General features: G+C 58.9%; 110 protein-coding genes (1 of these 110 running past the window's edge). 56 read left to right on the forward strand and 54 right to left on the reverse strand.

Going from position 1 to position 114,191, the window contains the following annotated elements; genetic code table 11:
• From JAO29_RS13350 to JAO29_RS13370, 5 genes are all read right to left on the reverse strand, one after another.
• A partial coding sequence (locus JAO29_RS13350; protein WP_334268727.1) for a COX15/CtaA family protein occupies positions 1-639 on the reverse strand: 639 nt, incomplete at its 3' end.
• Positions 640-700: 61 nt separating this feature from the next.
• Positions 701-1,555: a pyrroline-5-carboxylate reductase gene (gene proC / locus JAO29_RS13355; protein ID WP_334268728.1), complete on the reverse strand. Its 855-nt coding sequence runs from the start codon at positions 1,553-1,555 to the stop codon at positions 701-703.
• A gap of 27 nt (positions 1,556-1,582) precedes the next feature.
• Positions 1,583-3,412 (reverse strand): DUF885 domain-containing protein, encoded by a 1,830-nt coding sequence (locus tag JAO29_RS13360; RefSeq protein WP_334268729.1) that lies wholly within the window; start codon positions 3,410-3,412, stop codon positions 1,583-1,585.
• A gap of 41 nt (positions 3,413-3,453) precedes the next feature.
• Positions 3,454-4,422 carry a sigma-54-dependent transcriptional regulator gene (locus JAO29_RS13365; RefSeq protein ID WP_334268730.1) on the reverse strand — a complete coding sequence of 323 codons (969 nt, stop codon included), beginning with the start codon at positions 4,420-4,422 and terminating at the stop codon, positions 3,454-3,456.
• A gap of 103 nt (positions 4,423-4,525) precedes the next feature.
• Entirely contained in the window at positions 4,526-4,951 is a 426-nt protein-coding gene (locus JAO29_RS13370; RefSeq protein ID WP_334268731.1) for a BrxA/BrxB family bacilliredoxin, read from the reverse strand.
• 137 nt (positions 4,952-5,088) lie between these two features.
• Here JAO29_RS13370 and JAO29_RS13375 point away from each other — a divergent pair, with 137 nt between their 5' ends.
• Positions 5,089-6,144, forward strand: coding sequence for a UDP-N-acetylmuramate dehydrogenase (locus JAO29_RS13375; RefSeq protein ID WP_334268732.1), 1,056 nt, complete (start codon positions 5,089-5,091; stop codon positions 6,142-6,144).
• A gap of 267 nt (positions 6,145-6,411) precedes the next feature.
• Here JAO29_RS13375 and JAO29_RS13380 read toward each other — a convergent pair whose 3' ends face one another.
• The 3 genes from JAO29_RS13380 to modA are packed head-to-tail and all read right to left on the reverse strand — an operon-like array spanning position 6,412 to position 8,674.
• A complete protein-coding gene (locus tag JAO29_RS13380) occupies positions 6,412-7,191 on the reverse strand; it encodes an ATP-binding cassette domain-containing protein (RefSeq protein ID WP_334268733.1) in 780 nt (259 codons plus the stop codon).
• Positions 7,181-7,867, reverse strand: coding sequence for a molybdate ABC transporter permease subunit (gene modB / locus JAO29_RS13385; RefSeq protein WP_334268734.1), 687 nt, complete (start codon positions 7,865-7,867; stop codon positions 7,181-7,183). The genes JAO29_RS13380 and modB overlap by 11 nt, the downstream gene beginning before the upstream one ends.
• A 48-nt stretch (positions 7,868-7,915) precedes the next feature.
• The gene (gene modA / locus JAO29_RS13390) at positions 7,916-8,674 is read right to left on the reverse strand and encodes a molybdate ABC transporter substrate-binding protein (RefSeq protein ID WP_334268735.1); all 759 of its coding nucleotides are present in this window, start codon (positions 8,672-8,674) and stop codon (positions 7,916-7,918) included.
• 56 nt (positions 8,675-8,730) lie between these two features.
• Between modA and thrC the strand changes: the two genes are divergently transcribed.
• From thrC to trxA, 3 genes are all read left to right on the forward strand, one after another.
• Positions 8,731-10,128 carry a threonine synthase gene (gene thrC, locus JAO29_RS13395; RefSeq protein WP_334268736.1) on the forward strand — a complete coding sequence of 466 codons (1,398 nt, stop codon included), beginning with the start codon at positions 8,731-8,733 and terminating at the stop codon, positions 10,126-10,128.
• A 141-nt stretch (positions 10,129-10,269) separates the two neighbouring features.
• Positions 10,270-11,166 (forward strand): homoserine kinase, encoded by an 897-nt coding sequence (thrB, locus tag JAO29_RS13400; protein ID WP_334268737.1) that lies wholly within the window; start codon positions 10,270-10,272, stop codon positions 11,164-11,166.
• Positions 11,167-11,489: 323 nt separating this feature from the next.
• A complete protein-coding gene (gene trxA, locus JAO29_RS13405) occupies positions 11,490-11,822 on the forward strand; it encodes a thioredoxin (RefSeq protein WP_334268738.1) in 333 nt (110 codons plus the stop codon).
• A 71-nt stretch (positions 11,823-11,893) separates the two neighbouring features.
• Here trxA and JAO29_RS13410 read toward each other — a convergent pair whose 3' ends face one another.
• Positions 11,894-12,433, reverse strand: coding sequence for a hypothetical protein (locus JAO29_RS13410; protein WP_334268739.1), 540 nt, complete (start codon positions 12,431-12,433; stop codon positions 11,894-11,896).
• Positions 12,434-12,570: 137 nt separating this feature from the next.
• On the opposite strand from JAO29_RS13410, the gene JAO29_RS13415 reads away from it, so the two are divergent.
• The 7 genes from JAO29_RS13415 (at position 12,571) to JAO29_RS13445 (ending at position 19,613) form a co-directional block, all read left to right on the forward strand.
• Positions 12,571-13,971 (forward strand): hemolysin family protein, encoded by a 1,401-nt coding sequence (locus JAO29_RS13415; protein ID WP_334268881.1) that lies wholly within the window; start codon positions 12,571-12,573, stop codon positions 13,969-13,971.
• Positions 13,968-14,915 (forward strand): ABC transporter permease, encoded by a 948-nt coding sequence (locus tag JAO29_RS13420; protein ID WP_334268740.1) that lies wholly within the window; start codon positions 13,968-13,970, stop codon positions 14,913-14,915. The genes JAO29_RS13415 and JAO29_RS13420 overlap by 4 nt, the downstream gene beginning before the upstream one ends.
• 151 nt (positions 14,916-15,066) lie before the next feature.
• A complete protein-coding gene (locus tag JAO29_RS13425) occupies positions 15,067-15,657 on the forward strand; it encodes a helix-turn-helix domain-containing protein (protein ID WP_334268741.1) in 591 nt (196 codons plus the stop codon).
• Between the two features lies 1 nt (position 15,658).
• Entirely contained in the window at positions 15,659-16,246 is a 588-nt protein-coding gene (locus JAO29_RS13430) for a hypothetical protein (RefSeq protein ID WP_334268742.1), read from the forward strand.
• 120 nt (positions 16,247-16,366) lie between these two features.
• Positions 16,367-17,785, forward strand: coding sequence for a flotillin family protein (locus JAO29_RS13435; RefSeq protein ID WP_334268743.1), 1,419 nt, complete (start codon positions 16,367-16,369; stop codon positions 17,783-17,785).
• 61 nt (positions 17,786-17,846) lie between these two features.
• Positions 17,847-18,521 carry a PspA/IM30 family protein gene (locus JAO29_RS13440; RefSeq protein WP_334268744.1) on the forward strand — a complete coding sequence of 225 codons (675 nt, stop codon included), beginning with the start codon at positions 17,847-17,849 and terminating at the stop codon, positions 18,519-18,521.
• Between the two features lie 312 nt (positions 18,522-18,833).
• Positions 18,834-19,613, forward strand: coding sequence for a hypothetical protein (locus JAO29_RS13445; RefSeq protein WP_334268745.1), 780 nt, complete (start codon positions 18,834-18,836; stop codon positions 19,611-19,613).
• Positions 19,614-19,716: 103 nt separating this feature from the next.
• On the opposite strand, the gene JAO29_RS13450 is transcribed toward JAO29_RS13445, so the two are convergent.
• From JAO29_RS13450 to JAO29_RS13460, 3 genes are all read right to left on the reverse strand, one after another.
• Positions 19,717-20,232, reverse strand: a complete 516-nt coding sequence (locus JAO29_RS13450) for a metallophosphoesterase family protein (RefSeq protein WP_442886389.1) — start codon at positions 20,230-20,232, stop codon at positions 19,717-19,719.
• The gene (locus JAO29_RS13455) at positions 20,177-20,650 is read right to left on the reverse strand and encodes a hypothetical protein (RefSeq protein WP_334268746.1); all 474 of its coding nucleotides are present in this window, start codon (positions 20,648-20,650) and stop codon (positions 20,177-20,179) included. Before JAO29_RS13455 ends, JAO29_RS13450 begins: the two co-directional genes overlap by 56 nt.
• 295 nt (positions 20,651-20,945) lie before the next feature.
• The gene (locus JAO29_RS13460) at positions 20,946-21,779 is read right to left on the reverse strand and encodes an ABC transporter permease (protein ID WP_334268747.1); all 834 of its coding nucleotides are present in this window, start codon (positions 21,777-21,779) and stop codon (positions 20,946-20,948) included.
• A 56-nt stretch (positions 21,780-21,835) separates the two neighbouring features.
• Between JAO29_RS13460 and JAO29_RS13465 the strand changes: the two genes are divergently transcribed.
• The 4 genes from JAO29_RS13465 (at position 21,836) to JAO29_RS13480 (ending at position 26,378) form a co-directional block, all read left to right on the forward strand.
• Entirely contained in the window at positions 21,836-23,125 is a 1,290-nt protein-coding gene (locus tag JAO29_RS13465; protein WP_334268748.1) for a glycosyltransferase WbuB, read from the forward strand.
• 39 nt (positions 23,126-23,164) lie between these two features.
• Complete coding sequence (gmd, locus tag JAO29_RS13470; protein WP_334268749.1) at positions 23,165-24,250, forward strand: GDP-mannose 4,6-dehydratase; 1,086 nt, start codon at positions 23,165-23,167, stop codon at positions 24,248-24,250.
• 93 nt (positions 24,251-24,343) lie between these two features.
• On the forward strand, positions 24,344-25,309 hold the full coding sequence (locus tag JAO29_RS13475) for a GDP-L-fucose synthase family protein (protein ID WP_334268750.1): 966 nt from the start codon (positions 24,344-24,346) through the stop codon (positions 25,307-25,309).
• 190 nt (positions 25,310-25,499) lie between these two features.
• Positions 25,500-26,378, forward strand: a complete 879-nt coding sequence (locus JAO29_RS13480; protein WP_334268751.1) for a CAP domain-containing protein — start codon at positions 25,500-25,502, stop codon at positions 26,376-26,378.
• 21 nt (positions 26,379-26,399) lie between these two features.
• On the opposite strand, the gene JAO29_RS13485 is transcribed toward JAO29_RS13480, so the two are convergent.
• On the reverse strand, positions 26,400-27,143 hold the full coding sequence (locus JAO29_RS13485; RefSeq protein ID WP_334268752.1) for a dienelactone hydrolase family protein: 744 nt from the start codon (positions 27,141-27,143) through the stop codon (positions 26,400-26,402).
• 62 nt (positions 27,144-27,205) lie between these two features.
• On the opposite strand from JAO29_RS13485, the gene JAO29_RS13490 reads away from it, so the two are divergent.
• A complete protein-coding gene (locus JAO29_RS13490; protein WP_334268753.1) occupies positions 27,206-28,480 on the forward strand; it encodes a lactate racemase domain-containing protein in 1,275 nt (424 codons plus the stop codon).
• 66 nt (positions 28,481-28,546) lie between these two features.
• Here the strand turns inward: JAO29_RS13490 and JAO29_RS13495 are convergent, their stop codons facing one another.
• Positions 28,547-29,074, reverse strand: coding sequence for a PEP-CTERM sorting domain-containing protein (locus tag JAO29_RS13495; protein WP_334268754.1), 528 nt, complete (start codon positions 29,072-29,074; stop codon positions 28,547-28,549).
• 233 nt (positions 29,075-29,307) lie between these two features.
• Between JAO29_RS13495 and JAO29_RS13500 the strand changes: the two genes are divergently transcribed.
• From JAO29_RS13500 to JAO29_RS13515, 4 genes are all read left to right on the forward strand, one after another.
• On the forward strand, positions 29,308-30,558 hold the full coding sequence (locus JAO29_RS13500; RefSeq protein WP_334268755.1) for a tagaturonate epimerase family protein: 1,251 nt from the start codon (positions 29,308-29,310) through the stop codon (positions 30,556-30,558).
• A 66-nt stretch (positions 30,559-30,624) separates the two neighbouring features.
• A complete protein-coding gene (locus JAO29_RS13505; protein ID WP_334268756.1) occupies positions 30,625-31,134 on the forward strand; it encodes a gluconokinase in 510 nt (169 codons plus the stop codon).
• 26 nt (positions 31,135-31,160) lie between these two features.
• Positions 31,161-31,937: an SDR family NAD(P)-dependent oxidoreductase gene (locus JAO29_RS13510; RefSeq protein WP_334268757.1), complete on the forward strand. Its 777-nt coding sequence runs from the start codon at positions 31,161-31,163 to the stop codon at positions 31,935-31,937.
• A gap of 147 nt (positions 31,938-32,084) precedes the next feature.
• Complete coding sequence (locus tag JAO29_RS13515; RefSeq protein WP_334268758.1) at positions 32,085-32,690, forward strand: HAD family hydrolase; 606 nt, start codon at positions 32,085-32,087, stop codon at positions 32,688-32,690.
• Positions 32,691-32,694: 4 nt separating this feature from the next.
• Here the strand turns inward: JAO29_RS13515 and JAO29_RS13520 are convergent, their stop codons facing one another.
• Entirely contained in the window at positions 32,695-33,189 is a 495-nt protein-coding gene (locus tag JAO29_RS13520; protein WP_334268759.1) for a TlpA family protein disulfide reductase, read from the reverse strand.
• A gap of 19 nt (positions 33,190-33,208) precedes the next feature.
• Between JAO29_RS13520 and JAO29_RS13525 the strand changes: the two genes are divergently transcribed.
• From JAO29_RS13525 to truB, 5 genes are all read left to right on the forward strand, one after another.
• Positions 33,209-34,282 (forward strand): glycosyltransferase, encoded by a 1,074-nt coding sequence (locus JAO29_RS13525; protein WP_334268760.1) that lies wholly within the window; start codon positions 33,209-33,211, stop codon positions 34,280-34,282.
• 57 nt (positions 34,283-34,339) lie between these two features.
• Positions 34,340-34,753, forward strand: coding sequence for a 6-pyruvoyl trahydropterin synthase family protein (locus tag JAO29_RS13530; RefSeq protein WP_334268761.1), 414 nt, complete (start codon positions 34,340-34,342; stop codon positions 34,751-34,753).
• Complete coding sequence (locus JAO29_RS13535; protein WP_334268762.1) at positions 34,750-35,178, forward strand: 6-carboxytetrahydropterin synthase; 429 nt, start codon at positions 34,750-34,752, stop codon at positions 35,176-35,178. Before JAO29_RS13530 ends, JAO29_RS13535 begins: the two co-directional genes overlap by 4 nt.
• Positions 35,179-35,191: 13 nt before the next feature.
• Positions 35,192-35,800 carry a GTP cyclohydrolase I FolE gene (gene folE / locus JAO29_RS13540; RefSeq protein WP_334268763.1) on the forward strand — a complete coding sequence of 203 codons (609 nt, stop codon included), beginning with the start codon at positions 35,192-35,194 and terminating at the stop codon, positions 35,798-35,800.
• An 81-nt stretch (positions 35,801-35,881) separates the two neighbouring features.
• Positions 35,882-36,754, forward strand: a complete 873-nt coding sequence (truB, locus tag JAO29_RS13545) for a tRNA pseudouridine(55) synthase TruB (protein ID WP_334268764.1) — start codon at positions 35,882-35,884, stop codon at positions 36,752-36,754.
• On the opposite strand, the gene JAO29_RS13550 is transcribed toward truB, so the two are convergent.
• On the reverse strand, positions 36,735-37,478 hold the full coding sequence (locus tag JAO29_RS13550) for an arylesterase (RefSeq protein WP_334268765.1): 744 nt from the start codon (positions 37,476-37,478) through the stop codon (positions 36,735-36,737). The genes truB and JAO29_RS13550 overlap by 20 nt on opposite strands.
• A gap of 66 nt (positions 37,479-37,544) precedes the next feature.
• Between JAO29_RS13550 and JAO29_RS13555 the strand changes: the two genes are divergently transcribed.
• The 6 genes from JAO29_RS13555 (at position 37,545) to JAO29_RS13580 (ending at position 47,879) form a co-directional block, all read left to right on the forward strand.
• Positions 37,545-38,255, forward strand: a complete 711-nt coding sequence (locus JAO29_RS13555) for an ABC transporter ATP-binding protein (RefSeq protein ID WP_334268883.1) — start codon at positions 37,545-37,547, stop codon at positions 38,253-38,255.
• Positions 38,256-38,257: 2 nt separating this feature from the next.
• On the forward strand, positions 38,258-40,840 hold the full coding sequence (locus JAO29_RS13560; protein WP_334268766.1) for an ABC transporter permease: 2,583 nt from the start codon (positions 38,258-38,260) through the stop codon (positions 40,838-40,840).
• Between the two features lie 100 nt (positions 40,841-40,940).
• Positions 40,941-42,113, forward strand: coding sequence for a galactokinase (gene galK / locus JAO29_RS13565; RefSeq protein ID WP_334268767.1), 1,173 nt, complete (start codon positions 40,941-40,943; stop codon positions 42,111-42,113).
• Positions 42,110-43,144, forward strand: coding sequence for a UDP-glucose--hexose-1-phosphate uridylyltransferase (locus JAO29_RS13570; protein ID WP_334268768.1), 1,035 nt, complete (start codon positions 42,110-42,112; stop codon positions 43,142-43,144). Before galK ends, JAO29_RS13570 begins: the two co-directional genes overlap by 4 nt.
• A 723-nt stretch (positions 43,145-43,867) precedes the next feature.
• Entirely contained in the window at positions 43,868-46,765 is a 2,898-nt protein-coding gene (locus JAO29_RS13575; protein ID WP_334268769.1) for a bifunctional YncE family protein/alkaline phosphatase family protein, read from the forward strand.
• Positions 46,766-46,973: 208 nt separating this feature from the next.
• Positions 46,974-47,879 (forward strand): type I phosphomannose isomerase catalytic subunit, encoded by a 906-nt coding sequence (locus tag JAO29_RS13580; protein WP_334268770.1) that lies wholly within the window; start codon positions 46,974-46,976, stop codon positions 47,877-47,879.
• A 67-nt stretch (positions 47,880-47,946) separates the two neighbouring features.
• Here the strand turns inward: JAO29_RS13580 and JAO29_RS13585 are convergent, their stop codons facing one another.
• Entirely contained in the window at positions 47,947-48,804 is an 858-nt protein-coding gene (locus JAO29_RS13585) for an IclR family transcriptional regulator domain-containing protein (RefSeq protein WP_334268771.1), read from the reverse strand.
• 209 nt (positions 48,805-49,013) lie between these two features.
• Here JAO29_RS13585 and pgi point away from each other — a divergent pair, with 209 nt between their 5' ends.
• The gene (gene pgi, locus JAO29_RS13590) at positions 49,014-50,651 is read left to right on the forward strand and encodes a glucose-6-phosphate isomerase (protein WP_334268772.1); all 1,638 of its coding nucleotides are present in this window, start codon (positions 49,014-49,016) and stop codon (positions 50,649-50,651) included.
• 111 nt (positions 50,652-50,762) lie between these two features.
• On the opposite strand, the gene JAO29_RS13595 is transcribed toward pgi, so the two are convergent.
• The 7 genes from JAO29_RS13595 to JAO29_RS13625 form a co-directional block, all read right to left on the reverse strand.
• Positions 50,763-51,194 (reverse strand): DUF1801 domain-containing protein, encoded by a 432-nt coding sequence (locus JAO29_RS13595; RefSeq protein ID WP_334268773.1) that lies wholly within the window; start codon positions 51,192-51,194, stop codon positions 50,763-50,765.
• On the reverse strand, positions 51,191-51,682 hold the full coding sequence (locus tag JAO29_RS13600) for a DoxX family protein (RefSeq protein WP_334268774.1): 492 nt from the start codon (positions 51,680-51,682) through the stop codon (positions 51,191-51,193). Before JAO29_RS13600 ends, JAO29_RS13595 begins: the two co-directional genes overlap by 4 nt.
• A complete protein-coding gene (locus tag JAO29_RS13605; protein WP_334268775.1) occupies positions 51,679-52,110 on the reverse strand; it encodes an SRPBCC family protein in 432 nt (143 codons plus the stop codon). Before JAO29_RS13605 ends, JAO29_RS13600 begins: the two co-directional genes overlap by 4 nt.
• Entirely contained in the window at positions 52,107-52,433 is a 327-nt protein-coding gene (locus JAO29_RS13610; RefSeq protein WP_334268776.1) for an ArsR/SmtB family transcription factor, read from the reverse strand. The genes JAO29_RS13605 and JAO29_RS13610 overlap by 4 nt, the downstream gene beginning before the upstream one ends.
• 92 nt (positions 52,434-52,525) lie before the next feature.
• Complete coding sequence (locus JAO29_RS13615; RefSeq protein ID WP_334268777.1) at positions 52,526-54,064, reverse strand: hypothetical protein; 1,539 nt, start codon at positions 54,062-54,064, stop codon at positions 52,526-52,528.
• An 89-nt stretch (positions 54,065-54,153) separates the two neighbouring features.
• Positions 54,154-54,834, reverse strand: coding sequence for a peroxiredoxin family protein (locus JAO29_RS13620; RefSeq protein WP_334268778.1), 681 nt, complete (start codon positions 54,832-54,834; stop codon positions 54,154-54,156).
• Positions 54,835-54,848: 14 nt separating this feature from the next.
• Complete coding sequence (locus JAO29_RS13625; protein ID WP_334268779.1) at positions 54,849-55,769, reverse strand: dienelactone hydrolase family protein; 921 nt, start codon at positions 55,767-55,769, stop codon at positions 54,849-54,851.
• Between JAO29_RS13625 and JAO29_RS13630 the strand changes: the two genes are divergently transcribed.
• The gene (locus JAO29_RS13630) at positions 55,768-56,433 is read left to right on the forward strand and encodes a GNAT family N-acetyltransferase (RefSeq protein ID WP_334268780.1); all 666 of its coding nucleotides are present in this window, start codon (positions 55,768-55,770) and stop codon (positions 56,431-56,433) included. The two genes, JAO29_RS13625 and JAO29_RS13630, sit on opposite strands and share 2 nt — an antisense overlap.
• A gap of 3 nt (positions 56,434-56,436) precedes the next feature.
• Here JAO29_RS13630 and JAO29_RS13635 read toward each other — a convergent pair whose 3' ends face one another.
• A complete protein-coding gene (locus JAO29_RS13635; protein ID WP_334268781.1) occupies positions 56,437-58,014 on the reverse strand; it encodes an alpha-L-fucosidase in 1,578 nt (525 codons plus the stop codon).
• A 118-nt stretch (positions 58,015-58,132) separates the two neighbouring features.
• Here JAO29_RS13635 and JAO29_RS13640 point away from each other — a divergent pair, with 118 nt between their 5' ends.
• Positions 58,133-59,665, forward strand: a complete 1,533-nt coding sequence (locus JAO29_RS13640) for a helicase HerA-like C-terminal domain-containing protein (RefSeq protein ID WP_334268782.1) — start codon at positions 58,133-58,135, stop codon at positions 59,663-59,665.
• 54 nt (positions 59,666-59,719) lie between these two features.
• Here JAO29_RS13640 and JAO29_RS13645 read toward each other — a convergent pair whose 3' ends face one another.
• The 4 genes from JAO29_RS13645 to JAO29_RS13660 form a co-directional block, all read right to left on the reverse strand.
• Positions 59,720-59,863, reverse strand: a complete 144-nt coding sequence (locus JAO29_RS13645) for a DUF3309 family protein (RefSeq protein ID WP_162401628.1) — start codon at positions 59,861-59,863, stop codon at positions 59,720-59,722.
• A gap of 106 nt (positions 59,864-59,969) precedes the next feature.
• Positions 59,970-61,340: an alpha-L-fucosidase gene (locus tag JAO29_RS13650; protein WP_334268783.1), complete on the reverse strand. Its 1,371-nt coding sequence runs from the start codon at positions 61,338-61,340 to the stop codon at positions 59,970-59,972.
• Positions 61,341-61,350: 10 nt separating this feature from the next.
• Positions 61,351-62,529, reverse strand: a complete 1,179-nt coding sequence (locus JAO29_RS13655; RefSeq protein ID WP_334268784.1) for a GGDEF domain-containing protein — start codon at positions 62,527-62,529, stop codon at positions 61,351-61,353.
• Positions 62,530-62,681: 152 nt separating this feature from the next.
• Positions 62,682-63,065: a group III truncated hemoglobin gene (locus JAO29_RS13660; protein WP_334268785.1), complete on the reverse strand. Its 384-nt coding sequence runs from the start codon at positions 63,063-63,065 to the stop codon at positions 62,682-62,684.
• A 175-nt stretch (positions 63,066-63,240) separates the two neighbouring features.
• Between JAO29_RS13660 and JAO29_RS13665 the strand changes: the two genes are divergently transcribed.
• Positions 63,241-63,426 carry a hypothetical protein gene (locus JAO29_RS13665; RefSeq protein WP_334268786.1) on the forward strand — a complete coding sequence of 62 codons (186 nt, stop codon included), beginning with the start codon at positions 63,241-63,243 and terminating at the stop codon, positions 63,424-63,426.
• 20 nt (positions 63,427-63,446) lie between these two features.
• Here JAO29_RS13665 and JAO29_RS13670 read toward each other — a convergent pair whose 3' ends face one another.
• Positions 63,447-65,111 (reverse strand): ATP-binding protein, encoded by a 1,665-nt coding sequence (locus tag JAO29_RS13670; RefSeq protein WP_334268787.1) that lies wholly within the window; start codon positions 65,109-65,111, stop codon positions 63,447-63,449.
• Between the two features lie 512 nt (positions 65,112-65,623).
• Between JAO29_RS13670 and JAO29_RS13675 the strand changes: the two genes are divergently transcribed.
• Together JAO29_RS13675 and JAO29_RS13680 are read left to right on the forward strand one after the other, a co-directional pair.
• The gene (locus JAO29_RS13675) at positions 65,624-66,691 is read left to right on the forward strand and encodes a hypothetical protein (protein ID WP_334268788.1); all 1,068 of its coding nucleotides are present in this window, start codon (positions 65,624-65,626) and stop codon (positions 66,689-66,691) included.
• Between the two features lie 173 nt (positions 66,692-66,864).
• Positions 66,865-67,398, forward strand: a complete 534-nt coding sequence (locus tag JAO29_RS13680) for a cytochrome P460 family protein (RefSeq protein WP_334268789.1) — start codon at positions 66,865-66,867, stop codon at positions 67,396-67,398.
• Positions 67,399-67,414: 16 nt separating this feature from the next.
• Here JAO29_RS13680 and JAO29_RS13685 read toward each other — a convergent pair whose 3' ends face one another.
• Together JAO29_RS13685 and JAO29_RS13690 are read right to left on the reverse strand one after the other, a co-directional pair.
• Positions 67,415-67,885: a hypothetical protein gene (locus JAO29_RS13685; RefSeq protein WP_334268790.1), complete on the reverse strand. Its 471-nt coding sequence runs from the start codon at positions 67,883-67,885 to the stop codon at positions 67,415-67,417.
• A 482-nt stretch (positions 67,886-68,367) separates the two neighbouring features.
• A complete protein-coding gene (locus JAO29_RS13690) occupies positions 68,368-68,790 on the reverse strand; it encodes a hypothetical protein (RefSeq protein ID WP_334268791.1) in 423 nt (140 codons plus the stop codon).
• 205 nt (positions 68,791-68,995) lie between these two features.
• Between JAO29_RS13690 and JAO29_RS13695 the strand changes: the two genes are divergently transcribed.
• A complete protein-coding gene (locus tag JAO29_RS13695) occupies positions 68,996-69,460 on the forward strand; it encodes a GlcG/HbpS family heme-binding protein (RefSeq protein WP_334268792.1) in 465 nt (154 codons plus the stop codon).
• Positions 69,461-69,766: 306 nt separating this feature from the next.
• Here the strand turns inward: JAO29_RS13695 and JAO29_RS13700 are convergent, their stop codons facing one another.
• The 6 genes from JAO29_RS13700 to JAO29_RS13725 form a co-directional block, all read right to left on the reverse strand.
• Positions 69,767-71,062, reverse strand: coding sequence for a lactate racemase domain-containing protein (locus JAO29_RS13700; protein ID WP_334268793.1), 1,296 nt, complete (start codon positions 71,060-71,062; stop codon positions 69,767-69,769).
• Between the two features lie 275 nt (positions 71,063-71,337).
• Positions 71,338-71,736 carry a hypothetical protein gene (locus tag JAO29_RS13705; RefSeq protein WP_334268794.1) on the reverse strand — a complete coding sequence of 133 codons (399 nt, stop codon included), beginning with the start codon at positions 71,734-71,736 and terminating at the stop codon, positions 71,338-71,340.
• 251 nt (positions 71,737-71,987) lie between these two features.
• Complete coding sequence (locus JAO29_RS13710; protein ID WP_334268795.1) at positions 71,988-72,281, reverse strand: hypothetical protein; 294 nt, start codon at positions 72,279-72,281, stop codon at positions 71,988-71,990.
• Positions 72,282-72,979: 698 nt separating this feature from the next.
• A complete protein-coding gene (locus tag JAO29_RS13715; RefSeq protein WP_334268796.1) occupies positions 72,980-74,050 on the reverse strand; it encodes a hypothetical protein in 1,071 nt (356 codons plus the stop codon).
• Between the two features lie 271 nt (positions 74,051-74,321).
• Complete coding sequence (ffh, locus tag JAO29_RS13720) at positions 74,322-75,707, reverse strand: signal recognition particle protein (protein WP_334268797.1); 1,386 nt, start codon at positions 75,705-75,707, stop codon at positions 74,322-74,324.
• 47 nt (positions 75,708-75,754) lie between these two features.
• On the reverse strand, positions 75,755-76,036 hold the full coding sequence (locus JAO29_RS13725; RefSeq protein WP_334268798.1) for a hypothetical protein: 282 nt from the start codon (positions 76,034-76,036) through the stop codon (positions 75,755-75,757).
• A 204-nt stretch (positions 76,037-76,240) separates the two neighbouring features.
• Between JAO29_RS13725 and JAO29_RS13730 the strand changes: the two genes are divergently transcribed.
• Positions 76,241-77,188, forward strand: coding sequence for a site-specific tyrosine recombinase (locus tag JAO29_RS13730; RefSeq protein ID WP_334268799.1), 948 nt, complete (start codon positions 76,241-76,243; stop codon positions 77,186-77,188).
• 3 nt (positions 77,189-77,191) lie between these two features.
• On the forward strand, positions 77,192-78,193 hold the full coding sequence (locus tag JAO29_RS13735) for a tyrosine-type recombinase/integrase (RefSeq protein ID WP_334268800.1): 1,002 nt from the start codon (positions 77,192-77,194) through the stop codon (positions 78,191-78,193).
• Here the strand turns inward: JAO29_RS13735 and JAO29_RS13740 are convergent.
• Both JAO29_RS13740 and JAO29_RS13745 read right to left on the reverse strand, forming a co-directional pair.
• Positions 78,117-79,529, reverse strand: coding sequence for a two-component system sensor histidine kinase NtrB (locus tag JAO29_RS13740; protein WP_334268801.1), 1,413 nt, complete (start codon positions 79,527-79,529; stop codon positions 78,117-78,119). The two genes, JAO29_RS13735 and JAO29_RS13740, sit on opposite strands and share 77 nt — an antisense overlap.
• A 139-nt stretch (positions 79,530-79,668) precedes the next feature.
• On the reverse strand, positions 79,669-79,995 hold the full coding sequence (locus JAO29_RS13745) for a rhodanese-like domain-containing protein (protein ID WP_334268802.1): 327 nt from the start codon (positions 79,993-79,995) through the stop codon (positions 79,669-79,671).
• 216 nt (positions 79,996-80,211) lie between these two features.
• Here JAO29_RS13745 and JAO29_RS13750 point away from each other — a divergent pair, with 216 nt between their 5' ends.
• From JAO29_RS13750 to JAO29_RS13760, 3 genes are read left to right on the forward strand one after another with little or no spacing between them, the layout of a single operon-like run.
• Complete coding sequence (locus JAO29_RS13750) at positions 80,212-81,657, forward strand: sigma-54-dependent transcriptional regulator (RefSeq protein WP_442886394.1); 1,446 nt, start codon at positions 80,212-80,214, stop codon at positions 81,655-81,657.
• Between the two features lie 2 nt (positions 81,658-81,659).
• Positions 81,660-83,594 carry a sensor histidine kinase gene (locus JAO29_RS13755; protein ID WP_334268804.1) on the forward strand — a complete coding sequence of 645 codons (1,935 nt, stop codon included), beginning with the start codon at positions 81,660-81,662 and terminating at the stop codon, positions 83,592-83,594.
• A complete protein-coding gene (locus JAO29_RS13760; protein ID WP_334268805.1) occupies positions 83,594-84,187 on the forward strand; it encodes a hypothetical protein in 594 nt (197 codons plus the stop codon). Before JAO29_RS13755 ends, JAO29_RS13760 begins: the two co-directional genes overlap by 1 nt.
• Positions 84,188-84,253: 66 nt before the next feature.
• Here JAO29_RS13760 and secA read toward each other — a convergent pair whose 3' ends face one another.
• Entirely contained in the window at positions 84,254-87,259 is a 3,006-nt protein-coding gene (secA, locus tag JAO29_RS13765) for a preprotein translocase subunit SecA (protein ID WP_334268806.1), read from the reverse strand.
• Positions 87,260-87,424: 165 nt separating this feature from the next.
• Between secA and JAO29_RS13770 the strand changes: the two genes are divergently transcribed.
• Both JAO29_RS13770 and JAO29_RS13775 read left to right on the forward strand, forming a co-directional pair.
• The gene (locus JAO29_RS13770; protein WP_334268807.1) at positions 87,425-87,943 is read left to right on the forward strand and encodes a Rid family hydrolase; all 519 of its coding nucleotides are present in this window, start codon (positions 87,425-87,427) and stop codon (positions 87,941-87,943) included.
• A gap of 94 nt (positions 87,944-88,037) precedes the next feature.
• The gene (locus JAO29_RS13775; protein WP_334268808.1) at positions 88,038-88,793 is read left to right on the forward strand and encodes a bestrophin-like domain; all 756 of its coding nucleotides are present in this window, start codon (positions 88,038-88,040) and stop codon (positions 88,791-88,793) included.
• 35 nt (positions 88,794-88,828) lie between these two features.
• Here the strand turns inward: JAO29_RS13775 and JAO29_RS13780 are convergent, their stop codons facing one another.
• A complete protein-coding gene (locus JAO29_RS13780; RefSeq protein WP_334268809.1) occupies positions 88,829-89,746 on the reverse strand; it encodes a rhamnogalacturonan acetylesterase in 918 nt (305 codons plus the stop codon).
• A gap of 47 nt (positions 89,747-89,793) precedes the next feature.
• Entirely contained in the window at positions 89,794-91,407 is a 1,614-nt protein-coding gene (locus tag JAO29_RS13785; RefSeq protein ID WP_334268810.1) for a DHA2 family efflux MFS transporter permease subunit, read from the reverse strand.
• A gap of 39 nt (positions 91,408-91,446) precedes the next feature.
• On the opposite strand from JAO29_RS13785, the gene JAO29_RS13790 reads away from it, so the two are divergent.
• Positions 91,447-91,938, forward strand: coding sequence for a MarR family winged helix-turn-helix transcriptional regulator (locus JAO29_RS13790; protein WP_334268811.1), 492 nt, complete (start codon positions 91,447-91,449; stop codon positions 91,936-91,938).
• Between the two features lie 2 nt (positions 91,939-91,940).
• Here JAO29_RS13790 and JAO29_RS13795 read toward each other — a convergent pair whose 3' ends face one another.
• The 3 genes from JAO29_RS13795 to JAO29_RS13805 form a co-directional block, all read right to left on the reverse strand.
• Entirely contained in the window at positions 91,941-92,717 is a 777-nt protein-coding gene (locus JAO29_RS13795; RefSeq protein WP_334268812.1) for a methyltransferase domain-containing protein, read from the reverse strand.
• Between the two features lie 107 nt (positions 92,718-92,824).
• Complete coding sequence (locus JAO29_RS13800; protein WP_334268813.1) at positions 92,825-93,232, reverse strand: cupin domain-containing protein; 408 nt, start codon at positions 93,230-93,232, stop codon at positions 92,825-92,827.
• 90 nt (positions 93,233-93,322) lie between these two features.
• Positions 93,323-94,516 (reverse strand): serine hydrolase domain-containing protein, encoded by a 1,194-nt coding sequence (locus tag JAO29_RS13805; RefSeq protein ID WP_334268814.1) that lies wholly within the window; start codon positions 94,514-94,516, stop codon positions 93,323-93,325.
• A 276-nt stretch (positions 94,517-94,792) separates the two neighbouring features.
• Between JAO29_RS13805 and JAO29_RS13810 the strand changes: the two genes are divergently transcribed.
• From JAO29_RS13810 to JAO29_RS13835, 6 genes are all read left to right on the forward strand, one after another.
• Positions 94,793-96,181 (forward strand): dipeptidase, encoded by a 1,389-nt coding sequence (locus JAO29_RS13810; RefSeq protein WP_334268815.1) that lies wholly within the window; start codon positions 94,793-94,795, stop codon positions 96,179-96,181.
• A complete protein-coding gene (gene mobA, locus JAO29_RS13815; RefSeq protein WP_334268816.1) occupies positions 96,181-96,903 on the forward strand; it encodes a molybdenum cofactor guanylyltransferase in 723 nt (240 codons plus the stop codon). Before JAO29_RS13810 ends, mobA begins: the two co-directional genes overlap by 1 nt.
• Before the next feature lie 158 nt (positions 96,904-97,061).
• Positions 97,062-97,970 (forward strand): ABC transporter ATP-binding protein, encoded by a 909-nt coding sequence (locus tag JAO29_RS13820; protein ID WP_334268884.1) that lies wholly within the window; start codon positions 97,062-97,064, stop codon positions 97,968-97,970.
• 487 nt (positions 97,971-98,457) lie between these two features.
• Positions 98,458-99,864, forward strand: coding sequence for a sugar transferase (locus JAO29_RS13825; RefSeq protein WP_334268817.1), 1,407 nt, complete (start codon positions 98,458-98,460; stop codon positions 99,862-99,864).
• A 45-nt stretch (positions 99,865-99,909) separates the two neighbouring features.
• Complete coding sequence (locus JAO29_RS13830) at positions 99,910-101,586, forward strand: NAD+ synthase (RefSeq protein WP_334268818.1); 1,677 nt, start codon at positions 99,910-99,912, stop codon at positions 101,584-101,586.
• Positions 101,587-101,642: 56 nt separating this feature from the next.
• A complete protein-coding gene (locus tag JAO29_RS13835) occupies positions 101,643-102,737 on the forward strand; it encodes a DsbA family protein (RefSeq protein ID WP_334268819.1) in 1,095 nt (364 codons plus the stop codon).
• 183 nt (positions 102,738-102,920) lie between these two features.
• Here JAO29_RS13835 and hpt read toward each other — a convergent pair whose 3' ends face one another.
• Positions 102,921-103,442 (reverse strand): hypoxanthine phosphoribosyltransferase, encoded by a 522-nt coding sequence (hpt, locus tag JAO29_RS13840; protein ID WP_334268820.1) that lies wholly within the window; start codon positions 103,440-103,442, stop codon positions 102,921-102,923.
• A 153-nt stretch (positions 103,443-103,595) separates the two neighbouring features.
• Here hpt and JAO29_RS13845 point away from each other — a divergent pair, with 153 nt between their 5' ends.
• Positions 103,596-104,456, forward strand: a complete 861-nt coding sequence (locus JAO29_RS13845; RefSeq protein ID WP_334268821.1) for a prolipoprotein diacylglyceryl transferase — start codon at positions 103,596-103,598, stop codon at positions 104,454-104,456.
• A gap of 59 nt (positions 104,457-104,515) precedes the next feature.
• On the opposite strand, the gene aqpZ is transcribed toward JAO29_RS13845, so the two are convergent.
• The 6 genes from aqpZ to JAO29_RS13875 form a co-directional block, all read right to left on the reverse strand.
• Positions 104,516-105,241: an aquaporin Z gene (gene aqpZ / locus JAO29_RS13850; RefSeq protein WP_334268822.1), complete on the reverse strand. Its 726-nt coding sequence runs from the start codon at positions 105,239-105,241 to the stop codon at positions 104,516-104,518.
• Positions 105,242-105,407: 166 nt separating this feature from the next.
• Positions 105,408-106,094 carry a M48 family peptidase gene (locus tag JAO29_RS13855; RefSeq protein WP_334268823.1) on the reverse strand — a complete coding sequence of 229 codons (687 nt, stop codon included), beginning with the start codon at positions 106,092-106,094 and terminating at the stop codon, positions 105,408-105,410.
• A gap of 50 nt (positions 106,095-106,144) precedes the next feature.
• Complete coding sequence (locus tag JAO29_RS13860) at positions 106,145-107,278, reverse strand: oxidoreductase (protein WP_334268824.1); 1,134 nt, start codon at positions 107,276-107,278, stop codon at positions 106,145-106,147.
• Between the two features lie 96 nt (positions 107,279-107,374).
• Positions 107,375-107,926: a hypothetical protein gene (locus JAO29_RS13865; RefSeq protein WP_334268825.1), complete on the reverse strand. Its 552-nt coding sequence runs from the start codon at positions 107,924-107,926 to the stop codon at positions 107,375-107,377.
• Between the two features lie 23 nt (positions 107,927-107,949).
• Positions 107,950-108,408, reverse strand: coding sequence for a hypothetical protein (locus JAO29_RS13870; RefSeq protein ID WP_334268826.1), 459 nt, complete (start codon positions 108,406-108,408; stop codon positions 107,950-107,952).
• Positions 108,409-108,488: 80 nt separating this feature from the next.
• Entirely contained in the window at positions 108,489-109,847 is a 1,359-nt protein-coding gene (locus JAO29_RS13875; protein ID WP_334268827.1) for a tetratricopeptide repeat protein, read from the reverse strand.
• Positions 109,848-110,109: 262 nt separating this feature from the next.
• Here JAO29_RS13875 and JAO29_RS13880 point away from each other — a divergent pair, with 262 nt between their 5' ends.
• A complete protein-coding gene (locus tag JAO29_RS13880) occupies positions 110,110-111,267 on the forward strand; it encodes an MFS transporter (protein WP_334268828.1) in 1,158 nt (385 codons plus the stop codon).
• A gap of 48 nt (positions 111,268-111,315) precedes the next feature.
• Here JAO29_RS13880 and JAO29_RS13885 read toward each other — a convergent pair whose 3' ends face one another.
• The gene (locus tag JAO29_RS13885; protein WP_334268829.1) at positions 111,316-111,717 is read right to left on the reverse strand and encodes a DUF1801 domain-containing protein; all 402 of its coding nucleotides are present in this window, start codon (positions 111,715-111,717) and stop codon (positions 111,316-111,318) included.
• 587 nt (positions 111,718-112,304) lie between these two features.
• Between JAO29_RS13885 and JAO29_RS13890 the strand changes: the two genes are divergently transcribed.
• Both JAO29_RS13890 and JAO29_RS13895 read left to right on the forward strand, forming a co-directional pair.
• On the forward strand, positions 112,305-113,060 hold the full coding sequence (locus JAO29_RS13890; RefSeq protein WP_334268830.1) for an SRPBCC family protein: 756 nt from the start codon (positions 112,305-112,307) through the stop codon (positions 113,058-113,060).
• 45 nt (positions 113,061-113,105) lie between these two features.
• On the forward strand, positions 113,106-114,191 hold the 5' portion of the coding sequence (locus JAO29_RS13895; RefSeq protein WP_334268831.1) for a zinc-dependent alcohol dehydrogenase. The gene runs 105 nt beyond the window's last position; the window shows 1,086 of its 1,191 coding nt (coding positions 1-1,086); the start codon lies at positions 113,106-113,108; its stop codon lies beyond the right edge, outside the window.

The raw sequence follows: 114,191 nt of genomic DNA on the forward strand, positions 1-114,191 counted from the left end.
CGCCGTCAGTGAAGGCGAAGGGAAGAGCGTATCCGCCAGGGCTGCTACCGCGCCCGTCGCGCCTACGATCAACGTTGACACAGCCGCTGTCCATGCTGGCCATGCCAGTGCTTTGACGGAACCTCTTGGCCTCTCCTGTCCGTCTGAACTGCTCAGCCACCACGCAGTCAGCCCGAGCGCCGCCAGCAGCATCATCGTGTTCGTAAAATGAATAGACTGCATGGTGACGCGTGCCGTCGAGATGTTGTGTTCGACGTACCCCCCCAGCACCAGCACGGCGCCAAGCAGCGCTTCCGTGACCAGGAAGAACACAGAAGCCATCGCACTTCTTCGCGTGCGATCGCCTTTCTGAGTCACCCTGAAGGTCCACACGGCAAGCGCCACCACCAGGACGGTGCATACTCCGGTCATCGAGCGATGAGCAAACTCAATGATCGTTGCCAGTCGAGGGTGATGAGGAAAAAAATCCCCATTGCAGAGTGGCCAGCGATCCCCGCATCCTGCCCCGGAGCCCGTGGCGCGGACGATGGCTCCCCACAGAATCACGAGGATGTTGTACCCCACCACACCCCACGCGAAGGCCTTCAGCGAACGCGAGTGTTGTCTCACTGGAACCGCGGAGGTCGATGCTGTCGCCATTGCTCCATTCTACGACCCTGTCGTGCCTTGAGCGTTATTACGGTCCAGCGCGTAGGCAGGCTTAGCCGTTCGCCAGTTCCCGCGCCCGCTGCGTCGCCCGCTTAACCGCTTTGATCAGAGTCACCCGGAGGCCGCCCTCCTCCAACTCAAGAATGCCGTCGACGGTACAGCCTGCAGGTGTAGTAACCGCATCCTTCAGCAGCGCGGGATGATAGCCGGTCTCGAGCACCATGCGGGCCGAACCCAGTGTCGTCTGTGCCGCCAGCAGCGTCGCCACGTCCCGTGGAAGACCTACGTTCACGCCTGCCTCGGCCAGCGCTTCGATGATGATGTACAGGAACGCCGGTCCCGATCCTGAAAGTCCCGTCACCGCATCCATGTGCTTCTCATCGACGACGACCGTGCGGCCTACCGTCTGGAAGATCCGCTGTGCAATGGCCATCTGTTCTTCCGAGACGAATCTCCCTGCGCATAGCGCCGTGATACCTGCCGCCAGCATCGCCGGAGTATTGGGCATCGCGCGAATCACTGCCAGGTCACATCCCGCACCATCTTCGATGCTGCGCGTCTTCACCGACGCTGCAATCGATATCACTACCTTCGACGGCGAGAGCGCCGGACGAATCTGCTCTATGAGTGCGGGCACCTGGACTGGCTTCACGCCCAGCAGGATCACGTCTGCCTGGCTGGCCGCGGCAAGGTTATCGGTCGTCATCTCGATGCCGTACTGCACCGAGAGCGCCTGTGCCCGCTCCGGATGATGGACCGTAGCAAAGATCTGTTCCGGGCTCAGCAGGTTGTTCTTCAGGAATGCCTGCAGCAGGATCCCGCCCATCTTGCCTGTACCTAGAATCGCCACCCGCAGATGGGGCATCGCCGGGGCCGGCGCTGTCAGTTCATACGTTTCTTCGCTCATCTCAAAAGGCTACCAGACCTCGCCTCTTTACTTCTGTTTGGCGGCGATCCATGTATCCACTTGCTTCGCCAGAACATCCATCGGCAGTGCTCCGGAATCCAGAACTACATCGTGGAACTGCTTCAGATCGAACTTCGGTCCCAGCGCCGCCTTGGCCTTCTCCCTCAACTCCAGGATCTTCAGCTGCCCCATCTTGTATCCCAACGCCTGTCCGGGCCATGCGATGTACCGGTCCACCTCCGCCTGGATATCCGACTCGTCAATCGAGGAGTGCTGATGGAAGTAATCCACCATCTGCTGGCGGGTCCAGTGCTGGGAGTGAACGCCGGTATCGACCACCAGGCGGATCGCGCGCCATATATCCGCCTGCAGCCTTCCGTAGTCGCTGTAGGGGTCCTGGTACAACCCCAGGTCTTTGCCAAGCCTCTCGCTGTAAAGTCCCCATCCCTCCGTGTAGGCGGTGAAGTACTCCTGCTTGCGAAACTCGGGCAGGCCTGTGAGCTCCTGCGCGATAGAGATCTGTAGATGATGTCCGGGAATTCCCTCGTGGTACGAGACGGCCTCGACCGTCGCCAGCGACCGGTCTGCGAAGTTGTAGGTGTTGACGTACACACGTCCCGGCCTCTTTCCATCCTGGCTCCCCGGGTTGTAGTACGCCGGAGCCTGCTCCTTCTCGATGTACGCAGGAACTGGAAGAACCTCAAGCTTCGCCTTTGGCAGCGTTCCAAACAGCTCCGGCAGCTTGGGCTGCATCCTTGCGATGTAGCCTTTGTACGCGTCCAGCAGAGCCTCTTTCGACGTCGGATGAAGTTTGGGATTCGTCTTCATCGCGGCGTTGAAGCTTTTGATGTCGTTGAACCCGAGCTTTTTGGCGATTGCCAGCATCTCGGTCTCGTCGCGCTTCACCTCATCCAGGCCAATCTGGTGAATCTCCGCCGGACTCTTGTCCTCGGTCGTGCTTTGACGAACCCGGAACGCATAGTAGGCATCGCCGTCCGGCAACGCCCATACGCCTGGATCCTTGCGTCCCGCGGGAACGTACTGCGCCTTTAGAAACCGCGCAAATCTCTGGTAGGTGGGAAGCACGGTCGTGCTGATCGCCTCCAGCATCTCTTCGCTGATCCGCTTGCGGTCTGCCGGACTGATGCTGGGGGGAAACTTCTTCAGCGGCTGCGCAAAGGGGCTGTCATCCGGCTTCTGCGAGCCTATCGTCTCTGTCTGGGTGACTACCTTCTCCAGCAGATAGGCTGGCGGAACCCTGCCTTCATCCATCCCCAGCTGCATGTCAGTCATGTTCTGCGAGAACACCGTCGGAATCTTCTTCAGTCGGGTGATGTAGTCGTCATAGTCCTTCACCGTGTCGAAGGACAGGCTGCTGACGAGCTGAACTATATCTGTATGGAAGCCGGAGAACTGGTTGACCGGCATCTCCCACTCCTTGAAGCGTGCTGCCTCCTGCGCGTCGGTCAGATCCCGCACCATCAGGTCCCGCGACAGAATTTCCTGCGGCTTCAACCCGGTAACGTCGATCTCGCCCAGGCTATCGAGAAAGACGCGGCCCCGCTCCAGCGAAGCGTTGACCGCTTTCACGGAATAGTCGCTCCACTGGTCGTTGTAGCGCTTGTCCCCCAGGAACGAGGCAAACTCCGGCGAATGTTTCAGACGATCCTGCCAGATGTCGTTCAGCAGGGATGCCAGCGCCTTGCTGCGTTCCTCAACTGTCTGCGGAGCCTTCGCCGTCGTCGGTGGGCCCAAGGGTCCATACTGCGCCTGCGCGCTACCTGTGGCGAAGCCACCCCATGCCAATACCAAAACTCCAGCCGCAACCCGGGCCCCAGCCAACAGATATTTCTCCATGCACACTCCAGACAACACACGTAAGTGTATCGTGCGGGCCCTCAGCTGCGCTCCTGCGGCATGCTCCCGGAAGTGCATCCTTCCAGCATCCGGTAGAGCGTCGACCGGCTGATTCCGAGCACCTCAGCGGCCTTCACTTTGTTGCCGGAACACTCCCGCAGAACGCGAAGGACGTGACGATCGACCACCTCCTGCAGCCGCATCGGCGGCTCTCTATATCTCATCTCCTCAATCGCCAGCACCGTTCCAGTGTTCTTCACAAGCGCCGCCAGATCATGCGTCGCCACAGCCGTGCCCTCACATTGCAGAACCGCGTTGTGCACGACGTTCTCAAGTTCGCGTACGTTGCCTGGCCACTCGTGTTCCAGCAGCAACGGCATGGCGTCGGGCGCGATCGTGCGTATCGATCTCTTGTATCGGGATGCAAATCTCCTGACGAAGTAGTCTGCGATTGCCGGGATATCGTCCGTTCGCCTGCGCAGAGGTTCCAGCGGAATCTCCACCATCGCGAGCCGGTGGTACAGGTCGGAGCGAAACAGGCCCGCCGCAGCCATCACTCTCAGATCCTGGCTGGTCGCCGCAATCATCTTCAGGCCGGACCGTTGATCCAGCATCTCCAGCAGATCCTTCTGCGCGACCGGAGACATCTCGTCGATCCGGTCCAGGAAGAGAATCCGATCCTGCGCGGCTTGTCCGGATGTCAGGCCGCGGTCGACGTTTCGCTCACCTCCGCCCAGCCGCCCGGCATGGATCATCCTCAGGGGCATGGCAGCTCGATCGCTCTTCGCATGCAGGGCTCTGGCGACGAGTTCTTTTCCCGTGCCGATCTCGCCTCGCACCAGGACCGTGCGGAAGTGCGGTCCGATGCGTTCGATCTGCAGCCGCAGGCGTTGCATCGGCATGCTGTCGCCCACCAGCTCCGGAGCGTCCCCCGTTGCTGCGGCATCGCGATAAGAGCTGCCCGGATCAGCCGGCCGGCTATCTTCAGACAAAGAGCCGTAGAAGGTCATGTTACTTACATCTATCGGCGAGTCTGCTCGTACGATGAGGCCAAAAACACGAAGAGCCGGACACCGGGACGCACCCGCTGTCCGGCTCCTCAAAAGCGAAGACTTACGCCGGTGTCGTCGCGCAGTAGGTATCGAACGCGCGCGTCAGTTCCTGCGCAATCGCCGGTGCCGTCGAGGTCTCGATGGCAGACCGCTGCATCAGGTAAACCAGCTGGCCATCGCGCAGAATCGCAATCGCCGGCGAGGTCGGCGGATGTCCGCCGAAGTAGCTGCGTGCCTTCTCCGTCGCTTCGCGATCCTGTCCCGCGAAGACGGTTACGGAATGGTCCGGCTTCGTTGTGTGCTGCATCGCCAGCCGAACGCCGGGACGCATCTTACCCGCCGCGCATCCGCAGATCGAGTTCACCACAACCATTGTGGTTCCGGACTCCGCAATCGCCGAATCGACCTCAGCTGCCGTGCGAACCTCTTTCAGGCCCGCGCGTGTCAGTTCCTCGCGCATCGGAATAACCATAATCTCTGGATACATAAACTCTCCCCCTTGAAGATCGCTCAACCTGAACTCGGTGCATACGTTCTTCTCTCTTCTATTGTACCGATGCTCGCGAAATCACGTCATCCTGCCCCGCCTTCGCCTTTGTTCCCCGCCTGATGTACCCTCAACCCGTGCAGCAGAACCCGCTCGAAATCCAACAGCACATCTCCCTGGCACCCTTCACCACCCTTCGCATCGGTGGTCCGGCCCGCTTCTTCGCGGAGATCCGCACGGAAGCTCAGCTCCTTGAAGCTGTCGCCTTCGCTCGCGACCAGTCCCTGCCGATCTTCGTGCTGGGCGGAGGCAGCAACCTGCTCGTCTCTGACTCCGGCTTCAATGGCCTCGTCCTCCACATCGCGCTCGACTGGCCTGTTACCTCCTCGCGCGATCAAGATTGGCTCCTGTACACCGTTCCTGCCGGCGTCGAGTGGGACCCCTTTGTCCTCTCCATCTGCGAGCAGGGAATCAGCGGCATCGAGTGCCTCGCCGGAATTCCCGGCACCGTCGGCGGAACCCCGGTCCAGAACGTGGGCGCCTATGGCCAGGAGGTCGCCGAAACCATCGCCAACGTCCATGCCCTCGACCTGGAGAGCACCAGCTTCGTCACCCTCGCCAACGCCGAGTGCGGCTTCGCATATCGCCGCAGCCTCTTCAACACCACCCATCGCGGCCGCTACATCGTCACCGGCGTCACCTTTCGCTTCGACCCCGCGCGCAAGCCTCACCTGACCTACGCCGATCTCACCCGCCACTTCGGGCAGACTCAGCCCACGCCGCTCGAGGTCTACCACGCCGTTCGCGAGATCCGCCACGGCAAGGGCATGCTGATCGTCGAGGGCGAACCGGACAGCCGCAGCGCCGGCTCCTTCTTTAAAAACCCCATCGTCGCCCCGGAGACTCTCGCGCACGTAGCCTCAGCCCTCGATCTCGCGCCGGACAAGATCCCGCATTGGCCCGCCGAGGGCGACCGCATCAAGCTTCCTGCCGCGTGGCTGCTCGAGCGTGCCGGCTTCACCCGGGGCTACGCCATGGGCAACGCAGGAATCTCCTCCCGCCACACCCTCGCCCTCATCAACCGCGGCAACGCCACCGCCGCCGACATCTTCGCCCTGCGCTCCGCTATCCAGCACAAGGTGAAGAACCTCTTCGGCATCCATCTCGAACAGGAGCCAGTCCAGCTCGGGTAACCTCCGACCCAGCCTCACACGCGCCTCTCAAAAAGGGCGTCATTCTGAGCCGAAGGCGAAGAATCCCTGTATTTTGCCCGCACAGCCACAAATATCCGGGGCATCCTCAAACAAGAAAGAAACGATTCCTCAAAACAAAGTGTCATCCTGAGCGAAACCTCTCGCGGCTTTATCGCGAGAGGTGAAGTCGAAGGATCTGTGGTTTCTTCGAAGGATCTGCGGTCTAGTTCCTTCCGCCAGACCGCACCCACTTCCAATCAACCAGCCTCAACGCCCCATCCGAAGCCGCTCCAGCATCCTCCGCCGTTCCTCCGCCAGCACCTGCTCGACCGGCCCTTGATCTACCACCTGACCCTCTGCAATCCGGATCACTTGCGCATCCAGCAGAAAACACTCCCCAGCATCGTGAGAGACCGAAAGCACCGGAACCTTCCACTGCCTTAGCCAATCGCGCAGCAGGACCACCAACTCATCCCGCAGAACGGAATCCAGTCCGGCAAACGGCTCATCCAGCAGAAGCAGCGGTTTGCCCGCGCCACCATAAGCAATTGCCGCTGCCACCGCGCGGGCGACCGAGACCCTTTGCCGCTCACCTCCACTCAGCCCGTCCACCTTGCGGCGGGCGAGCGTCGTCAGCCGCATCTTTTCCATAACCTCCTGTAGCACCTGCTGCTCATCTTCAGGATGTGAACCCCACTGCACCCCATAGGCGACATTCTGCTCGACTGTCATATTAGGAAATAGCCGCGCCGTCTGCGCCGCACTGCGGACCGGTCGCAGATGCGGCGGAACGAAGATCCCCTCCTGCATATCGACTAGGATCTCTCCCTTTGGACCACAGGTGATCCGTGCCTCATCGGGCCGTACAAATCCTGCAATCGCCCGCAGCACCGTCGTCTTCCCGCTTCCCGACGGTCCGAACAGTACCGTCCAGGGCTGCGTCAGGCAGAACGCCACGTCGAGCGACACCCCACCCACGCGATGCTTCAGCCGCACCTCCAGCAAACTATCGGGCAGCACGCTACCTGGCAGCAGCCTATCGGACAACGTCGGCCTGCCTTCCATCGCTCCTGCGCGTACTCGGCAGCAGATAGATCACCACCAGCGCGATCATCGAAAACCCCACCAGCGCCAGTGCGGTCCGGTTCGCTGCTGCGTAGCTACCCTCCTCCACCAGGTCATAGAGTGAGATCGACAGCGTTCGCGTCGCTCCCGGAATGTTGCCGCCCAGCATCAGCACCACCCCGAACTCGCCCACCGTATGAGTAAAGGCCAGGACCGCACTTGTCAGCAGGGAAGCCCGTGCCATGGGCAGGACGACCGAAAAGAATACCCGCGCAGGCGCTGCTCCCAGGCCCGCCGCAGCCTCGATATATCCCCGGTCGACGGCTTCAAATCCCGCTACCAGCGGCTGCACGGCAAACGGCAGACTGTACAGAGCCGACCCGATCAGCAATCCTCCAAAGCTGAAAGCCAGAGGATGACCCGCAAGCCGTATCAGCAGTCGTCCCGGAGCCGTAAGAGGTCCCATCACGATCAGCAGGTAGAATCCCAGAACTGTCGGTGGAAGTACGAGAGGCAAAGCCACCGCAGCCTGCGCCATCGCCCTGCCCACCCCGCGCCCCGACGCAATCCACCATGCCAGAGGCAGTCCCACCAGCATCAGGATCGCAGTCGTGCTCGCCGCCAGCCGCAGGGTTAGCCAAAGCGCTTCGAAGTCCATACAGCGCAAGTCTACACAGCGCCATGCACTTGCAGGTCTGATCCCGTGCTACCGGACCGGATCCAGACCCATCTTCGCAAGGCTCGCCTGTACCTCGGGTTTCAGCAGCCAGTCCAGAAAGGCATGTGCCTCCGTCCGGCGATCGGAGTTCTTCATCACCACCGCACATTGCATGATGGGCGTGTAAGTCGAGCGGGGCACCCGCACGATCGTTCCCTCTGTCTGGAACTTGGGGCTGCTGGCCGCTGTCAGCGAGATCAGTCCCAGCTGCGCGTTCCCCGACTCCACAAACTGCGCCGCCTGCCCGATGTTCTCTGCAATCACCAGGTGCGGCTTCACCGTGTCGTACATCTTCAGCCGCTTCAGCGCCGCGACCGCCGCCTGTCCGTAGGGAGCATGCAGGTCATTCGCGATCGCCACCGACTTCACCCGCTTGTCCGTCAGCGAGTCCAGGCTGATCGGCTGCAGGGGAGAATCCTTCCTGGCCCACAGAACCAGCGTTCCCCGCGCATACTCCGTTGGCGCCCGGCTATCGGCCATTCCCGCCGCCACAACCTTCTCCGGGTAGACAAAATTCGCCCCCAGAAACAGGTCCATCGGCGCGCCGTTGATAAGCTGCGTTGCCAGGTTGCCGGATGAGCCGTAACTGACTAAAAGCTTCACACCGGTTACGCGCTCATACTGCTCCGCCAGCTTCGGCAGGACCGGCTGCAGGTCCGCCGCCGCGGCCACCCGGATCTCTTTCTTTCCCTGCGCAGCCACCGAAGAGACCGGTGCCAGCAGGCAAGCCATCAATCCCAGGCTCATCCAGAGGCGCTGAGCCTTTGGCTGAGTCAGCCGAGTACGATACCCTAGCAGAAACCATGAAAGTCGCGACACATCAGCTCCGATGCACAGAGTGCGGCGCCAGAATTGCCGGCAGCGCTGTCAATAGCATATTCCGTTGCCCCGGTTGCAACGGTCTCTATGACGTTGTTTACCCCTGGTCCTCCACGCCTTACGGCGATACCCCGGACTCTGGCAGCAATCTTCCCAACGTCAGCGCCCTTCGCTGGCTCTGGCAGGAACGCCGCACCTCGACTCTCGCGATCGATCAGTCCGGAGTCTGGCGCTACCGCGACCTCTTCCCGATCCTCGAAGACCTCGATAACGTCGTCACCCTGCGCGAAGGCAACACCCCGCTCTACGATCTTCCGCGCGCGTCCAAAGCGCTCGGGCTCGACTCGATCCAGGCGAAGCATCAGGGAATGAACCCAACGGGTTCCTTCAAGGACACCGGCATGACCGCCGCCCTCTCCGTCGCCAAGGAGCGCGGCTTTGAGTGGGTGGCCTGCGCCTCCACAGGAAACACATCCGCAGCCATGGCCGCCTATGCTGCCCGCGCCGGTCTGCGCTCCATCGTCTTCATCCCTGAGGGCAAGATCGCCTGGGGCAAGCTCTCCCAGTCCATGGACTACGGTGCACTCACCGTTCAGCTCCGCACCGACTTCGATGGCTGCGTCCGCGTCCTCACCGACCTCGTCACCCGTTTCCCCATCTACCTGCTCAACTCCGTCAATCCATACCGGCTCGAAGGCCAGAAGACCCCCGCCTTCGAGTTGCTCGAGCAGCTGGAGTGGCAGGTTCCCGAGCACATCATCGTTCCCGGCGGAAACCTGGCCAACGGCTCCGCACTCGCCAAAGGGTTCTCCGAGATGCATCACCTCGGCCTCATCGCTCGCGTACCCAAGGTCAGCATCATCCAGGCCGAGGGAGCCAATCCGCTCTACCGCACTCTCTGCGAGAACAACGGCGAGGAGCTCATCCCGGTCAAGGCCAACACGCGCGCGACCGCCATCCGGATCGGCAACCCCGCCTCCTGGCGTAAAGCCCTCCGCGCTCTACGGACGACCGGCGGCTGGTGCGAGCAGGTCTCCGAGCAGGAGATCGCACTCGCGAAGGCCGAGATCGGCTTTGAAGGCATCGGCTGCGAACCGGCCTCCGCGGTCACTCTCGCTGGGCTCAAGAAGCTCGTCGCGCAAGGAAAGATCGGCAGGGAAGAGCGGGTTGTGCTGGTCCTCACCGGGCATACTCTCAAGGACTCCACCTACACCATCGACTATCACCGCGGGGAGCTGTTTACCGCCGAAGAGAGCGCCGAGATCTCACCTGCCGACCAGCTGCTGCACACCGCCCTTCGCAAGCCGCCCATCGTCCTCGAACCCGATACGGACACCGTCTTCCGGGAGCTCGAGTCGCAGATGAAGCTGGTCCACGCATAAAGCCGTAGAACAGCAGTCATGGTTTGCCCTCGGCTCCTGTGTCACCCTTGGGCCCGGTCCGGCGCATAATGCGTCAGGCTGGGCCCAACAAATCTGCTACTCGCTCACTTGTGCTCAACAGATCGCGCCTGGACCGGATAAATGAACTCATCGTCGTTTCACCTTCGTCTTCCTGCCACCTCCGCTAATCTCGGCCCCGGCTTCGATGCGCTCGGCCTCGCGATGGCACTCTACCTCACCATCGACGCACAGATCGCAAGTACCGGAAGCTTCCAGATCGAAGCTGCGGGACGCGATGCGGACGCCTGCTCCTCCGTTGAAGACAACCTCATCCTTACGACCTACATGGATGTCATGGCGAACGTCGGGAAGCTGTCGCCCCGTCTCTCTCTCAAGCTGGATAACCAGATCCCTTTGGGCATGGGGTGCGGGTCCAGTGCTGCCGCTCTCCTTGCCGGAGTGCTGCTCGCCAACCACTTCGGCCAGCTCAACTGGTCCCGGCAGCAGATTCTTGAAGAAGCGTGCCGGCGCGAAGGGCATCCCGACAATGTCGCAGCCTGCCTGTTGGGTGGAATGACTGTCTCTTCCATGCAGAAAAGTTCAGTTATTACTGCAACGTACGAGCAGAACCTGAAGTGGAACCTTCTACTTGCGCTTCCTTCGGCGAGTCTCTCCACCAGCAAAGCCCGGGCCATGCTCCCGACGCACTACTCGCGGGAGGACGCAGTTCTGAATATCCAGGCGACAGCTCTACTGGTCTCGGCTTTTGCCCTCCTACGGGGAGATCTCCTCGCCTCCGCCATGGAGGATCGTATCCATCAGCCCTATCGAATGAACGCGTGTCCCTTGCTGCGGCGATTGTTGCCGCTCGCCGGAACCCCAGGAGTTCTCGGTGTCGCGCTCAGCGGCGCTGGCCCTTCTGTTCTCCTCATCACGGAAGGTTCCTCCTCCGATCTTCTTCCCCGCATCCGGGAGGCCGCTCAAGATCCTCAGATCGAGGTGGTTGAGACGTCGATCGCGGGCGGGGTCGAGTTCTAAGTCTTGATGCATGGAAAGTAACCACAACCCGCGTTACTTAAGATTTCTTTACCTTCCGTATTGATTTGACGTACCTTGAGCGAGTGAGCAGTTCTGGGGAGGGCTGCTACGCCGCCCGTTGACCCCTTTCGTGAGGGGTCCGGGCGTTTCCCATCTAAGGCGTGTATTTCCTCTCGCGTTGGAAATGTCTGGCGGTCAGACCTGATTTTCCTGAACTGGTCGACCACATTTGAAACCACAAAGGCGTTTCCGCATCTATTATTGTGAAGGTTGCTCGGCCAGCTAGGGTGGCAATCGCATGAGCATACTTGGGAGGAAGATACATGGCAGGTCAGTTCGTAACAGAAGTCAGCGACTCGAATTTTGAGAAGGACGTCCTTCAATCGGAGCAGCCCGTACTCGTGGATTTTTGGGCAGCCTGGTGTGGACCGTGTCGCGCACTCGCTCCCGTCGTGGACGAGGTGGCCAGCCATTATCAGGGCCAGCTTAAGGTGATGAAGATGGACGTCGACGCCAACACCGCGACCCCGATGCGCTATGGCATCCGCGGAATTCCTGCGCTGCTTCTCTTCAAGGATGGCAAGGTCGCCGACCAGATCGTTGGCTATGTCCCGAAGGACACCATCGACAAGTCCGTCACCAAGGTTCTTGCCTAACAACTTCGTTTCTGCAGAAACCGACGGTCCGGCACTCAACCAGGTGCTGGACCGTTCCTTTTAATGAATTTCTACTGCCCAATTGCATCGATCAACAGAAGCGGACTCGGCGCAATACGGCATCTGGTCCCTGCCGGTGCACTCCATCTGTTTCCGTTCGCGTACTCAATGGATCTCAGATCAATGGCGCTTATCGCTGCGAAGTGTCGCAACGTAAGCTCTGTCATGGCGTTCCCGCCGCCTGAAATATCGACCTTAATGGCGTAGACCTTCGAAAGCTCTGAAGAACTGCTCCCACCGGCAGGAATCAAATGGGGTGTAGCGTCGAAACCGTGGACGACGACGGCGGCAGCGACAATCTCCGTCTGACGCCGATTCAGCCAGCTAAGTCGCAGCTGCTGCGCAGGTTCCTGAGGCTGTCCGTTCGTGGCGATTATCACGGGCATACCATTTCGTTGTGCCTGCAGGCCGACGGGGCAGGTATCCGCCATCATGCTTAGTGTTGGAACCCCAAGCGCGTGCTGAGTCATCGTCTGAGACAACAGGTTCGGGGACAAGGTCAAACCCGTACCGCAGAGAAGGGCCGTGAAGAAGAAGCGATGACGCCACATGGGAGGCCTCCGGCTTGAGATTCATCCGGCTCCACGATACTCCCAGCAGATCACCACAGCAATCGTCCTTTTGCCTGGCTGCTCCGGCGCTGGGTATGGCTTTGTTCGATCTCCCGAACCGTTACACTTGTCATCAAATGCTTGAGTGGATCCTCTTTCGCGTGATTCTGGTGGCCTTCTTCATCCTGGCCAGCAGTTTCTTCGTCGCGGCCGAGTTCGCCCTGGTCAGCGTGCGCGAGACCCGGATCCAACAACTGATCGCCCACGGCCGCCCCGGAGCGGTGACCGTCCTCAAGCTCAAGCACACCATCGATGAGTTTCTGCCAGCCGTTCAGCTTGGCGTGACCCTCGCATCCCTGGCTCTCGGCTGGATCGGCGAGCCCGCCGTCGCCGACGTTCTTCTGCGTTTTGCCGGGGACTGGCTTCACGAGCTCCCGCCCAACGCCGCCGTATATGCCCACTCCGCGGCAGTCCTGATCGCCTTCGCCCTGATCACTTATTTTGAAGTCCTTCTGGGAGAGCTCGTACCCAAGTCCCTCGCTCTGCAGCGCACCGAGCGCATCGCGCTGGCCGTCGCCGGCCCGATGGACGCCTTCATCCGGATCACCCGTCCCATTGTGCGCCTGATGAACTCCTCGGCGGCTCTCGTCCTCCGTCTCTTTCGGGCCCCTCTGCGTGGCGAGGGCGGCGTCCACTCGCCCGAAGAGCTCAAGCTCATCGCCACCGCCACCCGTCGCATGGGCCTGCTCCCCGCAGTTCAGGAAGAGATCATCCATCGCGCCATCGAGCTGAACTACGTCGTCGTCCGCGAGATCATGACACCGCGCGGAAAGATCTTCTCCCTGCCCGCCGATATGCCGGTCGAGCAGGCAAGCGCCCGCATCGTAGAGGAGCAGCACTCCCGGATCCCCGTCTACGACCCCACCAGCCCCGGAACCGACAACATCATCGGCATTGTCTACTCCAAGGACGTCTCCCGCTTCATGCACCTGCGCTCCGTCTCGCTCACCCTTGGAGGCCGCGGTCAGTCCGGGCTCACCCTGCGGCACATCATGCGCAAGCCGACCGTCGTCCCCGAGACCAAGCTCGCTATCGAGCTCCTGCAGGAGTTCCAGCAGAACCGCCGCCAGATCGCCATCGTCGTCGACGAGTTCGGCTCCACCGTCGGCCTCGTCACCGCCGAAGACATCCTCGAGCAGATCGTCGGCGAGCTTGATGACGAGTTCGACGTCACCCGCTCCGCCCTTCCCAGCGCCACCGGAGTCATGTCGCTCGACGGCTCCACCTCCCTCCGCGACCTCCGTACCCAACTCCACTGGGAGTTCCCCCGTGAGGCCGGAGTCGAGACACTGGCCGGCTTCCTTCTCGCCGAGCTGGGCCACATCCCAGTCCCCGGCGAGAGCGTCGAGCACGATGGCAGACGCTACACCGTCGCCGAGATGACCGGCCACCGCATCAGCCGCATCAACGTGGAATCCGTTAGCGCTCCCGTCGACTTCGTTCCCTTCGAAGAAGAGAGCAGGGAAGCCACTCAATGACTCGCTCCACCGTCTGGCGTCCGCTCCGGCGCGTCCTCCTTACCTTGCCTGTTCTCTGGGTGGTGGTCTCTGTCGTCTTCCTGCTCATCCATCTCGTTCCCGGCGATCCCATCGTGCAGATGCTCGGTGAGGGAGCCACCGCCTCGGACATCGACGCCCTCCGCCATGCCTATGGCCTCGACGCTCCTCTCCTCCAGCAGTACACCCACTACTGGCACGGAATTCTGCACGGCAACCTCGGCCAGTCGCTGCGCCTGCACGACTCCGTCACCCACCTCATCCTGCAGCGTTATCCCTACACCCTCGCGCTCACCCTCACCGCCCTCGTCATTGGAGTCGCTACCTCCATCCCGGCGGGAATCGCCTCCGCGCTCCATCGCAATCGCTGGCAGGACCGCAGCCTCGGCGTCCTCTCACTGGTCGGGCTGTCGTTTCCCAACTTCGCGCTCGGACCCATCCTCATCCTCATCTTCTCCATCTTCCTCGGCTGGCTCCCCGTCTCGACAGCGGGCAACGGTGGCGCCGGAGACTTCCTGCTGCACCTGATCCTTCCCGCCATAACCCTCGGACTCTCTCTCGCCGCCGTCCTCACCCGCATGGTCCGAACCGCCATGCTCGAAGAACTCGGTCAGGACTACATTCGCACCGCACGAGCCAAAGGGCTTCCCGAGCGCACCGTCGTCTACCGGCACGCCCTGCGCAACGCCCTGATCCCCGTGCTTACCGTCATCGGCCTCCAGTTCGGCTCGCTGCTCGCAGGAGCCATCGTCACCGAGACCATCTTCAGCTGGCCCGGAATCGGTCGCCTCACCATCTCCGCGATTTACAACCGCGACTACGCGCTCGTCCAGGGCTGCATCCTCGCCGTCGGCCTCACCTATGTCGCCGTAAACCTGCTGACAGACATCGCCTACACCGTCGCCAATCCCCGCATGCGCATGTAGCTATAGAAGTAGAAACCAGCAGCAACTCCACACCGCACCGCTCCACGAAATCGTAAGGGTGCTCTGGATTTTTGTTGCTTCGTATTACATATTGCGATATAAATATTTCAATTTGTAATAAGGCGAAAAGGATGCCGCCTGAGAAGCAATCATGAGACTCGCCGATAAAATTCGCTACCTCCGCGAAGTGGAAGGAAATCTTCGCGGCCTGGGGCGGGCGATGACGCAGCAGGAGCTCGTGGGAGCGATCCAGGCGGAAAACGCCTCCAGCAGAACGTCCACCGGCACCATCAGTCAGTCGTATCTTTCCCAGATCGAGAGTGGTGCGCGCCCGCATCTGACCAACACCACCCGCCTGCTTCTGGCCAGGTTCTTTAAGGTTCACCCGGGCTATCTGGTGGACGACCCGGAAGGCTATCAGGCAGAGCTGCTGTCGGACGTCCGTAACACGGAAGACAAGCTGGACCTCTGGCTCGTGGGCGGGGCTGAGCGATTTCGACGCGACCCGGCCCTGTGCCAGGCTCTGCTCGCGCTGGCAAATCACGGAGATTCGCGGCGTTGCCTGCTTTTGATGGAGGCAATCATCGCAACACCGTCGCTGCTTGACCGTCTTCTGGATGCTCTACGTCCTCCGGCAATACTTGCTGGTACAGGCGCCGCAGACCTCAATGCGTCAGGAGACTCAAAAACAACGCCATCAATACGCACGAGGCGTAGGAGCGCAGAACCTAAGCGTAAATAACATGTCTACCTTCTTCATCATCACTTTTGCGACCGGACTGATCCTGAGCCTTCTCTCGGTAGTAGGAGGATTTGGACACTTCCACCTCGGTCATCTTCATCTCGACCATCCCATAGCTCATGGCCATGGGCCGCACGGAGGCGGGCACAATGCAGGCATATCGTCCGTCAATGCGTTCACCGTTCTCGCATTCCTCACATGGTTCGGCGGTGTGGGCTATCTGCTTCATCGATCCGCCGCATTTCCTCTGTCGGTCGTGCTCGTACTCGCCGTTGTCAGTGGATTCGCCGGTGCAGCACTGCTTTGGGCAACCCTCTTCAAAGTCCTGCTTCCCCACGAGCGTGTGCTGGATGTGGCCGATACCGAGATGGGAGGTGTGCTCGCCCGGGTGAGCAACGGCATACGCGCCGGCGACGGCGTCGGCGAGATCATCTTCTCGCAGACAGGTGCGCGAAGAGCTTCAGCTGCTCGCAGCGAAGATGGCCATGCCATCGACCGGGGCGTTGAGGTGGTCGTCATTCGTTATGAGCGAGGCGTGGCCTATGTGCGGCGCTGGGACGAGGATGCAAACACCGACCTTCCGTCATAGGGTTCATAAATTGTCTCGCTCCTCTTCGGCTGCCCTCTTGCCAGGGCTTTCCCCCGCCGCTGACTGGTTCTGTGGCAAGCAGCGTACAGGTATTACGTCCACTTAGGACAAAGGATCGGTATGTCGAACTCGATTGTGCTGATTGTAGGTTTGCTGGTTCTCGGGACACTGGCCTTGGGGCTTTTGATGGCGAAGATGTTTCGCAAAGCAGGTCCCAATGAGGCCATCGTGGTGTATGGATTTCGCGGACCACGCGTCATCAAGGGCGGAGGCGCGGTCATCTTCCCCATGGTTGAAAACTCGCGACAGCTGTCCCTCGAGCTGATGAGCTTCGATGTCGCTCCGCAGCAGGATCTCTATACAAAACAGGGAGTGGCGGTTACCGTAGAAGCCGTCGCCCAGATCAAGGTGCGCTCGGACAAGGAATCCATCCTCACCGCCGCCGAGCAGTTTCTCACCAAATCGCCAGACCAGAGAGAAGGCTTGATCCGCCTGGTGATGGAAGGTCATCTGCGCGGCATCATCGGTCAGTTGACGGTCGAGCAGATTGTCAAAGAGCCCGAGATGGTCGCCGATCGTATGCGCTCGACCTGTATGGACGACATGAGCAAAATGGGTCTGGAGGTAATCTCCTTCACTATCCGCGAAGTTCGCGACAAAAATGAATACATCACGAACATGGGGCGGCCTGACGTCGCCCGAATCCGTCGCGACGCCGAGATCGCCGCAGCCGAGGCCGAGCGCGACACCGCAATCCGTCGCGCAGTCGCTCTCCGTGAAGCTGCTGTCGCCAAGGCAACCGCGGATCAGGAGAGAGTGATCGCCGAGACAGCTTCGCTGGCAAAGCAGGCCGAGGCGCAACGAGATCTCGATATTCAGAAAGCGCAGTTCACTGAGGCGGCCCGCCGTCAGGAGGCTCAGGCCGACAAAGCCTATGAGTTGCAGACCAATGTCATGCAGCAGAAGGTCGTGGCCGAGCAGGTTCGTGTCCAGCAGATCGAAAAGCAGGAGCAGGTAAAGGTCCAGGAGGCGGAGATCCTGCGGCACGAAAAGGAGCTGATCGCGACCGTGCTCAAGGGATCGGAGATCGAGCGTCAACGGATCGAGAACATCGCAAATGCGGAGCGTGCTCGCATCACCATGGAAGCAGAAGGTCGCGCCGCCTCCATCAAGCTGCAGGGTGAGGCCGAGGCCAACATCATCTTCCAGAAGGGCGAAGCCGAGGCCAAGGCGATGAACGTCAAGGCCGAGGCCTACCAGGAGTGGTCGCAGGCGGCCGTGGTCGACAAGCTGATCTCAAACATGGCCGAGGTCGTCCGTGCGATGTCCGAGCCGCTCAGCAAAGTGGACAAGATCACCATCGTTTCGACTGGAGCGGACGGAACGACCGGGGCAAGCAGAATGACTGGCGAGATGACGAAGATCGCCGCTCAGGTTCCGGCGTTGTTCGAAGCCCTCTCCGGAATGAAACTGGAGGATCTGATGTCCAACGTCAAAGCCATGAAGCCCCGCGATGGCGGTAACGGCTTGAGTGCTTGATGTTGGCACGGCGCGGAGAGTTCCGCGCCGTGCGTCTTTTCAAACAAGCAAGGAGGATGATATGCCGCTGCTGGAACGTGTAGGAACGTTATTGCGATCGAACTTGAACGATCTTCTTGAGAGAGCTGAGGATCCGGAAAAACTATGCAAACAGCTTGTCCTCGATATGGAGAATCAGCTGATGCAGGTGAAGACGCAGGTAGCGATGGCCATCGCGGACCAGCATCTCCTGAACAAAAAACGGAAAGAACACGCAGATGCGGCAGCGGACTGGCGGCGCAAGGCCGAGATCGCGGTCGAAAAGCAGAAGGATGATCTTGCTCGTGCGGCGCTGGAAAGAAGCCTGCACAACGAGCAATTGGCAGCAGGGTTCTCCCAGCAAATAGAAGATCAGACCGCGGAGACGGAGTTGCTTCGGAATGCTTACCAGCGGCTGGAACGCAAACTGACAGAGACGCGAAGTGCGTGCGAGATGTTGATCGCGCAGAATCGGCGTGCTCGCGCTACCGTGAAAGCGAATGCGGCGCGTGGAGCGGCACTGGGCCAGAAAGATGCCGCCGTTGCCCGGCTGAAGGATAGCGTCGCCCGGATGCAGGCTTCAAATGCAGCAAGCCACATACTCCTCGAGACGGATAGCGTGGAGGACCGGATCGGTACTCTGGAAAGGGAAGAAAAGATCGAAACCCTGTTGCGTGAGCTGAAAGAGCGCCATCCCCTGCTCAGCAAGGGTTCGTAGCTTTCCAATCTGATTCATGTCCATTCCATAAACGGGGGATAACTTGTCGAGCCATGGCCCCGTATACCTCTCTTCATGGCCGTCGCTGGTGGTCTGGATATATTCTTTTTGCTTTGTCTCGGCCTATTCGGCCAGACAAAAATCCCTCACGAAGTCGCTACAGCTTCGGACAGCCAAATCCGCAAGCCTGTCATGTCGGACGTGAATGTAACGAATTCTCCAGATGTGGATGCGTCTGTCCTATGCGCTCTTGTGCAGGCGGGGAACAATCCACTCTGTTATCAGGGCCAGCTACCTCCCAGTGGAGAAGCATTGACACCTAAGCTTCTAGTAGCCTCTCAGAACCTCGGCTCCTTACCAAGGGGCTCCAGGCATCTCGCAGACGAGCGACTCGAAGTTGTTAAACCCGACCACACCATCGCACTCGCGACGGAGTACAGGCTCAGGATTCATTTGCAAGGTCCGGCGGTCACCGGGATAGCCACATCGCAGTGGCAATATCTAGGTGACAAACGCCTTACTTATCATCTCAATGACAGTAACCACGTCCAAAACGTACTCACAGATGACCAGGGTCCGTACATCAGCGTGATTCCGAGAGCACTAGGTAAATCGGAATTGCGCATCCTGGTCATGTTTTCAGATGGCGGATTTGCGGACAGAAGAGTGGAGTTCGATGTGCAACCCGGCCAGCGCCAACCAGCGAAACTTATCGTGGGAACACAAGGAGAGCCTAACAGGAATGCAGGCACAATTGCTGCAGTTCTGAATGACAACCCAGACTCGCCAAGGGTGAAACGGTCGCAGGTTTTGGAATTAAGTACAACCTATCCTGACCTGACCGGAAGGTTCGAAATAAAGCCAGAGTTTGCCTCGTTTTCCGTGAGAAGTTCCAAGCTCGCACCTGTCCTTCGGATTGAGCCCTCTACTGGTCGCGTCATACCTCTCGATACCGGCCACGCAATTGTGACCACGAATTTCCAAGGGGTGACAAACCGCACCTGCATCATGGTGGGAAGGGAGGGAGCAATGCATGCCGAACGTCCAGGATGCCGCGATCTCTTGGAGGACGGCGAAAAGATAGATCACTAGAGCGGTGTGCCCATTCATGCAGCCCCGCGCATGAGTGGGTCATCGCGAACGCGCGATCCTTCCACTATTGCCCGAACATCCTGCATCTCCGAAGCGGGATTCTTTAAATCGGCAACTCCACAACCCGAGCCTCTGCCCCGGCCTCTCCCAACGTCACCAGGGCCACGCTCACCGGTAGCTTGAACCGCCGCGGCCCCGCACTCCCGGGGTTCAGGTACATCACACCGTTCTTCCGTTCGATCCCCGGCTTGTGCGAGTGCCCGCTGACCACCACATCTACCTGCGCCGCCCTGGGATCGATATCGAGGTCGTGCACCGAGTGCACCAGGTAGAACAGCTTGCCACCCAATTCCAGCGCCTCGGTCGCGGGTAGCAGGGAACACTCTCCCCGAACATCCACGTTGCCGCGAATCGCCGTCACCGGAGCGATCTCCCGCAGAGACTCCAGGATCCCGGCCTCCCCCACATCGCCCGCGTGCAGAATGTGCTCGCACTCAGACAGGGCCAGCAGAGCCTCTGGCCGCAGCAGTCCGTGCGTGTCTGAGATCACTCCGATCAGCATGTCAGGCGAGCCGAAGACTCGCGAGTGAGGCAACGTGTTGGCTCTGAGTGGGATCATGACTGCGGTCAGGGTCGATCCGCAGCTCGAGAGCGGTCACTCCGTTCAGCTCCACCTTCAGGTCCTCAAGCTCCTCGGTCGCGCCGTTTGGCGAAAAGTTCCACTGCTGCCGCACGATCTCACGCAGCTCGTTGTCGACAAGTGCCAACAGCCAGAACTCCTGGCTGCGCTCGGAGGCGCGATCGACGAAGTGCAGTTGAATCCGCCGGATGGTCTGCGGTTGATCGAACAGAATTCTGATCCGCTGCGGTCCCGGCGCGGAGGCCCGCCATCCGGTCGGGGTCTTACCCAGCGCGTGCTCAATGGGAAACGCCGGATCCTCGGAGCTGATCTCCACCGACGCAATCTTCTCCAGCTCCAGCCATGCATCCGACTCCGGCTGACCATTCACATTCTGCGAGACCACAATCTTCCGCATCTTCACCCCCGAATCGACAACAGCGTCTTAACATCGGCAAGGATACCCGAAACTCCAGCTACGTCGGGAACGGCGCTCCTTCGTGTCGGTCAAATAGTTAAAGCATGTCAAGCGATATCGGCTATAAATTGCTGATATTGAAATAGACATTTGTGCCGAATTTGTATCGCCCTGTTCGCTACACTGGAGATGGTAGTTAAACGACGGAAGCAGGCGAATCGTTAAGCATGAGGTCCGGACCTATCTCACCTGTTTCCAAGATTTTGCGCGATATCAGGGGGGTGGGTGCCCCTCCTCATATTCCCACCCGTAGCCGCGTTCTCGGATCCATGTAATCACGCAGGGCGTCCCCGATGAAGTTGAACGAAAGCACGCACAGCATCACTGCCATCGCCGGGAAGAAGACCATGTGCGGAGAGTCGAAGAGGTGCGACCGGGCATCGTTCAGCATCGACCCCCAGCTCGCTGCCGGTGGCGGAATTCCCAGCCCAAGGAAGCTCAGGGTCGCCTCTGCCATGACAGCCGTCGCCATCCCGATCGCCGCCTGTACGATCAGCGGCTGAAGGATGTTCGGAAGAACGTGACGGCTCAGGATGCGAAGGTCGGAGGCTCCCAGCGCCCGGGCAGCCTCTACAAACTCGCGCTCCTTGACCGCCATCACCTGTCCTCGGACCAGCCGCGCATATCCGACCCATCCCGAGATCGCGAGCGCGATAATCACGTTCCAGAGCCCGGGACCCATGAAGGCGACAAACGCGATCGCCAGCAGAATCCCCGGCAGTGCCAGAAACGCGTTCATCACATAGATGTTGATGAAGGTGTCGATCCAGCCGCCATAGAATCCGGCGACGCATCCGGCGACCAGGCCGAGGGCGAGCGACAGACCGACGACGCAGACCGCAACGATCAGAGAGATTCGCGCCCCGTAGAGCGTGCGTGAGAGGATGTCACGCCCCAGCTCGTCAGTCCCAAACCAGTGCGCGGCGTTCGGACCGACCAGACGCCCATGCAGATCGAGAGCAGCCGGATCCTGTGGCGCCAGCCACGGGGCAAACAACGCGCTGAACAAAAACAGCGCTAAAAGACAGACTCCAATCGCCGCCAGCGGCTGCTGACGGATTCGGCTCAACAAATCTTCCACTCCTCCAGAATGAAGGCGCAGCCGCCCTGAGGCAAGAAGTAATCTTGTGGAACATTCGCTTCGGTAAACTGCCTTCAGTGCGAATCCTCATCTACGGCCTCAATTACTCCCCAGAGCTGACCGGCATCGGAAAATACACCGGCGAGATGGCATCCTGGCTGGCCGCGCGCGGACACGAGGTTCGTGTCGTCACCGCGCCGCCTTACTACCCCGCCTGGAGCATTCGCGAAGACTACCGCGGCAGATTCTACCGGACAGAAAGACGCACTGGAGAGCCGCTGGTCTATCGCACCCCGCTATATGTTCCGACAAAGCCGACTGGAATTAAGCGGATGATGCATCTGTTCTCTTTTATGATCGGAAGCCTTCCGGTCATGCTGCGTCAGTGCTTCTGGAACCCCGATATCGTCTTCACGGTCGAGCCGACCTTCTTCGGCGCTCCTTTGGCTCTTCTGGTTGCGCGGGCGACGGGAGCTGAGTCGTGGCTGCATGTGCAGGACTTCGAGGTGGACGCTGCCTTTGATCTGGGACTGTTGCCAGCAGACGGCCCCGTGCACTCCTTTGCGCTGGGACTCGAAAGTTTCTTTACAAAGGCTTTCACTCGCGTCTCGAGCATCTCCCACAAGATGGTTGAGCGAGCGGAAGCCAAAGGCGTTCCGGTCCAGCAGGTGGTCCTTTTTCCGAATTGGGTGGATGTTAGTTCCGTCTTTCCGCAGGATTCCTCCCGGCCCAACACATTCCGTCGCGAACTGGGCCTCGAAGGTAAGATCGTTCTGCTTTACTCCGGCAATATGGGAGCAAAGCAGGGACTAGAACTATTGGCTCCGCTGGCCTCTTCCTTCGAGTCCGATCCCCGGGTCCATTTCGTTTTCTGCGGTGACGGAGCGTTCCGGCCGACCTTGGAGATGCTCGTTCGAGATCGCTCCAACGTGACGCTGCTTCCGTTGCAGCCGCTGGAGAGATTGAATGATCTGCTGAACGCCGCGGATATCCACCTGCTTCCCCAACGCGCCGGGGCTGCCGACCTGGTGATGCCTTCCAAGTTGACCGGAATGCTCTCGAGCGGCCGTCCGGTCATCGCAACGGCAGACGAAGGAACTCAGGTAGCGCGGGTCGTGAGTGGGGACGCCGCCGGACAGGCATGTGGCCTGGTGGTTCCGGCTGAAGATCCTTCTGCGCTGCACGGCGCAGTCGATCGCCTGGTGCAGGATGCAGCGCTTCGGTCGGCGTTAGGCGACAACGCACGGCGTTATGCAGTGAAACACCTGGGACGCCAGCAGGTTCTTGAGCAATTCGAAAAAGATATAAAAGGTCTGGTTACAGAGATCGGCTAAACTGATGCAGACCCGCAGAGCAATCACAAGGAGAGTGGTTTGAAGAAAGCCCTGATTACAGGAGTTACCGGCCAGGACGGAGCATATCTCGCACAGTTTCTTCTCGCTAAAGGCTACGAAGTACATGGCATCAAGCGCCGCTCCTCTTTGTTCAATACCAGTCGCATCGATCACATCTATGAAGATCCGCATCAGCCGAATCCGCAATTCATTCTTCACTACGGCGATCTCACCGACTCTTCATCGCTGATCCATATCGTCCAGAAAGTTCAGCCGGACGAGATCTACAACCTGGGCGCGCAGTCTCATGTTCAGGTCTCCTTCGAGCAGCCGGAGTACACGGCGGATACGGACGCGCTTGGCCCCTTGCGGCTACTGGAGGCGATCCGGATTTTAGGTCTCGAAAAGAAGACGAAGTTCTACCAGGCTTCCACGTCGGAGTTGTATGGCCTGGTGCAGGAGATTCCGCAGCGCGAAACGACGCCGTTCTATCCGCGCTCCCCTTATGCTGTGGCGAAGATGTATGCCTTCTGGATCTGCGTGAACTACCGCGAGGCATATAACATCTTCGCCTGCAATGGCATCCTCTTCAATCACGAATCACCTCTGCGCGGCGAGACCTTCGTGACGCGAAAGATCACGCGAGGATTGTCGCGGATCAAGGTTGGGCTGCAGGAGACTTTGTTTCTTGGCAATCTCGATGCGAAGCGCGATTGGGGTCATGCACGCGACTACGTCGAGATGCAGTGGCTGATGCTGCAGCAGGACAAGCCGCAGGACTTCGTTATCGCGACGGGCCACCAGTACAGCGTGCGCGAATTTATCCAGCGTTGCGCAAAGCGGCTGGAGCTGGACCTGACCTGGCAGGGAAGTGGGATCGACGAGAAGGCGTTCGATGGGGACGGCAAGCTGGTCGTCGCAGTTGACTCGCGGTACTTCAGGCCGACCGAAGTCGAGACGCTGCTCGGCGATCCATCCAAGGCGCAGCAGGAGCTGGGATGGGTTCCGCGAACCAGCTTCGATCAACTGGTGGATGAGATGATCGCTTCGGATCTGAAGGCGGCGCAGCGTGACGCGTTGGTTCGTCTGCACGGCTTTGAGGCCTACAACGTACGCGAGACCTAGGCTCGACTGAGCAGGAGACGCCCTGCATGCAATTCGCAGGGCGTCAGTCTGATTGGGATGCGCTCGCAGAAGAAATACAGAAAGAAGCAAACGATGAACAAAGAATCTCGTATCTTTATCGCCGGACACCGCGGACTGGTAGGGTCGGCCATTCACCGTGAGCTTACGGGTCTCGGTTACACCAATGTCATCACGCGTCCTCGTGCCGAGCTCGACCTGCTGGATACTGAGGCGGTAAAGAACTTCTTTGCAGAAGAGAAGCCCGAGTACGTCTTCCTGGCTGCAGCTAAGGTCGGCGGCATCCTCGCCAACAACACGTACCCGGCGGACTTCATTCGCGACAACCTAATCCTGCAGAGCAACATCATCGACGCCAGTTATCGCAATGGAGTGAAGCGCCTCCTGTTTCTGGGATCCTCCTGTATCTACCCCAAGATGGCTCCGCAGCCCATGCCGGAGTCGTGCCTTCTGACAGGGCCGCTTGAGCCTACCAATCGACCCTACGCCCTGGCGAAGATTGCCGGCATCGAGATGTGCTGGAGCTATAACCGCCAGTACGGAACGCGATATCTGGCGGCCATGCCGACCAACCTCTATGGGCCCGGCGATAACTACGATCTTGCCAACTCTCATGTGCTTCCCGCGCTGATCCGCAAGACCGCCGATGCCATCCGCACGGATGCTCCCACAGTGACGGTGTGGGGGAGCGGCACACCGCGGCGCGAGTTGCTGTACTCCGACGATCTGGCCGAGGCCTGCGTCTTCCTGATGAACCTGGACGATGAGCGCTACGACACCTTGTTCACGGAGACGGATCCGCCCTTGATCAATATCGGCACAGGTGAAGACGTCACCATCCGTGAGCTGGCGGAGACGGTCGCCCGCGTGCTGGGCTTCAAGGGCAAGCTCGAGTTCGACTCGACGAAGCCTGATGGAACTCCGCGGAAGTTGATGGACGTCGGGCGACTCCACTCCCTGGGCTGGCATCATACAACCCATCTCGAAGAGGGAATTCGCCGGACCTGGGAACAGGTGAAAGATCGGTTACCTGCTTCTTGAAAGACGTGCCGGGCTCTGTTCGGCTTGTTATAAAGGGACGCTCCTCCTGCTGTTCCTGAAATGTTTGTCTGCCTTGTTTCTTGCGTACCCCGAAAGTGGGATTACGACGGTTTGCCTGGATATCTAAGATCTGGAGCATACCGGTCGATGAATTCCCTCTGAAGGGCCTACACGACAGGAAGCCTGGCAGATGGTACAGATCTCTCCAACACGGGAGAAGCCTCAAGATGCTTTCGACCGCATGCGGAACCGCACAGCCGGTGGCAGAGCGATCCAAAGCCTGTTCTCCTCGATAGCGCTTTCGCTGTGTACACTCCTGCCGATCACAGGTTGGGCGAACGCAGCCTCGATTCCGACCTCTGTGCCCCACACAGTTTTCAATGTTGGGCAGAGTCTGTTGGCGGCGGCTAATCGCGAGCGGACGGCTCGCGGAATTGCTCCACTTCGTTTCGACTCCTCACTCTCGGAGGCCGCACGCTACCATGCGCTCCAGATGGCCGCCCGCGCGGATATATCGCACCAGTTTCCCGGAGAGCCAGATCTCTCTCGCCGGGGTGCTGCGGCCGGAGCACGCTTTTCGCTGATCTCAGAGAATGTCGGCGAGGCCCCGAGTGCGTCTATGTTTCATGAACTGTGGATGCAATCAAGCGGTCACCGGAAGAACCTGCTGGATCCCGAGGTGAACGTGATGGGCATCGCAGTCGTAGCTCGCGGAGGCCAGTTTTATGCCGTTGAAGACTTCGCTGCGACGGTGGACACGGTGAGTTTCGATCAGCAGGAAGAAGCCATAACCCAGGTGCTCTCCCAGAAGGGGCTGGAGGTCGGCCCGAGCATATCGACCTCCACCATTGCGCAGGCACGCCTGGCATGTGCGATGGATCAGGGTTTCCCCGGGGCCCATAAGCCCTGGTACATCATGCGCTATACCGCCGACCGACTCGACGAGATTCCGGCGCAGTTGGAGAGCCGCATCCGGTCCGGGAAGTACCGGCAGGCTGTCGTAGGAGCCTGCAGGGACAACAGCGGACCCTTCACCGCGTATAACCTGGCCATCCTGCTTTATCCCTAAGCGCAAGACCGTCGAACAACGTCAGCTGAGGCTTTCACGCAACAGTGCTGTCAGTTTGGAATAGGCCCGTTCCGCCTGCGGCTGATTGTAGGCAGGGCTATCCGGTACGGTCCATCCATGATGCGCCCCCTCGTAAACCTCGCTTTCGAAGCTTCCGCCCCAGGCGCGAAGAGCCTCTTGGAAGTGGGCGATCGCGTCGGCATCCATGCTCTTGTCTTCCGTGGCATGACCGAAGTAGAGCCGCGCCTTGACTCGCGGAAGTACGAGATGGGGGCTTGCAGGGTCATCGCCCTTGTAGAGTCCTCCTCCGTGGAAGGAGGCGACTGCACCGACAAGGTCGGGCCGAACCGCTGCAGCACGCAGTGCGATTCCTCCGCCGATGCAGAATCCAATGGCACCGATCTTTCCCTTCGCTGTGGTCGGCTGCGAGGCAAGGGTGTCGAGATAGACCGCGAGATCCTCTTCAAGGCCTGAAGGAGTCAATGGCGCGATGAGCTCGCCCATTCGCTTCGCCACCGCCGGATCTCCGGGTTTACGGGGGAATGAAAATACCGGGGGCCTGCTGGTCCGATAGAACGGATTCGGCATGAGGATGGTGTATCCCTCACCGGCAAGCCGGCGAGCCATCTGACGCATGGTGTCGCGGATGCTTCCGATGTCGGGGATGAAGAGTATTCCTGGGAGCGGCTTGCCGTCATCCGGGGTAAACAGCACTGCATCCACACTTCCGTCGGGAACGGTAAGCTGAAGATCCTTATCATTCATCGTCTCTGCTCCTGCTGCAAATTGGTTTTACCATGTGACCGGTCGGCGTAAGATGAACTCTCATGAGCCTTTATTTTTCCGCCGGCAGCGCGACCACTGAGATGTCGGCCGACGACCTTCGCAACGCCCTCTTCTCCGCTTTGGATGCAATCGGCAGCAGGAACAGAGTGCTTGCTGTGCCCCCGGATTTTACGCGCTTTCACTCCCAGGCCGGTGTGCTCACCGAGCTCGCCTGGCAGTACTACGGTGATCGCCTGAGGGATGTCCTTCCGGCGCTCGGCACACATAAGGCGATGACAGATTCCGAGATCGCCACGATGTATGGCAAGGTCCCAAGTCAGCTCTTTCGCGTGCACGACTGGCGCAACGACGTGGTCACTCTGGGGGAGGTCCCCGGCTCGTTTCTCTACGACGTCTCCGAAGGGAAGGTGGATTATCCGTGGCCCGCGCAGGTGAATAAGCTTCTACGCGATGGCGGTCACGATCTGATTTTGTCCATCGGCCAGGTTGTTCCGCACGAAGTGGTGGGGATGGCCAACTACAACAAGAACATCTTTGTGGGGACGGGTGGCTCGATCGGGATTCACCGCTCCCACTTTTTGGGCGCAGTCTACGGGATGGAACGCATGATGGGGCGAGCGGATACGCCGGTTCGCCGCGTTCTGAACTATGCCAGCGATAACTTTGCCCGCAATCTCCCGATCGTTTATGTGCAGACGGTGGTCGGCAAGAACGCTGAAGGCAAGCTGGTGGTTCGTGGACTCTTTATCGGCGACGACGCGGAGTGCTTTGAGAAAGCTGCGGCATTGTCTCTAAAGGTCAATTTTCAAATGCTGGATCGCGAGATCAAGAAGGCCGTGGTGTTCCTCGACCCGCATGAGTTCCGCAGCACGTGGCTGGGTAACAAGAGTGTCTATCGCACTCGCATGGCGCTGGCCGATGGAGCGGAGCTGATCGTGCTTGCTCCGGGCGTTCACGAATTTGGCGAGGACGCAGCTATCGACAAGCTGATTCGGCGCTACGGCTATTGCGGTACGCCGCGAACGCTGGAGATGGTGAAAGAAGATGCCGCGCTGGCCGGTAACCTCAGCGCTGCGGCTCACCTGATCCACGGATCAGCTGAGGGACGTTTCACCATTCGGTACTGTCCCGGCCACCTCAGCAAAGAAGAGATTGAGAGTGTGCACTTCGAATACGGCGATCTTGCCGCGATGACGGCCAAATACAATCCAGACGTTCTGAAGGACGGCTGGAACATGGTCGACGGCGAAGAGATCTTCTATATTTCGAATCCCGGTCTCGGTCTGTGGGCGTACAGAGGGCGATTCGTCGATTGAGTTAAATAAGTGATCAGCTGGCATGGAATCGATGGAAAGGGAGGACGCTGTCTTCCCTTTCCTGCCTCACGCCTGTTGCGCAGGCTGACTCACAAAGATTTTCCTGCGAAGAGATCCGACTGCGCCCAACATGCCAGTTCCGAGCAGAAGGAGCGTTGAAGGCTCGGGTACAGCCGAGGCGGCAGGGGAGACCTGCAGGGAGACGGGAAGTGTCCCGGTGAAAGCGTCCTCATCTTCGAAGAAGGCGAAGTAGCCAGTACCGTCGTTGAAGATGTTCACATTGAAGCGATCGGGTCCATTTGCAGCGCTGAAGCTGAATCCACTCGCGTCAACGAAGGGATCGCTTGAGGGAAATAGCAGGTTATCGTTGCCGTGGAAGGTTCCGGGAGCAAGGATGCCAGTGACGCCGCTGCCAGTGATTCCTGTGATCAGATAATCGCCAGATCCATTGAGAGAGGTCGTAAGAACGCCTGAGCCACTAAATCCGCCGGCGCTGCCACTTACGGAGAAGTCGAAGCTGTCTGCACGTGCAGCGGGCGAAAAGAGTGCGAGGGTGGTAGCGATGGCCAAAAGACAAGAACGGTACAGAATCATGGAAGTGATCCCTTTCGCGGAGGTTTGTTTTCTAACGGGCCCGGGAGATGCAAAGCCGCCATCCAGCGTGAGATGGTCGACCCTTTGCCGGGTTAGATGCGAATCGGTTTCGAGGGGGGAGAACGGGACTTCGAAAATCACACATATTAAACTTTTTCCCGGTTTGCCTCTGGCGAGAAGATGGGGCTATGATTGGTTGGACCACTATCCCCGACGATTGGTGATTTGAGCAGATGAAACAGCTTCCGAGGTTTTCGATAGGGGTGGGTGATCGCTTCGCCCATCAGGCAAAGGCGCAGCTTGCTGCATGCATCAAGGCGAAGGACGCCGGACTGGAGGTCGTTCCTGTCTGGAACAAGTCCAATCGGGAGCACAACATCATCGGCAGTGAACCCTCGCAGACCCGTCAGGCCGCAGATGTAGCCGTCAAGGAGCTGGGCTGGACCGCGCCATACTATCTAGATGCGGACCACATCAAGCGGTCGACGGTAGAGCGCTTCCTCGCGCCGTGTGATTTCTTCACGCTCGATGTCGCCGAGATGATCGGCAAGCCGGCTGATGTGGCGGATGTAAAGGCATTTGTCTCGCGCCACCCGGAGCTCATCGGTACTGTGTCTATTCCCGGTATCGCCGAGCCGTTCCATACCGATGAGGCGTTTGTGACGTCCGTTGCCAACAAGTTTCTTGCAGCCGTGCAGGACGCCGGAAAGATCTATCGCCATCTAGTCGAGAAGAAGGGCGAGGGCAACTTCATTCCCGAAGTCTCCATGGATGAGACGGATTCGCCGCAGACGCCGGTTGAGCTTCTGATCATTCTCGCTGCCATCGCCGATGAGAAGATCCCCATCCAGACGATTGCGCCAAAGTTCACAGGCCGCTTCAACAAGGGTGTCGATTACGTTGGCGATGTCGCTCAATTTGCCCGCGAGTTCCGCGAGGATATCGCTGCAATCGCCTTTGCAGTGCGGAAGTACGGGCTTCCTTCCAACCTGAAGCTGAGCGTTCACTCCGGTTCGGATAAGTTTTCCATCTACAAGTCGATTCACGAAGCCGTCACCAGCACGGGGGCCGGTGTACACCTGAAGACCGCGGGAACGACATGGCTGGAAGAGATCATCGGTCTTGCGGAGGCGGGGGGCCAAGGCCTCGAGATTGCAAAAGAGGTCTATCGCGAGGCGTTCGGACACAGCGAAGAACTCTGCGCGCCTTACGCTACGGTGATCGATATCGATTCGGCGAAGCTCCCCTCTCCCGAAGAGGTCAACGGGTGGACGAGCGAGCAGTTCGTCTCCGCTCTGCGTCATGACCAGAGCAATCCGGCTTACAACGCCAGCCTCCGCCAGCTTCTTCACGTCGGCTTCAAGGTAGCCGCAAAGATGGGTGATCGCTACCTGAAGGCGCTTGAGGCCAATGAGGAAAGCGTAGCAAGAAACGTGACGACGAATCTCTTCGATCGACACATTCGCCCGGTCTTCCTCGGATAGGAGAGACCGAAACCTCACCGAGGCGATATCCTCAGAAATCAGTCCGGGAAAGGATGTCTGGAGCGAATGATTGTTGTATTGATGGGTGTGAGCGGGTCTGGCAAGACAACGATTGGCGAACTTCTCGCTGAACGAACCGGAGCCATCTTCGCGGACGCCGACGACTATCATCCCGCTGCGAACAAAGCAAAGATGGCAGCGGGACACCCCCTCGATGACGACGATCGGGAGCCCTGGCTCCTTATCCTGAATCGCCTCATGCGCGGGTGGTATGAGGAAGGGAAGAGCGGGATTCTTGCCTGTTCTGCGTTGAAGCAGAAGTATCGTGAGACTCTTTCGGCTGACCTCCCAAAGGGGTCGATCAACTTCGTCTGGCTCGACGGATCGCCTGAGTTGATCTCTGAGCGGCTTGCCGCGCGCCACCATGAGTTCATGAACCCGAAGCTGCTGGAAAGCCAGTTCAATACACTGGAGCCTCCGTTCGACGCTTTGCGTATAGTGAATGATCGAAGCCCTGAAGAGGTCGTCGACAACATTCTGCAGAAGATTCCGACAACAGTGAAAGCTCCAAAATAAAAGAGAAGCATGAGAGGAAGAGATTAATGGCGCACCCTTTGTTTGATCTGACCGGGAAGACGGCGGTCGTTGTTGGCGGGACTTCAGGGATCGGCCTGGCGATGGCCATCGGCCTGGCGGAGTCCGGAGCTGACGTGGTTGCAACTTCCCGCCGAGCCGAGCAGGTCGACGACGCTGCACGGGCGATCGAGTCCAAGGGACGCCGCACTCTTCGCCTGGCCTCGGACGTGGGCGATCGAGCTTCACTGGAGGCACTGCTTGCGGGAACGCTGAAGGAGTTCGGTAAGGTTGACATCCTCATCAATTCCGCCGGCAAGATCAAGCGCGAACCGACGCTGACGGTCTCGGAAGAGACATGGAACGACATTATGGATACCAACGTCACCGGCACGCTGCGCGCCTGCCAGATCTTTGGTCGCCACATGCTCGAGCGGGGATATGGACGCATCATCAATATCGCCTCGCTGAATACCTTCGTATCGCTGAAAGAAGTGACCGCTTACGCTGCCAGCAAGGCCGCAGTGGGCGCATTGACCAAATCGCTCGCCGTAGAGTGGAGCTCCAGCGGAGTCACCGTAAATGCCATAGCTCCCGGAGTCTTCCGCACAGCTCTCAATCAGAAGCTGCTGGACGAGAGCGATCGCGGCAAAGAGCTGCTGATGCGCACGCCGATGGGCCGCTTCGGCAAGACGGAAGAGCTGGTTGGCTCGGCTATCTTCCTGGCAAGCGATGCCTCAACCTTCGTTACCGGCGAGATTCTGGTCGTCGATGGCGGATTCCTTGCCAGCGGCGTCAATCAATAGACCTTCTCTAAAATCCTTTACTCAAGCGGACGCGACCTGTGGTTGCGTCCGTTTCGTCACGCATTGGCAATTAATCGTCCGTGAATTGCGCCAGATGATCCCGTCTAAGGCTCTGGTCTAAGCTCGGACCGGTAGAATCGTTATCAAATGTTCTTCGAACTGGAAAAAGGAACGTTCGATGCGCTGGTGTTTGACTGCGACGGGACCCTCGTGGACAGTGCTGGCGCTCATCTGTACTCCATACAGGCGGCGCTTTCACATCATGGCCTGAAGATGGAGCAGGAGTGGTACAGTTCACGTCACGGTCTGGGCCCCGATGATCTTCTTGATGCGTATGAGGCAGATTTCAAAGTCGAGTCCCTGGCTCGAGAAGACTTCTATCAGAAGGTCAATGAAGTCTTTCTGGCAAATCTCCACCTCATCCAGGAGATAGAGGTGGTGACGGACGTAGCTCGCCACTGGTTTGGTACTGTCCCGCTGGCAGTGGCCTCCAATGGTGTAAGGAAAAATGTGGAGGCCACGTTGATCGCGACACGCCTGCGTCCGCTCTTTTACACCATCGTTACTGCCGGAGATGTCGAACATGCAAAGCCCGCCCCGGATGTTTATCTGGAGGCGGCTCACCGCATGCGCGTAAGCCCAGAGCGCGTGATCGTCTTTGAGGACTCGAACGAAGGTCTGGAGGCGGCGCATCGTGCGGGGATGAGAGCATATGACATCCGAGAGGCGTTACACATCCGGTCCTCGCGCTAACGCTTTATAACTTGGCCAGGTAGTCCATGATCTCGGGGCTCGTCCAGTTCTGGGCGGAGACGAATTTACGGCGGAGCATGCCTTGCCGGTCGATGACATAGGTCTCCGGAATCTGCACGGTCCCGTACATGGTCTCAATCCTCTGGGAAGGATCGCGGATGCTAAGCAGGTTGACATGATTTTTTGTGAGGAAGCGCTGATACTTTTCCGGGTCGTCGTCGATGCTGATGGCGAGGACGACCACGTCGGGCATGCGCCGTTGGAGCTCCATCAGAGTGGGGAGCTCTTCGATGCAGGGTGGGCACCAGGATGCCCAGAAGTTCAGCAGCACGACTTTGCCGCGCAGCTTGGAGAGATCGGCGGAGTTCGACCCATCACTGATGGAAAATTGAGGCGCAACCCGATTCACCCGTTCAGGATGCTGTCCACGGTCACAACCCGCTATAAGCGGCATCACTAAAGCGAAGGCGGTCCATATCTTCCAGATGCGATTCTTCACCTTTCTATAATACGAAGTTGTGACAGAGAATGCCGGTCAGCAAAGCGCCGCGGACGGACCCGAGCTTTCGGTCATCGTTCCGGCCCGGAACGAAGAAGCATCCCTCGGCACTTGCCTCAACTCGCTGGTCCAGCAGTCGGCCCCCGGCTTTGAGCTTGGCCGCCAGTGGGAATTGATCGTTGTCAATGATTACTCCAGCGACCGTACCGCAGCGATAGCGGCTTCCATCGCCAAGGGATATGAGGGTATCTCCGTCATGGATGCTCCTGCCTTCACTGCGTCCGAACACGGCAGGTTTACGGGAAAGAACAACGCCTGCTGGGCCGGGGCTCAGGTCGCGCGTGGTCGCTGGCTGTTGTTCACGGATGCCGATACTATCCACCTTCCTGACGACCTGTCTCGCTCCCTCTGCGAGGCGGAGCGTCACCATGCCGTGCTTCTGTCCTACTCTCCCCGTCAGATCGTTCGGGGTTTTTGGCAACGGACGGTCATGCCGCTGGTGTTCTCTGAGCTTGCAAGCGTCTATCGCATGGCGGAGGTCAACGATCCGGATCACACCATTGCCGCGGCCAATGGCCAGTTCCTGCTGATCGAGCGCGACACCTACTTTGCTGTGGGAGGGCATCGTACCGTTGCTTCGGACGTACTCGAAGACGTAGCGCTTGCACGTACCGTAAAAGGGAGCGGCCGGACGATCCGCTTCCGCTATGCCCCCGAGGCGCTTTCGACGCAGATGTATCGGACGACCGGGGACATGATCGAGGGCTGGACCAAGAACCTGGCTGTGCTGTTTCCCCGACCGATGTATCTGGCGGCGTGGCGCGTCCTCGATCTGGTTCTCTACTTTGGGTTACCTTTTCTGGCCGTGGAAATTCCTTGGCTGGTCAGCTGGCAACGCTGGGCCCTTATGCTGTTGTGGGCGAGAGGCTTATGGCGCTTTTACACCCGGGTGGCACGCTCGAACTTCCCATTGCCTGACGTTTTACTTTCGACCTTGGGAGTGCCGCTCTTCGTTTTTCTTCTGATCCGCAGTACCGTTCATCACCGGGTCCGGGGTTCGGTGATCTGGAAGGGACGAAGCTATGACACTTGAGGTGCAGGATCCAGAGTCACCGTCACTGCTGCCGCGCTAAACTAGAGACGAGGCAAGATGATCTTTCTTACACGTAAGGCAGAGTTTTCCTCTGCCCACTTCTACTGGATCGAGGACTGGACCGAAGAAGAGAACTACAAGGTCTTCGGCAAGTGCGCGAATCGCAACGGGCATGGCCATAACTACACCATTGAGGTCACGGTTGCAGGTGAGGTGGACCCGGTCTCGGGTTTCGTAGTCGATCTCAAGCAGCTAAAGGACATTCTGGAAGACGAGGTGATCCGGGTCTACGACCATCGTCACCTCAATTTCGAGGTTCCGGAGTTCCGGTCCAATGTTCCGACCACAGAAAACATCGCTATCGCAATCTGGAAACGGCTCTCCGGCAAGATCCCCAACGCCCGGATGCACCGGGTGCGTGTTTATGAGATGCCGGATCTCTTCGCCGAATTTTACGGGGAGGAGGCATGAAGGCTTACCTCGGTCGCCGGTATCACTTCAGCGCCTCGCACCGGCTGAACAGCGGTGTCTATGATGACGCCCGGAACCGTGAGGTCTATGGTAAGTGCAACAACCCTTATGGGCATGGCCATAACTACACTGTTGAGGTCACGCTGAGCGGAATGGTCGATCCGCTAACAGGCATGGTCTGCAATCTTGCCGATCTGGATGCGTTTGCACGGGAGAACCTGCTGGACCGGTTCGATCACACGAATTTGAATGAACTTGATTGTTTTGAGAATCTTGTCTCGACCACGGAGAATCTATCCATAGAGATTCATAAGATCTTTGCGAGATTTTCCGGCGCTCACCTGGAGCGCATTCATATCGAAGAGACCAGCAACAACTCCTTCGATTATGCAGGCGGTGCACTGCCCGCCATAGGAATCCACTAAGAAAGGCCCGGACATGGCCACGACTGAAATCACTTTGGAAAAACCCTCCCTGTCTGAATTTTCGACACAGGATCTGTACCGCGAGATGCTTACCCGCATAGGAGAGGATCCTACTCGCGATGGCCTTATCCGCACCCCGGAACGGATGGAGAAGGCGATGGCCTTCCTTACGCGCGGGTACAAGATGGACGTCAGCGATGTCCTGCATGCTGCGCTGTTCGATGTGGATTACGACGAGATGGTCATCGTCAAGGATGTCGAGTTCTTTTCCATGTGCGAGCATCACCTCCTGCCGTTCTTTGGCAAGGCTCACGTGGCTTATGTGCCCAATGGAAAGGTGATCGGGCTCAGCAAGATTCCGCGGCTGGTCGATGTCTTTGCACGTCGGCTTCAGGTGCAGGAACGTCTTACACGCCAGATCGGAGAGGCAATCACGGAAGCCATTCATCCCCAGGGTGTGGCGGTCATTCTCGAAGCGCAGCACCTCTGCATGATGATGCGCGGAGTCGAAAAGCAGCACTCATCGACGGTTACCTCCGCGATGCTTGGTGTCTTCAAGACGCAGCTGCAGACTCGCAATGAGTTCCTTTCACTAGTGCGAAGGAGCGGCAGCAGCTACTAGCGTCTGCACGTACCAAAGTACCGTGGCGATCCGGGATCGCGGGTCACACCTTGCAGTGCAGCCGGTAGACTAGGCGATGGAATGAACGGACTTTTACTGATTGATAAGCCAGCCGGCATGACCTCCCATGATGTCGTTGCAATCGTTCGGAGGGCGACCGGCGAGCGCTCGATCGGGCATCTCGGGACCCTGGACCCGATGGCGACCGGAGTTCTCCCTCTTCTGCTTGGCAAGTACACGCGCCTGGCGCAGTTCTTCGGGCAGTCTCAGAAGTCCTACGAAGGCTGTATACGTTTCGGCTACTCCACCGACACCTTTGACGCCGAAGGAGAAGCTACTTCGGAGCCAAAGCCTCTGACGATGGAGCTCGAGCAGCTGCGTAAGCTGGCTGAGACTCTTCACGGAGAGATCGACCAGATACCTCCGATCTATTCGGCAAAGAAGATCCAGGGGGTTCCGGCGCATAAGCTTGCTCGCGCCGGTGCCGCGGTTCCGGTCAAACCTGCACGTATCACCATCCACGATTTCCAGTTGCTTTCACTGGCAGCAGAAGAGGCGGCGTTTACCATCTGCGTCTCTGCTGGAAGCTATGTTCGCTCCGTCGCGCATGAACTCGGCCAGATGGCGGGGTGTGGGGCGCATCTCTGTATGTTGCGGAGGACGGTCGCCGGAGCTTTCACGCTCGATCAGACCATCTCGATAGAGCAGCTGAAAACGCTCTCTCTCGAGGAGCTCAAAGCGCTCCTTCCTCATCCGCGGACGCTGCTCCCGGAGCTTCCTAGCGTCACCATCGACGAACAGACGGCTGGCAAGCTGAGAAACGGGGTTCAGGTCAATGTTCCCGATTTCTCGCAGGCTCCCCTGGTAAAGATCTTTACCAGCCCGACCGATCTGCTGGCAATAGGCAGGCGAGTTGCAGGTACGCTCATTCAACCTATTGTTGTTCTGGGGTAGCGGGTTGCTTCTTTAGCAAAGGTTCAATCAGCTCACGCACGTTCTCCGCAACGATCTTGTTGCCTGCTGCCGTCGCGTGAGTTCGGTCCGCCTGCATCATCCCGTTCACGCCGAACACTCCCTTCAGCAGAAAGGGAAGCATGGGAACGTGGTACTTCTTCGCCAGCAGACTGTAAGTCTCATTGAACTGGCGAATGTAGTCTGGACCGTAGTCCGGCGGTAAAGTGATACCAGCCAGAACCACGCGTGTGCCGCTGGCTGTCAGGCGCGAGACGATCTTGTCCAGATTGGCGCGTGTATCGGCGACGCGCAGACCACGCAAACCGTCGTTGCCGCCGAACTCAACGACGACAAGAGCTGGTTTTAGCGCGATCACGCGGTCCAGACGCTCAATGCCGTCCTTTGTCGTATTGCCGCTGACCCCGGCGTTGACCACGCGGTAGCTGTATCCCTCTTGATCCAGCATCTTCTGCAAAAAGTCCGGGTAAGCCTCGCCGGGATCGGTCCCGTAGCCCGCAGTGAGGCTGTCTCCGAAGCAAACGATCCGGGGGCGTGGATCATCGTCGAGCGCAGGTTCGGCCGGCTGGGTCATGGTCGCGGCTGGGACGGACTGTTCGGCTGTCTGGTCGATCGGGCCTGCTGTCGAGCCGGGTTGGCTGGAACGGCAACCCACGAGGCAGAACATCAGAGCCGCTAGTATAGGAACAATTGCGACGCGCTGCATTGCTACGAATCTATCAAAGAAGGTCGTACTCAGCCGAGGGAGCACAGAGTGACGGAAGCATCCACCATGATCGCGGTCAAAGATCTTCGCAAGTCGATTCGCAACGGGCCCCGGACGGTCGATATTCTCAAGGGCATCAGCTTCACCGTGCCGCACGGACAGTTTGTCGCCATCATGGGATCGTCGGGCAGCGGCAAATCGACGCTGCTGGGTCTCCTCGCGGGGTTGGATACTCCCAGTTCGGGAGAGGTAAGACTGAACGGAACAGCTATCTCCTACCTTCCTGAGGACAAGCTCGCAAAGGTTCGTGGCAAGACCGTAGGATTTGTCTTCCAGTCCTACCAGCTTGTTCCTACGCTCACCGCTCTTGAAAACGTGCTCCTTCCGTATGAACTGAATGCAGAGGACGCCAGTGGCCACGAGGGACTACAGCGAGCCCGCGAACTCCTGGCCAGCGTCGGTCTGAGTGACCGTCTCGACCACTACCCGGTCCAGTTGTCCGGAGGAGAGCAGCAGAGGGTAGCTCTCGCCCGTGCCTTTATCCTTCGGCCCCCCATCGTTCTCGCAGACGAGCCCACCGGCAATCTGGACACGACCAACGGAGCTCACGTGCTCGAGTTACTCCTGCACCTCAACCGCACGCTGGGGACAACACTCGTCCTGGTGACGCACGATCCGGTTCTGGCAGGCTACGCGGACCGTCGCATCGTGCTTCGGGATGGAGCGGTCATCTCCGATGCAGTTCAGGAGCCAGTCTCCTTCACGGTGGCAGAGTAGCCATGGCTTCGCTTTCACTTCGTTCCGCAGTCAAGATCGCAAGCCGCGAGCTGCGCTTCTCCCGCGGCAAATTCTTCTTCGTTGTCCTCTCGGTAGCGATCGGCGTAGCCGCGCTTACAGGCGTTCGCGGCTTCTCCTCTTCGTTCCGTGCGGCACTGCTCGATCGCGCACGCTCCATCATGGCTGCGGATCTCTCTGCACGCATGTTTCAGCAGCCTACTCCTGAGGAGCAGAAGGGTCTGGATGCCATCGCCGCGGAGTCCGTCGAGATGACGCCGGTGACCGAGATGCTTTCGATGGCCAGTTCGGCCCGGACCTTGGATCCTCTGCTGGTCTCGCTTAAGGCGGTGGATCCCACTCTCTATCCCTTCTATGGAGAGGTGCAACTTCAGCCAGCCGGGAGTCTTCGCGACGTACTGAAAAACGACACGGTTGTGGTTGCCGACGACCTGTTGGTGCGGCTCCATCTCAACCTGGGTGATTCTCTCAAGATCGGGAATCGCATCTTCCGCATCGCGGCTGTCGTCGTCAACGAGCCCGATCGTCTCTCCGGAAACTTCGCCGCGGGTCCGCGAGTTTTTATCTCGCGTGAGGGACTCGATGCAAGCGGCCTGCTCGCACCCGGTAGCCATGCCGGCCAGAGATATCTCTTCAAGGTACCCAAGCCGAAGGACGGAACGCCCATTTCGGAGAAAGCCGTCGCCAACCTGAAGGAACGGCTGGAGAAGCTGCTGCCCGAGTCCCAGGTGATCGACTACCGCGAGACCAATCCCGCGCTTACCCAGGGACTCGATCGTGCCACCAGCCTGCTGTCGCTGATGAGCCTGGTTGCGCTGGTGCTGGGTGCCGTCGGGGTCGCGATGGCAATGCGGGCTCATCTGGAACAGCGCCTCGACACCATCGCGATTATGAAGTCATTGGGTGCCGGTTCCACTGAGATCATCCGCATCTACCTTCTACAGACGCTCTTGCTCGGCCTTATCGGCGGAATCCTGGGCGTGGTCTGCGGTGCACTGGTGCAGATGGCCTTCCCCTACTTTCTGGGCAGGCTCCTTGGCGTTCCAACCGCCGTGCATCTGCAATTGCGAACGGTGCTGACGGGCTTGGGAGCGGGGATCCTGACGACACTCCTGTTTACCCTGCCGCCACTTCTGGATATCCGCTCCGTGCGTCCCATCCTGATCCTCCGACGTGCCGTGGATGAGAGCGCAGACCCTTTCCTGACCGCATTGCGCAAGAAGCTGAAGGATAATCTCTCGCAGATTGCCGCCATCGTATTGATCCTGACGGGGCTCGCGGCCATTGCGACGACACTGTCAGATTCCGCCACCGTTGGGAAAGTCTTCTCGGTGGGACTGGTCACTGTGCTTGCTGTCCTTCTCGCCGCCTGTGCGTTGCTGCTTGCCGGGTTGCGACGCTTCCTTGCTAAAACGCGGCTACGATTGCCATCGGCAGTACGCCATGGGCTCGCCAATCTGTATCGTCCCGGCAATCCTTCTGCTGCGTTGCTTGCGGCCGTAGGGCTCGGTGTCATGCAGATCCTGTCCGTCTTTCTCATCCAGAAGGCGGTCGTTCATGAGCTTCATCTTTCGAGTGCGCCCAATCTGCCTAACGTGTTTCTGATCGACATCACCAGCAAAGAGATCGCTGGCGTCGAAAAATTGTTGAAGTTGCAGCCCAGCGTCACCGCAGCCCCTGAGCTGCTGCCCATCGTCTCTTCCCGTATCGTCGCGATCGATGGAGTCCCGGCTACGCGGGCGACCCTGAAGAACTTCCCCAGGAGGATGCTGCGCTCGATCTCGTTGACCTCGTTTACTGCACCGCCGGAAGGAACGACCATAACGGAAGGAGCGTGGTGGTCTGCTCAGGAGGCGAAGCCTGAGGTCGCGATTGCTCAGCGCCAGGCTGAGCGGCTTGGAGTGCATGTCGGCTCAAAGGTCACCTTCGCCGCACAGGACTCGGAGATCGTTGCGACTGTTGTTGCGCTTATCAAATCCGATGGCCAGCATACCTTCTCCCGGGCGGAGTTCATTCTGCCGCCCAAGGTTCTCAATGGGCTCCCTGTGGTCTGGTACGGCGGCGTACACTCCGATCCCAGCCGGGTCGGTGAGCTGCAACGTGCCCTCTACAGGTCCTTTCCGACGGTTACGGTCATCAACGTTGCACAGGCCCTCGAAACCGTTCGCTCGGTCGTCATCCAGATCACCTACGTTATTCAGTTTCTGGCCGCGTTCAGTGTCTTTGCGGGAATCGTAATCCTCGCCAGCGCCGTCGCCGGCACGCGCTATCGCCGTGTTCGCGAGGTGGTCGTGCTCAAGACACTCGGAGCCACGCGCGTCCGGATCGCCACCGTCTTCTCGATCGAGTTCGCCGTGCTTGGTCTGGTGGCGGGCATCGTCGGCGTCACCTTCGCCAATATCGTGGCTCGCGTCCTTCTCGGTCGGATGTCGATCCCGTTCCATCTTCCATGGATCTGGGACGCACTGGCTCTCATCGCGACTGCGCTGGCGACGGTTGCGACGGGATGGGCGGCAAGTTTTCGTGTCCTGGGGCAAAAACCGCTTGAGGTGCTCCGAGAGGAGTGAGACTTGTCCTCCTTCGGAAAACCTGGAGGCCGCTGCTGGCCCACAGAAGGTAGGATGGGAGAGGTTTGCAATCTCTGAATTCCTTTTTGCGGTGCAGTGAATGAAGGTGACGAACGAGGCAGCACAGCTCGCCCATGAAGACCGTTTTGGACAGCGGGGAAGATTGTTCCGAGCTCCCGCCCGGGTCAACCTGATTGGAGAACATACCGATTACACCGGCGGCCTGGTGATGCCGATGGCGATCGACTTCCATACCGTGGCTGTCATCAGTCCACGGGAAGACGAGCGCCTCATGTTCTACTCCGAAAACTACGAGCAGGAGACCTTCATCGAGATTCCGAGCCTCGAGGGCGGCCGACGCGGCCATTGGAGCGACTATCCGGCTGGGGTTGCGTGGAGCCTGCGCAAAGAGGGGGTCGAGTTTGGCGGCTTCAACATGACCCTCGCAGGCGACGTTCCGCTGGGCGCGGGATTGAGCTCCTCGGCCTCGATTGAGGTTGCCGTGGCGATGGCAATACAGGCGATGGCTGACGAACATCTTCCGCTCGAGAAGCTCGCGACCTTATGTCGGCGGGCAGAGAACGAGTATGTCGGGGCCAAGAGCGGAATCATGGACCAGTTTGTCGTGGCCGGAGCAGTCGCGCATCGCGCGATGATGCTGGATACGCGCTCGTTGAAATTCGATCTTCTGCCGCTGCCGGGCGATGTGCGGGTTGTAATCGCGAACTCCATGGTGAAGCATGCGGTTGCGACGGGCGAGTATGGCAACCGCCGCGACGAAGTTGAAGCTGGTCAGGCAGTGCTGCAGCAGGAGCGAGGGATCGCTCTGCTGCGCGATGCGACGCTTGCTGACCTGGAGGCCTGTCGGGAGAAGATGACGCCCGAGAGCTTTGCGCGGTGCAGGCACATCATCACCGAAAATGCACGCGTTCTGCAGGCCCGCGAGACTCTGCTGGCAGATGATATGAACCGCTTCGGCGAGCTGATGGTGGAGGCCCACAAGAGCTTCCGTGATGACTTTGCAGCAAGCTGCGAGGAGGTCGACACGCTGGTCTCGATTGCTCTGCGACAGCCGGGCTGCGTGGGCGCCAGAATCACGGGAGGCGGCTTTGGCGGCTGCACCGTGAACGTGGTGAATGTATCGGCGGCAGAGGAGTTTGTCTCTGCGGTTCGCCGCGAGTACGCGCAGGCCACGGGCATCGAGGCCGATTGTTTTGTATGCGAGCCGGCGGACGGCGCGCTTGCCCTGGCTGAGAAAGGTGGTGCCGCTTGAACCCGTTGGCGCAACAGAATCCTCATCGACGGTTCAACCCGCTGAAACGTGAGTGGGTGCTGGTGTCGCCGCACAGGACGCAGCGTCCGTGGCAGGGCCAGATGGAGAAACCTGCTCAGCCTGCGGCTTTGAAGTACGATCCGGAGTGCTATCTCTGCCCGGGAAATATGCGCGCGGGCGGGCAGCGGACGGACAACTACACCAGCACTTACGTCTTTGAGAACGACTTCGCGGCGCTGAAGCCGGATGCTCCACTCTTCTCCTCGGACGAGGAGGAGAAGGGGCTGCTGGTGGCCGAGGGGGAGAGCGGTGTCTGCCGGGTGCTGTGCTTTTCGCCGAGGCACGATCTCACGCTGGCCCGCATGGAGGTCGCCGACATCCGCAAGGTGGTGGACCTTTGGGATGCACAGACGCAGGAACTGGGCGCGCGAGAGGATATTCAGTACGTTCAGGTCTTCGAGAATCGCGGCGCGATGATGGGGGCGAGCAATCCTCATCCGCACGGGCAGATCTGGGCCAGCCGCTCGGTTCCGAACGAGCCGCTGGTGGAGCAGGCCGCGCAGAAGGAATACCTGGACAAGCACGGCTGCTGCCTGCTCTGCGCGTATCGCGAGATGGAGACGGAACGTGGCGAGCGAATCGTGATGGCCAACTCCAGCTTTGTGGCGCTGGTTCCTTTCTGGGCGGTGTGGCCCTTCGAGGTGATGATTCTGCCGGTGCGGCATGTTGCCGACCTGGCGGCGATGACGGAAGCAGAGCGCGACGATCTTGCGGCGATCCTGAAGGCGGTGACTTCAACTTACGACAAGGTCTTCGATACGCCGTTTCCTTACTCGATGGGACTGCACCCGCAGCCCTTCGATGGGAAGGAACATCCGGAGTGGCACTTTCATCTGCACTTCTATCCGCCGCTGCTGCGTTCGGCGACGGTGAGGAAGTTCATGGTCGGGTTTGAGCTGCTTGGCTCGCCGCAACGGGACATTACGCCGGAGTCGGCGGCGGAGACTCTCCGGAGGGCTGGGGAGAGGTAGGTACCCCCCCCCGGTATGGTTTTCGTGGCAAAATTTTCAAAGTAAAAGGTTTAGCTTTGGACCTCCGATGCAAAATATTGATAACAAAGACGTTTAATGTAAGTTATTGAAAACAAAGTAATAGCGGTCCATTTTTGTCGCTTCGCCTTCGGCTTCGCTCCAGCCTTCGGCAGAGCGGTGCGCCGCCCAGCGGCGGGCTTTTGCGGCACGGCTAAAGCCGTGCCCTTAAACGAGGCGGCCTGCGGCAGGCTTTCGAACTCGGCTAATCCTGGGGTTCTCAGGAGCTGCTTATCGACTGCGGCGGGGTTTTAGACTCCGCCTGAACGCGTGCTGTAGAGGCAACGCAGTTCGGGCTGTTGCGCGAATGTCCCACATCTCAGAATCGAGATATGGGGCATCCCGCCCGACATCTCTAAACCGAGGCTATGGCCAACCCGGCGCCACGCTTCCTCTAGGTGGATACTTCAGAGGGAATGATTCCAGTTTTCGGCATGGCTGGAGCTGTGTTGTGCAGGAGACTCTGTCCGGTAACGATGAGGGCATCTTGGCGGTGCAGAGAATCTTCCGGGATTTGCTATGGGCTATCGGGCTCTTACTTTGGTTTAATCTTCCTTATTTAAGTATGACGGATGGACCAGAACTCATCGGCACATGTATGTTGCTGATGGAGTTTGGTTTAGCGTTGAAGAGGGCTTGACGCCTTTCTCGAATTTGGAGTGCAGTTTGAAGATAAAGATTTATGCGATCGGCGGATTTCTGCTGGTGACCGGTTTGACGACGGGAACCGCAAAAGTATTGGGGCAGTCAGGGAATAAGCCTATCGATCTGCCGACGAGCAAACAGATTCTGCCGCCGGTTCCCGGAGGACCGCAGCGGGTGAACAGCCTGCCGATCTCGATGGCTGTCTCGCCAGACAAGCGATATGTGGTGACGGTTAACGCAGGCTATGGGACCTACGAATCGCGTTACATGCAGTCGCTGTCGGTGCTGGATACGCAGACGGGAAAGGTCGAGGACTTTCCGGACGACTGGACGGTTGTGGGTGCGAAGCAGACGCTGTACTCGGGCCTGGCTTTCAGTGGGGACGGGAGTCATGTGTACGCGAGCCTGGGATCGGAGACGGATCCGGAGGGCGATGGCGCGAAGAAGATGGGCAGCGGCATCATCGTCTATGACTTCCGTGACGGAAAGATTACGCGGGAGAAGATGCTGAAGATTCCCATGCAGCAGCTTGCTCCGGGAAGAAAGACGCTGCTGGTGGGCAGCGTCGAGAGCGACAAGGGAGTGCCGTTTCCGGCTGCGATTGCGGTGCTGCATCGCGCAAGTGGGGAGAAGCTGCTGGTTGCGGGGAATCTATCGGACGATGTGCTGCTGATGGATGCGAAGACGGGAGCCATCGAGAAGCGGTTCGATCTGTCCGAGAGCGATGCGGTTCCGTCGACCTATCCGATTGCGCTGGCGGTGACGAAGGATGAGTCACGGGCGTTTGTGGCGTTGTGGAATGCGTCCGAGGTTGTGGAACTGGATCTGCAAAAGGGAACTGTCGGCAGGAAGGTTGCGTTGCTGAAACCAACGCTGGCGACTGCTGCGGGAACGCATCCCGTGGTGCTGGAGATGGCGCAGGACGGACGTACGATGTATGTCGCACTGGCAAACCGCGACGCGGTGGCCGCGATCAATCTAGACAAGGGTCAGTTTGCCGTGAAGGGTTACTTCGATACACGGCTGCCGGGCCAGAGCTACTTTGGCGCGGAGCCGGATGCGCTGGCTGTATCGCCGGACGGTAGGCGGCTGTATGTGGGGAATGCGGCCTCCGATGCGGTGGCGGTGATCGACACGACCCGGCTGACGGCGAAGGCTGCGGGCAAGGGAATGGTAGAGCCGGTGGGCTTTGTCCCTACAGAGTGGATGCCGACGGCGATGACCATGCTGAACGGAAAGCTGTACGTCGCTACGGCGAAGGGCAAGGGGACCGGGCCCAATAACTTCAAGCAACGCGTAACGCCGGAGACACAGGCGCGGTATGGGAAATCGAAGTTCACCTACATCGGGACATTGATTTATGGATCTGTGGCAGTGTTGGATGTCTCGCAGATGCGGAGCCAGCTTCCGCGGTGGACGTCGGAGGTCCTGGAGTCGAATCGGATGAAGGCGGCGGAAGAGAAGATTGCGTTTTCGCCGAAGGCTATGACGGTGGCGGGTTCTTTCTCACACTTTAATACGCGGGATATACCTGCCAGCGGACCGATCAAGCATGTGATCTACATCATCAAAGAGAACCGCACGTACGATCAGGTGTTCGGTGACCTGGAGCAGGATGGCAAGCGCGTCGGCAATGGTGACCCAAGCCTGACCATGTATGGAAAAGACATCACCCCGAACCAGCATGCATTGGCGCTGCAGTTTGGGGTGCTGGATAACTTCTATGACTCCGGTGAGGTCTCGGGCGACGGGCACGTGTGGTCGACGGCGGCGATTGGAACGGACTACCTGGAACGGACGTGGGAGCAGTCGTATCGCGGGTCGCAGAGGACCTACGACTTTGAGGGTGTGGTTGCGGATGGGTATCCGCTGCTGCAGAACATTCCTGACGTGAACGAGCCCTCGAGCGGTTACCTGTGGGGCAATCTTGCGCGGCATGGGAAGACCTACTACAACTTCGGCGAATACATCTCGTCGAAGTTCTGCGATACGAAGGCGACTGCGAACCCGCAGGAGGGGCCGATGTCGGAGGGACAGAGCTGTGCGCATCCTTCGATCAAGCCGGGTGAGGAGATTCCAGCAGAGTGGGGCGGCGGTGTGAACAAGTGGCCGTGGGCGATTCCGCGGCTTGCGAAGAATACGGCGACCAAGCCGGAGCTGGTGGGGCATTTTGCGACGGAGCAGCCGGACTTTAACCTGAGGATTCCAGAGCAGATTCGCGCACAGGTCTTTCTGCGTCACCTTGACGGGTGGGTGAAGGAGCGTGAAGGCGGCAAGGATACGATGCCGAACTTCATCATCCTGCGAATGGGCAACGACCATACGGGAGGAACCACGGTGGGCGGGCCGACTCCGAAGTCGTCGATCGCGGACAACGACCTGGCAATCGGGCGCGTGGTGGATGCGGTGTCGCACTCGGCGTACTGGGACGATACGGCGTTCTTCATCCTGGAGGATGACGCGCAGAATGGGGCGGACCATGTGGATGCGCATCGCAGCGACGTCCTGGTGATCAGCAAGTATGCTCCGCAGAAGACGGATGGAAGCGCGTTTGTGGATAGCCGGTTCTACTCGACGGTGAGCGTGATCCGGACGATGGAGACGCTGCTGGGGCTGCCTCCGATGAATAATAACGATGCGTTCAGCTCGATGATCAGCTCGCTGTTTACAGGGCCGGGAGATCAGAAGCCGTTTACGGCGAATTATATGAATCGGGATAACGGATTGATCTATACGGCCAATCCGAGGACTGCTCCCGGGGCGAAGGAGTCGGGGAAGATGGACTTTGAGCATGCGGACCGTGCCGATCCGGTGAAGTTGAACGTTATTCTATGGAGAGACGCCATGGGCGAGAAGCCTGTGCCGCAGATGCTGCTGGAGAAGAGAAAGCATCCGAAGAAGGATGACGACGATGACTGAGTGAGCTGGTTCTGGTGCATTGCAGATCTTTCGACTGCGCTACGCTTCGCTCAGGATGACACGGTCTTTGGGTTTGCCTTCAAACTTTGAGGCGGCATAGAAGAGATACAGGGATTCTTCCCCTTTCGACTACGCTCAGGGTCAGAATGATGAGCGTATTTCGCGATGAAGGATGAAAGCATAGGTAATACCGATTGTTGGAGGAGTAATGGAAGTTTCGCCGTTTCGTTTGAAGCCGTGGTTTAGCCCGCGACCCTGGGGAAGAAAGAGTCTGAAGCCCTGGTATGAGGATACGGGAACGACGGAGCTGGTCGGGGAGGCATGGCTGACTGGCCCGCAGTGCGTTGTGGAAGAGGGCGAGCTTGAAGGAAAGACGCTGGCGGACCTCGGATCGCAGATGGGCGGCGAGTTTCCCCTGCTGGTGAAGCTGCTGTTTCCAAATGAGAAGCTGTCGGTCCAGGTGCATCCCGACGACGCCCAGGCACAGGCTGCAGGGGAGACGCGCGGCAAGACGGAGTGCTGGTATGTTCTGGAGGCCGAGCCGGGGGCTTTTGTGATGCTGGGACTGAAGCCCGGAGTCGATGCAAAGATGCTGGAAGCCTCGGTTGCGGAGAACACGATGGAAGACTTCGTGGAGAAGGTTCCGGTGAGTGTGGGCGACATGCTGTTTGTCGATGCAGGAACGGTGCATGCCATCGGGCCCGGTGTGGTTCTGCTGGAGACACAGCAGACGAGCGATGTGACCTATCGGCTGTACGACTACGGCCGTCCTCGCGAGCTGCACCTGGAGCGCGGGCTAAAGGTCATCAAGCAGAAGACGGATGCGGGCAAGGTTGCGCCGAAGGAGATGGCTGGATTTACCCGGCTGATCGAGCAGAAGTACTTCGTCGTCGACCGCTTTGAGTTAGCCAGGATGGAAGAACAGAGCCTGACGCTCGACGGGCCCGGATGCCTGGTGGGCTTGAAGGGGAAGGCCTGGGTGGTGACTCCCGGGAGCGAGGTAGAGCTGGAGCCGGGGAAGGCTGTGGTGATTCCTGCGGGGACGGGGCAGGTGATTGTGGATGCTGAAGACGGAGCTACGTTTGTGCGGTGTGTGGCTCCGGTGGAGGGGTAGGGCGCAGATCCTTCGACTGCGCCCTTTGAGCTTCGCTCAGGGTGACTTTTCGAACAGCTGAACAGAACTAGCGAAGGAAGACCGCCAGTTCGGATGCGGCGTTACGGAGATGCGGGAGGAAGCGCGTCTGCATCTCGAGTGCGGAGATGCGCGGTGCGCTGCCGCTGAGGTTGATGGTGGCGACTGCGCGGCCGTTGGGTGCAAAGACGGGCACGGCGAGCGATCGTAAGCCGACCTCATACTCCTGATCGCAGAGAGCATAGCCGTTGCGACGGATGTTGCGCAGCAGCATCCGCAGCTTCTCGACCGAGGTGACGGTGCGGGTGGTGTGAGGGACGAGGTTGACGCGGGAGAGATAGGCCTCGACCTGCTCGGGTGGAAGGTAGGCGAGCAGGATGCGTCCCATGCTGGTGCAGTATGCAGGAAGGCGGCTGCCGATGTGGAGATCGACCGCCATGACGCGGTTTACGGTGGTGCGGGCGACGTAGACGATGTCGTCGCCATCGAGGGTGGCGACGGAGAAGGATTCGCGCAGGGCCGCGGACATGCGCTCGAGGATGGGCTGGGCAGCGGAAGAGAGCGTGCTCGAGGCAGTGTAGGTGTGGGAGAGGGTCAGCATGCGCGGACGCAGGGAGTAGCGCGAACCGTCCTCAGCGCCGGCGAAGCCGAGCTTGGTGAGGGTATAGAGACATCGGCGGACGGCGGCGCGGGAGAGCCCGGTGCGCACGCTGAGCTGCGAGATGGTCATCTGCGGGTTCTGCTGCGTAAATGCCTGGATAACAATAAGACCTCGCGCGAGCGAGGTCATGAAGTTTGGATCTCCGGTAAAGGCGTCGAGCGAGGCTGCCGGCGTCTGCTTTTGAGCGGGGGGTACGGGTGGAGGGGGAACTTCGGGAGAAAGCGGACGACGCGGAGTGGTACTCATGAGATCCCTTTCCGATCAGACATCGCGTGAACGGGCGATAGTCGACCACTTTTACGATAAACGCACATAGGCTACTTCCGCAAGTGGCCCGTCTTGATGCGCATATGCAGCATGGTGTGAGAACATACAGCCGAAACATGTTCCCTTTGGGTTCCCCGGACATCACAGTCAAGAAAGAACTATTTAACGGAAGAGGAGAAACAAAAGGCATGCCTACGGCAACCAAGCACACATCTCTCGTCGACAGCCCGGCCTGGAAGGCTTTGAAGGCGCACTCGGAACAGATTCGCGGAAGGCACCTGCGTGAGTTGTTTGCGGAGGACTCATCCCGGGGGGAGCGTCTGACGGCGGAGGCTGAAGGGCTGTTTCTGGACTACTCGAAGAATCGCGTGACGGACGAGACTCTGAAGCTGCTGGTGCAGCTGGCCGAGGACGCAGGGCTGAAGGCGAAGACCGAGGCGATGTTCACGGGCGAGAAGATCAACATCACGGAGAACCGCGCGGTGCTGCATGTGGCGCTGCGTGCTCCGAAGAGCGAGTCGATCAAGGTGGACGGCGAGGATGTTGTGCCGGCTGTTCACGAGGTTCTCGACAAGATGGCCGGATTTGCCGAGAAGATTCGCTCCGGTGAGTGGAAGGGCCACACGGGCAAGCGCATCAAGAATGTCGTGAACATAGGCATCGGAGGCTCGGACCTCGGACCAGTGATGGCTTACGAGGCGCTGAAGCACTATTCGCAGAGGGACCTGACGTTCCGGTTTGTGTCTAACGTGGACGGCACGGATTTTGCGGAGGCGGTGCAGGATCTGAATGCGGACGAGACGCTGTTCCTGGTGGCTTCGAAGACGTTCACGACGCTGGAGACGATGACGAATGCGCACACGGCGAGAGACTGGGCGCTGAAGTCGCTGGGGGATGAGAAGGCGGTGGCGAAGCACTTTGTCGCGATCTCGACCAACGCGAAGGAGGTCGCGAAGTTCGGGATCGACACGGCGAACATGTTCGGCTTCTGGGACTGGGTCGGCGGACGCTACTCGATGGATTCGGCGATCGGGCTTTCGACGATGATCGCGATCGGGCCGAAGAACTTCCGCGAGATGCTGGACGGATTCCATGCAATGGATGTGCACTTCCGGACGACGCCGGTCGAGAAGAACCTTCCGGCGCTAATGGGCCTGCTGAGCGTCTGGTATACGGAGTTCTTTGACGCGCAGACGCAGGCGGTGCTGCCTTACGAACAGTATCTGAAGCGCTTTCCGGCGTACCTGCAGCAGCTGACGATGGAGTCCAACGGCAAGCACGTGACTCTGGACGGATCGACGGTCGACTACCAGACGGGGCTGATTTACTGGGGCGAACCCGGAACTAACGGGCAGCACTCGTTCTACCAGTTGATCCATCAGGGTACCCGGCTGATTCCATGCGACTTTATCGGCTTTTACAAGTCGCTGAATCCTCTCGGTCGGCACCATGACATGCTGATGGCCAATGTGTTCGCGCAGGCTGAGGCACTGGCCTTTGGGAAGACGGCAGAGCAGGTGAAGGCTGAAGGGACGCCTGACTGGCTGGTTCCGCATCGCGTCTTCGAAGGCAACCGTCCTTCGAATACGATTCTTGCCGACGCGCTGACCCCGGCGGTGCTGGGTAAGCTGGTGGCGTTGTATGAGCATGCCGTGTTTACGCAGGGCGTGGTGTGGGATATCGACTCGTTCGATCAGTGGGGCGTGGAGCTGGGTAAGGTGCTGGCGACGAAGATCCTGGGCGAGCTGGAATCGAAGGAACAACCAAAGCTGGAGCATGACAGCTCGACGACGCGTTTGATTGAGCTGTATCGCAAGAATAAGTAAGCCGTGAGCGTTGCCCGGTGAAAGGTTCTGCGGAGCAGGGGGAACCTTCCACCGGGCTTTCTTCTGCGCCCGGCAAAATGGCGGGAATCTGAGAGGAGGCTAACCGGTGCGCTAGCTGCTTGCGCGCCGGGGCTTCGGCTTGTCCTTGGCCTTGCTATCGAGTTTCTCGAGGTTGAGCGCCACTGCAGCGCGGATGAGATCCTTCAAGGCCGCCTCATTGATCTTCTCGCCCTCGTGGATGTCGATGGCGCGCCTGACGTTTCCTTCCAGGCTGGAGTTGAAGAGACCGGAGGGATCCTCCAATGCAGCTCCCTTGGCAAACGTCATCTTCACCAGGTTCTTGTAGGTTTCTCCGGTACAGACGATGCCGCCATGGGAGAAGACGGGTGTTCCCATCCACTTCCATTCCTCGATGATTTCAGGGTCTGCGGCATGGATGATTGCGCGGACGTTCGCAAGCGTCTTCCCGCGCCAGTCGGCGAGTTCGTTGATCTTCGCATCGATGAATGCAGAAGCAGATTGCGTCGTAACGGCACTTTTCATGTGTGTCTCCGCGGCTCGCAGCTATCTTCAGTGCGCTCAGCATAGCCGGCCGCGCGAGCCTGGAGCCGGCGAAAGAAGAAGTATGACAGCACCCACAGAACCCCGGTCCCCGCCGCCCATCCCCATGCCTGGACCCCATCGCCTGCGGCGAAGTGCGCGATCAGGGCAGAGACGAGCGTGATGGCGAAGCCGGCGTAGGCCCACTCCTTGAGCCGCGCGGGAACCATGGGGATGAGAAGGGCGGCCACGCCCGCCAGCTTGGCCCACGAGAGCTCAACGCGGAACCAGGCTGGAAAGCCGAGGTGACTGAAAGCCTCGGCGACCTGAGGGAGTCGAAGCTGGGCATAGGCAGTGAAGCTCATCTGCAGCGCAAAGAGTGCCGTAGAGATCCAGAAGCCAAGGACCAGCCCTATGGGAACGGTCGTCCCACCAGATAGCTTCGTTCTGTTGAGCGGTTCGCAGGATTCGATCATGCTGTTGGCCGTCATTCCTGGCCTCCGCCGAGCACCCGCTCCAGCTTATCGAAGAACTTCTGCCAGCCATATTTGGCGCCGCCGTAGGCCTGCTGCTGATCGGGACGGAAGCCTGAATGTTCCATGCGGACATGGGTGCCGCCCTCGGTTGGAGTAAGGGTCCAAAGCACGACGGAGTCAAGCCCCAAAGCACCCCAGCTGTAGGAGAGCTGTTTGAGGGGATCGACGACGAGAACCTCGCAGTCGACGAGACCATTCCAGTTGGGCACGGGTTCGGAACGGAACTGGAACTTTCGTCCAACCACTGGCTCGAAGTCGTTGTTGAGGAGCCATTGCGCGAGGAGCGGGCTCTCGGTGAGTGCGCGCCACAGTTTTTCCGGCGAGTGAGGGAATACCCTCTCGATCACAAGGGTGCGTGTAGTCTCTGCTGCTGGATTGCTCATTCTTCCATCCTTTCCAAGAGAGTTTCGAGACGATCAAACCGGTCGCGCCAGAATGCACCGTAGTGATGCAGCCAATCCACCATCGGGGCCAGCGCATCGGGCTGCACTCGATAGTGAGTCTCGCGTCCATCGCGACGATGCCGCACCAGCTTTGCCCGCTTCAACACGGTGAGGTGCTTGGAGACGGCGGGCTGAGACACGCCCGCAAAATGGGTCAGGGCATGGACGGTCTGTTCGCCGTGCCGGGTCAGCTCCTCGAAGATGGCTCTGCGAGTCGGGTCGGCGAGGGCGCGGAAGACGTTATTGGGGTCGGCCTGCTTCACGAGAAAACCATAACCGTATGGCTATGGTTTGGTCAAGAGGAAAGCGGCTTGATTTCTCGGAGGGGAGTGCAGCTGGCTGGTGGTTTTTCGTCCTAGCGCAGCTGGAGCATGACGGCGGTATGGGCAGGGATGGTGATGGTCTCGCCGGAAGAGGCTTTGCTGGTCCGGATGGATTTGCTTCCGTGGGAGATATGGGTTTCGTTCTGATCGAGTGCGTTGCCGCTGAGGACTTCAACGATCTCGGCTGCTGGTGCGGTGAGGGTGAGGTCCTGGGTGGCGTCCTTGTTGAGAACGGCGACGAGCACCTTACCGTTCTTCTGACGCGCGGCGTAGGCGGTGGCGTTGACGGTGCCGGGATTGAAGTCCAGGGGGAGCATGGTGGTTCCGGAGAAGCGGGCGGCGAACTTCATACCGTAGCCGACGGGCTCGAGGAGGTATTTGTTGTTGAGCTTGCCATTGACGCCGGAGCCGGCGAGTGTGCCTTCGTTGGCGATGGGGGTGTAGAAGGGCTTGGGATGGGGAGCGCTGGGATCCTTCATGAGCTGCTCGCCACGCAAGGAACCTCCGACAGAGACGGCCTGGGCGTGTCCGCTGCCACCGTGAAGGTTTACGCCGCAGTAGCCCAGGGACATCAGCTCGAAGAGGTAGTCCGCACCCCAGAGCGCGGCGGCGTAGACGTCGCTGAGACCGGGCTTTCCGCCTTGATAGACGGTATTGCCTTCGGTCATGCGGAAGGGGACTCCCATCTTCGTCGCAGCCTCCCGGGCGAGAGCGGCCTTTTTTGCGACGGCGGGACTGGGCTGCAGCAGGCGCTCGATGTTGACCTTCGGACTGGCGGGAGGCCCGCCCCAGTAGTAGTGATGCGAAAGGGTAGTGACGTTTGGCTTGTCGGCGAGGGAAGACCACTGATCGGCAATTTTAGGAAGCCAGGAGACGTCGGAGGCGACGTCGGGCATGCCGAACTTCGCTCCGGGAACGGCCTTCTGGATGGCAAGGGCGAGTGGAATCCACTCCTTAAGGTACTGATCGACGCCCCAGGTCTTCGGGTCACGGAGGTGGCGGTTGAACAGGTCAACCTCGTTGCCGAGCTGGAAGTACTGAAGGCGCGAGCCGAGTGTCTGGGCGACGAACTGAGCCTCGGGAATATCAGCCTTGGTGGTCCCAAAGCCTAGGTTGAGTCCGTAGATGCAGGTCCAGCCGGTGGCCTTGAGAAAGCCATCCAGATTGCGGATGGCGTCGGGTGTGATGGAGAAGATGGTAGAGGGAGGAGGCTCGCCGTTGTCGGCTTTGCCGCGCGTGCGAACGGGAGCCTGGCTGGAGTCGGTGGCCTTCCACCAGCCGAATTCGCTGGTGTTGCCGCCGAGACGGAGAACTCCTCGAGGACTGATTGCCTTGAACTGAGCGATGAGGCTGGAGTTCTTCGGGGAGAAGAAGGACGGGTCTTCGAGTTGCATGGCCTCGTATGAGAGGCCGATGAAGTCTTGGGGGACGGTTACCGTCGGTGCGCCCGTGCCCAGCTTGAGAGTGGATGGGGTCTGGGCGAAGAGCGAGGTGGGACGAAGCGCAACCGCAGCCAGTGCGAGTGAGGCGTCATGAAGGAAGCGGCGGCGCGGATAAGAAAGCGTAGTCATCGAAGATGACTATACCAGCGAACTCGACCAGTGAACTCGCGCTGGATAGGCGTTTAGCGAGGAACGGTGAGGGGTGCCGAGCAAGTCTACTACCCTGCGGAGTCGAGTGCAGCCAGAACGTCGACCGGCTCGGGGCGCACGCGGAAGTCTGCGTGCGCCTCAGCGAAGGTGATGATGTTCTGCCGGTTGATGACGAAGGTGGCGGGCAGGGGAAGGCGCCAGCTCTCCTCGGTTGCGGTCTGGTAGTTGAGTCCCGCGTTGTTGAAGGGGATATTGACGAGAATGGACTGGTAGTAGCTACGCTGCTCGGGTGTGACGGTGTAGGCGATTCCGAACTGCTCGGCGACCTTGCAGTCGGCATCGGTGAGCAGGGGGAAGGGCAGGCCGTGCTGGTCGAGCATGAAGGCATTCTGGCGAGGAGCCTGAGGTGAGACAGCAACCAGAAGAGCGCCGCGCCTGCGAAGCTCGGCGCTGAGATCGCGCCAGGTCTCGAGCTCGGTGACGCAGTAAGGACACCATCGGCCACGGAAGAACTTGAGAACGACAGGACCGAGAGGAATGAGGTCCGTCGATTGCACGGGTTTACCCGTACGAGCATCGGGCAGGGAGAACGATGGAGCCTCGGAGCCGGGTTTGAGAATGCGATCTTCAATCCCGGTCGCGAAGAGCTCGGCTACGGTTCTCTCGGAGAAGGCGAGACGTTCGGGCTGGACGAGGGCACGAGTGTTCTGGGTGATGCGATCGAGCTCGTCCTGGAGGGATGTATTCAATGAGGCAGCCACCCCTACATTATCGCAGCCACTTCGGCTGGATGGCACGAGGCCTGCGGTGTGGCTGGTTTTGTGGCGTGCGCGCTCTGGTGAACGGATGCGGGCCGTACTGACGAACTCGACGAACCGGGCATCGATTTGAGCAGGGAGGTGAGACGTGAGAAGGCTCGATCCCGCGCTGTTTTGTTGGCGGGATTGTTGTTCGCGGGGTCCTCTCCGGCCCGCATGAAACCGTGGCCTGCACCGTCGTAGGTGACAGGCTCAAACTTCTTTTTTGCGGCCTTCATTGCGGCGACGGTCGCGGGAAGAGTAGCTCCGATACGTGCATCGTTGCCAGCATAGAAACCGTAGACGGGGGCCGTGATGGCGGAGAGATCGGAAGGCGGAGGGCCGTAGAAGACGAAGGCGGCCGACAGATCTTTGCGATGCGTCGCGAACGCGAAGGACTTTCCGCCACCCCAGCAGAAGCCGACCGAGGCGAGGGTTCCGTTGGCGGCAGGGAGTCTGCGGCCGTAGTCTGCGGCTGCATCCAGGTCTGCGTTGACCACACTGGGATCAAGGCCGGAGACGGCCTTGGTGATGGCGTCCGTTCCCGAGTAGGAATCGGTGCCGCCGCCGCCGGGACCGGAGCCGGAGAGAAGGTCGGGAGCGATGACGATGTAACCGGCGCCGGCAAGTTCGTCTGCCATCTCTTTTGCCCAGTCGGAGAGGCCAAAGATCTCGTGAATGAGGATGACGACGGGAGCTTTGTGGCTGACCTCCGGGTAGACCACGAAGGCCTGCAGGGAACGATCGTCGTGTTTGAGTGTCACGTATTCACGGTGACGAGGGGAGGCATCCAGGCGTGCTTTTGCCCAGTCCTGAGCGAATGCAGGGGCGGGCGCGGTGAAGGTGGCTACAAGCAGGGCGAGCAGAGCAAGCAGAGGACGTCGCATGGCAGGAGTTTATGCCCGGGATGATGTTGGGGACAATGCAGAAGATGTAAAAGTGCTGTCAGGGAATGGCAGGAGGGGAGAAACCGAGGCTCTTATACTTCTGTGTATGGCGAAGTTCGATCTGCGGGTGGCAAGCGAGGAAGATCTGCCGAGGATTCGCGAGCTCATCGAGGCTTCTGTGCGGGGCCTGCAGACGGGAGACTATACCGCGGCACAGATTGAGGCGTCGTTAAAGACAGTCTTCACGACCGATAGTCAGCTGATTGCCGACGGGACCTATTTCGTGGCGAGCACGGAAGAGGGTGAGATTGCCGGGTGCGGTGGATGGAGCCGGCGAAAGACTCTCTACGGTGGAGACCACCAGATGGAAAGGATAGAGCCGGAGCTGCTGGATCCGGCGGTTGATGCAGCGAAGGTCCGGGCGATCTTCGTGCATCCGAGATTCGCAAGGATGGGCCTCGGAGGCCTGATCCTGAAAGCTGCAGAGCAGGCCGCCGCGGATGCGGGATTCCGCAGGTTCGAGATGGGAAGCACGCTGACGGGAGTGGCGTTGTACTCGCTGAAGGGATATCGCGAGATGGAGCGCGTCCAGGTTCCGGTCGGAGACGGTGAGCAGATCGAAGTGGTCCGGATGATCAAGCATGTGGAGGATCGCCGGTTCTGATCGTCAGCTCGCGGTGGTCGTCAGCTTAAGGGCGAAGCCGATATCGGCGGTGGCGGGCTTTGCGGAAGGAAGCGTGACCCTCAGTGCTTCGGGCTGCTGGCTGAACTTGAGATTTTGATCGTGCCCGAGAATCTGTACGCGGGTGATCTTCGCTGCGTGAGGGCTTCTGGTTCCGAGAGAGGGGACGACGGCCTGTTCCTTCGGCCATCCCTGAACGAACGCATAGATGGTTGGGCCTTTGGTGGTGAAACGAATGTCGGAGGCGGTCAGGTCAGGCTTCTTGCCTTCGTTGGGGTCGAACTCCTTGCCGTTTTTCCGGATGACGACCCTGGTGGAAGGTCCTTCGCCGTAGATCTTCCATGGACGGCTGTCATAGATGCCTTCGCTGTTCACCTGCATCCAGGCGGTGATGCCGGAGAGCGTGACGAGCTCATCGGCGTCGAGTTCTCCTGAGTTGGGCAGGGGAAAGTTGAGCATGAGATTTCCGTTTTTGCTGACGATGTCGACCAGCAGATCGATGACTTTTTTGGCGGACTTGTACTTGATGCCACGCTTGTAATGCCACTGTCCGATGCAGGTGTCGGTCTGCCAGGGGTGGGGTGCGATGTCGTCGAGCACGCCGCGTTCGCGGTCGAGGGCGCAGGTTCCGGTGGTGCAGTCGCTCGCGGTCTTGCTGGTGTAGACGGCCTCGACGTTGCCGCCGTGCCTGGAGGCGCTGACGTTGTAGAGCTCTGCGACCGTCGAATATCCGTACTCCTCGAACGGAATTCCGCCGTCTGTGTAGAGCAGATCGGGCTGGTGCTGGTCGATGAGGTCCTTGATGCGGTTGAAGTAGCGCAGCTTCCACCGGTCTGGAGCGACCCGGCCCATGGCCTGCGCGGTCTTCGCGAAGTCCTTCGGTTCGTCCGAGTAGTCGTGATAGAGGTCGGAGTAGGCAGGCAGTGTGCCGTCGTAAGGAACGCCGGCGAGCGGCCCGGAAGAGTCGCTGGTGTGTGCGGGGGCGAGCCAGTCGAAGGAGTTGGAGAGATGTTCGGAGACGCCGAACTTCAGGCCGCGCTTGCGGGCGGCGATCTTCCACAAGCCGACGATGTCTCGCCTGGGACCGATCGCTACGGAGTTCCAGCGCGGCTGATATCGGGAGTTCCACATGTCGTAGTTGTCGTGGTGGACTCCCATGGAAAGGAAGTAGCGAGCGCCAGCTTTGACGTAGAGGTCCATCAGGTGTTCGGGGTCCCAGCGCTCGGCCTTGAACTTCGGGACGAGATCTTTGTAACCGACTTTGGAGGGATGGCCGTAGGTCTTTACGTGATATTCATACTGCGGAGAGCCCTGCATATACATATTGCGGGCGTACCAGTCTCCGTCTTCGACGCCAGACTGGGGACCCCAGTGAGACCATATTCCGAACTTGGCGTTCCCGAACCAGGCGGGGATCCGGTAGGCGGTCAGCGAGTCGCGTGTGCCTTTGAAGGGACCGGATGTCAGCGGTAGCGAGGCGGCAAATGCTATCGAGGGCCGCATCGCCAGCAGGGGAACAGTGGAGGAGAGGAGTTTGAGAGTCTGGCGTCGAGTGAATTTCATTTTTGAGATCGGCCCTGGAGGAGATCGTTTTGTCAGCACCACTCTAGTTGCGGTCCGGAAGATGCGCAAGGATGCGTTATTGTGAGAGTGTTCAAAGCGCGGCGAAGGAGCAATACAGATGATTGAGATGCCGATGATTGCAAAGGGTGCGGAGGAGCTTTATCTGTTGCCCGTAATGTCGAATCGCCACGGTTTGGTAGCGGGTGCGACGGGAACCGGAAAGACCGTTACCCTGCAGGTGATGGCGGAGAGGCTGAGCGCTATCGGCGTGCCGGTATTTGCTGCGGACGTGAAGGGCGATCTGTCCGGCATAAGCCAGCCCGGCAAGAGCTCGCCGAAGTTCGACGAGCGGGTGAAGGCGATGGGACTGGGCGAGTGGACGTTTTCCGGCGCACCCGTGGTCTTCTGGGACGTCTTTGGCCAGGAGGGGCATCCGGTGCGGGCTACGGTCAGTGAGATGGGGCCGCTGCTGATGAGCCGCATCCTCAACCTGAACGATACGCAGACTGGAGTTCTGACGCTGGTCTTCAAGATTGCGGACGACAACGGGCTTCTTCTGCTCGACATGAAAGATCTGCAGGCGATGCTGAGGCATGTCTCGGAGAACGCGAAGGAGTACCAGAGCAGCTACGGCAATATCTCCGCCGCGAGTATTGGAGCGATCCAGCGCGGACTGGTCGCGCTGGGACAGCAGGGAGGCGATCAGTTCTTCGGCGAACCGGCGCTCAACATCGAGGACCTGCTGCAGACCGATGGCAACGGCCACGGTGTGGTGAACATCCTGGCGGCAGATAAGCTGCTGCAGTCGCCGCAACTGTATGCCACCTTCCTGTTGTGGCTGATGAGTGAACTGTTCGAGAAGCTGCCCGAGGTCGGCGACCCCGAAAAGCCGAAGCTGGTCTTCTTCTTCGATGAGGCGCATCTGCTGTTCAACGATCTGCCGGCGGTGCTGCAATCGCGGATTGAGCAGGTCGTCCGGTTGATTCGCTCCAAAGGTGTTGGGGTATTCTTTGTGACTCAAAATCCCATCGACGTTCCAGACACGGTTTTGGGACAGCTGGGCAATCGTGTGCAGCATGCGCTGAGAGCGTTCTCTCCCAAAGACCAGAAGGCCGTCAAGGCGGCTGCGCAGACGTTTCGTGCGAATCCGAAGCTGAATGTGGAAGAGGTCATCACCCAGATGGGTGTGGGAGAGGCGCTGGTTTCTTTCCTGGATGAGAAGGGGATTCCGGGCGTGGTGGAGCGGGCGATGATCTCTCCTCCGCACAGCCAGATCGGTCCGATTACACCGGAACAGCGAGCGGCGATCATCAAGTCATCTGTCGTCGCGGGGGTTTACGAGACGCCTGTCGATCGCGAGTCGGCTTACGAGAAGCTGAAGGACAAGGTGGCTGCTTCGCCGTCGGCCTCAGCGCCGGCCTCTGCCGGAGCCCAAGCCGGAACGGCAGCACAAAGCGGTGGATGGCTCGAAGAGGCCGGTTCTATTCTGGGAGGCGTGCTGGGTACAGGGGGCGGCTCGCGTCGCGGGGACACGGTTGTTCAGGCGATGGTCAAGAGTGCGGCGCGAACGATGGGAAGCACGGTAGGCAGGCAGATCGTGCGAGGAGTTTTGGGGTCCCTTCTGGGAGGGACGACCAGCCGAAGGCGTTAAGCGGATGAGACCTGCTTTCTTTGAAGAAAGCAGGTCTCATCCGGCAGGTCTGGTTTAGATGACCTTTAGCAAAAGAAGAATGAGCACAATGGTGAGAATGAGGCTGAGGCCTCCGCCACCGTAATAGCCCAGGCCGGGTCCCATGCGATATCCGCCAAAACCGAACAGCAAAATCAGAATGATAAGCAGGAGGATCATTGTCTTTATCGTTCTCCCTATAAAAATGCGTTACAAGAGGTACGATGCAGAATCTTCGCTTCGCGGAGAGGAAAAGCCGATTATTTAGTTACACCTATGGTGTCCTTTACCTGGCACGGGGTGTGTCGGATCTGGCGCCGTTGTAGAGCTGAAATTCTCGAACGCCTGCCGAACCTACTGTGGAGAGCAGGTTAAGACGAACCCGTTGTGTCGTGACGGAGGGGAAGAGGTCAATTTTCTTGTGCCCAATGGCGTAAGCATGCGTCAACGTCTTCCACGCCCCGTTCTGCCAGGCCTCGACGCTGTACTCCTGAACGCGCTGGCCGTCGTTGAGCCACTCCATTGTGACCGAGCGGTCGAAGGTTACGGGCTTGTCGAAGTGCAGCTCAAGCGTGGCATGCCGTTCAGGAGCCGACCAGAAGGTCGATGGATCATTGTCGGTAGCGGCAGAGGCAGGCGTATTGGAAGTGTGTAGCGCCTTGACGGCGAGATTGTCGCTATAGATCTGCTTCAAGGCCTCGCCAAACTCATGGAGGCGTGCGACGTCAGCCTCGGGCATGCGGCCTGTATTGTCCGGCGCCAGACCGAGCATCAGCTGTGCACCGCGACCGACGGTCTTGGTGTAGATGTCCAGCAGCTCCTCGACCGACAGCAGGGAAGACTCGTCGTTGGGATGCCAGAACCAATGAAGCTTGCGCAGAGGAGTGTCAGCTTCAACAGGTCGCCAACGCAGATAGCCTGTGCGATCGATCACGTTCCAGTTTTCATAAGGCACCGTACCGCTCTCGGAGCCGACCCAGCGGATATCGGCATTCTTGTAGAGCGCCACATCGGCGAAGACGAGGGTGTTGGGCTGGTAGGTGCGAAGCTCCTGCACGATCTTGTCGAAGTCGTAGGTGCGACCTTCAGATCCGGCGCCGTCGAGCCAGAACTCGGTGAGTGGGCCATAGTGGCTCGCCAGCTCCGTGAGTTGCGACAGATAGTACCTGTCGTATGCCTTCGGGTCTGGGTAGCGCGAATCGTGACGGTCCCAGGGAGAGAGATAGATGCCAAAGCCGAGTCCTGCCTTGTGAGCGGAGTCGGAGGCGAGACGAACGAGATCGCCTTTGCCATTGAGCCACGGGCTGGATTTCACGGAATAGTCCGTGTGAGCGCTCGGGAAGAGCGCGAACCCATCATGATGCTTCGCGACCAGGACTGCGTATTTCGCCCCGGCTGCCTTTGCTGCCGCCATCCACTGGTCGGTGTCGACATGCGCGGGATTGAAGACCGATGGAGAGGCTGTTCCGTCGCCCCACTCTCGATTGAGGAAGGTGTTGGTCGAGAAGTGGAAGATGACACCGATCTCCAAATCCTGCCACTCAAGTTGAGCCGGGCCTGGTTTGATTTCAGGGAAGCTCTGGGCGGGGAGATAGGCTGTTGCGGCAAACAGAAGGGACAGGTTGAGCCAGGCAGCTAGTAGATTTCGCGAACGCATGGAACTCAGATTATCCCAATGCAGTTCGCCCTGTGAGTCCTATGGTGTCAGCCGAGGGGGAGGTCCACGCGGCGGATTGCCTGCTGAGCGCGGCGCTTCGCGTAAGCTTCTCTTCGTACAGATGCTTGTCGCATCGCATGGAAAGCTGTTCCCAGTCTTCGACGTCTGGCTCAAGTTCAGCGAGGCCGAAGCTGGCGGAGACACGAGTATGGAAGGAGCCGTGAACGATCTCCGTGTGCTTCACCGAGTGACGAAGGCATTCGATGATTTCAATGGCCTCGCTCAGAGGCGTATTTGGAAGGAGGATCGCAAACTCGTCTCCGCCGATGCGCGCGAGCAGATCGCCGGGGCGGATGCCGTTCCGCAGACATGCGGCGATGGTTATGAGGGTGGCGTCCCCACAATGATGTCCGAAGGTGTCGTTGACTCGCTTGAAATCGTCGAGATCGACGACGATGGCAGAGAGTGGCTGGTGATCCCGTTTGCAGAGGAGGATGCGTTTCCCGGCGGCGATCTCGATTCCGCGGCGGTTAAGGGCACCGGTAAGCGGATCGGTGATCGCCTGCGCCTCGAGTCTGCCGCGGAGCCTAGCGGCGGTCAACCAGATGTATGTGACCATGGCTCCCCATTGGAGGCAGGTGTTGACGAGGAGAATCCAGACGAGGAAGGGCCCGGCATTTAGATAATTGTCTGGAGCGCCGTGTAAGAGAATACCGAGAATCCGCACCGAGTTGCTGATTACGAGAGCGCCGACCATCACTGCCATGGACATGCTTGGGATCCTAAGGGCAGGCTCATGGTTGCGTAAAAGCAGGAGGACGGTATGAGACTGCTGGAGACCGAGAATGAGGCTGTAGGCGATCAGACGTTTGCCGGTGTCAGGTTGAATCCAGCCATATTCCAGCATCGCAATTGTTGCGAGGAGCAGAAGAGCTACCTGGAAAGACGAGTGAGAGCCCTCGAGTCCGAAGAAGTCATGCAGAGACTGGTAGAGGCAAGCATAACCTACGACCACCAGCAGGGTTCCGCCAAGAATAGACACGGGCGCGGGAATCTGACCCCGCAGAGCGATTGCTATGGCTCCCGAAAGAAGAAAGAGACTATACAGGCAGAACCAGTTGACCCCCTTTGTCTCTCTGTATAGCCAGGAGTTGGCCAGAGTGAGGAGGGTATATAACGCAAGAAGCACAGTGTGCTCAACGTGCAGCGTGTGAAGGTCCAAGTTTTTACCCCGGAGTCTTGCTGCTGCAATTCTATGACACGAGCCAATGATTCCGTTGAAAAACCTGTTATCCATTGAAACCAGAGGTAATGGGCCGGGTATTTCCATCTCTAGCAAAGCTAGAGGGGCAGAGTGTCTCTTGCATCTCGCTGAAGAGCGATGCCTGCTTTGAAGTTCTCCGCTATCCGCATCGCCTTAAGAATCGCGGTCTCGGCACCAGGTTCCGGCAGAACTTCCTTCGCGGTTTCTGTAAAGAGTTGGAGCCAGCGCTCGAAGTGCTCTGGATCGAGCGGAAGCTGGAGATGGGTCATCATGGGATCGCCTTTGTAGCGACCCGTGGTAAGCAGGATGGTCGACCAGAAATCCTTGAGGGTAGCAAGATGGTGCGGCCAATCACCGACGATGGCATTGAAGATGGGGCCAATGTCAGGGTCGCGGCGGACCTTTGCGTAGAAGGCCTCGACGAGCGTCGATATCTGGGTTTCGGTGATCTTTGGATCCATAGTCATAATCCTATTCAGGATAGATGTTCGTGCACCGGCTCCGATCGCGGCCATCGGCAGAAATTGGGCATGGGGTCGTCATGACTGAAGTCGCGACCGCCGATCACGGATAGCATCATCGAGGATCAGCTGTCTCCTTCGAGGCCGATTCTGTCATCTAACCTGGCGAGGAGTCATGAAGACCATGATGGAAAAAGGAAAAGCCGCGGTTATCAGCTTCAAGGATGAATTTGTCGAAGGAACGATTCTTGCAATGGCCGTAAACGATGAACAGCGTCGTATCTACAAGATCGATTCGCCCGCGTTTCCGAAAGACGCTATGTGGATTGCCTCTGAGCGTGTCTACGAGATCAAAGAGTGAGATGTTCAGCAAGCGTCCTCCTATGCAGGACGCTTGTCTGCAGACAGCGGAAGGAAGACAGAGAACAGGGTGCCTCGGAACGGATATCGTTGCGAACTGCGTACTCGAAGACGGCCACCATGGCGTTGAATGATCTCCTGACTGATCCACAGGCCCAGCCCTGTTCCGTTGAATCCTTTCGTAGAGAAGAAAGGCTCAAAGAGCTTTTCAACAACGAAGGGCGGCATCCCTGTGCCGTTGTCGGCAACGATGATTGCGACTCCCAGGCGGCCGCTGAGAGCATCTGTGCGGCAATAACTGCGGAGCGACAGGGTTCCTCCCGAGGGCATCGCATCGATGGCGTTGCCGATGAGATTGCTCAGAACCTGACGGATCTCATTCTCAAAACAGACAATCTGGTTGTCTTCTCGAAAGTCCTTCTTGACGCGAACTCGGGCGTTTGTGAGGCGACCCTGATGAAGTGCAAGGACCCCCTCGAAGAGACTTTTGAGCTTCACAGACGTGGGGTTCGAAGACTGGCGATGAAAGCGAAGTGTCTGATTGGCGATGAGAGCAACGCGACGAAGCTCAATATCCGCCTGCTCTAAATAGGTCTGTGCTTCGGCTGGACCGGAGTGGCGAGCAAGATAGATAAGATTGGTCACAGACTCGAGCGGGTTGTTGATCTCGTGCGCGATGGAGGCAGCAAGACGGCCGACGATGGCCAGCTTCTCGCTTCGAATTAGCGCCTCTTCGGTCAGCCTGCGTTCGTGGATGTCGACGTTGATGCCGATCATGTGCAGTGGGTTGCCGTTCTCCGCATAAAGGAAATGTGCTTGTCCATGGAGCCAGCGTTGCGATCTGTCTGGAAGGATGATGCGGAAATCGAAACCGTAGTCGCGCTGCTTCCTCCTGAGAGCCTGTTCGATCTCATTGGCTATGCGCCTCGCATCTTCCGGTACAAGGCGCTTGACCCAAGCTTCGAATGAGCCTTCAAATGACCCGACAGGAATTTCATACAGCTTCTCCAGCTCCGGTGACCAGTAGACGCGATCCTGCGGGATGTACCAATCGAACGTCCCACTTCTTCCTGCTTCCTGTGCCAGGCGCAGGCGCTGTTCACTTTCCTGCAGGTTGCGCAAGACCCGGCTGCGCTCGATCGATTCCCAGCAACGGTTGGCGACCGAGAGCACAAGGCTCACCTCCTCGGGATACCAGTGACGGGGTACGTTGCACTGAACCGCCATTACTGCCGAGAAGGTGTTGTCTTTGAGGATGGGAACGCAGATCATGGATCGGACGTCGGTTGCTCGAAGGGTCTCGAGAACTATTGGAGAATCGCTGAGGATACGATCGTCCGCTTGCGTATCTTCAACGATGAAGGGCGTTCCCGCACGCATCAGTTGCAGGCCGATGTGTGGAATCTGCTCTCCGACGTATCGACCGACGATGGAGTGGGTGTTGTGAATGTAGTTGCCGGTCACGTTGAAGGTGTTCTGGTCCGGCTCGACGTCCGCATAGGTACATCGATTTACTCTCAAGTGCTGCCCAAGGAGTGTCGCGGCCGTCAGGTTGATCTCCTCGGGCTGGACGAGAGATCGAGTTGCCTCATCGATCTGAGCGAGCAGATGCTCCCGTTCCGAAAGCAATGCAAGACGGGATCGAAGAGAATTAAGCTCGTCGGAGCCTTTGGCAGACGGTGACACAGCTAAGGGTACCCATTCTTGAATTCACTCTCTTTCAGCTTGGATGCGGCTTTTATCGATGAAGTAGATCCGAGCGCGAAGGTCTTTCGCGGAGCTTCGAAGGCTGCGACCGGCTAATGCTCGCCTCACCAGCAAGCGAATAAGGCCGCTGTTCCATGGCTGCGTTGATGGGTACCCGTCTTTAGATGAGTTTGGATGTGGGCCATCCTCATCTCTGCGGGGGCGCGCTCCATGAAGAAGGAAATATTTTGACAACCGGGCGGGCAGGTAGTATCCCTTTGTCTAGCTTTGCTCAGGTCAGGCCCCTTTTTCGGTTCTGTTGGTGGAGGTTTTATCTACCAGGCTGGATAGGATCTCCCACCACTCGGGGTCGTCGGCCGCAATCTTCTGTATCAGCTCGGTTGGGCTTCTAAGTTCACAGGCAGTCCGGTTCTCCTGGGCCTTCGTTGCGAGGACGCGGGCCATTATCCGGCAGCGAATCGTTCCATTCTCAAAATCTGAAAGGAGTTCGTATGCCATTTTCATGCGATCTGTCCGGCGCAGCCAAATCGATTGCCTGCATCTCCATCGCGTTGTCGACGTTCATTCCCGCCCTTCAGCCAGCGTTTGCCCAGAGCTGTGCCCTGCAAGACCTGGGCACGCTGGGCGGATATGCGAGTGGCGGCTCCGCTGTCAACAATCGCGGCCAGGCGGTGGGACTCTCCGACTCCATTCTGACCACCTTTCCGAAACAGCCAATGTTCGGCTTTCTCTATGACCGGGGGCGGATGATTAATCTCGGAGCTCTTGGCGCCGTCTATAGCAATGCCCGGGGCCTGAACGAGAGCGGCCAGGTGGTTGGAGAGGTCGATCCTAGCAGCCAGGACCACCAGGCTTTTCTTTACGACAGGGGGCAAATGACCGTCCTCGGAACATTGGGTGGACAATATGCCGGAGCTACAGGTATCAACAATCGCGGCCAGATTGTTGGATTCGCGTACACGTCCGATCAGGCGGAACATGCCTTCCTCTATGAACGCGGCGCGATGTCTGACCTCGGAACCCTGGGTGGAACTGCGAGCTATGCTTCCGCGATTAACGAGCAGGGCCAGATCGTCGGCAGCTCTGGCATTGCCACCGGCTCAACGCACGCCTTCTTTTACCAGCGACGAAGGATGTCTGACCTCGGTACTCTGGGTGGAGCGAACAGCATCGCTTCGGCGCTCAACGAGCGAGGCCAGATCGTCGGAAGTTCGGATACTTCGAGCGGTGAGACGCATGCGTTTCTGTTTCAGCATGGAACGATGATCGATCTGGGAACACTTGGCGGAACCTACAGCGAAGCCGAAGGCATCAACAGCAGCGGTCAGATCGTCGGGAATTCCACGACTTCGAGTGGAGAGAGCCATCCGTTCTTCTACGACAACGGCGAGATGATCGACCTCAGCAAACATCGCCGCGGCACCTTCGAGTATGCGGCCGGCATCAACGACAACGGTCAGATCGTGGGTTCTGCGACCTTCTCCAGCGGATATTCGCATGCCGCGCTTTGTACTCTGGGCCGCGATAAAGATGAAGGAGATGGCAATCATCACCGCTGAGAGTCGGGTTTAGATTGTGCCCAGGCTCTCGTCTTTAGGTATGCAGCCGCCCACACGTGCTTTACGAGTGGGCGCGAAACTCGCGTGGGAAAGGTAAATCAGACATTAAGAGCGCGTGTTATGCTTCGCCGCATCCAGTAGCCGAATGAACTCCTGTTAAGAAGGGATCAGCCATGAAGCGTAAAAGCAAGCTCACGATTGCGGGATCTGTGGCAGTGCTCGCTGTGCTGGTCACAGCGGCGGTTTATTCGCAGGAGAAGTATTCGTTGAAATCTCCGGATGGGGTCGCGTTCTCCGACTTCAAAGGATACGAGGACTGGGCGGTGGTCTCTTCCGCACGGACAGACGAAGTGCTGAAGGTGATCGTGGCCAATCCGACCATGATCAAGGCTTACAAGGCCGGCATTCCGAGCAACGGCGAGCTTTTCCCGGAGGGTTCCAGGATCGTGAAGCTGCAGTGGAAGCCGAAGAAGAGCACGGAGGCTCCCTTCGTCGTGGATGTTCCGGACGTCTTTACCCAGGCCTTCGTGATGGAAAAGGACAGCAAAAGATTCCCGAAGAGCGGAGGATGGGGATACGCGGTGTTCAACTACGAAGCCGCATCGAACAAGTTCACGGCGGACCCCAGCCCCGCAGACTGCGGGCACAAGTGCCATGTGGCTGTGCAGCCGAAGGACTACATCTTCCATCCGTACCAGAAGCGTTGAACCGCATTACCCCATATCAAGGCTCCGGGGGAGGGTTGATCGGCCCTTCCGTGGCTCGCCTGGTCTGGGCATGTTCCAGTTCTTCCTCGAGTTCTGCTTCTTCATCGAAGCTGGTGGAGGGGTCGAGTGAAGCCTGTGTCCGCTGGGCCTTCTGTTCGGTGCGCAGGTTGGCGGAGGCGATCTGGAGGCAGTAGAGGAGGAGTCCGGCGCGGCGTGAGTCGATGTTGTTGGTGGCGATGCGGACGAGAAGCTCGCCGAGTGATTCCTGGATGGCGTTGTGGCTGGTGGGGGTGAAGAGGGAGAAGCTGCTGCGGCGGGCGATGCGCTCCTGCGGGCGGACGATGGGGCGGCGAGAGTCGTGGTGGAAGTAGCAGAACTGCTCGTCACGCATACGCGGGCTGCCGCAGCGGAAGCCGTCGGGGAAGATGTGGTGACACTGGAAGCCGTTCTTTGGGTCCGGGTTGTTGACGATGGTTTCGTTGTGCATGGTATCCCCTTGTTTTTGCGCAAAATCTTCAAAGCAGAGAATTTAGGTCTGGACCTCGAGCGCAATTGGGATGCCAGACCAGCGAGTTAAAGCGAGAAGCCCCGGCGAGTGCCGGGGCTTTTTTTGCTTCTCTTTCTATTGTAGAAGATCGGCTGGGGGGATTTGGCACTTGGTGGTGGATTATTTTGGTGTGGAAGTTGTCTGGATTGTTTCGGATGTGCTGTTTGGTGCGGATTTGTGGTCTTGACAGGATTTGGGTGTGGCGCCGGGCCCGGGAGTGGAAGATGGTGTGACGGTGGACTCGTTCTCACTTATGCGATGAGACCGTATGAACGGTGCACGCATATTTGGCCTAGAGGCGGCGTAGGGGCACCCATCCAACGAATGTTCCCACTCATGTGATGAGACCGCATGAATGGGGCACCCGGCCACTCGCTGTAGTGACTGATGGATGTATGGCGGCCCGTCGTGGATAAGGGTCGTTACCTGGCCATGCAGGTAAAGTATTCGGACTTGATGGTGGAGCTCTCTTTGTAGAGGGCGACGAAGGCGTCGTAGCCGGCGTCGTGAGCGGGAGGCTGGCTGCTGTCGCCGGGGCGGGTGTGGGAGGTGAGGGCCTGGGTGTCGGAGTAGGTGGCGACCTTCGTGTCGGGGTTGCGGTCGATAATGCGCATGACGGTGATCTGATCAGGGGTGCCGGCCTGTTTGTACCAGGCCTGCTGGGCGGCGGCAGCCTGGAGGAACTTCTGCATCATGCCGGGCTTGATCTCGGAGACGCGCACGATGTTGTAGGTGCCATCGCAGGCGAGGGGGGTGGTGGGCTGCTGGGCAGCGGCCGGCGCGGGGGAGAGGGCAAGGGGCGAGAGGACGACAGCAAAGGCGAACAGACAAGATGCGAGGCGCATGGGTTTGTCTCCTGCAGGGGAAGGTACCACGTCCGTTCGTGCGGATTGTGAAGATACAACGGTGGGGAGTTTTGGAGGGTGGATTCGCGCGAATGCCCACATCTCAGAATCGAGATATGGGGCGCACTCGCTTTTTGGTGGTTTGGAATGTATGCGCCACCCGTTCTCTTGTAGATTGGAACGCACAATTTCTATGGGAGGATTTGTGAATCGATTCCTGGTGGCAATTCTTGTTCCAGCGATGGCGGCCTTTGCCAGCGATCTTCCAAGCAAGAAGTATCTGGATCTTGCCAATATCAAAGTCATGGTTGCTGCAGCGGAGGCGAAGGCCAAGGAGTTGAACGTCTCCGTAACCATTTGCGTCGTGGATGAGAGCGGCAATTTGCTTTTTCTGGAGAAGGGCGAAACAGCCTCACTCAGTACGATTCAATTTGCTCAAAAGAAGGCGCGACATGCGGCCTTCTACGGCAAACCGTCAAGGGACGGAGCAGAGACGATAAAGAAGGGCAGTACGGAAGCGCTGGCGTTTCCGGAGTTTTTCCCCAATCAGGGAGGGTTGCCGATAAAGGTCGATGGGCAGCTTCTAGGTGGGATATCGGCGAGCGGGGCTAAATCGGAGATCGACGAAGCCATTGCGCAATCCGGTCTTGACGCGCTTGTAAAGCAATGACGATCTGCGTCAGGACTGGGGCAACAGCGTGAGGGAGAGATTGGATGGATAGGCCGCCCGCTTGGAAGATGTTTGGTGAGGGTGAGGGTGGTGGCGGGGTGGAAGAACCGCAGATCCTTCGACTGCGCCCTTCGGGCTTCGCTCAGGATGACACGGTGGGATATGTTGCTGGGTGGGCTTTGAGAATTGTGGTTCGCGCTTTGCACAAATGCCCACTCATGCGATGAGACCGCATGAATAGGGCACACGATGTGTCGGCTCTAATTTATGTGTGGGCCACCTGCCTACAAAAATGGCGCCGGAGACTCACTTCGCCTCTTTCAGTGCGCTTAAGGGAAGCAGGTTACTCTCGGCATCGAAGTCCAGGGTTTGCGGGTGGGGATCGATCACGACGGGTAGCGAGGGATCGATGTCGAGGGTGAGACGTTCAGAGACGAGCATGTGGTCGAGGCTCAGCGTGTTTTTGATTCGCACGATGCGCAGATCGTTTGCGGGCTCTGTGATGAGGGAGCCGAGGGCACGGTCGAGAGCCTCGCGGTCGGTGTCGAAGTAGAGCGGAATCTTGGCGCAGGCGAGACCGAGAGAGGTAAGAGAGTTGGTGTAGGTGTAGTCGCGATTGATGGCGTTGACAAGGCGCGTCGTGGTGAAGTCGGCGAGGCCAATGCCGATGGCGTTGCCACGGGTGGACGGCGTCAGATCGCGGACGAAGATTCTGCTGATATGTGGGTGCTGCAGGCTGCCTTGCGGCTGGAGCGAGGAGATATAGCCGAAGACTCCGCGGCCGATGACGTTGGTGTCCATGCCGGTGCCGCTGATCTCTTTGCCTAGTTCGTCGACGATGAGGAGATCGATGTTGGAGAAGGGAAGGCGGGGGAGAAGTTGCTGCGACTTTACGAAGAGAGCGTCCTCTTCCTTAAGGATCTCGTCGCCGGGGATCACGCGCAGGTCATGAGTTTGATGATGCTGATCCTCAAGGATGGCGACGGCGAAGAGGACGGGAACCTTGCCGAGGATGGTCTTCGCGGTTTCGCGGATGACGGCTTCATGTCCAAGCTGCATCGCGGCTCGATGCGCGTTGGCAGCGCCGACGTGCTTGCCGAAGCCGATGACGAGCATCTTCTGGATTCCGCTGCCGAGATGGCCGAAGAAGTCGGTATGTGGCTTGATGCGGTTAAGGATGACGATGGCATCCGCCTCGAGAGCGGCGCGGCTGAAGACGACGGGATAGCCATCGCCGAAGGTGCCGATCTGGTCGACGTCCATGCTGGTGTTGAAGGGTGCATGCGTTTCGGGTGTGATGCCGAATCCGGCGAGGAGGTTCTGCTGGCCCTGTGGTGTGGCTCCTCCATGGCTGCCCATGGCGGGAAGGATGAAGGGCTCTGCACCGGAGGCGCGGAGGAGGTTGAGGACAGCGTCCAGGATCTCGGGAAGGTTGGCGATGCCACGGCTTCCGACGCCCACCGCGACGCGCATGCCTGGCCTGATCTGCGATGCGAGCGATTTGCGATCGAAACCATCGCGGAGGAGAGATTTGACGTCCAGTGCGCGCGAGGGCGGATAGCACTGGTGGAGATGAAACATCTGCGGCAAGGTCAGAGGCATGGCCGTGATGATACGCCTTGATGCACATGCGTTTGGGTGGATTTGAGCGAGGGGTAAGGTGGTGGCGGGGTTGAGGGAACCGCAGATCCTTCGACTGCGCCCTTCGGGCTTCGCTCAGGATGACACGGCGGTGGGGATCGGTTGCCGAAAGGGTTTGCTGGAATGATGGTTCGCGCTTTGCGCGAGTGCCCACGTTGGCGATGATGATGCCGTCGCGAAGATGGGCACCCGATTTCGTGAGGAGGCTCGGGCCACTCGGCCCGGGCGATCCAGATCTACTTCCACTCCCATATTTTGGAGATGGTGTTACCGGAGGCATCCACCTCGTATTCGAAGGCTCCGCAGGCGTTGTTGACGCGTGCAAGCTTCTGGGACGCGGTTTGGAAGAACAGCATGCCGCGGTAGCTGACAGCACCGCCGGGACCGAACTTACCTACGCCGGTTCCGGTCCAGGTGATGGCCTCGCCATCCTCCGTCAAGCTGAGACCCTGGCCCTGGCCAAGAATGGAGCCATCCGGACGGATGACGGAGGTGTAAGTTCCCATACCGGTGGTGGGTGTACCGAATATCTGGCCGGTGTCTTCGAAGGAAACTTCTGCGGATGGTGGGTCGACGGAAATTACCCGTCGGACAAGTCTTTTTCCTTTGGTTTCTCCAATCTGTTCTCCGAGCATGATGGATCTCTCTTTCACAAGGCTTGAATTGCGATTCCCCGGGGTGCGCAATTGTAGTCCCGGAAGGGGAGAGGTGATGGAGAGATGTTGGGAGGAGGGGGATGACTGACAGGGTTGGGTTAGGTTCGCGCTTTCGCGCGAATGTCACACTCATGCGATGAGACTGCATGAATGGGGCACCCGATGTGTCGGTGCGTTTAATGTGTGGGCCACCCGCCGAGACGTGGACTACCCGTCCGAACCGTCTCAAATTATTTGTGATCGCCGAAGTAGGCTTTGACGATAATTGTGCAGATACCTGCCACTTCGGCGACCGTCGCTCCGCCGAGCCATTTCAGGAAGCCGGAATCGAGTTGAATCGCTTTTATGGCTGCGAGGACAATCAATCCGATCGTCGCCACTGTCACGAAAATGAAGAGCGCAACCATTGTTAGCCCTACGAACTGCTGTGGCGTGCTCAATCGGTTTGTTGCGATAAAAACCCAAACTCCTATTGTCGGAATCAGTACTGAGGCAACCATGAGAAAGTAACCAAGAATCTTCAAGGGCTTCTCCTCAGAGCTTCAATTAGTTGGGACCGGTGGACTCAGTCTATTCCTCAGCTGGGAGTCGCGCCTTGATTTTTCTTCGAACATATTTAGAAAGCGCTGGATAGGGTGCGAGCTTAGGCGTTAATGCTTACATGCTCAGAATCAATTGAGGGGACACCCGATTTGTGGCCTGACGGTCAGATGTAGGCCACCCATCCGAATGTCCCACTCATGCGATGAGACTGCATGAATGGGGCACCCGATGTGTCGGTGCTTTTTAATGTGTGGGCCACCCGCCACCCGATGTGTCGGCTCTAAATTATGTATGGGCCACCCACCACTAATTTATGTGGGGGCCACCCGCCCACCCGCCTACTCGAAGCGGTACAACTGCAATCGTCTGGTGTGGTTTGAACGGTTCACCTACGTGGGTGATGCGATTGCGCGGGAGAAGCAGCTGAAGGGGTGGTCGCGTGCGAAGTGGAGAACCGCAGATCCTTCGACTGCGCCCTTCGGGCTTCGCTCAGGATGACACGGTGGTGGGGAGGATCGCTGGGTGGGCTGCTCTGGGTTGTGGTTCGCGCCTTTGCGCGAATGCCCATTCATGCGATGGACCGCATGAATGGGGTACCAAAGTATAGGTTCAATTTGACGTATGGGCCACCCGCCCACTACTTTATGTGTGGGTCACCCGCCCTGCCAGACGGTCTTTCTCAACAGTGCGGGTCCCCGGGTTGCCCTAACGCTTGGATGTTATCGCCGTTAATGTGAGGTATTCCGTTTGGATCTAACGGGATGCTAAAGCCCACACTGATGGCTGGGCCTGCGCCTGTCCAGTCATTTCGATAAACATGTCTGTCGTATTGATCCACGCCCGCTCTGATTTCTATTCGTACACCGGATCCGGCATATATGCTATTTCTTACTACAACAAAGAAGCTGTTGTCGTGACCTTTTCTGAGCAGCGGCGTGATGTCTACCCAGCCTGAGTCGTCGGCGAAGGGATAGCTTGCATATACATTGGTCAAGCTGTTCACGTAAATGTCCGCAAAATCGTCGATCTCGCTAACTCGATAAAATACGTGTGGTTGCTTACCTAGTAAGGCTGCAGCAATACTAGAATCAGGCTCGTAGCCAAGCGACCTGCTGTATTCGAGTTCGGACTTGCTAGTACGCTCTAAGCGTTGCAGGAGAGCTAGAGCTGCCCTAGTCAACACCTTGTTTTGTTGAACTTTTTGATCGTCGATGGCAACTTTAGCTCGGCATATAGTGGCGACCGTTTGGACCGGTCGCGTAAACCGAAGCGCCAACGGTACGGAATAAACCGGAGCTAAAGCTACATCAAGATCGCCGAGGAGCAAGGCTCGATCGTCAGGACTAGTCGCACTAATGAGTTTTGATAAATAATCAGCGGCTATCTGTCTATTAGTGGCATCGAGGCTAAGTCGGTTAGCATTAGCTTGTATCGAATCGGCAGCCTGAGCAATATCCTCCGCAGACTTTACCTGTGCTTGTTCAATCTCTTTTGAATTAACCGCTTGGGAGGCTGCGATATATGCCGCTGAGCGGTTTTGAGCTTCGGCAATCGATTTCGTCACTTCTTGTTGTTCCTTGTCTAGGAACGCGGTGACGACCAAGCCAATGGCGACCAAGATTATGCCGGATATCAATTGTCCGAGAATACCCGCTTTATCCCAAGTGTCCTTTTCCTTTGAAGCTTGTAGGTGCTGTAGAGATTCGGTAATCTTCGTCAGTTGGCTGGATATCGAATCGTCTGCGTCCACGGCTTACTCTCCACTCGCTGAGTGACTACGGTGCGAAGGTGGCAATTATCACACTTTTTCGCATATATTACACTCCGCATAAAACGACGTCCGTCCTAAGACAGAATGCACCCTCAAGATATAGGTGGTGATCATGGCAGAGTTTGGAGTTCGAATTTGATCTCCGTAAAAGCATGAAGCCATAGCAGCCCAGGGGGGCTGAGCCGAATTCTAGTCTTTCGGAAACGTGAAGATTTGCGAAGAAGCGAAGTTGTGCAGACCGGAAGTCGCTTTACCTCCCGAACCTTTGCCTACCCTGAAGCTGGCTCATCATTCTTTGCTGGGCCTTCATGCCTCCGCCGGAGCCCATGGTCTTGAAGACCTTGCGCATCTGGGCGTACTGGCGGAGCAGGTTGTTGACGTCCTGCACGGTGGTTCCGGAGCCTTTGGCGATGCGCTTGCGCCGGTTGCCGTTGATGATCTCGTGGTCGAGGCGTTCCTTCTGGGTCATCGAGTTAATGATGGATTCGACGCGGGTGAACTGGCCTTCGTCGACGTTGTCGATGGCCTGCGACATTCCGGCGAAGGGGCCGACTGACGGGAGCATCTTGAGGATGGACTTCATGGAGCCCATCTTTTTGATTTGGCGGAGCTGGTCGCGGAAGTCTTCGAGGGTGAAGCCGTCTCCGGAGAGGGCCTTCTTGGCGAAGGCCTCGGCCTTGCCGCGGTCGAGTTTTTCTTCAGCGCGCTCGATGAGGGTGGCGATGTCGCCGTGGCCCATGATGCGGGAGACGATGCGGTCGGGGTGGAAGGGCTCAAAGGCGTCGGGCTTTTCGCCGGTTCCGAGGAACTTGATGGGGGCGCCGGTGATGTGGCGGATGGAGAGCGCAGCGCCGCCGCGGGCGTCGCCGTCCATCTTGGTGAGGATGGCTCCGGTGATGGTGAGGCGGTCGTTGAAGGCCTTGGCGGAGTTGACGGCGTCCTGTCCGGTCATGGCGTCGGCGACGAAGAGGATCTCAGAGGGGTTGAGCAGCTTTTTGAGCGCTGCCATCTCGTCCATGAGGACCTGGTCGATGCCGGTGCGGCCGGCGGTGTCGACGATGAGCATGTCGCAGCCGTAGTTGGCGGCCTCGCGTTTGGCCTCCTTGGCGAGACGCAGAACGTCGTCGGTGCCGGGGTGGGAGGATTCGACCTTGCCCTCGTAGAGGTTGGCGCTGATGGAGCGGGCCACGATGGCGAGCTGTTCGCGCGCGGCGGGACGGTAGACGTCGACCGAGACGAGCATGGGGCGGTGACCGGCCTTCTTGAGCCACTGGGCCAGCTTGGCGGAGGTGGTCGTCTTACCGGAGCCCTGGAGGCCAGCCATGAGGATGACCGACGGCGGCTGCGAGGACTTCTGGAAGCGCGCGGTGTCCTTGCCGAGGACGTTGACGAGCTCGTCGTGGACGATCTTGACGATCTGCTCGGCGGGCGAGAGAGCGGTGGCGATCTGCGAGCCCATGGCGCGGGTGCGGATGTGCTCGACCAGCTCGTTGACGACGGCAAGGTTCACGTCGGATTCGAGCAGGGCAAGGCGGATCTCGCGCACGGCGTCGGAGATGTTCTCATCGGTGATGGTGCCCTGGCCGCGGAGGTTCTTAAAGGATCGCTGGAGCTTATCTGACAGGTTTTCAAACATGGCTAACTCAAGTTTAGCAGTGAGATTTGCGAGTCGGAGGATGGCTCTCAGGAGATTTTGGGGCCGCCGATCGGCTCCCCGCGGCCGAGGAAGGTCATCGAGACGTAGGCTCCGATCCACGAGCCGAGGGCGGCAAAGAGGACGTAGATCCAATGCCTGGTGTAGCTGATGACGGCGAAGGCTGAGAGCAGATACCAGATGCTGCTCCAAGTGGCGGCGGGAACGCGGCGACGCGAGGATACGGCGGCATTGAAGAGGACGTAGACGGCATCGGTTGCGGCAGTAGAGACAAGAACACCGGAGGCCAAAAGAAGATCGAGATGGGGCATTGGGTTTGCTCCTCTGGGAATGGGATTTCAGGAATCTGATTCTGAATTCGACACCAAGAATATGGGTTTTATCTCGTTGAATCTGCAAGGTGCAAACAATTGCAGAGGATCTGAGGGGGAGTACGAGGAAGGGTTCGTACCAAGGCTGGTACATAGTCGCTGCAAAGAGACTTTCCGGGGCTGAGCCGGAAGATAATCGGTTTCATGCAGGTACATTCTTCACCGCCAGGTAACACCCAGATCGTCAGGGAGTACATGGTCTATCTGCGCGTGGAGAAGGGAATGCGCCCGGCCACGTGCGCCGCCTACCGGATCGATCTGGAGCAGTTTGCCGAGCATGTGGAAGGACGCAACGCTCTGCTGTTGACGGCGCAGCAGGACGATGTCAGCGGCTTTATGGAAGGTCTGCGCAGCCATGGAGTAGATGCACGTTCCATTGCCAGAAAGCTGAGCGCACTTCGCGGCTTCTATCGCTGGCTGCTGATGGATAAAAAGATCGCGCATGATCCGACGGTAAATATTGAGAGCCCCTCCAGCTGGAAGGTTCTGCCGAAGAGCCTGGCGGAGAGCGAAGTCGCGGAGATGCTGGATCGGACCGGAGTTGCTGCGACGGTTCCCGATGCAGACGGGCTGGCGTTGCGGGACCATGCGATTCTCGAGCTTCTGTATGGCGGCGGACTTCGAGTGGGCGAGATCTGCTCGCTGCACGTGGAAGACCTGCAGCTGGACGCCGGCCGCGCGCAGGTTCGCGGTAAGGGAGACAAGGAGAGGATCGTTCCATTGGGCCGCTCGGCGATCGAGGCGCTGGAGCGCTACCTTTCGCTGGGCCGACCGGAGCTCGAAGGCACGAGGAGAGAGCGAACGCTGTTCCTGAGCGTGCGCGGTAAGCCATTGACCCGGCAGTGGGTCTGGGAGATGGTTCGCGCGGCTTCCGCGACAGGAAACAAGGTAAGTCCGCATCAGCTGCGGCATAGCTGTGCGACCCATATGGTCGAACATGGGGCGGACCTCCGCAGCGTGCAGACTCTGCTTGGTCACGCCGATATCGCCACCACACAGGTTTATACGCATGTCGCGCTGGGGAGACTGAAGCAGGTTCACCGGATGCACCACCCGCGCGGGAAGCGACCTCCCCGCGAGCTGGAGGTGTAAGACGTGGAGCAGGAGAAGAAGAGCGAATTCGACCATCTGGCGCAACGATTTCTGGACGTTCTCGCGAACCAGCGTGGAGCTTCCGAGCATACCTTGCGTGCGTACACGCGAGAGGTCCAGAGCTTCGCACGATATCTCAACGAGAGCATGGGAGGAGATGCCCGGATCGGCGCTGTGGAGCACATCCACATCCGTGGTTATCTCGGCGCCCTGTATGAGCGTGGGCTGACGAAGGCGAGCGCAGCGCGCGCCCTGGCTTCGATTCGGAGCTGGTTTCGATGGCTGGCGAAGGAGCGGCTGGTGGAGCAGAATCCCGCGTTGCTGGTGAGTACACCTAAACTTCCGAAGCACCTCCCCAGAGTTCCGACTGTAGAAGAGGTCAATCGGGTTCTGAACTCTATTGAGAGTTCTCGGAGCGGACAGATGGGCGAAGCTGGAGGAGAGGCGGAAGAGGGCTCAGCTGAGTCGATCACCTGGCCGGAGAGAGAGCGGGCGATCTTCGAGCTGCTCTACGGCTGCGGGATTCGGAACTCGGAGCTGGTGGGACTTAACATGGACAGCATTAGATGGGGAGACGAAGCGATCCTTGTACGTGGAAAGGGACGCAAGGAGCGTCTTGTGCCTCTTGGAGACGAAGCAGCGCTGGCGCTACGGAACTATCTTCCTACGCGTGCGGAGAGGCTGACCGCGGCAGGGAAGGGCGCGATGGTGCATGAGGGGGCTTTGCTGATCAATGTTCGCGCTCGAGGAGATTGCAGGCTGACGACCAGGAGCGTAGGTCGCATCGTCAAGGCGATCGCTCTCAGTCGAGGCTTAGCCGCCGATGTCCATCCGCACACGCTGCGCCATGCATTCGGAACCCACATGCTGGAAGAGGGCGCAGACCTGCGAGCCATCCAGGAGATGCTGGGCCACGAGCGGTTATCGACTACGCAGCGTTATACGCAGCTGACTGTGGGCCAGGTTCAGAGGGTTTATGACGATACTCATCCTCGCGCTCGCTAGAGCTTTTTTCCTGCATGCGGAGCGGCTGCTTATGTTCGAGCGCCTGCCTACTTTCCAGTTCGCTCAATGGAGCTTCGCTGATATGGGGAAGGTAGATCGAGAACACCGTTCCACTATGGGCGGGAGACTGGCTGCTGCGAACTGAGATCCGTCCTTTGTGACGGGCGATGATCTGACTGCTGACCCAAAGTCCCAAGCCTGTGCCTGCGGATCCCTTGGTGGTGTAGAAGGGCTCAAAGATCTGGCGCAGGGTTGCAGCGTTCATTCCAGCGCCGGTGTCGGCGATAACGATGCGTGCGCCGTGGGTGTCGGTCACAGAATCATAGGCGAAGCGCACCCGCACCCGCAGTCGGCCACCTTGCGGCATGGCGTCAAGGGCGTTTCCGATGAGGTTCACAATTACCTGTCGCAACTCTCCCTGATGAACGAAGAGGGGCGCTATCGAGACGTATTCCTTCTTGACGACGACATTGGTGGTAGAGAGGCGACCGAGATGGAGGGAAAGTGCGCTCTCAACGATGTCGGGCAGAGGAGTATTGGCGGACCCGCGGCTGCTGCGGAAGAATCCAAGGGTCTGGGAGGCGATGTGGGATACGCGAGCCAGTTCGTGCTGAGCCAGGGTGAGGTAGCTGCGCGCCTCGTCGGAGATGTTCTCGTGTTCCGTCAGGTACAGAAGATTAGTGATCGACTCAAGCGGGTTGTTGATCTCGTGAGCGATACTGGCGGCCATCCGTCCCGCGAGGGCTAGCTTGTCGGCGTTGCGAAGTGCCTCTTCTGCGCGGCGAGTCGTTGTGATGTCACGAGAGATCTTGGATGCGCCAACAATTGTTCCGGAACCATCGCGAATGGGGGACACGGTGATGGAGACGGCTATGTCGGTTCCATTTTTGTGGCGGCGCAGGGTCTCGTAGTGTGAGATCTGTGCTCCGGCCCTAACCTTTTCAAGCACGCGCTCAGTGTCCTCCTGAGAGTGCTCCGGGGCCAGAATGGAGGTTGAACGTCCGATCACCTCAGCGGAGGTATATCCAAAGATTCGTTCAGCCGCCTTATTCCAGCTGGTGATGGTGCCGGTCATGTCACAGCTCAGGATTGCGTCGTCCGAGGACTCCACAATTGCTGCGAGTAACGCAAGGTCCCGCTCCGTATCGTGGAGAGGAGTGGAGAGAGTGAGCGGTGTACTCATTGAGCTAACTTCAGGAAGGGCGGAGTTGCCGGTGACGTTTGATAGATAAGGAGGCGAGGAGCCACCCGCTGTTACAAGTCCCTGTGGGACGGGGGTGTCTGTACTGCTGAATTCACCGTTTGTTTCCGGTGCATGCTCGGATGAAAAGGCCATACTACTCCCGGTGAGTTCCTCCGTTTGGGCTCGGGTGGAACGTCCTCTTGGTAGTTAGGATGCAGAAATGCACCTGAAACGCTGCCAACCCGCGGAACACCGTAATTAACGCTAAGCAAGAGGAGGAGTAAGAAGGGGGTTAGTAGCGCGGGACCGTCGGGTCGACGACGCGGGACCAGCGATCGATACCACCTGCGAGAGACTGAACATGTTCGAAGCCTTGTTCGCGAAGCCAAAACGTTACGGACAGGGATCGAGCTCCATGATGACACAGCACGACAATTTGCTGGTCAGGATCCAGTTCCTGGTGTGCCCGGGAGGCAACTTCGCCCATGGGCATCAGCATGGAGTTGGGGAGGCTGGCGGTCTTAAACTCCCATGGCTCGCGAACGTCTAAGAGGAGGGTATTCGGGGCGTGCGTGCGCTGTTCTGCAAACGCTTCGACGCTTATCTCAGGTTCAAGCATAGAAAAAGGATATCGCGTACCAGGGGGGAATCACTAAAGGGAACAGCACAGGCGTGCGTGGAAGGGGCTAAACTCTAGCCGGACAGAGAGTTAGTTGCGCGGTGTTGAGATTCGGGAAGACTGTACCCACGTTGCCCTTGAAACGGTACACTTAATAGTTCAGTGGCACCCAAGCAGAGTCATCCGCCCTGGTCACTCTGGTGAGGAAAGCAGGAGATTTTGGAACGAGTTTTGATTGTCGAAGATGAGATCCACGCGCGAACGGGCTTGACCGAGCTGATCGAGAGTTGGGGTTACAAGACTGAGGGAGCGGCGGACGGTCTGGAAGGCTTGGAAAAGGCCGTCAGCTGGAGCCCATCCATCATCGTCACAGACTTGAAGATGCCGCGCATGGATGGGATGGAGCTGCTGAACCGGCTAGCAGACCTGCCCAACCATATGGCTGTCGTGATGATGACGGCCCAGGGTTCCATCGAGTCTGCAGTCGAAGCTATGCGTCGGGGAGCCTACGACTATGTACCCAAACCAGTAGATCCTCTAAGGTTACGCACAATTCTGCAGAACGCCAGCCGCCAGCACGCCGATTCCCAGGAAGATCGGGAGGGCGCACGCCGCCAGCGCCGAGAGACGGGGATGCTAGGACCGCTGGTAGGGAGGTCGGAGAAGATGAAGGCGGTCTTCTCGCTGATCGAGAAGATTGCAGCGTCCAATGTCAGTGTTCTTGTCACGGGGGAGAGCGGTACCGGTAAGGAGCTCGTTGCCCGCGCTCTGCATGAGCTGAGCTCCCGTCACAACAAACCTTTCGTGGCAGTCAACTGCGCAGCCATTCCTGAGACCCTGATTGAGAGCGAGATCTTCGGTCATGAAAAGGGAGCTTTCACGGGAGCCGTGGAACGGCGGCCTGGCTGCTTCGAGCTGGCCGAGGAAGGCACGCTTCTGCTGGACGAGATCGGTGAGATGCCGGCTGCCACGCAGGCTAAACTGCTTCGCGTTCTGGAAGATCGTAAGCTGCGCCGCCTTGGCAGCAAGGCCGAGACACCGGTTGACGTTCGCGTGGTTGCAGCGACGAATAAGGATCCTGAACAGGCGGTCGCAGCCGGAGAGATGCGGGGCGATCTCTACTATCGCCTGAACGTCTTTAACATCCAGATGCCTCCGTTGCGGGAGCATGTGGAGGATATCGCTCCGATAGCGCAGAAGATGATCATCGACATGAACGAACGTCACAACTGCTCCGTCACCGGAATCAGCGACAACCTGCTGAAGAAGCTTATGTCTTATTCCTGGCCCGGCAATGTGCGTGAGTTGCGAAATACGATCGAGCGAGCAACTATTATGGCCGGCACAGGAATGCTGGATGTCGATGACCTGCCGCCGCAGTTCGGTGAGCCTGGCTTTGCACCCATCACGGTCAGGACCGGGAGATCGGCGGAAGCTGCCTCTGACGTGCGCTCGAGTGAGGTTGAGCGGTACCTCGAGGATCAAAATACGGTACGAGTCGAGGTTGGAACCACTGTCGACGAAGCTGAGCGGCAGTTGATCCTGAAGACCCTGACGTCCACGCATAACAACAAAACCAAAGCCGCTGAGATCCTCGGGATCAGTTCGAAGACCCTGCAGAACAAGCTGAAGGAATACTCGAATAGCTCGTCGGTGGACTAGGCATGCGGCTTAAGACGAAGCTGGTCGTTTCGGCTACCGGACTGACCTTTGCCCTCGTTGCCGTCCTTTCGATTCTCTTTGTCGGCGAGCTTCTGCGGCAGAGAATCGAACAGACCGCGGCTGCAAACAGCGTGCTCGCCAGCGAGGTTACGCTGATGACGCGGCAGGCGGTGGAGACCGGGCTGCGTGCTAATCCACCAATTGATTTGAGCGAAAAGGCACTTCGATCCGCCGTCTCTGATGCTTTGAAGAGCTATCGACCTCTTGCCGATGTGATGACGTCGATCATCCGGTACTCCCCTACGGTGCAGGATGTCAGCGTGGCAGATGACCGGGGCATCATCATCGTAAGTACGGACCCCGACGAGGTTGGCAATCCTGTAGCTCATCGCAACAGCCTCGAAAGTGTCCAGAACGGAAGCATTGCCTATCAGCGGAGACAGGTGTTCGGGAGCGCACAGGTCTTCGATTCGGTGCAGCCCCTGGAGCGCAACGGCAAGCCGTTCCTCGCAATCCATGTCGGCGTGCGGTCGACGTTCCTGCGTAACTCGTACGAACCCTGGCTTCGCGCAGCCTTTCTTTTTGCATTAATGGCTGCGGGCGCCGCAATGCTTGCAGCGGCTGTATTGGCGAATGCGGCTCTCCAGCCGATTGAGCAGATCAGTCGTCAGCTTCAGAAGCTGACATTACAGGCTGGTGAAACGGCTGCCTCGGCCGCAGCGGAAAAGGCAGTCGGAGATGCGATGGTGCGTGTCTCTCAGACGATCGATCGGCTGGGAGAGCAGATGCGAACCAAAGAGGCCGGCTATACGGCCCTGCAGGCAAACCTCAACCAGATGCTCGATACGCTGCGGGATGGCGTGCTGCTGTTTACGGCGGATCTCAAGGCGGTCATGGTTTCGGACGCCGTGGCTTACTTTGTGAATCGTCCACAGGGAGAGCTGGTCGGCAGGCAGATCGAGGAGATCTTCAGGCCAGAGACGGCGCTGGGTGCCGCAGTGCTTACTGCGTTTGCGGGTGGCGACTCTGTGAGCGCCGAGAGCGTCACTCTTGATGACGGGCGCAGAGTCCAGATCTCCCTCGATCGTTTTGACAACGAGCTTGGTGAGAGTATGGGGACGCTGATCACTCTGCGGGATCTCGAGTCGATGATGCAACTGGGGCAGGAGCTTGAGATATCTCGTCGTCTCGCTGCCATAGGACGTTTGACTGCCGGTGTGGGGCATGAGGTAAAGAACCCGATCAACGCGATGGTGGTTCACCTTGAGTTGCTGCGAAGCAAACTTGCGGGGGCCAACTCTGAGGCCGTGGCTGGAGCCCAGCGTCACGTTGATATTCTTAGTGGAGAGATGCAGCGGCTGGACCGCGTCGTACAGACACTCGCGGACTTCTCCCGTCCCATGGATCTTAAGCTGCGCGAACAAGACCTGCGGCAGGTTCTGGACGCTGTGATTGAATTGACGGCAGCCGAGATGCAGGAGAATGGAGTTCTTGTGCTCGTCGATGAGCCTGACGAGCCGTTAATGGTGCGTGTGGATGCAGAACTTGTGCGGCAGGCTCTCCTGAATCTTTTATTGAATGCGATGCAGGCCATGCCTCAAGGAGGAAAATTACGGCTTACGCTGCGCCGGGATCATCAATTTGCGGTTGTTGAGGTCGCAGATGAAGGAGAGGGTATCCCTCCGGAGATTCTTCCGCGTATCTTTGAACTGTACTTCACTACGAAACCGAAGGGCAGCGGAATTGGCCTGGCGATGACCTACAGGATCCTGCAGATGCATGGCGGTGCGCTTGATGTTCGTTCGAATGCAACACCTCTTGCGGTGGACCGGGGAACCACTTTTACCCTCCGGCTTCCGATTGCCGCAGGATCTGCACAGGAAGTAAGAAAGGCTCCAGCGGGAATGAGCCGCAGAGTGCTTGGAGAGCAAGTTTAATGCTGGGCGGAACGTATATAAGAGCGGCGGCAAAGGCAAGCCTGCGATGGGGAGGGCTGGGCTGTGTCCTCGTCGTCGGTTTAACGGGCTGCAGGCATAAAACGGTGCTCGCACCCTTGCCGCCAGTCAGCCAGCCGGTAGTCCTGGTTAATCCGCCAGAACCGGATCCTCCGCCGATGATTCCGAAGCCGCAGATCGATCTTCCTCCCGTTCCGGTTGCCTCCGGCGCAACACCACATCGCGAGCGACGCCGCAAGACCACGGCAGCGCAGCCCGCTACGCCAGCGTCACAGCCAGCTGCACAGGCGGATATCCCGCAGTCGCAATCGCCGGAGAACGCCGCGATCGGATCGCTTTCGCTTGGGGGAGAGGCTGGTCCACAGGCGCAACAGGAGGCAGTCGACCTGATTGGCGCGATCGACGGAAGATTGCATCGGATATCAGCGCAGAAGGCGAGTGCGGACAGGGCGCTGATTAACCGGATCCGCAACTTCCGGCGCCAGGCGCAGGAGGCGCTGAACTCCGGAGATATCGAAGGGGCCAAGACGCTGGCGACCAAAGCCCAGCTTCTGCTCGACGATCTGGAGAAGTAGATTTTGAGGTAAAAGAAGAGGCGAACCCCTAACGGTTCGCCTCTTTCTATTTGCCGTAACTGTCGGCTATGCTTCGGCGCCGTGGCACTTCTTGAACTTCTTGCCTGAGCCGCACGGACAAGGATCGTTCCGTCCGACCTTCTCACCGGTCACGCGTGGAGTGTTTCCGTTGCTTGCGGTTGCTGCTCCCACGGCGCGCGCCTGATCCAGCTCGCGCTGCTTTCTTCGCTGGAACTCGTGTTCGAGAGCGTCGATCGTGGTGGAGGGTGCCCGGGTCTGTATCGGGACCGGCGTGTGTTCTGCAGCCGCGGGCGCAGTTTGCCGGACCGGCGCGGCTGGTGCATCCGCCGGTTCAGACGACGGCGGATTGAATCCGCCAAATCCTGCAGGCAGCTGCTCGAGGCTCTCAATGGGGGTACCGTCCGGACCGATAATCTGCATCCGGAAGAGATGCCGCAAGGTATCTTCCTGGAAGCGGAGCATCATGCCTTCGAACATGTCGAAGGATTCCTTTTTGTAGGCCACCAGTGGATCCTGCTGGGCGTAGCCGCGGAGACCGATGCCCTCCTTCAGGTGATCCATCTGAAGCAGATGATCCTTCCACAGCCCATCGAGAACGCTGAGCATCACCACACGTTCGTGGTAACGCATCGCCTGGGCTCCCAGGATCTTTTCCTTTATCTCGTAACGGCCGCCAAGCTTCTCAAAGATCGCCTCGCCGAGCTCGTGGCGGTTCAGATTTGTGATGTCCACCTCGTTTTCAAGGTGGGCCCCGAACTGATCGTAGAGGGCAGAGAACAGAGCTTCGGCCTTCCACTCTTCGGGATTTGCCTTTTCGGGGGCGAACTCGTCGAGCATGTTCGACAGAATCGTCGAGAGATAGTCGTCCGTGATGAGCTGCTTCTGATCGACGCCCTCCATCAGCTGCTTGCGCAGGCCGTAGACCGCCTCGCGCTGCTTGTTCATCACATCGTCGTACTCGAGGACGTGCTTGCGCGACTCGAAGTTCTGCGTCTCGACGGCCTTCTGAGCGGCTTCAATACGGCGGGAGATCATGCCGCTCTCGATCGGAACGCCCTCTTCCATACCGAGGCGCTGCAGGAGAGTGGAGACCCACTCGCGCGCGAAGATACGCATGAGATCGTCTTCAAGCGACAGGTAGAAGCGGCTGTCACCCGGGTCGCCCTGACGTCCGGCTCGCCCACGAAGCTGATTATCGACGCGCCGGCTCTCGTGGCGTTCGGTGCCGATGATGTGCAGGCCGCCTGCGGCGATGACGGCGTCATGCTCTTTCTGGGCCGCACTGGAGTGGGCCGCCACGGCAGCGTCCCATGCTTCCTGGGTCGTTTCAAACTCCTGCGACTGGTAGTAGAAACGGAACATTCCGGGTCCGGCGACCGGGGAGATTGCTCCCTCCGCGGCAGAGACGGCGCGTGCCTGGGCTTTCCGGACGAGATCCTGGCGGGCCATGAAGTCAGAGTTTCCGCCGAGAAGAATGTCGGTGCCGCGGCCAGCCATGTTGGTGGCGATCGTGACCATGCCCAGGCGTCCTGCCTGAGCCACAATCTCGGCTTCCTTCTCGTGGAACTTCGCATTCAGTACGACATGGCGGACGCCTTTGCGCTTCAGGATCTCCGACAGGAGCTCCGATTTCTCGATGCTCGTCGTTCCAACCAGAACCGGCTGACGCTTTTCATGCAGGCGGGCGATCTCATCGGCTACGGCGAAGTATTTCTCCTTCGCTGTTCGGTAGACCACGTCGGGGTGTTCGATGCGAAGCATCGGGCGATTGGTGGGAATGACGACGATGTCGAGCTTGTAGATGCTGTCGAACTCAGCAGCCTCGGTCTCCGCGGTACCGGTCATACCCGAAAGCTTCTTGTACATGCGGAAGTAGTTCTGGAAGGTGATGGTGGCCAGCGTCTGGTCTTCCTTGCGGATAGCCACGCCTTCCTTCGCTTCTACTGCCTGGTGGAGGCCATCGGACCAGCGGCGGCCGGGCATAAGGCGTCCGGTGAACTCATCGACGATGATGACTTCGCCATCTTTCACCACGTACTCGACGTCACGCTTGTAGAGAGAGTGCGCCTTTACGGCGACCTCAACGTGATGCTTGAGGTCCCAGTTCTCGGGATCGGCGATGTTTCCGATCCCGAGCAGTTTTTCGATCTTCTCCCAGCCCTCGTCCGTGATCGTGATGGAACGAGTCTTTTCGTCGACGACGAAGTCTCCGGTCCAGGTCTTGGTGTCAAGCGTCTCGATCAACTCGCCCAGTTCCAGTTGCGGGATGATCACGTTGACGCGGGCGTATTTGTCCGTCGTTTGATCGGTGGGCCCAGAGATGATGAGCGGCGTACGTGCCTCGTCGATCAGAATCGAGTCGACCTCGTCGACGATGCAGTAGTAGTGGCCGCGCTGGACCTGGTCGGCGATCTCGAACTTCATGTTGTCGCGCAGGTAGTCGAAGCCGAACTCATTGTTCGTTCCGTACGTAATATCGGATGCGTACGCGGCGCGGCGCTGGGCATCATCGAGATCGTGCACGATGACACCGACCGAAAGGCCGAGGAAGCCGTAGATCTTTCCCATCCACTCGGCGTCGCGCTTGGCCAGGTAGTCGTTGACCGTAACGACGTGTACACCCCGTCCGGCGAGCGCATTGAGATAGCAGGGGAGGGTAGCAACCAGCGTCTTACCTTCACCGGTTCTCATCTCGGCGATCTTGCCAGAGTGCAGAGCGATGCCACCGATCAGCTGTACGTCAAAGTGACGCATCTGCACGACGCGGCGACCGGCCTCGCGGACGACGGCAAATGCCTCCGGAAGAAGGGCATCCAGTGCCGCCTTCTCCGCCGCATAACGCTCGTCTTCGTTCTCACGCGTGTCTTCAATTCCCGCAACGGCGTCCGCGATCCGCTTACGGAACTCTGCCGTTTTGCCGCGCAGCTCCTCGTCGCTCAGGGCCTGCACCGCCGGCTCGAGAGAGTTGATCTGGGCAACCGTCGGCATCAGCCGCTTGACCGCACGATCGTTACTGGTTCCAAAGACTTTTGCTATGACTGAGTTAAACAAACCTATGTCCTTCGTGGTTGCGCGAAATCCTACCCACTTATCAGTGTAAATGGTCTGGAGAATAGACGCTCTGCCCGACGGCCGATTCGTAACCTGTTCTATTCAAAACAGAATGGCTGACACGAGGCAGGGTGTCCGCTAATCTCGCTCCAGAGGGAAGAAGCCATGTATAAATCCGCCGTTCCCGCCGCAATCCTGGGTGCTGCCCTTATTCTTGGCCCCGCCGCCAGATCGCAGACGGGCGCCGTCAAACGGGTAGCCGCGCCCGGATCCATCATGAGTTCGGCCGTCTGGGTTGGAGACACCGTTTATCTGTCGGGCACGATGGCTCCCGCGGAGTATGGCGCGGATAAGCAGAAGGGAACTCCTGCAGGTTATTACTCCGATACTAAGGCGCAGTCGATCGGCGCGATCAAGGCCATCCAGAAGCAGCTGCAGCAGCTGGGGCTCGACCTCGGCGACGTTGTGCAGATGCAGGCTTTCGTCTCCGGCGATCCGGCGAAGGGCGGCCGCATGGATCTCGATGGGTGGAATGAGGCGTATAAGCAGTTCTTCGGTACTCCGGAGCAGCCGAACAAGCCTGTCCGGGCCACGGTTCAGGTCGCCGGTCTCGTTCTGCCAACAGGACGGATCGAGATTATGGTGGTTGCTGCCCGCCATTCCCAAGCCTCACAGGCAAAGTAGCGGTCCGGTATTTCAGCTATCGCACGGATGATGCTTTGGCAACGTAGGAAATCGGCGTACTCTTGCCGGGACATAGTTCAAGGTGATTTGTGTGATGCTCAGTTATCTGCAGAGTTCTGTCGTCATCTGTGTGACCGTGGTGGTCGCGCTGATTGCGGTCAAGCTGATCAACCGCTTATGGCCGATCCAGAATCGCAAGCTCATCAATGATGTGACTGGATGGCAACTCGGTGTGCTTGGGACGACGTATGGCGTCATCCTGGGATTTATGCTGTACACCGTCGCCCAGGGATTTCACTCCGCTCAGATTGATGCCGATCTCGAGGCGACCTCCATGTTGAACGTCTATCGCCTCGCTGGCAGCCTACCTTCTCCGCAGAAACAGCGGATTCGCGACCTGACGCGACAGTACGAGGATGTTGTCGTCCACCAGGAGTGGCCTGCGATGGAGCGTCAGCAGGACGATCGGGCGGCCTCGGCTGTGCTGAACCAGATGTGGGTAGTACTGGAAACAGCGAACGCCGACACCGCATTAGCCCTCAACAGCATCGATCACATCCAGTATGCGATGACCGAGCTTGCCGAACGGCGAAACATGCGCTCCCGCCAGCGCAGCAACCAGATGCCCTCTCTTCTGTGGGTCTTGCTCGTCCTCGGAGGGACCGCGACGATAGCCTCTTCGTGCGTGCTGGGAAACGACAAGAGGTGGCTGCACTACTGCCAAGTCGGGGCATTGACCTTTGTTGTCGCCACGACGCTGGCAGCGATTGCGGACCTGGCCCGTCCTTATGAGGGGTCGGTTGCGGTCACGCCATCGTCTTTCGTTCTGGCGCGGCAGATGATGGAGTAGTCCAGAGAGGCTTGAGATCCGTACCGGGCGGAGAGCTAGGGCGCGGTGGGCTTGAGATACGCCACCAGCGGGGACCCTGCCTTTCGCAGGGCGATGACGACCGATTCCGCATTTCGCTCTGCTCCCTCCGCGCTCGTGTGGGTGTGATCCACCGGGAAGAGAGCAGCGGTCTTATCCGGCCCCAGCGCCTCCAGGCGATCCGCTTCAACTGTGGCCATGTCGACGACCGGAACATGCTCCGCCGCGGCGATCTCGTATTCGTAATCCCGGTAGCCCATATCGCGCTCGATATGCGGTTTGCCGTCGGGTCCATCCTTCCAGATGTTGCGGACGGTGACCGTAAGCAGGATGGGGTGGGCTCCCCTGGCACGCGCATCGGCGATGTACTTGCGCAAATACCAGCCATAGGAATGGACGGTTTCCATGGCCTTGCCGGCCAGCGGACCCTCGGTGAAAGGCTTTTTCACAGGAAGCTCCATCGTGTTGTCGCCGATGCCCTTGAGGCTACCGCGCGACTTTGGGTCTTTCTGCGGGTCTCCGCCGCCGTCGTTGTGGCCCATCTGGATCAGAACATAATCGCCTGCCTTCATCTCCGACAGGACTTTGTCCCAGAGTCCTTCGTTGAAGTAGCTTCTGCTGCTCCGCCCGGCCTTTGCTCGATTGGCCACATTGATACGGCTGGTATCGAAGAAAGGAGCGAGATGATCGCCCCACCCCAGATCGGCCTGATTGCGGGCAGTCGAGTCACCCACGATGAAGACTGTAGGCAGGGCAGGGTTCAGCGGAGCATCTTTTGCAACCGAGACCTGCTGCGGGGTGATTGGAATCTCCTGAGTTTGCGGGAAGGCGGCAGGGCAGATTGCGAGGAGACCTACGATCGATCCAAAGATGGCCTTGGAAAATGCAGGAGAAAACATAGCCGAAAGCGTAGCACCCTGAGCCAGATATGTCATTAGGAGAATTATGTCTCTTTGGAAATCGGCTCGGTACGACGAGAGGACTAGTGTCCTCCTAGGGCCTCTGGATCGAGCTTCATCCTCTTGTCGGGAAGACGCATGATGAACGGAAGCGGAATGAGGCAGAGGATCACGACGGAGAGGATGAAGAAGGCATTCTTATAACTCAGCATCGACGACTGTCGCAGCATCTCCTGATAAGCGCGTCCTACCGCAACTTGCGTGGCCGCGCCTGCGGACATTCCACGGGACATCAGCATTGCTGTCATGCGATTCATATACAGACGGTAGGGAAGGCTTCCTGGAACGACGTTTGCTGCCAGTGCCGCCTGATGCACCTGCGAACTGCGTGAGATGAAGGTCGTCAGCAGCGCGGTTCCCATGCTTCCGCCAAGATTTCGTGCAAAGTTCGAGAGACTCGAGATCTGATTCGTCTTGTCCGCTGGAACCCCAACGTAGTTGAGGGTGCTGATGGGGATGAAGACGAACGGCAGACCGATGACCTGAATCATGCGCCAGAGGGTCACGGTTCCGAAGGCTGTCGTGAGATCCAGGCGTGTCAGGTTGTAGATCCCTGCGGCTGTCGCGGCGTATCCGAGCGCGACCATCAGGCGGGGATCGAACTTACCCAGGGTGCGTCCGGCTACTGCCATCATGATCATCATGACGAAACCAGCCGGAGACAGGACCATGCCTGCGCGCTCTGCCGTGTAACCCAGGAGCACCTGCAGATACTGCGGGATCAGAACCGTGCTGCCGAACAGAACCATGCCGAGGATGAGCTGGAGGAAGACCGCGGTGCCAAAGTTGCGATTCTTCAGCAGCTTCAGGTCCACGATCGGATGCGAATGGTTCCACTCCCAGATGACGAAGGTGATCAGTGTGACGACGGCGAGTATGGCGCAGGTGACGATCATCTGCGATCCGAACCAGTCCTTCTCCTGTCCCTTATCGAGGGTGAACTCAAGGAAGCCGACGCCGATGGCTACGAGTCCGAGACCGAAGAAGTCCACGCGCTCATTTCGTGCTTCCTTCCTCCGAATCTGGAGGTGAGGTGGGTCCTCGACCATGCGATTGCTCAGATAAAGCGACAGAAGGCCGACCGGAAGGTTGATGAAGAAGATCCAATGCCAGTTGAAGTTGTCCGTAATCCAGCCGCCGAGCGTGGGACCGATCGCAGGAGCTACCACGACCGCCATTCCGTAGACAGCGAAAGCCTGGCCTCGCTTTTCGATGGAGAAAGTATCGGCAAGGATCGCCTGTTCGCTCGGGGCCAGGCCACCGCCTCCGGCGCCCTGCAGAATGCGGGCGAGGATGAGCACGGGAAGAGACTGTGCCAGTCCGCACATGAGCGAGCAGATGGTGAACATCGCCACGCAGGTCATGTAAAAACGCTTGCGTCCAAATCGGTTGGAGAGCCAGCCCGAGATGGGGAGGACGATGGCGCTTGAGACCAGATAGCTGGTCAGGACCCAGGTCGCCTCTTCCTGGCTCGCGCCGAGCGTTCCTGCCATATGCGGCAATGCCACGTTGGCAATTGATGTATCCAGCACCTCCATAAACGTCGCCAGCGTTACCGTCAGGGCCACGGCCCACGGATTGTGGCGCGGCTTCCAAAGGGCAGCACTGAGGTTCGGATTGGAGGCGACGGTTGACATATCAGGCAGCTGAGATAATATCAGGTAACTGATATTACGGTGGCGAAACGATCGACCATTTCGAAGCCGAAGCCCGACGCGGAACGCTATCTGCAGGGCAGACACTTACTGCGCTCCATTAAGCGCATTCTGATTCAGTTCCGCGCTCATCTGGATGAGGAGCTGCGCCCTCAGGGGCTGACGACCTCCCAGATGCAGGTTCTCTTTGCCGTGCGCAACTCGCCGGGCAGCTCGGGGGCGCAGATTGCCCGTTCCTGCTACATCACTCCGCAGACAGCACAGATGCTGCTCAAGCACCTTGAGCAGTCCGGATTCATCACTCGTGGGAAAGACACGGTCAACGACCGTATCGTCATCGCGAGCATTACTGCCGCAGGAGAGCGCCTGGCGAAGTCGGTTGAAAAGGATTCCCGTGGGCTGCAACAGCGGCTCTGGCAGGGGATCTCCGACACGGAGCTGGACTGCCTAAGCATCTTGCTTGATCGTTGCCTGTCCAATCTGGACGGTTCCGATCTGCCTGCTGCCGACTGAGGTCAGGCGCGGGCCTTGAAACGCAGCCTCACGTAGTCGGCCACCCAGTTTCCATCGCCATCACGCAGGATCGGTTCAAGCAGCCGAACCGTCTGATCCAGTACTCTGGCGCGATCTTCTACGGGGAGGCGGTCCAGAACACCATTGCGGAACGTCTCGAGCCACGCCGCCATTCCGCCGGGCAATGGCGTTGGCCGCGGGATCAACTCGATCGAATCCACCGTGAATCCCGCGTTCTCCAGCAGCCGGCGATAGATTGCGGGGGCGGGATAAAAGGAGGCGGCTGCCTCCTCTGTATCAATGCCGTAAGGGGCGAAGACTGCTGACAGGGCGCTCCGGATTGCGGCGATATTGCCTTGCCCACCCATCTCCGCGATGAATCTTCCGCCGGGTTTCAGTGAACGGTGGATCGCGGCAAGAGCTGCGGGATGCCGATCTTCGGAGAGCCAGTGCAGGGCGGCGTTCGAGAACACCGCGTCGAACTCGTTTCGGTAAGGAAGTGTGTCGGCGCTATGCTGTTCGACGTCCAGTCCGCGCTTCTTTGCCGCAGCGAGCATGGTTGGCGACAGATCGGCGCCTTTCACGTGCGCTCCGCTTGCTGCGATCTGCTCGGTGAGGGCTCCGTCGCCGCAACCGACATCGAGAATGCGTTCTCCGGACTTCGGGGCCAGCAGATCCACTACTGCCAAGGCCATGGTTGCTACGAATCTACCGTTTGCCGCATACGCGTCTGTGTTCCAGCTCTGCTCGATCGTCGCCATGCACTCTATTGTCTTCATTGCATGCGGTCTTCGCGACGATCATTAGAAATTCTTGCCCGGCTATAAGGACGGGAACGTCCGTCTGACAGCGCGCGTCTATGACGCAACGGCCCAGGAGACATTCCTTAGGTGCCATAGCCGCGATGTTTCATCTCCAGCAGTTCACTGTTGCTGGGCCACGAGATTGTCAGGAGGAAGGCGGAATCTTCGACGGCTTCCACTTCATGCGGGATGGATGCGCTGAGGGTCAGCAGATTCCCTGAGGTGAGCGACTGCGTCTTCCCGTGCGCTGAGACATTGATCTGTCCCTGTAGAACCTGGATGGAGAGTGTTCCGTCCGCATGATGTTCTTTCATTCGGGACTTCGGCTCCATGGCGATCAGGACGGTTCTGAAATCGTCTTTCTTGAAGAGTGTCTTCGCGTAGTGTCCTGCGGACCACGGCTTTTTACTCTTGCTGTCTGACAGCTCCTTGGTCAGGTCGAAGCACGCGATCTCGTCGATCATGTTCCCGTCGTCTTGTGAAGTAGTCATGATTCTCCTCTCTTGTGGCCGGGCAAAACATCGTACGCCACTCCTGCCAGAGAATGCATTAGGGCCTTCGCGATCTCGAATGTTCCTGGCTCATATCCAGAGGAAGATGGGGTGGTCGATGCCGGTGATGGCACGGACGATCCGTTCATTGACGTGCTGGCCATTGCTGCCATTGGTAAAGATCGCAATCGCGGTCTGGGTAGGTGGGTCAGCGAGGATGATGTTCTTCCAGCCGCCATTGTCGCCCCACTGCCACAGGTAGCTGGCGGCCTCGGTCTTCTCCACGCCGATGCCGAGGCCCCAGGAAAGTGCGGAGTTGATATGGGACACGGGGGTCCACATCTGGGTCCGTGTGGTTGCCGAAAGGCCGAGACTCGTGTCTGCCGGATCAAGAAGTGCGGCGAGAAAACGTGCGTAGTCGGTGACGGTGGTGAGCAGAGAAAAGGCGACGTTAGGAACGAACTCGTTGGGCGGAGGAGGCGAGGTGCGATTGAACTTCTTCATGAGCGCGGCAGCAATCTCTTCCTGGGTCCAGAAGGAGAGCGGCTTTCCGCCGGACTGAACGATCCCGAATATGTTGATCGCGAGGTCCCTGTTGTAAAAAGGATCGGTTCCCCTGTGACCTGCCACGAGGCGATCTTTTGCGTCAGCAAGCCAGAGGAAGGTGGAGGAGTGCATGTTGAGAGGCTTGAAGATCTGCTCCTGCATGAGGGCTTCAAAGCCTGTGCCGGTAACGTGTTCCACAACCCGCTGGAGATGGAAGAATCCTTCCCCCGAGTACCCGAACCGGCTTCCGGGTTCGAACACAGGTGTGAGCTTTTGATCCTTTTCCCAGCGCCAGTTGGGGAGGCCGGTGGTGTGCGAAAGCACATGCCTGGCGGTGACTTGGTCTCCCCAGTTTCCAGTAAGCGCGTCGTCTTTCAGGTAGGTGTTGAGGGGGAGGTCGAGATCAAGTCTGTTCTCCTGGGCAAGCCGAAGAACGAGGCAGGCGAAGATGGGCTTACCAAGCGAACAACCCGGGAAGAGGGAGTCAGGAGTGATTGGAGACTTCGTATTTAAGTTGGCGACACCGGCATAGTGCTGCCACATCGGTTTTTCGGGTCCGATGACTGCCATCCCAATCCCGGGAAGGGTAGCGAGTTCCATGAGCGAAGGCAGGCGGCCGAGAACTTCCTTGTTCGGGGGATGTATGGAGGCGTGAGTCTCAGACGCCGACACGGAACGGAGCGGTGTGAGAAAGGCAGCTGATGCTGCGCTGGTTCGCAGGAAGGTACGACGATTCATTTGCAATTGCCTTTAACAGTGCGCGGCATCCGCCCGCACGGGTATCTGTGAGATGAGAGGGATACGGGTGGGATCGCCGGAAGTTCCGTTTGCCCGGATGCCCGCTTACAGGTAAGCCATGGATAATTGCAGCGATCCCGGGAGTCGATCTGGAGTTCATCCACAGGCAGTCGTGCTGACGTCGGTGCTCCGTCCATTGCATACTTAGGGTTCAGGCGTATCTCTCCAGGTCCCAGACGGCACGAGAGACCTAATCCAGGAGAAGAAAAGGAATCCATGTCACAGAACACGGCGGCGGCAGTCGAGTTTGCACGAGGGAATCAGCAGCGGTTTGTGGACGAGCTCAAGGCGCTTCTGCGCATTCCATCCATCTCCACGCTTCCGGAACACGCGGGCGATGTCCGCCGCGCTGCCGAGTTCATCGCCTCGGAGCTTCGCCGGATAGGCCTGGAGAATGTCAGCCTGGTCGAGACCGCGACGGGTGGCCACCCGCTGGTCTACGGCGACTGGCTGCACAAGGAGAATGCCCCCACCGTGCTCTGTTACGGGCACTATGATGTCCAGCCGGCCGAGCCTCTGGACGAGTGGACTACCCCGCCGTTTGAGCCTGCCGAGCGCAATGGAAATCTATATGCGCGCGGCGCTGTCGACGACAAAGGCCAGATGTGGATGCATGTCAAAGCGCTCGAGGCACTCTTCGAGGCAAACCAGGGCACCCTTCCAGTGAACATCCGCGTTCTGATCGAAGGGGAAGAGGAGGTGGGTGGAGAGGGAATTGCATGGTTCGTTCGCGAACACGGCGGCCGGCTCCGCTCCGACCTCGCGCTTATCAGTGATACGGAGATGTTTGCGCCCGATCTTCCGACCCTGTGCGTCGGACTGCGCGGCATGATCTACACAGAGATCGAGGTTCGGGGTGCGGCTATCGACCTTCATTCGGGAATGTACGGTGGTGCGGCTCCGAATCCCTTTGTCGCCCTTGCCCACATCATCACGAAGCTCAAGGATGAAGACGGACGCATCCTGATTCCGGGCTTCTACGACAAGGTGGAATCCCCCTCGGCGGAGGAGCTGAAGGCATGGAAGGCGCTCCCCTTCGACGAGGAACACTATCGCCGGACTGAGGTCGGCTCGCCCGAGCTCACGGGAGAAGCTGGCTACTCCGTCCTGGAACGTACATGGGCGAGGCCCACGCTCGATGTCCACGGAATGCCCGGCGGCTTTATCGGGGCCGGAGCTAAGACGGTCATCCCGGCCAAGGCCGTGGCGAAGATCAGTATGCGTCTGGTGCCCAAGCAGGTTCCCGCAGAGGTCTTTGAGCAGTACAAGTCCTTCGTTGCGTCCATCGCGCCGCGCGGTGTTGACGTGAGTGTTCGCCTCATCCACTCGGCGGAACCGATTGTCGTCTCCACGGACAATCAGTTCGTCAAGGCAGCTGTGGAGGCCATGCACGAGGTCTTTGCAACCGATACGGTCTTTGTCCGCGGCGGGGGATCGATTCCGATCGTCGGCGACTTTATCCGTGAGCTCAGCCTGCCGACGCTGATGATGGGCTTCGGTCTGCCTGATGACAACCTGCATGCCCCGAATGAGAAGTTTCACCTGGCAAACTTCCATCGTGGGATCGAATCGTTGATTCGCTTTCTCTCCGCGGCAGGAGCGTGATGAAGGAGGGTTGTCTCGCGGGCTGCGTGCTGGCCGGTGGCCGCAGCACGCGGATGGGACAGGACAAGGCTCTTCTTCCACTTGGAAATGCTTCGCTGGCCCAGCACGCTGTTTCCAAACTCAGCATGCTCACACCGCATGTTTACATTCTCGGACGCCGTCCTGAGCTGGCGGCGATCGCCCCTCTCATCCCCGACCTGCGGGAGAGCTGCGGTCCCATAGGGGGCATGGAAGCCGCTCTCTCTCGTACACCGTGTCCGTGGACCTTGATCCTGCCCGTGGATATGCCCTTCCTTCCAGCAGAACTCCTGCACAGGTGGACGGCCTGGGTTCTGCGTCATCCGGCAGCGAAACTCGCCTGCTTCATCGTGGACGAGATTCCCCAGCCTGCCCTCTGCCTTCTTCATCGTGACGTACTGCCGTTCCTCTCGAGCGCAGTAAACGAGGGCAGGCACAAGCTGTTTCCCGTACTGCAGCAGGCCGCGAACGAACTCGCCCAGCGAGGCGGAGTTGCCATTGAGGAGATCCTTCTTGTACGAGACTGGCGTCAGGCCAGGGCATCTGCTCTCTTCGAGGACTTTGAACCCGGTGAGCGTCCCGGGAATCAGGGCGTTCTTACTCCTGCTCAAAGAGCCGCATCCAATCTGTGGTTCGAGAATCTGAATACGCCGGAGCAGTTTGCGGAAGCGCAGAGGCACTTGGATGCTCTCGTTGATCCCTGACGACCTTCGGCGGTGCATTCGATGCAACAATAGTTTTCAGAGGGAATCCAATGGCTGGTGAACCATCCCATAGTCTGCCGAACGGTAGCGCCACGCAGGACCCGACATACAAGTCGCCTGCGGAAGAAGCGGTACAGAAAGATGACACCGAAGGCTCCATGCACGTCTCCGATGACCGGCAAGACACGTCCGCATCGGATGCTCCACTGATCTCCGAAGTCTCGGCAGAGGTCGCGCCTGCCGTTGAGGAGTTTATGGAGCAGGCGGCGCAGCAGAATGAGGCTGCTGCCGAAGCAGTTCCTGAGCACCGTGATAAGCCGGGATCCTATATCTCCTTCGAGAAGGTCTCAAAATCTTTCGGCGGCTTCGTCGTTCTCGAGAACGTCAGCTTCTGTGTTCTGCCCGGAGAGACGCTGTGTATTCTGGGTCGCAGCGGCGTCGGAAAATCCGTCTCCCTGCAGATGCTGATGGGTTTTTATAAACCTGATAGCGGTATTATCCGGGTGGCGGGCGACGATATCACAGGCTACAGCGAGAAGCAGATGCAGGCGGTTCGACGCAAAGTTACCATGGTGTTTCAAAACGGCGCTCTGTTCGATTCCGTTTCCGTCGGCGAAAATGTGGCCTTTCCCCTACGCGAACGGGGGGAGCTCTCAGAAGAGCAGATATTTCAGGTTGTGAAAGGTCTGCTGGAGATGGTGGGGGTAGCCGGTATGGAAGACATGCTGCCGTCCGATCTCTCCACGGGAATGAAGCGTTCTGTAGCTATCGCACGCGCACTGGCGGCCCAGCCGGAGGCCATTCTCTACGACGAGCCCACCACGATGGTTGATCCTCTGATGGGACATCTGTTGGGCGATCTTATCGAGCGGCTCAAACAGCAGCTTCATCTCACCAATATCGTCGTCACGCACGATATGCGTTTCGCCAAGAAACTTGCAGACCGTGTCGTCTTTCTTCACGGTGGAAAAGCGCATTTTTTCGGAACGATGGAAGAGATGGAAAAGAGCGACGATCCCATCCTGCGGGAGTTTCTCGAGCTCGATGAACTTGTAATGCCTCGTTAATATAAGAGGCATCTGGACCGTCAGCGGACCATCTTCGATCTTATGTTCGAACAACTCAGCAAGGAATGCCACCATCGGGTTATGGGGAGATCGGTGGGTGTGGGATATAACCGCATCAGGGCTGAATGTTGCAGAGCACTTACCTTCCCGGGTATCCTGAACAACACAGGGACATCTAAACCCTGCAAGAGAAGAAATTAGGGGACTTATCCCCTGCTGTCGAAGATTTGACAGATTTCCAGAACAACTTTCTTTATCAGCCTTGAGTCAAACCTATTGACTTACTTAACATATTTGTTGGTAAGGCGTCCCGTCTTTATTTGGATCGTCATCACCAACCTTCCAAGCCTGAAAACCTGGTTAAGGCGTGAATTTTTCTATGGCGACTCCAGACTATTTGCAGCAAGTAATTGTAGCGGGCCGAAAATCAGCTAGCAGGGGAGGCAGTCGAGAGCGAGCGACCTCCGGGCTCATACGTCGACCATCGATGACCAGCCTTATCTGGGCATCTCTTGACCTTGTCACCGTTCTGGTCGCAGGCCTGATTGCATTGCGGGTCCATGTAGCGATTCCATCACAGGTCTCCGCTTCCTGGGTCCTCATCCATCGTTTTCATGTGCCACCCAGCATACTGCTGCTCTACCTCCTGTGGTATGCGGTGTGCCTGATGTTCTTTTCGCGCTCCTACGGGCTGTACGCTCCTATCCAGAGCCGCAGCGGTCTGCATGAGCAACGCATGACGGTGCAGGCATCCTTGACTGCGGGCCTCATCCTTTGCGGAACGCTGTACCTTTCCAACGGCGCCGGTGTTTCACGCACAGTGGTCACGTTGATGGTTGTCTTTTCGACAGCCTTTCTCTGCGTGAGACGCATGATTCAGCGCCGCAGGTTCTATCGCCGCAGTCTTGCAGGCTTCGAGACGCGCAACGTCCTGATCGTAGGAGCCGGACGCGTCGGCCACGCTCTTCGCAATCACCTCGTATCCCTTCAGCACCTCGGGTACCGGTTCAAAGGCTTCGTTGCCCTCACCGAGCGGGAGGCTGAACTTGGCGATGCAGACGTCATCGGTGATGTTCGCAACTGCCTCTCGCTGGCACGCTCGCTCTTCGTCGACGAGATCTTTTTCTCGGTGCCTGGCGATAAGAAGCTGATCGTCGGCATCGTGGAGGAGGCGCGTCAGGCCGGCATCGACGTTCGTGTTGTCCCTGATCTGTACGATGGTCTGGCCTGGAACGCTTCCGTGGAATACGTCGGCCAGTTCCCGACGATCCCGCTTCATCGTCGCGAATTCCCGATCGGCGCCTTTCTTCTCAAGCGTGTGCTCGACATCACCGTTTCGTCGATCGCTCTTGCGATTCTTTCGCCTGTCATGCTCGCCATCGCTATTGCGGTGCGTATGGACTCCGAAGGGCCGATCTTCTACCGCGCGCATCGCATCGGCCGTAAGGGCCGTACCTTCTCCTGCTACAAGTTCCGCACCATGGTGCAAAATGCGGACAAGCTGAAAGAGAAGCTTGCACATATGAACGAGCGCGACAGCGTGCTCTTCAAGATCTCGAACGACCCTCGCATCACCCGTGTCGGTCGGCGCCTGCGCAAGTACTCGCTCGACGAGCTTCCGCAGTTCTACAACGTGCTGCGCGGAGATATGAGCCTCGTCGGTCCTCGCCCTCCTATCGCTCGCGAGGTCGAGCAGTATGACCTCGATCACCTGCGCCGCCTTGAGGTACTCCCCGGTATCACGGGTCTGTGGCAGGTCGAGGCCCGGCAGGATCCCTCGTTTGACAGCTATATCTCTCTCGACACGGCTTACGTCGATAACTGGAGTCTGTGGCTCGATATGAAGATCCTCGCCCGCACGCTCGGCGTGGTCTTCGCCGGAACCGGCAGCTAGGGCGTGGTCTCCATAGACCGCTCCAAAAGGCGTTAGACTAGAGCTGTGAAGATAGCTCTGGCGCAGATCAATCCCACGGTGGGAGATTTCACCGGAAACACGAAAAAGATTCTGGAGTTTGCAGCGCGGGCCGAGGAGCAAGGGGCTGAACTCGTAGTCTTCCCTGAGCTCTCGGTCTGCGGATATCCTCCAGCGGACTTCCTCGAAAAAAATGCCTTCGTTGAACGCGCCGTTCAGGCGGTACATGAGATCGCCACCTGGACCTCTGCCGCCGGACGGCCCGCGCTCCTGGTCGGTTCCGTCATGCATGCTGCCTCGCAGGTAGGGAAGCGCGTCTCCAATGTCGCGGTATTGCTCTCAGAGGGCAAGACAAGCTTCGTTCAACAGAAGATGTTGCTGCCCTTCTACGATGTCTTCGACGAGCAACGCTACTTCGAGCCTGCAACTTCGCAGTCCCTCGCAACCGTTGCTGGACAGCCTGTCGCCATCACCATCTGCGAAGATGCCTGGAACGATAAAGACTTCTGGCCGCGGCAGCTTTATCCCGTCGATCCCGTCAACGCGCTCATGCAGCAATGGCAGGCTGACGCTACAAGACTCGATCAGTATCCCCGGCTCATTCTCAACATCTCTGCGTCCCCGTTCTGCGAGGGGAAACCGGCCGTTCGCCAGCGCATGCTCGCAGCGATCGCTCAGCGACATCGCGCTTTCGTTCTTCTCGTCAACCAGGTCGGTGGAAACGACGGTCTGGTCTTCGATGGCTCCTCACTTCTTCTCGATCCATCAGGAAAGGTAGTTGCGCGGGCGGCCTGTTTCGCGGAAGATCTTGTGATCACTGACGTTCCGGCAACGGTGGAGGTCGCGCGCGATCCCTGTGATGAAATCGCCGAAGTCTGGCAGGCGCTTGTCCTCGGGACCCGCGATTATGTTCGCAAGTGCGGTTTCAGCAAGGTGCTTGTGGGCCTTAGCGGAGGCATCGACTCCGCTCTCGTTGCTGCTGTCGCCGTCGAGGCACTGGGAGCTGAAAATGTAATCGGCATCGGAATGCCCAGCGAATACTCCTCGCTTGGCTCCATTGAAGATGCACGCAAGCTGGCGCGCAACCTCGGAGTTCGTTTCGAACTTCTCCCGATTCACGATATCTTCGGCCAGTTCCAGAAAGTGCTGGAGCCACTCTTTGCAGGAACTGCGTTCGGCCTCGCCGAGGAGAACCTGCAGTCCCGCATCCGGGGCACCCTGTTGATGGCGGTCTCCAACAAATTTGGAGCTCTGGTGTTGACGACCGGAAACAAGAGCGAAATGTCGGTGGGCTACTGCACGCTCTACGGCGACATGGTGGGCGCGCTGGCCGTCATAGGCGATGTCTATAAGACGCGGGTCTACCAGCTCGCTCATTATGCCAATCGTTCCGGGGAGGTCATTCCGCAGAACACGATTGAAAAACCACCTTCAGCCGAACTCCGCCCCGGCCAGCAGGATACTGACTCCCTGCCTCCCTATGAGGTGCTCGATCCTATCCTTGTCGCTTACGTTGAGAAGTTTTGCTCTGCCGAACAGATTGCCCGCGAACAGAATGTCGATCCTGCTTTGGTACGTTCAGTCCTCAAACTCGTCGAACAGAGCGAGTACAAGCGCCAGCAGGCGGCCCCAGTCCTGAAAGTCACGCAAAAATCCTTCGGTACCGGACGCAGGTTTCCGATCGCCGTCAAGGTTCAGGTCTAAAATCACCCACGGCCGTGCACGGCCAGAGATCCAGAAGTATAGAAAGGTTCCTGATTTTGAAGAAAGCCCTCATCCTATCGACCGTACTGGCTCCCGTCCTCGGCGCTACCATCTTTGCCTCGGCGCAGGCGCCAGCATCTCCCGCCCCCGCGCCCGCCGCTCCGCAGGCAGCAGCCCCAGGGCAGCAGACTCCCGCTCAACCTTCCAGCGCGGCACGGCGGCCGCTGCAGCTGGAGACGCTCGATCCCTCCAGCCATCCTGACCCGTTTCCACCCGTAAACCAGAAGTTCTTCACCGCAACCACGCCGACGGTTGCGACTGTCGATGCCTTCCTCAAAGCGCTCTGGGGCTATGATCCAGCTCGTATTTGGAGAGTAGAGGCCATCCAGACCACGCAGGCGCCCGGCGTCAGCAAGGTTGTGGTCTTCGTCTCCGACAAGCGACCCAATGCCAAGGTCGCGACCGCGTCCTTCTTCGTCACTCCTGACGGCAAGCATGCCATCGCAGATGCCTCCGGAATCATCGCCTTCGGTGCTACGCCCTTCGCGGACGCACGCAAACAGCTCCAGGATCGTGCCGACGGAGCCCACCGCGGAGCCGCAGGAAAAGACCTGATGCTGGTCGAATTCGCAGATCTACAGTGCCCGCACTGCAAAGAGGCTCAGGCCACCATGGATCGCCTCATCCAGGACTTTCCCAACGCTCATGTCGTCTTCCAGAGCTTCCCCATAGCCGACCTTCATCCCTACGCCTTCAAGGCGGCAGCCTACGGCTACTGCATCACCAAGCAGAAGAACGACGCCTTCTTCCCCTACGCGGCGGATGTCTATGAGAAGCAGGCAGCGCTCACCCCGGCGACGGGCGATCAGACCCTGAAAGATGCAGTGACCAAGGCCGGCCTTGATCCTGCGGCGATCGACGCCTGTGCCGCTACCGACGAGGCAAAGAAGGAGGTCGAGGCCTCCGTCAAGCTCGGTCAGGATGTCGGCGTAGAGCAGACCCCGATGCTCGCCATCAACGGACGCCTGCTCCCCCTCAGCCCGAATCTGCCGTACGAGACACTTAAGACCATCGTCTCGTACCAGGCGATGCAGGACAATGTCCCCACAGAAGGGGCAGCACCTCGCACCGCTCCCAGCCTCAGCAAATAGTGTTGCCGGACGTTTTATAGCTTGGCGCACGTGGATGAGTTCTTCGCCAGGCAGGCAATAAACAAAAGAGGAAGCCCGTATCAGAAAGGGCTTCCTCTTTGTTTTGGTTCACCCCGCCTCGCCTTCAGTCTCTGTTGAGAACTTCTACGAACGGGCGAAGCTGCGCGAGGCTGCTCGTGACGCTCAGTGACCAGCGTCGTCGGGGAAGAGGCGAATATCTTCGACGCCGCGGTAACGCTCCGCGTAGTCCATGCCATAGCCGATGACGAACTTGTTAGGAATCTTGAAGGCCACGTAGTCGGCCTCGATGGGAACGAGACGACGGTCCGGCTTGTCGAGGCAGGTAGCGATCTTCAGAGATGCGGGCTTGTGCTGCAGCATCATCTGGCGAAGAAAGCTGAGCGTAAGTCCGGTGTCGAGGATGTCTTCGACCAGGATGACGTGCTTGCCTTCGATGGGATTATCGATATCCTTGATCAGCTTGACGGCTCCGGAGGAGACACGAGCCCGGCCATAGCTGGAGACCGCGACGAAGTCGAAGGTGTTGTCGACCTGGATGGCGCGGGCAAGATCGGCGAGAAAGATGGCTGCGCCTTTGAGAACTCCGATCAGGACAATGGACTGACCCTCGTATTCGGCCGAAATCTGAGCGCCAATCTCGCGTGTGCGTGCGGCGATCTGCTCTTTGGAGAGGAGAACCTCCATGGTTTCTGGTGCGGGGAAGTTGGATGTAGGTGCGGGTGTGCTACTGGGCATATGAAAAAGGTACGCGAAGCGGGCCCGCAAACCAAGTGTGAAGCGAGGGACAAGCCGGTGGATGAGAAGCCAGGGCGATACACTGGAAGAGAAGCGAGGACTATGTTTCCCTATATCGATTTTGGCCCGGTGCACCTGGGTACGTTCGGGCTGTTGTTGTGGCTGGCTGCCGTGGTGGCGACGATTGTGCTGCATAAGAACTTCGTCCGCAACGGGGTTGAAGCCGATGCCCTGAACATCGTGGCCTTCGTCGTGATTGCTGGTGTAGCCGGAGCAAAGCTGTGGCACGAGCTGCAGGATCCAGCGACGTTGCAGATGGCGATGGCAAGGATTGCGGCTCCAGGATGGAAGCATCCGCTGGACGTGGTTGTCGGGTTTCTGCACTGGTTTCAGGCTGGCTTCGCCTGGTTCGGCGGCATGGTCGCTGGCATCCTGATGCTCATGTGGATGGGGCGCTCGGCGCGGTTCCGTTCCGTCGAAGGCACTTTGGGCAGACCGGTTGGAGCTTTACGCATGCTGGACCTAGCGGCGCCGGCGGCGGCTATCGGATACGGAGTTGGGAGAATCGGCTGTCTGCTATCGGGAGATGGCGACTACGGCATCAAGACCACGCTGCCGTGGGGAGTGCATATGCGTGCGGATGCTCTTGTGCCGACGTCCGATCTCGTCCAGCCGACGCCGGTGTACGAGTTGCTCTACTCGCTGGCGCTGGCGTGGTGGCTCTGGCGCCGCGCAAAGAGCCGCCCGCCGGTCAGTGTGATCACGGGAGAATACCTTGTGCTGAGCGGGGTCGGCCGCTTCCTGGTGGAGTTCGTGAGAATCAATCCCCGGCTGTATTGGGGAATGAGTAATGCCCAGGTGGCGGCGCTGGGATCGATCCTGGCCGGTGCTGCCCTGGTGGTTGTGGCGCGCGCAAAGAATGTGCAGTGGGATCCGGCGATTTCGCAGGACAGCGTCGTCTAGACTACGAAAGCGAAGAGGGTCTGCCAGGATAGGAAAACGCTGGCAGACCCTTTTTGCATTCAGCGAGAGAGCTCTTCGCGGATAGGCGGTTGCGGAGCGGCGAAGAAGAAGTTCGAGATGAGGCCGCCCAGTATGGCTCCCAGGATCGGTGCCACCCAGAAGAGCCAAAGTTGTCCGATCGCCCATCCTCCTACGAACAGCGCAGGGCCGGTAGACCGAGCCGGATTCACTGAGGTATTCGTGACCGGGATGCTGATGAGGTGGATCAGGGTAAGGCAGAGCCCGATGGAGATGGGGGCAAATCCTTTGGGAGCCCGCTCATCGGTTGATCCCAGGATCACGAGGAGGAAGAAGGCCGTCAGAACGACCTCTGCCACGAAGCATGCCATCAGGGAATAGCCGCCCGGCGAATGGAGACCGTAGCCGTTTGAAGCAAAACCTCCGGCAAGGGAGAACTCGGGCTTTCCGCTGGCGATCAGGTAAAGCACACCCGAGGCAATGACTGCACCAGCTACCTGGGCAACGATATACGCCGGCAGTTCGTTTGCGGGGAAGCGCCTGCCTGCAACCAGACCGATTGAGACCGCAGGATTGAGATGGCAGCCCGAGATATGGCCGATGGCGAAGGCCATGGTCAGTACGGTAAGCCCAAAGGCAAGAGCTACACCGGCGAAGCCGATGCCGAGTTGAGGGAAGGATGCGGCGAGAACGGCGCTGCCGCAACCCCCGAAGACCAGCCAGAAGGTTCCAAAGAACTCGGCGGCTGCACGTTTGTACATGGGCATCGAAGATACCTCTCGAGATGGGATTTCAGTGCATGGTCTGCAGCGGGGCCCATATCAGGGATCTCGGACGGTTATCCGGCTCGCCTGTTAAGCAGGAAACTTGGATGGGGAGGATGCTACCACGGAGCCGTGAGAACACGGCCGGAAATTGCTAGCAGTAGGAAACTTACAGCTGCCGCAGGTATACCTTTGCCTCTTCAAGATGAGGGAAGAGGCGCTCCTCTGCCTGAAACTCGCGGGAGTGAACGCAGCGGCGCCCACCCTTGACGCGAACGGGGTGTTTGAGGTGAAGCATCTCGTGATAGAGCAGATATTCGATGGCGCAGCGAGGTGTATCGGGCCGGTCGAAGACCCGGCTGACCATGATGGTGTTGTGCGCCGCGTCGTAGTGGCCCAGCATGCGGCGAGCATGATGAGCGCTCCAGGTCAGGACAGGGCGGCCCAGCAGGCCGTGGAAAAAACGGGTGTTGAGGGAATCGAAGACTTCGTTGAGATCGAAGTGATGCCCTACGGGAGTAAGGATTCGCTTGCGCCCGCGAGTCTGCCGGATGTGCTCGGCTTGGCGCGAGACGGCTTCAGAGGAGACATGACGGCGGTAGCGATCTGCGTGGGATGCGGCGATCGGTTTTCGATAAAGCTTGGCAAGCAGGATGTGCGCGATGGCGTGGTGGACCGTCTCCGGTGCATGCTCAAGCAGATCGGAGAGCCGGACGTGGAGTCGGCCTTCCCTTAGCCGGATCGTCGTATTCAGGGAGGTAAACCGCCGGAAACGGATGTCGAACGCAGGGATCGGCGCACGTGGACGGAGAGCACGGTACTGCTCCTCAAAGATTGGCGCGAGCACGGACGACACGATAGCTCCAGATTAACATGGCGCAGAGTGGCAGGCGGTGATCCGCAAGGTCAGGACCATGACGGGTTACGCTGTTTTTCGGCCTCGCCTTTATGTCGTCCTTCGCGCTCTTCATAGGCTCGGCGTTCCTCGGCAGTAAGAGGGAGCGGGAGAATCCGTCCCTGTTCGCTCGAGGCAAACGTCGTCTCCAGAACCGCCATGACCGCAATGGCCGACTCGGGAGAGACCGGCAACGGCACATCGCCGCGAATCGCATCGCGTACACCGATGTAGTAACCGATCTGGTCGGCGGGCGGCACGGGAATCTCCGTTCGGGTTCCGCTAGCTCCGTCGAAGAGAATCCCTGGGTCGGGATCATCGCCGAAACCTTTCGTGCCGGGCAGGAGGGTGCCTTCGATCAGCTGCTTCTCCTGAACATCGAGACCGTACTTCGCCCAGCTACCCCGGGTGCCGTGCAGCAGCGTCCGCGGGATTCCTCCGGAGGAGAGCAGGGTAGCGTTGAGGATGACGCGGAGGGTCGGATAGATGAGCTGGACGTGCGCCCAGTCGTCCGTCTTTCCTCCCGGACGCAATGTAGCCAGCGTCGCGAGGACGGCGTCGGGAAGACCAAAGAGGTGCAGCGTCAGGTCGATGAGATGGGGGCCGAGATCAAACCACAGACCAGCGCCGGCGCCAGGATCTTCGCGCCAGCGCTGTCGGACGAGCGGGCGAAAACGGTCCATGTGGGCTTCGAAGTGAGTGATCTGACCGAGGACGCCGGACTCGAGGATGGATTTCGCGGCGAGGACATCGCTCTCCCAGCGGCGATTCTGAAAGACGGACAGGAGGCAATCGTGCTGCCGCGCCAGCGTGACGAGCTCGCGGGCTTCAGCCAGATTGAGGGTGAAAGGCTTATCGATGACAACGTGTTTGCCTGCTTGGATGGCAGCCGCGGCGAGAGGGAAGTGACTGTCGTTCGGAGTCGCGATCACGATCAGGTCCAGATCGGGATGCGTCGCAGTCTCCATCGCGGAGAGGACTTCGACCTGCGGGAAGTCGACGACGACGCGCTCAGGACGGCTGGAGCCGATAACGGCGAGATCGAGGCCGTCGACCGCGTGGATCAGAGGTGCATGAAAGGTTTTGCCAGCATAACCATAGCCGATGAGGCCGACGCGAATCGGGTCAGAAGAGGAACTTGTCATTGTCTGTTGTTTAGGGTAGCAGCAGAATGACGGGCAAGCCGATCTAGGGGCCGCGCGGCCCGAATCAGTATGGCGTCGAATCAGCGTGGAGCGGGATCAACGTGGTGCCATGTCGGCATCGGCCGGACTCTCTTTCTTCGCAGGAGGATGAGCGGCGAACCAAGCCTTCTGCTCCGGGATCATCTCGTCCGCCTGTTGATGCAGATCCTGCAGTGATTCAAGAGCAATGGTGCGGGAGACCTTGTAGGCCTCGTTGTTAGGTGGCGTCTTGATGGCTGTTCCCCAGCGCTCGATGGCATCGACCAGCTTGGGGAGAGCTTTGCGGATGTCGCGATGGCGCTCGCTATAGTCATCGAGATTGTCGCTCAGCTCGTTGGCGAGAGACGAGAACTGTTCCATCAGGTCGTGCGTGTCCTGCTCGCGTCCGGGGCGCCGAGGTTTCGCGTACATGTCCTGGAGAGCCTTGACGCGTGTATCGATGAGCTTGATGAAGACCAGAACGCGATCGTTGGCGATGTAGGCGGAGTCGCGCAGCTGCTCGATCTCGCCTTCGGAGAGGGTGGCTTCGTTGCGCTGCGGGAAGGCACAGGGCGCCACGAGAGCGAGTGCGAGCAGAGAGAAGGCGATGCGTGAATGGAAACGCCACATGCTGGTTGATTGTAGCCAGAACGTCAGTGACTGAAGACCTGGGTCAGGAGCTGCGTCTGCACCTGATTGAGTTGCTTCAGTGTGGCCTGAAGCGTTGGCTGATCTTCATACGAGGCGCTGTGTACATATTGATTCAGCCGGAAGGTCGTGTCGTGCATCATCTTTTCGGCGTTCTTCAGGCGCTTGGCATCACGGGTGAGGCTGAACTGGATGCGCTGCGCGTACTTGGCTACCTTCTGCAGGGTGGCGTAAGCGCGGTCAGGTTCGCCGTCTCGCATCTGCTGCCCGGCGAGGTTTGTCATCGCGGAGACAAGCTCAGTGTAGAGGAAGCACTGGTCGCGAGGATTCGCCTGCTCGGCTTTCTGCTCGAGCTGAAGCAACTGCTGTTCGTCCAGCATGGCGGATTTGTCTGCCGCGCGGGAGGAGACGCAGGCGAAGACCAGAAAGAGAAGAAGAGCAAAAGACCGAAGGATGATCCGCATAACCCACCTCGTTATAGAGGCGTCGGGCTTCAGAATTCCATGGAGTCGACGTCCGTTCTGTTGTAGTTACTCGTTCGCTGCTACCTGGTATGTTCCAAGGCTGCCAGCCGGTGCTTCGCCTCCCATTCTTCGTCTGGAAACTGGCCCTTTGCTGCCGCGAGGAACTGTTTGTACAGGTCAGATGCTTCTTTGACCTGGTGAAGTTTGTCGTGCGCCGTCGCCGCTAAGAATATTGTCGACGTCGAAGGTGGCAGAACTTTAGCACGAAGTTCGAGAGCATGCAAGACGGTGGCGGGATCATTATTATTGGCGGCGGCAAAGGCCAGATGGCTGGCAGCGATCCCGTAGGCCTCTGGGGAGGGAAAGGCGTTGGGGTCGGCAACGGCGCGCTTCAGAAGAGGTTCCGCGTCCGCGGCGCGGCGCATCCGGATGAGGGTATCGGCCTGATCGTCGAGCAGCGTGGGATCGCCCGGCGACGCCGCGGAGAGCGCCACATAGATTGGCAGCGCTTTGTCGTACTGGTGGTCGCGAACGTAGAGCCGCGCCAGCAGGCGAGCGACGGCGGAGTCGTTCGGATTGGCAGTGTGAAGCTTTTCAACGATCGGAAGTGCTTTGTCGGCTTTGTTCTGCGACTCGTAAAGGCTGGCGAGCTGCGAGTTGAGAGCCGGATCGTCAGGATGCTTCTGCAGGGCTGCCGTCAGCAGCGATTCCGCCTGATCCAGCTTTCTCTGCTCCAGATAGAGGTGAACGAGCGCTGCCGTCGCCTCGGCGTTGCTGGGGTCGGTGGCGAGGACGCGGCGGAAGGAGGACTCAGCTCCGGCGGGATCGTTATTTGCCTGAGCCAGTTCACCGGTCAGGAGGATGTCGTCAGGAGTCTCGGGAGAGAGTTTAAGAGCGGCCAGAAGCTCTTCGCTTGCTCCTGAAGGATTTCCAGATTGGTCGAGCCGGGCCATGGCTCGGTAGGCGCGGGCGCGGAGGGCGGGATCGCCTTTGGGAATGGCGGCAGCGGCGGCGAGCTCGGTGTGAGCCTCGGCGGGTTTACCGCTTCGAGCGAGGAGGAGGCCAAGGGCGAGGTGCGGCTCAAGCAGATTAGGACTGGCGGCGATGGCACGTCGATAGCTGGCTTCCGCCTCGGCGGTCTGATTGAGCGAATCCTGAACGGAGCCGAGGTTATAGAGGACCTGCGCGTCTTTGGGATTCTTCTCGGCAAGGGTCGAGAGCAGACGGGCGGCGGTCGCGTAGTCCTGGCGGGCGAGGGCATCGGCGGCCTGGGAACGGAGCGGATCCTGTTGAGTCTCCGGCTGAGCGGTGGCGTCGCGCGTTCCGGCCGGGAGCTGGGCGAAGCCCAGGGGAGTTAGAAAAATAAATGTTGCCAGCGTGGCAAAGCGGGCCGCCCGTAGCAGGCTTCTACCCGGATGGACGTGATCTCTGTGGTACACGGCAAGTGCCTCCCCCCTCCCCGTCGAAAGTGTGCAAAGTCTTCGAAGCAGGAAGGTTAAGTCCGGACCTCGGTCGCTCCGAACGGTAGCAGATTAAAGGAAAAAGACCCGACCGGATGGCCGGGCCTTCTGTTCCTCATTGAATCTATTTTATCAGCGGCGTCAAGCGATCCGGCTCGAAAGCCATGCAGCTTACGAGAGGAAGACGCGACTGGAAGAAGATTTCAACATCGCAGCCTGGGCAGGGACGTTCTAATGAGATATGCGGATTCAATGGCCCAAGTGGGCGCTGGCGGTGCTTTTCCTGGTGGATGGAACGGGGTTCGGACTGTGGGCGGCCCATGTACCAGTCTTCAAGCAGAATCTTCACCTGGGAAACGGTGCGCTGAGCGAGGTCCTGCTGAGCCTGGTGGGTGGCGCGATCATCACGATGCCGTTGACCGGTCACCTGATTGAGCGGTACGGAAGCAGGACCGTCGTCCGGGTGGTTGCCGTGCTGTACGTAGCGATGGTGGCCTGCCTGGCGCAGGCGACGAGCCTGGGCGTGCTGATGTTGTTTGCCGGACTGTACGGAGCCGCGAAGGGAGCACTGGACGTTACGGTCAACGCGCAGGCTATTGCCGTGGAGCACCACTTTGGCCGTTCGAGCATGAGCCTGCTGCAGGGCTGCTGGAGCCTTGGAGGCCTAACGGGGGCCGGGGTCTCGAGCCTGCTGTTGAAGCATGGCAACTCCCTCACCTTCAACCTCTCGACGGGTGCCTCGGTTCTCGGAGTTGCGGTGTTTGCTGTGCTGCCCCTGCTGGTTGCGGAGGAGCGTAAGGCGCACAAGGTAAAGCCGAAGTTCATTCTGCCGGATGCGGCGCTGCTGCGGCTGGCGTTGATTGCCTTCTTCGGGCTGTTTGCGGAGGGGGCGATCGGGGACTGGGCGGCGGTCTACCTGCGATCGAACATCGGCGCGAGCCTGTCCGTCGCGGCAGCAGGGTATGCGACGTACGCCATCGCCATGGCTGCGGCACGTTTTCTCGGCGACTGGCTGATAGGACGATTCGAAGACCGGACCATCCTGATCTGGAGCGGTTCGTTGATCGCATTTGGCTTTGGCTGCACGCTGATCTCGCACTCCCTGGGTCTCGCGGTGTTCGGCCTGGTGCTGACGGGACTGGGCGTGGCGAACATCATTCCGGTGATCATGACGCTGGCGGGAAGGAATACGCGGATGGGCGCGGGACCGGCGATCTCGGCGTTGTCGACGATCGGGTACTTCGGCTTTCTCGCCGGGCCGCCGCTGATCGGATGGCTGGCGGTAGCGGTGGGATTGAACAAGAGCCTGGGACTGGTCGTGCTGGCCGGAGTGATCGTCGCCGCGGGTCCGGTACTGCTTTCGATGAGACAGACGGAGGGAATTGGGGTCGGAGCTTGACGGAGTGGAGAGAGGCGAAGACCGGTGTTCGGGCCGCAGCCTGCTGAGTTAGCCGTTTTCTACGCGGGCCTTCATATCCGAGTAAGCCCTCTCGATGAGGTTGTGGAGCGATGAAGCATCTATCTCTGCTCCTGGCTTCAGCTTAACGTGCCGCATGAACTTCCCGGTGCCTTGTAACAAACGGGCGGGATCCGGTAGGGCTGAACCTCGATAGAACCCCACATTTACGTGCGAAGTGAAGACATTGACATAGCCAAAGGGTGCGTCGCCCAGACATGCAACGGGAGAGCCGTCATGGAGGATCTCCCGGACTTCGTCCCCGCACTTTCGCATTACCTCAAACCACTCACGCGCGATAACTCCCAACGCACCTCGCTCTTCAAACCATCTATCGATGGCAGGATCGCGTTCCACCGTACCGTTGAATCGTAGCAATTCCGTCCTGGTCATCGCTCCATCTCACTCTTTCGCAAACCTAGTACTCGGTGCCCACGGGGAATGAGTCCTTTTAAACGGCTTTCGTCAGTCGAGGAGCCGCTCCCACGAAACCAACTTTCATAGCTTGCGAAAGCGGAGGAGAGAAAGCATAGGAATGCGACTACGGTGGACCAAGCTGCAATGACGTGAAATCGCCTGGTTCTTTCCACGAGCGTCCGCCACCCTGACCGTGGAGCTTCGGGATTCCACTCCCGATGGTTTCAAAATGTACCCCGAAGTCCGTTTGAAATTGCGAGGCGAAAATAGCGGAGAACTCTGGCCAACGCGAGGGCTAGCGCAGTCATCCATTCTGACAATCGACCCGTGTGCATTTTATGCGGGAGCAAGGTTCGTCGCCGGTTGTGTTCGATCCTCCGGCACTTGTTCGACATCCGTCCGTGAGTGTTTCCGCGATGTGATGGCGCCCCTGGTGAGAACGACCTGAACGAGTCCAGGCTCCACCCTCCCAGATCGGAAGATGCTCTGAATCTTTACTCGCCACTCGTCACCTGTGCGGTGAAGGGCGGCCCTCATGCTTACAAACGACAAGGAGTATGTTCATGCAACAAACTTCTGATAGATCTTCTCCACAGATATTGTCTTCGCTTCCGTTTGGTCCCAAGACGCTGCTTGTCGGGGCCGGGGCGTTAATCGCTTATGGTCTGAGCCGCCGTTCTAAGACTGGAACGGCGCTGGTAACGGCGGGAAGCGTGCTTGCATTCGGAGCGGCGAAGGCGAAGTCTGCGAAGCACCGGGGGACGGCGAGGGCGACGTTCCTGGTCAACGTTCCTGCCGCCAGAGCGTATGAACTGTGGCGCAACTTCGATAACCTGCCCCGATTTATGACTCACTTGAAGTCGGTGCGCTCCCTGAATGACGGGCAGTCGGAGTGGGTCGCGCGTGGACCGATGGATCGCGAGATCCGGTGGCGGGCAGCCATTAGCGAAGATGTCCCGAACCAGCGGATTGCTTGGCGAGCGCTGCCTGGATCGGATGTAGATAACAGCGGCTTCGTGGAGTTCAGGGAAGACCCGCAGAACCGTGGCACTTTTGTCACCGCGGAGATCAAGTACGAGATTCCCGGGGGTGCGCTTGCCACCGCAGTCTCGACGGCGATGGGGAAGAATCCGGAGTTTATGGTTCGCGAAGACCTGCGGCATTTCAAAGCACTGCTTGAGACCGGTGAGGCTCCAACGACGGTGGGGCAGACCCATGGTCCACGTGGAATCCACGGGCATGCGGAGCAGGTGCTCTTCCGAGAGACGAGCAATCCGCCCCAGCCGCAGGCAGCGTCCCAGCTGAGCAAGAGCGCTTAGTGCAACCCGAACGCACCGCCAACCGATGCGAGAGAAGGAGTTTCTATGAAAGCAGTCTGCTGGATGGGTAAAGAGAAGATACAGGTGCATGATGTTCCAGATCCGAAGATCCTGAATCCGCGTGATGCAATTGTGCGGATTACGACGACTTGCATCTGCGGCTCGGACCTTCATCTTTATGATGGCTTCGTTCCAACGCTGGAGCAGGGAGACATCCTCGGCCACGAGTTTATGGGTGAGGTGGTCGAGGTGGGATCTGGTGTGGACAAGGACAAGCTGAAGGTGGGTGATCGAGTCGTGGTGCCGTTTACGATTGCCTGCGGAGCCTGCCAGTCGTGCAAGGACCAGTTGTGGTCGTGTTGCGATAACTCGAATCCAAATGCGTGGATCGCCGAGAAGATGATGGGCTACTCGCCATCGGGTCTGTTTGGCTACACCCATATGCTGGGAGGCTACTCGGGAGGTCAGGCGCAGTATGCGCGAGTCCCCTTTGCCGACGTAGGTCCCATCAAGATTCCCGACGGCCTATCGGATGAGAAGGTGGTCTTTCTGTCGGACATCTTTCCGACGGGCTACATGGGGGCGGAGAACTGCAACATTAAGCCGGGCGACACGGTTGCATTGTGGGGCTGCGGGCCTGTGGGGCAGTTTGCGATTCGCAGCTGCTTCATGCTGGGCGCGGGCCGGGTGATTGCGATTGACCGTGTGCCGGAGCGGCTGGAGCTGGCCAGGAAGGCAGGAGCGGAGACTCTGAACTTCGACGAGGTGGATGTTATCGATGCCCTGCACGATATGACAGGAAATCATGGGCCGGATTCCTGCATGGATGTGGTGGGCATGGAGGCCTCGGGACACGGTGTGATGTTTACGATCGATCGTGCCAAGCAGATGACGCGCATGCAGATGGATCGGCCGCTGGTCCTTCGCCAGGCGATCATGGCCTGCAAGAAGGGAGGCACGGTATCTGTTCCGGGTGTCTATGCCGGTTTTATCGACAAGGTGCCGATGGGTGCATTTATGAACAAGGCTCTGACGATGAAGACGGGGCAGACACACATGATGAGGTACATGCAGCCGCTGCTGAACCGGATTGAGGCGGGTGAAATCGATCCATCGTTTGTGATCAGCCAT

It is taken from the genome of Edaphobacter sp. HDX4 (assembly GCF_036877565.1).
Classification (GTDB): domain Bacteria; phylum Acidobacteriota; class Terriglobia; order Terriglobales; family Acidobacteriaceae; genus Edaphobacter.

Coding starts and splice junctions, on each gene's coding strand:
- modB (WP_334268734.1), bottom strand. CDS start 7,867: ATGGACTTCGAAGCGCTTTGGCTAACCCTGCGGCTGGCGGCGAGCACG.
- thrC (WP_334268736.1), top strand. CDS start 8,731: ATGAAAGTCGCGACACATCAGCTCCGATGCACAGAGTGCGGCGCCAGA.
- ffh (WP_334268797.1), bottom strand. CDS start 75,707: ATGTTTGAAAACCTGTCAGATAAGCTCCAGCGATCCTTTAAGAACCTC.
- JAO29_RS13660 (WP_334268785.1), bottom strand. CDS start 63,065: ATGGATCCAAAGATCACCGAAACCCAGATATCGACGCTCGTCGAGGCC.
- JAO29_RS13440 (WP_334268744.1), top strand. CDS start 17,847: ATGCCGCTGCTGGAACGTGTAGGAACGTTATTGCGATCGAACTTGAAC.
- JAO29_RS13555 (WP_334268883.1), top strand. CDS start 37,545: ATGATCGCGGTCAAAGATCTTCGCAAGTCGATTCGCAACGGGCCCCGG.
- JAO29_RS13770 (WP_334268807.1), top strand. CDS start 87,425: ATGTATAAATCCGCCGTTCCCGCCGCAATCCTGGGTGCTGCCCTTATT.
- JAO29_RS13890 (WP_334268830.1), top strand. CDS start 112,305: ATGCAACAAACTTCTGATAGATCTTCTCCACAGATATTGTCTTCGCTT.
- JAO29_RS13860 (WP_334268824.1), bottom strand. CDS start 107,278: ATGACAAGTTCCTCTTCTGACCCGATTCGCGTCGGCCTCATCGGCTAT.
- JAO29_RS13500 (WP_334268755.1), top strand. CDS start 29,308: ATGAAACAGCTTCCGAGGTTTTCGATAGGGGTGGGTGATCGCTTCGCC.
- JAO29_RS13455 (WP_334268746.1), bottom strand. CDS start 20,650: ATGCGGAAGATTGTGGTCTCGCAGAATGTGAATGGTCAGCCGGAGTCG.
- JAO29_RS13870 (WP_334268826.1), bottom strand. CDS start 108,408: ATGCGGATCATCCTTCGGTCTTTTGCTCTTCTTCTCTTTCTGGTCTTC.
- thrB (WP_334268737.1), top strand. CDS start 10,270: ATGAACTCATCGTCGTTTCACCTTCGTCTTCCTGCCACCTCCGCTAAT.
- JAO29_RS13690 (WP_334268791.1), bottom strand. CDS start 68,790: ATGCGCCTCGCATCTTGTCTGTTCGCCTTTGCTGTCGTCCTCTCGCCC.
- JAO29_RS13780 (WP_334268809.1), bottom strand. CDS start 89,746: ATGACATATCTGGCTCAGGGTGCTACGCTTTCGGCTATGTTTTCTCCT.
- JAO29_RS13665 (WP_334268786.1), top strand. CDS start 63,241: ATGAAGACCATGATGGAAAAAGGAAAAGCCGCGGTTATCAGCTTCAAG.
- JAO29_RS13420 (WP_334268740.1), top strand. CDS start 13,968: ATGACTCGCTCCACCGTCTGGCGTCCGCTCCGGCGCGTCCTCCTTACC.
- JAO29_RS13530 (WP_334268761.1), top strand. CDS start 34,340: ATGATCTTTCTTACACGTAAGGCAGAGTTTTCCTCTGCCCACTTCTAC.
- proC (WP_334268728.1), bottom strand. CDS start 1,555: ATGAGCGAAGAAACGTATGAACTGACAGCGCCGGCCCCGGCGATGCCC.
- pgi (WP_334268772.1), top strand. CDS start 49,014: ATGCCTACGGCAACCAAGCACACATCTCTCGTCGACAGCCCGGCCTGG.
- JAO29_RS13705 (WP_334268794.1), bottom strand. CDS start 71,736: ATGCTCGGAGAACAGATTGGAGAAACCAAAGGAAAAAGACTTGTCCGA.
- JAO29_RS13370 (WP_334268731.1), bottom strand. CDS start 4,951: ATGTATCCAGAGATTATGGTTATTCCGATGCGCGAGGAACTGACACGC.
- JAO29_RS13435 (WP_334268743.1), top strand. CDS start 16,367: ATGTCGAACTCGATTGTGCTGATTGTAGGTTTGCTGGTTCTCGGGACA.
- JAO29_RS13605 (WP_334268775.1), bottom strand. CDS start 52,110: ATGAGCAATCCAGCAGCAGAGACTACACGCACCCTTGTGATCGAGAGG.
- JAO29_RS13800 (WP_334268813.1), bottom strand. CDS start 93,232: ATGACTACTTCACAAGACGACGGGAACATGATCGACGAGATCGCGTGC.
- JAO29_RS13475 (WP_334268750.1), top strand. CDS start 24,344: ATGAACAAAGAATCTCGTATCTTTATCGCCGGACACCGCGGACTGGTA.
- JAO29_RS13510 (WP_334268757.1), top strand. CDS start 31,161: ATGGCGCACCCTTTGTTTGATCTGACCGGGAAGACGGCGGTCGTTGTT.
- JAO29_RS13650 (WP_334268783.1), bottom strand. CDS start 61,340: ATGCGTTCGCGAAATCTACTAGCTGCCTGGCTCAACCTGTCCCTTCTG.
- modA (WP_334268735.1), bottom strand. CDS start 8,674: ATGAGCCTGGGATTGATGGCTTGCCTGCTGGCACCGGTCTCTTCGGTG.
- JAO29_RS13515 (WP_334268758.1), top strand. CDS start 32,085: ATGTTCTTCGAACTGGAAAAAGGAACGTTCGATGCGCTGGTGTTTGAC.
- JAO29_RS13730 (WP_334268799.1), top strand. CDS start 76,241: ATGCAGGTACATTCTTCACCGCCAGGTAACACCCAGATCGTCAGGGAG.
- JAO29_RS13865 (WP_334268825.1), bottom strand. CDS start 107,926: ATGTGGCGTTTCCATTCACGCATCGCCTTCTCTCTGCTCGCACTCGCT.
- JAO29_RS13700 (WP_334268793.1), bottom strand. CDS start 71,062: ATGCCTCTGACCTTGCCGCAGATGTTTCATCTCCACCAGTGCTATCCG.
- aqpZ (WP_334268822.1), bottom strand. CDS start 105,241: ATGCCCATGTACAAACGTGCAGCCGCCGAGTTCTTTGGAACCTTCTGG.
- JAO29_RS13675 (WP_334268788.1), top strand. CDS start 65,624: ATGCCATTTTCATGCGATCTGTCCGGCGCAGCCAAATCGATTGCCTGC.
- JAO29_RS13885 (WP_334268829.1), bottom strand. CDS start 111,717: ATGACCAGGACGGAATTGCTACGATTCAACGGTACGGTGGAACGCGAT.
- JAO29_RS13495 (WP_334268754.1), bottom strand. CDS start 29,074: ATGATTCTGTACCGTTCTTGTCTTTTGGCCATCGCTACCACCCTCGCA.
- JAO29_RS13775 (WP_334268808.1), top strand. CDS start 88,038: ATGCTCAGTTATCTGCAGAGTTCTGTCGTCATCTGTGTGACCGTGGTG.
- JAO29_RS13595 (WP_334268773.1), bottom strand. CDS start 51,194: ATGAAAAGTGCCGTTACGACGCAATCTGCTTCTGCATTCATCGATGCG.
- JAO29_RS13785 (WP_334268810.1), bottom strand. CDS start 91,407: ATGTCAACCGTCGCCTCCAATCCGAACCTCAGTGCTGCCCTTTGGAAG.
- JAO29_RS13560 (WP_334268766.1), top strand. CDS start 38,258: ATGGCTTCGCTTTCACTTCGTTCCGCAGTCAAGATCGCAAGCCGCGAG.
- JAO29_RS13745 (WP_334268802.1), bottom strand. CDS start 79,995: ATGCTTGAACCTGAGATAAGCGTCGAAGCGTTTGCAGAACAGCGCACG.
- truB (WP_334268764.1), top strand. CDS start 35,882: ATGAACGGACTTTTACTGATTGATAAGCCAGCCGGCATGACCTCCCAT.
- JAO29_RS13725 (WP_334268798.1), bottom strand. CDS start 76,036: ATGCCCCATCTCGATCTTCTTTTGGCCTCCGGTGTTCTTGTCTCTACT.
- JAO29_RS13450 (WP_442886389.1), bottom strand. CDS start 20,232: ATGATCCCACTCAGAGCCAACACGTTGCCTCACTCGCGAGTCTTCGGC.
- JAO29_RS13645 (WP_162401628.1), bottom strand. CDS start 59,863: ATGATCCTCCTGCTTATCATTCTGATTTTGCTGTTCGGTTTTGGCGGA.
- JAO29_RS13635 (WP_334268781.1), bottom strand. CDS start 58,014: ATGAAATTCACTCGACGCCAGACTCTCAAACTCCTCTCCTCCACTGTT.
- JAO29_RS13585 (WP_334268771.1), bottom strand. CDS start 48,804: ATGAGTACCACTCCGCGTCGTCCGCTTTCTCCCGAAGTTCCCCCTCCA.
- JAO29_RS13415 (WP_334268881.1), top strand. CDS start 12,571: ATGCTTGAGTGGATCCTCTTTCGCGTGATTCTGGTGGCCTTCTTCATC.
- JAO29_RS13755 (WP_334268804.1), top strand. CDS start 81,660: ATGCGGCTTAAGACGAAGCTGGTCGTTTCGGCTACCGGACTGACCTTT.
- JAO29_RS13485 (WP_334268752.1), bottom strand. CDS start 27,143: ATGAATGATAAGGATCTTCAGCTTACCGTTCCCGACGGAAGTGTGGAT.
- JAO29_RS13410 (WP_334268739.1), bottom strand. CDS start 12,433: ATGTGGCGTCATCGCTTCTTCTTCACGGCCCTTCTCTGCGGTACGGGT.
- JAO29_RS13640 (WP_334268782.1), top strand. CDS start 58,133: ATGATTGAGATGCCGATGATTGCAAAGGGTGCGGAGGAGCTTTATCTG.
- JAO29_RS13425 (WP_334268741.1), top strand. CDS start 15,067: ATGAGACTCGCCGATAAAATTCGCTACCTCCGCGAAGTGGAAGGAAAT.
- JAO29_RS13685 (WP_334268790.1), bottom strand. CDS start 67,885: ATGCACAACGAAACCATCGTCAACAACCCGGACCCAAAGAACGGCTTC.
- JAO29_RS13845 (WP_334268821.1), top strand. CDS start 103,596: ATGTTTCCCTATATCGATTTTGGCCCGGTGCACCTGGGTACGTTCGGG.
- JAO29_RS13480 (WP_334268751.1), top strand. CDS start 25,500: ATGGTACAGATCTCTCCAACACGGGAGAAGCCTCAAGATGCTTTCGAC.
- JAO29_RS13615 (WP_334268777.1), bottom strand. CDS start 54,064: ATGACTACGCTTTCTTATCCGCGCCGCCGCTTCCTTCATGACGCCTCA.
- JAO29_RS13580 (WP_334268770.1), top strand. CDS start 46,974: ATGGAAGTTTCGCCGTTTCGTTTGAAGCCGTGGTTTAGCCCGCGACCC.
- JAO29_RS13680 (WP_334268789.1), top strand. CDS start 66,865: ATGAAGCGTAAAAGCAAGCTCACGATTGCGGGATCTGTGGCAGTGCTC.
- mobA (WP_334268816.1), top strand. CDS start 96,181: ATGAAGGAGGGTTGTCTCGCGGGCTGCGTGCTGGCCGGTGGCCGCAGC.
- JAO29_RS13365 (WP_334268730.1), bottom strand. CDS start 4,422: ATGACCTTCTACGGCTCTTTGTCTGAAGATAGCCGGCCGGCTGATCCG.
- JAO29_RS13535 (WP_334268762.1), top strand. CDS start 34,750: ATGAAGGCTTACCTCGGTCGCCGGTATCACTTCAGCGCCTCGCACCGG.
- JAO29_RS13600 (WP_334268774.1), bottom strand. CDS start 51,682: ATGACGGCCAACAGCATGATCGAATCCTGCGAACCGCTCAACAGAACG.
- JAO29_RS13630 (WP_334268780.1), top strand. CDS start 55,768: ATGGCAGGAGTTTATGCCCGGGATGATGTTGGGGACAATGCAGAAGAT.
- JAO29_RS13360 (WP_334268729.1), bottom strand. CDS start 3,412: ATGGAGAAATATCTGTTGGCTGGGGCCCGGGTTGCGGCTGGAGTTTTG.
- trxA (WP_334268738.1), top strand. CDS start 11,490: ATGGCAGGTCAGTTCGTAACAGAAGTCAGCGACTCGAATTTTGAGAAG.
- JAO29_RS13825 (WP_334268817.1), top strand. CDS start 98,458: ATGACCAGCCTTATCTGGGCATCTCTTGACCTTGTCACCGTTCTGGTC.
- JAO29_RS13805 (WP_334268814.1), bottom strand. CDS start 94,516: ATGAATCGTCGTACCTTCCTGCGAACCAGCGCAGCATCAGCTGCCTTT.
- JAO29_RS13550 (WP_334268765.1), bottom strand. CDS start 37,478: ATGCAGCGCGTCGCAATTGTTCCTATACTAGCGGCTCTGATGTTCTGC.
- JAO29_RS13810 (WP_334268815.1), top strand. CDS start 94,793: ATGTCACAGAACACGGCGGCGGCAGTCGAGTTTGCACGAGGGAATCAG.
- JAO29_RS13505 (WP_334268756.1), top strand. CDS start 30,625: ATGATTGTTGTATTGATGGGTGTGAGCGGGTCTGGCAAGACAACGATT.
- JAO29_RS13625 (WP_334268779.1), bottom strand. CDS start 55,769: ATGCGACGTCCTCTGCTTGCTCTGCTCGCCCTGCTTGTAGCCACCTTC.
- JAO29_RS13740 (WP_334268801.1), bottom strand. CDS start 79,529: ATGGCCTTTTCATCCGAGCATGCACCGGAAACAAACGGTGAATTCAGC.
- JAO29_RS13430 (WP_334268742.1), top strand. CDS start 15,659: ATGTCTACCTTCTTCATCATCACTTTTGCGACCGGACTGATCCTGAGC.
- galK (WP_334268767.1), top strand. CDS start 40,941: ATGAAGGTGACGAACGAGGCAGCACAGCTCGCCCATGAAGACCGTTTT.
- hpt (WP_334268820.1), bottom strand. CDS start 103,442: ATGGAGGTTCTCCTCTCCAAAGAGCAGATCGCCGCACGCACACGCGAG.
- JAO29_RS13760 (WP_334268805.1), top strand. CDS start 83,594: ATGCTGGGCGGAACGTATATAAGAGCGGCGGCAAAGGCAAGCCTGCGA.
- JAO29_RS13820 (WP_334268884.1), top strand. CDS start 97,062: ATGCACGTCTCCGATGACCGGCAAGACACGTCCGCATCGGATGCTCCA.
- JAO29_RS13490 (WP_334268753.1), top strand. CDS start 27,206: ATGAGCCTTTATTTTTCCGCCGGCAGCGCGACCACTGAGATGTCGGCC.
- folE (WP_334268763.1), top strand. CDS start 35,192: ATGGCCACGACTGAAATCACTTTGGAAAAACCCTCCCTGTCTGAATTT.
- JAO29_RS13880 (WP_334268828.1), top strand. CDS start 110,110: ATGCGGATTCAATGGCCCAAGTGGGCGCTGGCGGTGCTTTTCCTGGTG.
- JAO29_RS13795 (WP_334268812.1), bottom strand. CDS start 92,717: ATGAAGACAATAGAGTGCATGGCGACGATCGAGCAGAGCTGGAACACA.